Raw genomic sequence first — 107,184 nt, forward strand, 5'->3', positions numbered from 1 at the left:
AGAAGCCCATGCGCGGAGCCGTCATGGTCGGAGCGGCGCCGTCAAAATAGAAGTTCCTGTGCTGGCGATCGCTATGCACCTCGGCGTAGAGCCGCTGGGGAGGCTGAGCCAGATAGCGGGTGCGCAACCCCAGCTTCACCGAGTGACCGTCGTCGAGCACCAGGTCCTGGGTGGCGGTCGAGGTCACTTCAAAAGCTCTCAGGCCGGCCAGATAGGCCGACATCCGATCCAGGGCGGCCGTCGCCCGCGCATCGACCGCCTGTGTCGCGCCGGGCTCAGTTTGCGGTGCCTCCGCCCTGGCGGAACCGCTCGCCATAACCACCGCCAGCGCCGCCAATGAAGCCGCCAGTACGGAGCGTCGGGACATGGGCCTTCTCCTGCTGTGAGGCCCAAGGCTGAAACGGAACCCGCCACGAGGCGATCAGGTCAAACCCCGAACCGGGTTACGGCACGATGAGATTCTGCCTTATGGCGAAACGCACGAATTCGCCGGCGTTCTTGGCCCCGGCCTTGCGCATGGCTGAGGCCCTGTGCGTCTCGACGGTCTTGACGCTGATGCCCAGCCTGTGGGCGATCGCCTTGTTGCCCTCGCCTTCCGCGATCAGTTGCGCCACCTCCAGTTCGCGCGTGGTGAAGGCCTGTAGGCGCGACCGCCGCGGCCCATTCGCCAACCCGTCCAACAGAAGCTCGGACACCCAGGGCGAGAAATAGGGTCGCCGCGCGCCGATGGCGGAGATCGCCGCACCCAAATGCTGTTGTGTATCCGTCTTCAGGATATAGCCCTTGGCCCCGGCCGCGAGACCTTCGTTCACCGTCTCATCGTCGTCGCGCATGGTGATCAAGAGAACCGACACGTCCGGCGCGTCTTGTTTCAACCGACGTGTCAGGGTGATGCCGTTCATCCGGGGAAGCGAGACATCCAGAATGGCGATGTCAGGCTTCAGATCCATGGTCAGGGCATAGGCGGCCTCACCATCCGGCGCCTCACCTACAACCTGCCATCCATCTTGAGATGCGACCGTTTCACGCACCCCTCTTCTAACAATTTCGTGATCATCTGCCAGTATTATCCTTAACATACCTCGCTCCAAGCTACGCTTTGGAATTCAGAATGGGGCAAACTACTGAGTAGCACATCAGGCATAACCCTGATATGCTACCGCAGCTCAAAAGAAAATGGCTGCGAATGACCCCGGGCGTCCCGACACATATGCGCGAAGAGACGGCAGCCTACGCCACGCGTCACTCTGAGGCGCGCAATACCGTCGGAATGACCTATATACTTGACCTGAATACTGGTTCCTCAACCTACATCGATCCCATTCTGGCCCACCGCTTGTCGGGCCGACATGGAGCCTTCGAGTTCAGACGCTTCCGCAACAGACTGCGCGACGAGCATGAGGCCGCACTGAACGCCCATGTGGCCCAGTTGCGTGGATTGGGTGCCGAGGAAGCCGCCCATCTTGTGATCGCCGTGCCCCAGGACGATGGGCAACCGGTCTGGCTGCACTTCTGTTCGCGCGTCATGGCGTCCGGCAAGGGCGACGATACGCGGATCGTCGGCGCCGCCGTCGAGTTGTCCGCCGATGAAGCCAGCGCGCTGAAAGGCGACATCGCCCGTCAGGTCCTTGACGCCGAGGAAGGCGAGCGGCGGCGGATCGGACGCGAACTGCACGACTCCACCGTCCAGCATCTGGTCGGCCTCAGCCTGATCCTCTCGCGCCTACGCCATTCGGCTAGCTCATCCTACAGCCTGGCGCTGGACGAAATGCAGAGCTTGCTGGAGACGGTTCAGAGCGAAATGCGCTCCTTCGTCTTCCTGCTGCATCCGCCCGCGGTGAACGAACAGGGCTTGGAGCAGTCGCTTCGACGGCTGGCCTGCGGTTTTCAGCGTCGAACAGGTCTCACAATCCTGGTTGATATACGCTTGGACGGCGCCTTCCTGTCATTCGACGCCGAGGTCGCCCTGTTCAGGGTCGCTCAGGAGGCCCTGATGAACGTCCATCGTCACGCCCGCGCCAGACAGGTCACGATTGATCTGTTTGATGACGACACCTGCATCATCCTGTCCGTCGCCGACGACGGCGTGGGCATGAACTATTCCTCGATGGAGCAGGCATTCCATGACGGGGGCGTAGGGCTGTCAGGGATGCGAGCGCGGGTCATGCAACTGGGCGGCGACCTCCATCTGTTCAGCGGAGACCAGGGCCTGCGCATAGAGGCCAGGGTGCCGCGCCGCGCGCGCCGCGCCTAACCGCCTCCGACAGCGGCCGGCTCGGCTCTGGTACGATCAAAACTTGACGGCGGCTGGGCCGCCAGGGTCTCGCGCAGCATCATCATGGCGCGTTGAGACCCGCGCACCCCGCCGCCGTTCGGCCGGTCGATATCGATGATCAACACCAGCGCAAAGGCGAACAGCAAGAAGAGCATGCCCGTCAGCACCGTGTTCCTGCGCCCCGACAGGACGTAGCCCAGCCCGCCAAGGGCCTGTTGCTCGGCGCTTTCAACCAGAACCTGTTCCATGTCGCCTGCGATCAGGAACGGAGACAGGCCGATGTGAACATCAGCCAGATCCAACCGATTGTGGTGAAATCCCTGGGCGGCGGCTGGGTCCGTCGGCACCTCGGAGATCCAGTTCGTCTATGACTGGGAGGACAGCCGCTTCAGCAGTCTGCCGGTCGGGGTCCAACTCACCAGGCTGCAGACCCTCGGGTCCACACCGGTCCAACTCAGCGTCCAGTATGAACACAACTTCGCCGACGACGCCGTCACCGCTTCCGATACGGTGAGGTTCAGCGCCCGGATGCGTCGGGCGCTAAAGCAGCGTCCGACCGACCATGAAGATCATCGCCACCACGCCCACCACCAGCAGAAGGAAGGCGATGATGAAGGTAGGGGTAGCGTGATACTGAATATCGTTGTGCATCAACTGCCAGGAGAACAGTCGAGCGCGGCGTTCATTCAGAGACCGACCGAAATGCATGTGGCTCAGGATCCCCATCACCAGAAGGGTGACGCCCAGCACCACCAGGGCCATACCCATGTTCTTCGGCGCGGAGCCGCCCTCGGGCAGGAGGTCCGTATGCTGCAACTGGCGAAACGCCTCAAAGATGGTGAAGCCGAAGCTGATCAAGGAAAGTGAGGTGCGCACGACCGACATCAGGGTCCGGTCGGCGCTCATACGCGTCCGTTCAAACGACAGGCTGGTGCGGTTGGCAGACAACTCGACCGAGGCCGAGCCCGTGATGAAGCGTTGATCTTTCTCGGTGTCGGACATGAGGGCTCCCGCGTTTCGACAACCATAGGAGCCTAGAGAAACCAGTCGCGGGATCAGGTCTTACCCTGAGAAAAGGGCGCGCGCCGCACCCCTGCCCGGCGGGCAGGGGTGCGGCGCGCGAAGCCTGACCTCCCGCGGCAAAAGGCCTCGCGCTGCGCGCGAGGCCTGATCGCACAGGTCGGAGATCCGAGATCGCCGCCGTTCGATCCCCCCCTGTGCGTGGGGCGGGGGACGAATGATCGAACGTCCCCAACAAACCCTCCGCCATGCTCTCGCGCCATCGGTTGAATCCCTGAGCGCAACAAGTTCCCGGATCACCCGCCCGGCATGCGCATGACCAGGGGAATGGAGAAGTCGAGAAAGACAGACTCGCCCTCCAGTCGGTTCTTCACGTCGAACTCTTTGAACGCGCGCAGGCGCAGGCTGGCTGGTCGTTGGGCGATCTGCATGTTTCAGGCGGCGGTGACGCCGACGCCAGTCGCCTCGCCCTTGAACTCGCCCAGCCGCGCCCCGGCGCCGGAGTCGCCGCTGATCTGCTGGAAGCGATACACCTGAACCCCGGCCGAGAAAGTCTCGGAGAAGATCCGCTCCACCGAGACTTCCGTATGCCACTCCGTACCCGTCTCATAGGCGGTGTGATCATTCTCGCCATTGAAGGTCAGGCCGGTCTTGGCGCTGATGTCCCAGCCGCTTTCGGCGTCATGCCAGGTCAGGGCCGCCGAACCATCGACCGCCCAACGATTGAAGGCCAGGTTCGCCAGTTGGTCCTTCCGATAGTCGCCGATCGGTACATTCACCATGGTGCTGACCTGCCAATGGTAATTGCCCTTCGTCCAACCCAGCATGGCGTTGAGCACCGGGTCGCCGACTACAAAGGCGTCGTCCTGTCGCGATCCGCTGAACGGGTTTCCCTGAGGATCGCTGATGACCGCCGACACGCTGATGTCAGGCCGGCCAAGCGGAACGACCATGGCCAGGGCCAGGGTTCCTCCGGCAAAGTCGGTCGTCGGCACCCATAGGGCGGCGGGAAAATCAGCCACCACGGTCGCGTCCAGGTCGGCGACGATCGAGCCGCCTATAGGGATTTGCAGGGCGGCGCCCGCCTCGCCCGAATAATAATAGGCGGAGTTGGCGAAAAAGACGCCCCGAACCGGCGGCATGATCGCCGTACCGGGCCCGCCCGAGCCCAGCAAATAGACGCTGGTCCCGCTTTCCGAGGCCTGCACCTCGCCTGCCAGCCCAAGCCAGCCAGCGCCGAGGACTGCAAGCACTCTCCACATGATCTTGTTCTTCAACCTCGCCATCGGCCGCTCCTCTGCGCAGATACGCGATGCACTCATGCCCTCGCCTAATCCGCCATCAGGTGCATCCCGGAGACGTCAGCCCCACGCCTACCGCCGAGGAGTCGGCCCAGGCAAAAAAGCCCCGCTGCTGATGCAGCGGGGCTTCGTCGGGAGCAGCGCCCTCATCCTGACGCCGAAAACTGCGTAGGAGGCGCGATGGTCGACTAGGAGGCGTTGGTGCCGGCAGCCAGGATCTCGCGTATTCCTCAGTTCTGCGTCGGTAAGCATGCCATTTCCCCTGCAAAAGACCGTCAGGACCCCCTTGAGCCTGTGACGGTATGGAGCAGGGGCGGCTGAGGCAACGGACGCGAGACCGTCAGGAAAGCCGTCATCACAAAAAAGAGACCCTCCGAAAGGCTTCGAAGGGTCTCGTCAGAATTCACTTTTACGTCAGTGACTTATCGGCGCTTTCGGAAGTGATTTCGAAAGGCTCCGAAAGGCCTGAATTATTCCCACTCGATGGTGCCGGGGGGCTTGGAGGTCACGTCGTAAACGACGCGGTTGACGCCGCGGACCTCGTTGATGATGCGCGTGGCGGTCTTGGCCAGGATGTCCCAGGGGAACTGGTAGAAGTCGGCGGTCATGCCGTCGGTGGAGCTGACGGCGCGCAGGGCTAGGACCTTTTCATAGGTCCGGGCGTCGCCCATGACGCCGACCGTCTTGACCGGCAGCAGGACGGCGAAGGCCTGCCAGATGTCGTCGTAGAGGCCGGCCTTGCGGATTTCCTCAAGGTAGATGGCGTCCGCGTCCTGCAGGGTGGCGACGGCTTCGGGCGTGATCTCGCCGGGGATGCGGATGGCCAGGCCCGGCCCCGGGAAGGGGTGGCGTCCGACGAAGGCATCGGTCAGTCCCAGTTCGCGGCCCAGAGCGCGGACCTCGTCCTTGAACAGTTCGCGCAGCGGCTCGACCAGCTTCAACTTCATGAAGTCCGGCAGGCCGCCGACGTTGTGGTGGCTCTTGATCACGGCCGAGGGGCCGCCCGAGGCGGAGACGCTCTCGATCACGTCGGGATAGAGGGTGCCCTGGGCCAGGAACTCGGCGCCTTCGATCTTGGCGGCCTCGCGGTCGAAGATCTCGATGAAGACGCGGCCGATGGTCTTGCGCTTGGTTTCCGGGTCCGAAATCCCGGCCAGTTCGCCGAGGAATTCCTTCGACGCATCAACATGCACCAGCGGGATGTTATAGTGTTCTCGGAACAGTTCCGTGACCTGCTTGGCCTCGTCCTTGCGCAGCAGGCCGGTGTCCACGAAGACGCAGGTCAGTTGATCGCCGATGGCTTCGTGGATCAGGACGGCGGCGACGGAGCTGTCCACCCCGCCCGACAGGCCGCAGACCACCTTGGCCGAACCGACCTGCTCGCGGATCTTGGCGATCTGCTCGTCGCGATAGGCGGCCATGGTCCAGTCGCCGGTCAGGCCGGCGATGCCGTGGGTGAAGTTCTTCAGGAGCACGGCGCCGCGCGGGGTGTGCATCACCTCCGGGTGGAACTGCACGCCGTAGATCTTGCGCTCCTCATTGGCGATGGCGGCATAGGGCGCGCCTTCCGAGGTGGCGATGACGTGGAAGCCTTCGGGGATGGCGGTGACGCGGTCGCCGTGGCTCATCCAGACGGTTTCGCGGTGATCGACGGCCCCGATGCCGGCGAAAAGCGGGCTTTCGCGGGTGATGACGATCTCGGCGCGGCCGAACTCGCGGTGGTGGCCGCTCTCGACCTTGCCGCCCAGCTCGGCGCAGATGGTCTGCTCGCCGTAGCAGATGCCCAGCACCGGCACGCCGGCCTCGAACAGGGCGTGGTCAGCCTTGGGGCTGTCGGCGTCGGTGGTCGAGTTGGGGCCGCCCGACAGGATGATGGCCTTGGGGGCCACCGTCTTCAGCGCCTCCCCCGCCTTGTTGAACGGATGGATCTCGCAATAGACGCCGGCTTCGCGCAGGCGGCGCGCGATCAACTGGGTCACCTGACTGCCGAAATCGACAATCAGCACGGCTTCATGCGTGTGGGGCGCGGTCATGAGGGCTCAGAATCCGAAGCGGGCGTTGATGGGGCGGGTTCTTGACGGGTGAAGACGTCGGGATCAAGTCGCGAAGCGGGCACATCGGCCAACGCGGCCAGTCCCTGCGTCGTCAGCACCTCGGACAGACGGTCCCAGGCGGCGGCCAGGTTGGCGTCAACCAGATGCAGATACGCGGTCCAGTCCTCCAGCCTCGACAGCTCGCTCTTGCCGTCGCTGACGCCGCGCAGGGCGACCAGAGGCACGCCGAAGGTCTGGGCGACACGCAGCAGGGCGAAGGTCTCCATGTCCACCATCTCGGCGTCGATGGCGTCATAGGCGGCGCCCGAGACGACATTGGCGCCGGTCGACAGGGTCGCGGTCGGCACGCCGGGGATGGGGCAAGGGAGAGGCAGGACGGCGGGCAGGTCCAGCAGCGGCGTCTTGCCCTTCTCGAAGCCCAGGGGGCTGGCGTCCATGTCGCGATAGGATACGGACGAGGCCTGATAGACCGCCGCGTGCTCCAGATCGCGCGACCCGCACGAGCCCAGAGACACGATCAGGTCCGGCAAGGCGTCGTCCGCCTCCAGCCGTGTCAGGGCGGCGGTCAGGGCGATGGCCGCCTCGACCGGACCGATGCCGGTCATCAGGGGTGTGATCCGCGCCTGCAGGGCCGCGCCGTATTCGGCGGGCGCCGCCATGACCGGCAGAACCGTCAGGCCGTAGATGTCTTCGGATCGCCCGTCGCTCATGCCGTGCGCTCATAGACGGCGGCGAAGAAACCGTCGGTGCCGGTCGAGGCGGGCGACAGGCGCAGGCGATGCCCCTCGGCCAGTTGGCCCAGACGTTCGCGGGCGGCGTCGGTCAGGTTCGCCGTCTTCAAGGCCTCGGCCACCGGGACCGGAGCGAAGGCGGGGTTGTTTTCCTCGAAGGCGTCGGCCGTGGCCTCGTTCTCGCCGCGCAGCATGGAGCAGGTGACGAAGACCAGACGCCCGCCCGGCTTCACCAGTTCGGCGGCGCGGCCCAGGATCTGGACCTGCAGGGCGTGCAGGCGCTCGACCTCTTCCGGCTTCAGACGCCAGGCGTCCTCGGGACGACGACGCCAGGTGCCCGAACCGCTGCACGGCGCATCGACCAGGACCACGTCGGCCTGACGCACCAGGTCCTCGACCCCGCCGCCGTTCTGGCCCAGCAGGCGCAGATCAGCGGAGACGCCGGCGCGGCTCAGGCGCGGACGGATGTTGTCCAGACGCTTCTGCACCACGTCATAGGCGAACAGGCGGATGCCCATCTCGGCGACCGGCTTGGCCTTGGGCTTGGGTTGGACCACGGCCCCCTGCCCGTCCCCGCCGACCGGCGACCAGACGGCGACCGGGGCGGCGGGCGCCTCGGCCACAGCGGCCTTGGTCGCGACCGGCTGGCCCAGCATGGCCAGACCCAGGGTCTTGCCGCCGCCGCCGGCGCAATAGTCGACGACGGTCATGCCGGGCTCGACGCCCGTCAGCCAGCAGGCGACCTGGCTGCCTTCGTCCTGAATTTCGATATGGCCCTGCTTGAAGGCCTCCAGCGCCTGAACGTTCGGCGGCGGCTCGGCCGACAGACGCAACCCCGCAGCCGACCAGGGCGTGCGCTGGGGCGTCAGACCGGCCTCGGTCAGTTCCGCCTCGACGCCCGCAACGGTCGTCTTGGCCAGATTGACGCGCAGGTCGATCGGCGCGCGCGGCGCCATCAGCTCGTGGGCCTCCTCGGTCCAGCGGTCGCCGAAGGTGGTCTTGAAGTCCTCGACCACGAACTCGGGCAGGCCGGCGGCGACCCAGCCCGGCAGCTCGCCGGGCGCCGAGGTGATGCGGCCGCGCTCCTGCTTTGACAGCGGACGCGGGCCATAGCCCTCGCCCGAGTGCAGGGCCTCGATCTCGTCCAGCGGCAGGCCGTCGATCAGCGACAGCGAGCCGATGACCAGGGCGCGACCGTCTTCACGCCCGCCCATGGCCCAGACCAGACGGCCGCGGGCGCGGATGACCTTGTAGACGCGGTCGGCGATGGCGCGACGATCCTTGGACCCCGCATAGCGGTTGGCCGCGCTCCAGGCCTTCAGCACCACCTCGGCCGGCTGGCGGCTGTGAGCGATGCTGTCGAGGACGGAGGCGGCGGCGGCGAGGCGGGCTGCAGGGGTCAATCGGGTCTCGGATCAGATGAAAAGGGCCACAAGGATCAGGATCAGTCCCGCGAGCGAGACCAGCCAGACCAGCGACCGGATATAGGGCACGCCGAGGGCGTAAAGCGGGATATAGGCGACGCGCGCCCAGAAATAGAGGGCGACGCCCCACAGGGTCAGGGCGCTCTCCGCGCCCGTGACGTGGGCGACCAGGACAGCGCCGATGAACGGCGGCAGGGTCTCGTACAGGTTGCTCTGGGCTCTTTCGAGGCGACCGACGACAGGGTTATGCGACTCCGGCGTCTGATCGCGGGCTCCGGCGTTCCAGCCGATGCCGAACTCCATCGTCCGCGCGCCTGCGGGCAGAAGTATCTGCACCAAGGCCAACACCAACGTTGCCGCCAGATAGGTCAGTTCAGTCGTCACGCCCGGCCCTCCGCAACCCGTCAAAACGAAACCGCTCCCGATCCGAAGACCGGGAGCGGATCAGGGGATCAGCCCTGACGATAGTTCGGCGCCTCGCGCGTGATCATCACGTCGTGGACATGGCTTTCGCGCAGGCCCGCATTGGTGATGCGCACGAAACGGGCGCGTTCCTGGAAGTCCTTGATGGTGGCGCCGCCGACATAGCCCATGGAGGCGCGCAGGCCGCCGACCATCTGGTGGATGACCGGTGCGATCGGCCCCTTGTAGGCGGTCTGGCCCTCGATGCCTTCCGGCACCAGCTTCTCGGACGAGACTTCCTTCTGGAAGTAACGGTCCGCCGAGCCCGCGCCCATGGCGCCGACCGAGCCCATGCCGCGATACGACTTGTAGCTGCGGCCCTGGTACAGGAAGACCTCGCCCGGCGATTCATCGGTCCCGGCGAACATCGAGCCCATCATGGCCACGCTGGCGCCGGCCGCGATGGCCTTGGCCATGTCGCCCGAATACTTGATGCCGCCGTCGGCGATGACCGTGGCGCCCGTGTCCTTGGCGGCGCGGGCCGAATCCATGATGGCCGTCAGCTGCGGCACGCCCACGCCCGCAACGATGCGGGTGGTGCAGATGCTGCCCGGGCCGATGCCGACCTTCACGGCGTCAGCGCCCGCGTCGATCAGGGCGCGGGTGGCGTCATAGGTGGCGACGTTGCCGGCGATGATCTGCAGACGGTTGTTCTCGCGCTTGATGCGCTCGACCACCTGGGCCACCGAGGCCGAGTGGCCGTGGGCGGTGTCAATCACCACCACGTCGCAGCCCGCCTCAGCCAGAGCCATGGCCCGCTCATAGCCGGCGTCGCCGACCGTCGAGGCGGCCCCGACCAGCAGGCGGCCCTGCTCGTCCTTGGCGGCGTTCGGGAAGGCCTGGGCCTTCTCGATGTCCTTCATGGTGATCAGGCCGACCGCGCGATAGTCCTCGTCGACGACGATGACGCGTTCGATCTTGCGGGTGCGCAGCAGGTTCCGGGCCTCTTCACGGCCGGCGCCTTCGCGCACGGTGATCAGGTCGCCGGTCGTCATCAGGGCCGAGGCCTTGATCGACGGGTCGCCTTCGAAGCGCATGTCGCGGTTGGTCAGCATGCCGACCAGCTTGCCCGTCGCCGGATCGACCACCGGGAAGCCGGTGATCTTCTTGGCGGCGACGATCTGGCGAACCTCGCCCAGGGTCGTGTCGGGCGAGACGGTCACCGGGTTGATGACCATGCCGCTTTCATAGCGTTTGACGGCGCGGACCTGCTCGGCCTGCTCCTCGATGGTCATGTTGCGGTGAAGCACGCCCAGACCGCCGGCCTGCGCCATGGCGATGGCCAGCCGGCTTTCGGTCACCGTGTCCATGGCGGACGACAGCAGCGGGATGTTCAGCTTGATGTTGCGCGTCAGCTGGGTCGAGACATCCGCCATCGCAGGCATGATCTCGGACGGGCCGGGTTCGAGCAAAACATCGTCGAAGGTGAGGCCTTCGCGTATCTCCATGGGGGAGTCTCCGTTTTGCGGGCCGCGTATAACGCCCCATGCTGGGGAACCGCAACCCCAAGCCGGAGCTATGCTTGGAATAAGAGGAATTGCCTTGCGCTTCGGCGCGCCTCAACCCAAGTATTGCGAATGGTTCGCATATTAATCAGTACAGCCCGACGCCTCGCGCTCAAGATTGCGAGCTATGGAGCCATGCACCTGATCGTCGCGATTCTGGTGGCCTTCGCTCTGACGCGCGACTGGCGCATAGCCCTCGCGGTCGGAGTGGTCGAGCCGATCGTCCAGACCCTGGCCTATTCGATCCACGACCGCGTCTGGCACCGCATCGAGCAGCGCCGGATGCTGTCGGGCTTCGAGGAAACCGCTGAGGCCGTCACCGCCCGTCTGGAGCTGATGAACGCCCACGAGCAGAACCGCGCCCACAATCACCACGGCTGTCACGGCCACAGCCACGTCCTGCCCCGCAGCCTGAAACAGGTGGCGCTGAAGACGGTGACCTATGGCGTCATGCACTTCACGGTGGCGGTGCTGGTCGCCTTCGCCCTGACCCGCGACTGGCGCGTCGCCCTGGCCATCGGCACTGTCGAGCCCCTGGTGCAGACGGTCTTCTTCACCCTGCACGACCGCATCTGGACCCGCATCGAGGCGAACAAGGCCCGCCGGGCTGCGGAGGCCGCGACCGCCTGATCATCCGAACCGCTCAGCCCCGGCTCAGGGATAGAAGTAGCCCGTATCGGTGCAGCCCGGGCGATGGTCGCCCGCCCGTGCCGACCGATCCACGCACATCGCGGTCAACAGGCCCAGGCCGGCGGCCGCCCCGCCATCGGCGAGCCATACCACTCGTCCGTCGCGCAAGCCGACCAGAGCGGCGGCGTTCATGCGCGCCAGGTTGTTGCTGGCCTCCGCCCCCATGTCGATCGACAGCACCTCATAGGTCGGATCTTCGACATCGGCATAGCGACGCACGCCAGGGTTCTCGGCCGCGAAACGGGCGCCGCCGCCCAGGACGACCTCCCCCAATCTCATTTGCGCGAACAGGGCCGAACCCCGGACCTGCGCCTCGCGGCGCTGCTCGTTCAGGGCCGGCAGACGCCAGGCGAAAGGCAGCAGGGCCAGACCTTGCAGCACGCCCGTCGTGTCCGCCCTGGGTTCCGCCGAGATGATCGGCGCGGTGCGGCAGGCCCGCTTCACCACGGCCCCGGCGGGGGCCGCAAGATCAGGACGCCGTTCCAGAAAGCCGTCGAGATCCGACAGCGGCAGACGACCGGGCGCGACGGACAGCCAGGGATCACGGCCCTCGAGCATCAGTCGTCTGGTGTAGCGTTCGGCGCTTTCGCCCTCGGCGCGCGGCGGCTGCGCGCGCATCGGCGGATTGACCACTTCGACCACCCTGCCGTCGCGCGCGACCACATAGACGGCGGCCGTGCGCGCATAGGCGCCCGCCCGGGCGTTCGGTCCATAGAGCTGAACGGGATCTCCCGCCCGTTGGGGCGGAACCAGTCGGACGTCGCAGACCTCGCCGTGCGGCGCGATCGGCGTCAACGCCTGGACCGGATAGACATCAACTCGCCCATGCGGTCCGGTCATGCTGATGGCCGGCGCCGGATCGCGCGTCGCCCCCAGCCGCCTGGCCGCATCGGGTACGCTCAAACCGTGCAGATCCGCGACAGGAACGGCCGAAGCCGCCGGCCCGCTCGCGGCGCCCGTCAAGATCAAGGCGGCGATCACATGGGCGATCATGTCCGGCTCCGTCCCGTCGCGGCGGCGCGACGCCGGCTAGAAGATCACGACGGAACGGAAAGGCAAGGCCTACCGCTTGTTCAGCGCCACCAGAAAGACCTCGGCGCTGCCCTTGCGGCTCGATTCCGGCTTCACATACTTCACCGTCTCGAACTCTTCGCGCAGTCGCGCCAGCACGCCCCCGGCGTCGCCGCCCTGGAAGTTCTTGGACACGAAGGCTCCGCCCGGCTTCAGCGTGCGGATGGCGAAGTCGGCGGCGATCTCGATCAGGGCGATGATCTTCAGGTGGTCCGTCTGACGGTGGCCCACGGTATTGTGCGCCATGTCCGACAGCACCAGGTCCGGTCGCCCGCCGATCGCGTCGATCAGTTGCTGGTCCACGCCGGGATGGGTGAAGTCGGCCTGAATCAGGGTCGCGCCGGGAATCGGCTCGATCATCAGCAGGTCCACGCCCGCCACCGCCGCCGCGCCGCGATCCAGCGCCACCTGCACCCAGCCGCCCGGCGCCGCGCCCAGGTCAATGACCCGCGAGCCCTTCTTGATCAGGCGGAAGCGGTCGTCGATCTCGATCAGCTTGAAGGCCGCGCGGCTGCGCCAGCCCTCGGCGCGCGCGCGCTCGGACCACTTGTCCGACAACTGGCGCTTGATCCAGGCCTGGCTGGACAGGGTCTTCTTGTCGGCGGTCTTGATCTTCTGGCCCATGCCGCGTCCGGCGGCGGTGCCGCCCGTGGGCGGGCGCACCATCCGGCGGCGTTCCGGCGGCTTCTCGAGGGGCTTTTCGTCGTCAGTCATGCTTCCCACATAGCCGTGACAGCGTTCAGCCGCTATGACCCGCGCACAATTCTAGTCCGCACACCCCAAGGAGAGCCTCATGGCCGACCAAACCCTGACCTTCACCCTCGACACCGGCGACGGCGAAGAGCGCAACGTCGTGATCAAGCTGCGTCCCGACCTGGCGCCGAACCACGTCAAGCAGATCACCGACCTGGCTTCGGAAGGCTTCTATGACGGCGTCGTCTTCCACCGCGTGATCCCGGGCTTCATGGCCCAGGGCGGCGACCCGACCGGCACCGGCACCTCGGGCTCCAAGAAGCCGAACCTGAAGCAGGAATTCTCGGCTGAGCCGCACGTTCGCGGCGTCTGCTCGATGGCCCGCACCGCCAACCCCGATAGCGCCAACTCGCAGTTCTTCATCTGCTTCGACGACGCCCGTTTCCTGGACCGCCAGTACACCGTCTGGGGCGAAGTGATCGAAGGCATGGAACACGTCGACGCCCTGCCCAAGGGCGAGCCGCCCCGCGCGCCGGGCAAGATCGTCAAGGCGACCGTCGCCTAAGGATCTTCTCCTCCCCACTCTGTGGGGAGGGGGACCACGAAGTGGTGGAGGGGCGACGCTTGAAACGGCCCCTCCGTCACGGCGCTAACGCGCCGCGCCACCTCCCCATTGCATGGGGAGGAGAAGGGATCAGTCCCCCGCCCACCACCGCATCGATACGTTGTTGAAGGTCCGGTTTCCGACCTTGAGCGTCCCCTTCAAGACGACGCCCTGATCTCCCAGATTGCGCCGCGCCGTCGCCAGCGCGCCCTGGTCTAGCTTTCCATCGAACGACACCGCGCCCAGGCCTCCCGACAGGGCCTGAACCCGCACCCGATCCTCGGTCACGTCATAGCCCGCCGGGATCAGCCGCAGCCGACGCCGGTTTCCGTTTTCCAGCGGCGGCCCGACCATGTCCTCGAACTCGATCATCACCGGCGCAAAGCCGCTCGGACGCTCGCCGCCCTGCCAGGCGATAAAGTCCGGGACCTGCCCCATGAAGACATGGTGCAGCCGCCAGTTGTCGACCCGCACCTCCTCGGTCGGCAGGTAGTAGCCGGACACGTCTTCGGGCAGGTCGTGGGTGAAGGCTGCGGCTTTCGACGCCGCCGTCGGCGCATCAGGCGAGGTCGCGGGCCGGTCGCAGGCCGCCAACGCTGTCAGGCCCGCCAGAGCCGCAACCATCAGCGCCCGCTTCATCACTGATCCAGCCACTGATCCAGGGCGCGGAAGCCCTCGATCGCCAGCTCGGTCGAGGACTGGAAGGTGGCCGGAACCACCTTGTCGAAGTCGTCGGTCGGGCGGTGGTAATCTGCATGATAGTTCACGCCGAAATAGAGGAAGGGCAGGCCCGCGCGGTGGAAGGCGGCATGGTCCGACGCCTCGACCCAGTTGTCGGCGCCCTTGTCCTCGGGCGTGTCCTTGCCGAAGGCCAGCGACACCGTCCCACGCGGCGCGATGCGTTCCAGCAGCGGGCGGAAATAGGGGTGCTGATAGGTGCCCGTGACCCACAGTTTGCCGTCGCTGTCGGCCCGCGCCGTCATGTCGAAGTTGAGGTTCATCGAAATCGACGACAGGGGCACCGGCGGCGCCTCGACGAAGTGCTTGGCCCCCAGCAGGCTGCGCTCCTCGCCGTCCAGGGCGACGATCAGGACGCTGTGCTCCGGCGGGCTGGCCTTCAGCCGCTTGGCCAGCTCCAGCATGGTCGCCACGCCCGAGGCGTTGTCGTCGGCGCCGTTGTAGATCTGGCCGTTGTTGACCCCGACGTGGTCGTAGTGGGCCGTCACCACGATGTATTTGTCGGCCACGCGCGTGCCGGGAATGACGCCGATGATGTTGGTCCCGCTGAAGGTCTTCACGCCCTCGCGCGTGCGGCCCTGCATCTCCCACGGCTGCAGCCGCCCCATCGGCGACGGCTGAACACCCAGGGCCTCCAACCGCGCTACGATGTATTCGCGCGCCTTGGCCCCGCCTTCCGAGCCCGTGTCGCGGCCCTGCATGTCGTCGGCCGACAGGATGCGCAGGTCGTCCATCAGCTGTGTGTAGTCGGCGACGGTCGTCGCTACGGGACCCGTCGCAGCCGCCTCGGGCGTCGTGGTCTCACAGCCGGCCAGCGTCAGGGCGGCGGCGATGGCGGTCAGGCTGGCGAGAACAGGACGCATGGAGGGCTCCGGAATATCAGTCGGCGGGACGCTAGCGGGCCAAGCTTGTCGCGTCAGATTACGTTTCTGTCATGGACGCTGCGATCCCGTCGTCGCCAGTGCTAAACAGCGCGACTGATTAAAGGCTGACCGCGCGATTCCCATGTCCGAAACTCCTGTCGAAACCCTGACCGAAGACCAGGCCCGCGAGGAGTTGGCGCACCTGTCCGCCGAACTGGCCCGCCACGACGCCCTCTACTACGCCGACGCCGCGCCCGAGATTTCCGACGCCGACTACGACGAGCTGAAGCGCCGCGCCCTGGCCATCGAGGCCGCCTTCCCCGCCCTGACCAGCCCCGTCTCGCCGTCGCAACGGGTCGGCGCGCCGGTTTCCAGCCAGTTCGCCGAGGTCCGCCACGGCGTGCCCATGCTGTCGCTGGACAACGCCTTCGACGACGGCGAGGTGCGCGACTTCGTCGCCCGCATCGCCCGCTTCCTGAAGCTGCCCGGCGACGAGCCCATCGGCTTCGTCGCCGAGCCCAAGATCGACGGCCTGTCCGCCAGCCTGCGCTACGAAAAAGGCGTTCTGGTCCAGGGCGCCACGCGCGGCGACGGCAAGACCGGCGAGGACGTGACCGCCAACCTGCGCACCCTGGCCAGCATCCCCCAGACCCTGACCGGCTCGGGCTGGCCTGACGTCATCGAGATCCGGGGCGAGGTCTATGCCCCCAACGACGCCTTCGACGCCTTCAACGCCGCCGCCGAGGCCGAGGGACGCCGCACCTACGCCAACCCGCGCAACTTCGCCGCCGGCTCCCTGCGCCAGAAAGACCCGAAGATCACGGCCCTGCGCCCCCTAACCTTCTTCGCCTACGCCTGTGGCGAGACCTCGGCCCCGTTTGCGGAAACGCAACACGGCGCGCTGGAGGCCTTCCGCGCCTGGGGCTTTCAGGTCAACGAGCGCTCGACCCGCGTCGAGGGCGCCGAGGGCCTGATCGGCGTCTATCGCGGACTGGAAACCGACCGCAGCCGCCTCGGCTACGACATCGACGGCGTGGTCTACAAGGTCGACCGGCTGGACTGGCAGCAGCGCCTCGGCTTCATCGCCCGCAGCCCCCGCTGGGCCATCGCCCACAAGTTCCCGGCGCAACAGGCGACGACCGTCCTGGAAGGCATCGACATCCAGGTCGGCCGCACCGGCTCCCTGACCCCCGTCGCCCGCCTGCACCCTGTCACCGTCGGCGGCGTCGTGGTGCGCAACGCCACCTTGCACAACGAGGACGAGATCGCCCGCAAGGACGTGCGCATCGGCGACACAGTCATCCTGCAACGCGCCGGCGACGTCATTCCCCAGATCGTCGGCGTGGTCGAAAATCTGCGCCCCGCCGACGCCGTTCCCTTCGCCTTCCCCCACGTCTGCCCCGTCTGCGGATCGGAGGCCGTGCGCGAGGGCGACGAGGTCAAACGCCGCTGCACCGGCGGCCTGATCTGCGACGCCCAGATCGTCGAACGCCTCAAGCATTTTGTCAGCCGCCGCGCCTTTGACATTGAAGGCCTTGGAGAAAAGCAGCTGATCGCTTTCCACGCGCGCGGCTGGATCAAGGAGCCGGCGGACATCTTCCGTCTGGCTCGCGACGAAGAAAAGCTGGCCCTGCTGCGGGCCGAGGACGGCTATGGCGAGACCAGCGTCCGCAACCTGATCGCCGGGATCAACGCCCGCCGCACCATCAGCCTCGACCGCCTGATCTTCGGTCTGGGCGTGCCCGACATCGGCGAGCAGACCTCGCTGGTCCTGTCGCGCGCTTTCGGCAGTTGGACCGCCTTCCGCGACGCCTGCATGGCCGCGTCCGAGGGTCTGGCCAGCGACGACTGGAAAACCCTGGCCGCCACCCACGCCATCTCGCCGCGCGTCCTGGGCCTGATGGCCGAGGCGAGCCCGCCCGAGGCCGATCCCTGGCCCGAGGCGCCGATGGATCAGAAGATCGCCCTCGCCTTCCCCGGCATGGCCGCCCCCGCCCGCCGCTCGCTGGCGGAAATCTCAGGCGGCTGGTCCGACCTGACCCGTTGGGCCAAGGTGGCCCGCAACGAGGGCCCGTCCGAGATCCTGAACCAGATCGCGGGCGTCTCCGGCGTCGGGCCGGTCGCCGCCGAGGCCCTGGCCCACTTCTTCCACGAGCCGCACAATCAGGCCGTCATGGACGCCCTTCTGGCCGAACTGGATGCGGTCGAGGACGTCGCCGCCCCGACCACCGACAGCCCCGTGGCGGGCAAGACCGTGGTCTTCACCGGCTCGCTGGAACGCTTCACCCGCGATGAGGCCAAGGCCCGCGCCGAAAGCCTGGGGGCCAAGGTCTCGGGCTCGGTGTCCAAGAAGACCGACTATGTCGTCGCCGGCCCCGGCGCCGGGTCCAAGCTGAAGGACGCCGAAAAACACGGCGTCGCCGTCCTGACCGAGGACGAGTGGCTGGAATTGATCGCCTGATGCACGCCGTCGCCATCGACTTCGAAACCGCCAACGAGCAGCGCTCCAGCCCCTGCTCGATCGGCCTCGCCTGGATCAACGACGGCGTCATCGAGTCCGTCGAGCACCACTACATCCGCCCGCCCGGCATGCGCTTCGCCAGCTTCAACATCGCCTTCCACGGCATCGGCCCCGAACAGGTCGAGGACGCCGAGGAGTTCCCAGCCGTCCTGGCCGCCATCGCCCCGCGTCTGGAAGGCCGCACCGTGCTGGCCCACAACGCCGCCTTCGACGTCAGCGTCATCCGCGGGACCTGCGACCACTATGGCCTGACCTATCCCGAGTTCGACTACCTCTGCACGGTCAAGCTGGCCCAGATCACCTGGCCGGAGTTCGCCTCGCACAAGCTGAACAATGTCTGCGCCGAGCTGGGAATCCGGTTCAAACACCACGACGCCGCCGAAGACGCCTTCGCCTGCGCCTCAGTCGCGCTGCAGGCGCTGCAGGTTCACAGGGCAGCCTGCGCCGCCACGCTCGCCGGCGCGGCCGGCGTCAGCCTCGGTCGCCTGCACGCCGCCGGTTATAGCCCCTGCTCCTCGGCCGGCTCGCGCCCGCGTCGTCCGCGCGTCGCCTGACGGGCGGCGGAAAAGCTCCAGAAATCCATCGCCTTAGTCGCCCGACGCGCTCAGATATTGACCTAAGGTCATGTAATCATTGAACGAACGTGATGAATTTGGGCCTTGTTTCAGACCCAAACCCGGAACACCCTTCATCGACAAGGATCGGCTCAACGATCCGTCCGAAGGAATACGCCGATGAAGTTCTCCGTCCTGGCCGCCGCCGCCGTCGTCGCCGCAGCCCTGGCCTCCCCCGCGCTGGCGGCTGATCCGACCGGGCTGTGGCAGACCCCAACCAACGGCGGTCAGGTCCGCATCACCCGCTGCGGTCAGGCCCTGTGCGGCGCCCTGGTGACTTCAAACCATCTCCGCGCCGAGCCCAACGCCCGCGACGAACACAACAAGGACGCCAGCCAGCGCAACCGCACTCTGCGCGGCCTGACCATGCTCAGCGGCTTCACCGGCGGCCCGACCGAATGGCGCGGCGGTTCGGTCTATAATCCGGCGGACGGCGGCATCTATCGCGGCACCATCACCATGACCAGCGACAACAGCCTGCGCCTGCGCGGCTGCATCGTCGCCCCCCTGTGCAAGACCCAGACCTGGACCCGCATCCAGTAGGCCCTCAGAAGACGGCGGCCACGATCGACAGGATGGTCGCCGTCGCCACCGCGTTCAGCGCCATGCCCAGACTGGCGAAGGCCCCCGCCGTCTGATCCACCTGAAAGGCCCGCGCCGCGCCGAATCCGTGAGCCGAAACGCCGACCGCAAAGCCGCGCGCGCGCCAGTCCCTGATCTTCAGCAGGTTCAGCAGCGGCGTGGCGGTCATGGCCCCGAATACGCCCGACATCAGCACGATCACCGCCGCCAGCGCCGGAATGCCGCCCAGCTGAGAGGCCACCGCCATGCCGACCGGCGTGGTCGTGGCGCGCGGGGCGATGGAAGCCATGATCTCGGCCGGCGCGCCGAACAGCCAGACGATGCCCACGGCGCTGACGATAGCCGTTACGGCCCCGGCCAGAAGGGCGCAGGCCAGCGGCTTGGCCAGACGCCGGATCGTCGCCCGCTGCGCCCAGATGGGCACGGCCAGCCCCACCACCGCCGGTCCCAGCAAGAAGCCCAGCACCTGCGTCGCCTCGGCATAGGTGGGATAGGGCGTCTTCGTCGTCAGCAGGACGCCGATCAGCATCGGCGTCGCCAACAGCACCGGATGGCAAAGCGGATGCCGTCCGCTGCGCCGCGACAGGACGTCCGCCGCCTCGAACACCACCAGCGTCACTGCCAGCCACAACAGGGGCGTCGCGACCAGTTCGCTCACGACGCGCCTTCCCCACTTTCGGGCTCATCCCGCCCCGCCACGGCGCGGAACACCAGGGCCGTCACCGCCAGCGTCAGCAGGGTCGAAACCCCCACCGCCACGACGATGCCGAGGCCATAGCGCGACAGGATCGCCCCCTCCTCCATCAGGCCGACGGCGGCGGGCACGAACATGATCGACAGGTGCGCCGTCAGCCAGCCCGTCACCTGGGTCAGCGTCAGCCGCTCCCGTGGCACGAAGGCCAGCCAGGCCAGCAGCAACACCATGCCGATCACCGACCCCGGCAACGGCAGACCCGTCAGCCGGTGGATCACCTCGCCCGCCAACTGGCAGGCGAGCAGCAGGGCGATGGCGCCGATCATCGCCTTACAGCGGCGCCGTCTGCGCCTTCAGCCAGTCCAGAGCCGCCTCGTCCTTCTGCACGCCCTGCGCCAGCAGAGGCCCGACCTTGGCCAGAACCTCGGCGTGATAGGCGTCGACATAGGCCCGCTCGTCGGTCGTCAGCAGCGCTGTATCGATCAGACGGCGATCCAGCGGGGCCAGGGTCAGCTGCTCGAAGCCGTGCATCGGCCGCTCGCCGCCCGGAACCTGAGCCGGGGCCGTGACGACCTGCAGCGTCTCGATGCGGATGCCCCACTCGCCTTCGCGATAATAGCCCGGCTCGTTCGACAGGATCATGCCGGTCAGCAGCGGCTGGGTGTTGACGTAGGGGGCGATGCGCTGCGGCCCCTCATGCACGCCCAGATAGGAGCCGACGCCGTGGCCGGTGCCGTGGTCGAAGTCAAAGCCCGCGTTCCACAGCGGCTGGCGCGCCACCGCATCCAGCTGATGCCCCGTCGTCCCGGCGGGGAAGCGGATCACCGCCATGGCGATGTGGCCCTTCAGGACCAGGGTGAACATGCGGCGCTGATCGGCCGTGCCCTCGCCGATGGCCATGGTGCGGGTCACGTCCGTGGTCCCGTCCAGATACTGACCGCCGCCGTCCACCAGCAGCAGGCTGCCCGCCTCCATCGGACGGATCTTGGCCCCGACCGGCTTGTAGTGCGGCAGGGCGCCGTTCGGCCCGACCCCGGCGATGGTGTCGAAGGACAGGTCCTTCAGCATCCCCGTCGCCTCGCGGAAGCCTTCCAGCGCCTCGACCACCGCCCGCTCGTCCGGCAGGTCCTTCTGCGCGACCGTATCGACCCAGTGCAGGAACCGGGTCAGGGCCGCGCCGTCGCGGATGTGGGCCTGACGGCTGCCCTCGATCTCGACGGCGTTCTTCTGCGCGCGCGGCAGGGCGCAGGGGTCCATGCCGCGAACGATGCTGGCGCCCGCAGCTTCCAGACGGTCGAAATACCAGGCCGAGGACACCGCCGGGTCGATCAGCACCTTGCAGCCCGACAGGGCGTCCAGCGCGGCGGGAAGCGCCTCTGGCGCCTCCAGCGTCACGGCGTCGCCCAGCCAGCCGGGCAGTTCGTTCGTCACCTTGGCGGGATCGAGGAAGACGCTCGCCGTGCCGTCGGCCTTCACCACGGCCTGACCCAGCGGCAGGGGCGTGCGGATCACGTCGCCGCCGCGAATGTTGAACAGCCAGGCTAGCGATGAGGGCGAGGTCAGAACGGCGACGTCCGCGCCCTTGGCGGCGATGGCCTTGCCAATGCGGGCGCGTTTCAGCGCGGCGTTCTCGCCGGAATAGACGTCGTCGTGCGGCACGACCGGCGCCTGCGGCTGGGCCGGGCGAGCGTCGCCCCAGGCCAGATCGATGGGGTTGGGCTCGACCGCCTTCAGCGTCGCCCCGGCCTTCTCGACCGCGGCGCGCAGGGTCGCCAGGGCGTCCGGACTGTGCAGGCGCGGGTCATAGCCGATGACCGAACCGGCGCTAAGCGTCTCCAGCCAGGCGGCCAGTTTGTTCAGTTCGACCCGCTCGAACAGGGCCGGATCCGTCTGCGCCTTGGCCTGAACCGTATAGCGGCCGTCGACGAAGACCGCCGCCCTGTCCATCAGCACCACGCCCGCCCCCGCTGAGCCGGTGAAGCCGCTGACCCAGGCCAGACGCTCGCTGGCGTCGGGCAGGTATTCGTTCTGATGCTCGTCCTCGTGCGGGACCAGCAGGCCGTCCAGGCCCTGCTTCGCCATCTCGGCGCGGAGCAGAGGCAGGTGCTTGGCCCCGAAGGACGGATCGGTGGTTTCGTCGAATGTCTGGCGCATGGCGTTTCCATACATCTCCCTCCCCTTCATGGGGAGGGTGGTCGCGCAGCGACCGGGTGGGGAGGGCCAGGCGATGCCGGACGTGACGCTTGATCAGCCGAAGCGCCCCCACCCGACCTCGCCTATCGGCTCGGTCACCCTCCCCACAACGGGGAGGGAGAAGGTCGCGCCTATTTCTTGCGCAGTTGCAGCGCGCTCCACGCATCGTGGTGGATGGTCTGCTCGACCACGAAGCCCAGCGGCAGATAGGCTTCCAGAATACGCTCCTCCTGCGTCCGCAGCAGGCCCGACAGGATGGCGACGCCGCCAGACTTCAGCGCAGCGGCGATCTCCGGAGCCAAAAACACCAGCGGTGCGGCCAGGATGTTGGCGAAGACCAGGTCATAGGGGGCGTGCTGGGCGATGCGCGCATCGCTCAGGCCGTCGGCGAAATAGAACTCGCACTTGGCGTCGTTGATCTGGGCGTTCTCGTTGGCGATGCGGGCCGAGGGCTCGTCGATGTCGGTGCCGACGGCGATGGGCGAGCCCGTCTTGGCCGCAGCGATGGCCAGCACGCCCGTGCCGCAGCCCACGTCCAGCACCTTCTCGAAGCTCTCGGTCGCCAGCAGATTGTCGAAGGCTTCCAGGCAGCCGACCGTCGTGCCGTGGTGACCGGTGCCGAAGGCGGCGCCCGCGTCGATCTTCAGATTGACCCGGCCCTCAGGAATCTTGCCCTGATCGTGGGCGCCATAGACGAAGAAGCGCCCGGCCTCGACCGGCGGCAGGCCCGACAGGCTCATGGCCAGCCAATCGGCGTCGGCCAGCTTCTCGACGATCACCTCCAACCCCGGCGTCGCGCGCAAGATCTCGGCGATGCCCTCGGCCTCCTCGTCGGTCGTCGGGAAAGCGTCGATGCGCCAGACGCCCTTGTCCTCGTCCTCTTCCAGGATCGAGTAGGTCGCGTTTTCCAGCAGGGGGTTGGCGTCGATGGCGGCGGCGGCGGCTTCGGCCGGGGCGCGATCGCCGCGTGCGATCACCTGAACTGCGGACTCGGACATTTCTCAAACACCGTTATTATGACGAATCGCAACGCGTGCGGGCGTACGGAATGCCCGTGTCCATCTAGGGGTCGGGGTATCCATGGCTAAAGCACCGTCTGAGTCGAAATCTTCTACGCCGAAAGCGGCGCCTGCCGCTTCCAAGCCGAAACCGGCGGCAAAGTCGAGCGCTGCGGCGCCCAAGGCCGCTGCAAAACCGAAGGCCGCGCCGAAAACCGCCGCGCCCAAGGCCGCCGCCAAGCCCGCCGTGAAGGCCGCTGCGCCCAAGCCTGCTCCGAAGGCCGCCGCCAAACCGGCTGCAAAGGCTGCGCCGAAGGCGGCCGCGAAGCCCGCCGCGGCCAAGGCTCCCGCGGCAAAGGCTCCGGTCGCGAAGGCCGCTGCGCCCAAGGCCGCCGCCCCCAAGAAGGCAGCAGCGCCCAAGGCCGCTGCTGCTGCGAAACCCGCCGCCAAGCCGGTGGAGGCGACCAAGCCCGTCGCCGCGGCCGTGACCGCCGCTCCCGCTCCGACGCCCGCGCCGACCCCGGTCGCCGCCGCGCCCGCCCCGGCTCCCAAGCCGGTCGAAGCGCCCACCCCCGCTCCGGCGGCTGCGGCCCCGCAACCGGCGCCCGCCGCTGCGCCCCAGCCTGAAAAGAAAAAGGGCTTCTTCGCCCGCCTCTTCGGCTGGTGATCGCCTGAGACGACAAAAGGCCGGAGGGTTCGCCCCTCCGGCCTTTTTCGTGCGTGCTTTCCAGAGAAATCCCTGAAGGCGCGGCTTAGTCCTGCGGCAGGTCTTCGGCCAGGATCGCCATCTCGAACATGAACGAGCCGGCCTCGTCCTCGTCCTCGAACACCACGCCGATGAACTCGTCATCGACATAGACTTCGGCGGAGTCGGCGACCTTGCGGGCCTTCACCTTGATGCCGCCGTGGTTGAAGGTGCGCTTCAGGTGCGTCTCGACGCGCTTCAGATCAGATTCTTTCACGGGGGTAGCCTCGTTGGTGTCGTTGACGGCGGAACCTAAAGAAGCCGCCTCCTCATGGGAAGCCCGCGTATCGGGCGTCCACAGGCAGCCACCTCAGATCACGAAATCATAGGCGATGTCGGCCAGGGTGTGGTCCATGGTCCGCGCGGGCGTGGCGTCGGTCGGGCAGTTGACCACGCGCGCCGGCACCCCGGCCACGGTGCAGCCCGTCGGAACCGGCTTCAGCACCACTGACCCCGAGGCCACCTTGGCGTAGTCGCCGATCACGATATTGCCCAGCACCTTGGCCCCCGCGCCCAACAGGACGCCGCGCCCGATCTTGGGGTGACGGTCGCCGCGCTCGGCCCCGGTCCCGCCCAGGGTCACGGCGTGCAGCATCGACACCTCGTCGCCGACCACCGCCGTCTCGCCGATGACGATGCCGGTGCCGTGGTCGACAAAGACGCCCGAACCGATCTTCGCCGCCGGGTGGATGTCCAGCTGGAACAGCTCCGAAATCCGGCTCTGGAAGTGAAACGCCAGCGTGTCGCGCCCCTGCCCCCACAGCCAGTGCGCCACGCGCCAGGCCTGCAGCGCCTGGAACCCCTTGAAATACATGAAGGGTTGCAACAGCGATCGGATCGCCGGGTCGCGGTCCTGCACCGCCTTCAGGTCGGCTTCCGCCGCCGCCAGAATGCCGGGATCGGCGGCGAAGGCCGACAGGGCCACCTCGCGCAGCGACATGGCCCCCAGCTCTGCGTCGCCCAGCTTGCGCGCGATCTGGAAGCTCAGCGCCCCCGCCAGATCGTCATGCGCCAGCACCACGGCGTTCAGTTGCGAGGCCAGACGGGGCTCCTCGCGCGCGGCGTCCTCGGCCGCGGCGCGCAGTTGCGTCCACAGGTCCGGCTGTTGCGGCACGATTTCCAGCTTGGCCATCGGCCCTCCGTTCTCAGGCGGCGATCCTACGCCCCCAGCATGGCTCGCGCCAGCGCGGCGGGCAGTTCGCCTTCCCGCGCCATATGGTAGGCCTTGTAAGCCGTCGCCACCGTCAGGCTGTCGCGCACCGCCCCCCGCTCGATCTCGGCCAGCAGATCGCGGAAAGGCGCCCGCGCCGACACGATCACCTCGGTCGGGTCCGGGTCGACCGGAACCGCGCTCAGCCCCCAGGCCACCCAGGTCATGGCCCGCTCGTCGGTGATCGAGTTGGACAGGTCCATGTCCAGCGCCGGCCGCCCGTGCTCCGCCGCCAGCCCCGCCTCCTCGGCCAGTTCGCGGCGCACGGCGTCGAACGGGTCCTCGTCCATCGGCGCCCCGCCCTCGGGCATCTCCCAGGAGTAGCGCATCAGGGTGAAGCGGTGCTGCCCCACCATCGTCACCGTCCCGTCCTCGTGCAGCGGCAAGACGCCCGTCCCGACGTTCTTGGGTCGCATGACCACATAGTCGGCGGGCGCCCCCGTCGGGGCCGTGGCCGGGTGGCGCGTCACCGTCATCCACGGCGTGTCGATCAGGACGCTGTCGCCGTGACTCTGCCATTTCGGCGTCTCTGGCAGGCCTTCGGCCCAGCGGGGCTTGATGTCGGCGATATTGTGCATCCTTCCGCTATGGCGCCGGGCGTCTCGAAATCCTAGCTAGACGGCATGACCGATCTCAACGCCGCCCTGCCCCTGCCCGTCCGTTCGGACGAAGCCCTGGCCCGTCTGGCCGTGCGCCGCTCGGCCTCGGCCCAGCTGCTGGCCGCCCCCGGCCCGTCCGAGGCCGAGATCGAGCAGATCCTCCACCTCGGCGCCCGCACCCCGGACCACGGCAAGCTCTTCCCCTGGCGCTTCGTGGTTCTCGGCCCTCAGAGCCGCGCCGACCTGTCCGAGGCCCTCGCCGCCCTGGCCGAAACGCAAGGCCGCGTCGACAAGGACCTGGCCGTTCTCGCCAAGCTGGCCAATCCGCCCCTGACCGTCATGGTCGTCTCCACCCCGATACAGGGCCACAAGGTCCCGGTCTGGGAGCAGCAGCTGTCCGCCGGCGCCGTCTGCATGAACCTGGAACACGCCGCCGACGCCCTGGGCTATTCGGCCAGCTGGATCACCGACTGGTATTCCTACGACCCCGCCGCCGTCGCCCTGTTCGGCGTCAGGGACGGCGAGACCATCGCCGGCTTCATCCACGTTGGAACCCTGACCGAGCCCCCGCTGGAACGCCCCCGCCCCGTCATGGCGCACAAGGTCGAGCGGCGGCCGTAACCTTCTCAATCCTCCCCTGCTTGCGGGGGAGGGGGACCATGCGCAGCATGGTGGAGGGGGCGAGTTCAAGCGCCGTAGCTCGGGATCAAGCCTCAGACGGCGCGAAACGATCGTGAGGTCGAGCGCGTATCCGCCGCCTCCACCACCTTCGGCGGTCCCCCCCCCCGTTGCACGGGGGAGGATCAAGAACGACCCTACCTCGGCTCCGCCTCCGGCCGGTGCACCAGCGACACCAGCACCACCGAAATGATCGTCAGCAGGAACCACGCCCCCAGCTTGTTCAGGCTGACCATCTCCCAGCCGTCCGCCTGCCCCGGATAGACCCAGGCCCGCGCGAAGGTCCCCAGGTTCTCCGCGAACCAGATGAACAGCGCCACCAGGAAATAGCCCAGCAGCAGCGGCATCGACCGCCGCCGTCGATCCGCGGTGAAATAGAACCAGCCCCGCCCGAACAGCAGCACCGTCGCCGCGAACAGCGCTATCCGCACGTCCGGCAGCCAGTGATGCGCGAAGAAGTTGACGTATATGGCCGCCGCCAGAACCCAGGTCGTCCACAGCGGCGGATACCCCCGCACCCGGATATGGAAGATGCGCTGCACCCGCGCGATATAGCTGCCCACCGCCGCATACATGAAGCCCGAGAACAGCGGCACCGCCCCGATCCGCAGCAGCGACTCCTCAGGGTAAATCCACGACCCGTGATAGGTCTTGAACAGCTCCATGATCGTCCCGGCGACATGGAACAGGAAGATGACCCGCGCCTCCTCCCAGCTCTCCAGCTTGAAGGCCAGCATCAGCCCCTGAATGGCCAGCGCCCCGACCACCAGAAAGTCGTAACGCGACACCGGCGCCGCATCAGGCCACAGCAGATGCGTCCCGACCAGAAGCACCAGCATGGCCCCGCCGAACAGACAGGCCCACCCCTGCTTCAGCCCGAACCACAGGAACTCATAGGCATACCCCCGCCACCGCCCCCGATCCGCCCACGCCTCCGCGCGGGTCATCAAGCGACGGCCCCAGACTTCGAGCGGGAGGCGGGGGGATGAGGTAGTTACCTTTTCCGCAGCTTTGCCTCGACCGGGATCTTCCAGTCGAAGGGCAGGAACACAGACGCTTTCAATCAATCGTACTCGCTCAGCTACCGCCTGATCCATCTCGTTTTCTTCAACGGAGGGATAGCCAGACCAAATGGTACTCTCGATTTTTCGCCTTAGCTTTTCGTCACCCCCACCGCCATCGCGCTGGTTTGCGCCCACGTAGACGCCCACGACGTGAAACTGATGATGCAGATACTCTAACGCTTGTTCGACATCTTCGTCGAAAAGCGCTCGCGCCATTGGCAAGCAGTCCCTCAAAGCACTTAGGTCGCCTTCAGCGGCCTTTATTCGAGTGTAGTAGGCTTGGGCTGTTGCTAACTTCTTTTGCGCTTCAACACCGCCGCCTTCTTTCCAATCGCCACGTCGCTTTAGTAATTCTTCGGCATCGATCAACTCCGAAGCCCACATCGCGGGATTTCGAACCGCCTCCAGCCGTCGACGAACATTATAAGTCGCGACAAGAATCGTCTCCGCCTGATGAACTCTACGCTCTGCCAATTTTTGGCGGAGCCAAGTATCAAATGTTCTAGATGCAATCCAAGCTGCAACCAATACAGTCAAAGCTCCAAGGACAGCACCAAGCCCTTGCAGCATCGATCCCGTGACCGCCCAGTCTACCGATCTTAAATATGCCATCCCATCCCCCAGAGGCACTTTAAGCTGCTGCCTAACCTGAAGCCAAGCACGCTAATCGCTACTCAGAAACCGTTGAGAGAACGTCTCACGACGAACCGCAGCGACATTGCTGCCCTCACCCCCGACCGCGATAGGTCGCGACGCCCTGATCCGGCAGCCAGACCCCCTCGATCGGCGCGCCGGTTTGCCAGAAGACGTCGATGGGGATGCCGCCGCGCGGGTACCAGTAGCCGCCGATGCGCAGCCATTTCGGTTGCAGCAGATCGGCCAGGCGCTTGCCGATGGCCACGGTGCAGTCCTCGTGGAAGGCGCCGTGGTTGCGGAAGCTGGTCAGGTAGAGCTTCAGGCTCTTGCTCTCAACCAGCCAGTCGCCCGGCACATAGTCGATGACGATGTGGGCGAAGTCGGGCTGGCCCGTCACCGGGCACAGGCTGGTGAACTCGGGCGCGGTGAAGCGCGCGACATAGAGGGTGTCGGCGTGCGGATTGGGCACGCGTTCCAGCACCGCCTCTTCGGGATTGGTCGGGGCGGCGGTCTGGGCGCCGAGCTGGGACAGGCTGTCGGTATAGTGCGTCATGCCCGCCATTTAGGCGCTCGCACCCGCAAAGAAAATCCTGGCCCCGCGCGGGCGTTTCGACAATCGACCTGGCGCCCCTCCCCGCCGTGGTAGGATGCCGGTCGCGGACGGATGGGCCTGAGGGGGATTTCAGACGATTCAGACGAATTGGACTCTGTTTTTTACAGGCTGCTTTCCGCGCCACCGCCCCAAAATCCGCTCATCCCCGCGGAGGCGGGGACCCAGTGCTTTGGCTGCAAGCGCCGCGCGGAAATCGAAGGGCGCGCTTCCGAACGCCGCGCGTGAGGCTCTTACTGGGTCCCCGCCTCCGCGGGGATGAGCGGGAGCGATGGTCGCGAGCATGGGGAGGAAAGCGTGATTGCCTTCCCCCGCGGCGCCCGGTTAGCGTCCCTTAAAACAACCCGCAGAAACCATTCCAGGAAACGACCCGTGGCCATTCCCGCTTCCCTGCAGTCCGGCCTGAAGCTGCCGGTCATCGCCTCGCCCATGTTCCTGGTGTCCGGCCCGGACCTGGTGGTCGAGGCCTGCAATGCGGGCGTGATCGGCACCTTCCCCTCGCTGAACCAGCGCACGACCGAGGGCTATCGGGACTGGGTTCAGGAGATCAAGTCGCGCCTGACGCCCGACGCCGCCGCCTTCGGCGTCAACCACATCGTTCATCCGACCAATCCGCGCCTGATAGCCGACATGATGGTCTCGGTCGAGGAAAAGGTGCCGCTGATCATCACCTCGCTGGGCGCCGTGCGCGACGTGGTGGACGCGGTGCATGGCTACGGCGGCGTGGTCTTCCACGACATCGCCAATGTCCGCCATGCCCGCAAAGCCGCCGAGGCCGGGGTCGACGGCCTGATCCTGGTCGCCAACGGCGCGGGCGGGCACGCGGGCGTGGTGAACCCCTTCGCCCTGATTAACGAGGTGCGCAGCTTCTATGACGGGACCATCATCCTGGCGGGCTGCCTGTCCACCGGTCAGGACGTGGCCGCGGCCCTGATGATGGGCGCCGACTTCGCCTATATGGGCACCCGCTTCATCGCCACGGCCGAGAGCGCGGCCCAGCCCCACTACAAGGACCTGATCGTCGCCTCCGGCTCGGCCGACATCACCTATACGCCCGCTGTCTCGGGCATCCCGGCCAACTTCCTGACCCCCTCGCTGGTCGAGAACAAGATCGACCCGAAGTCCCTGCCCGAGCACAAGCTGGACATGGGCGAGGAGGCCAAGGCGTGGAAGACCATCTGGTCGGCGGGGCAAGGCTCCGGCGCGATCCACGACAGCCCCACAACGGCTCAGCTTGTGGCGCGGTTGGCGGACGAGTTTTCACGGGCCTGTGATAAATTCGACAAGAAGCGCCTCTAGGAGCGGCCCTGTCGCTTCACGAGGCTTTTCATGCTCCGCACCCTGACGAACGCCGCTCTTCTCGCCGCCGCCCCCCTGGTCCTGCTGGCCTCCGGCGCCCACGCCCAGGATGCGGGCAAATGGTCCTTCTCGGCCGGCGCCGCGACCGACAACCGTTCCAAGGCGGCGTCCAAGTCCGACGGCGATCCCTTCGTCTACGGCGTCGCCGAATGGGAGAGCGCCAGCGGCCTCTTCTATGGTTCGGGCGGTCTGGAGACCATCGACGGCGGCGGCTCCAAGCTGGAGTCCGAGCTGGTGGCGGGCGTCCGCCCCGAGTTCGCCGGATTCGACTTCGACCTGAACGTCGCCCACAAGTATCGCTTCGACGCCAACCCCGGCTATGACGACGACGCCTGGGAGTTCACCGCCGACATGAAGCGCTCGATCGGCCCGGCCAGCGCCCGTCTGCGGCTGCAGCACTCGGCCGACGGCACCGGCTCGACCGAGGCCTGGACCTGGGTCGCCCTGCGTGGCGGCTGGGATTTCACCAACAAGCTGAACGTCTCGGCCGAGGTCGGCCGTCGCGAGCAGGACAACAGCATCGATTACACCGGCTGGAACATCGGCGGCGCCTACGCCCTGACGCCCAAGGTCGAGCTTGACCTGCGCTGGCACGACACCGACGCCGACGTTCCGGGCGAGCAGTACAAGGGCGCCCTGGTGGCCGGGATCAACTTCTCGTTCTGATTTCCTGACCGCTGAAAGGTGGCCATTCGGCGGAAAGTCCCTAGGTTAAGGCCATGACTTTCCGCCCCACGACCCTCGAACGGGCCTATCAACTGGCTGAAAGCGGCGCCTGTCGCACGGTCAGCGACGTCAAACAGGCCCTCCAGAGCGAGGGTTACGACCGCATTCAGGACAGCCTGTACGGCGGCACCATCACCGCCGCCCTGCGAAAGCGCTGTCAGGAGAACTACATCGGCGGCGCGGCCGCTGAACAGGAAGAAGACGCCTGAAATCAGGGGTCTTGCTTTGGACGCGATTGCCGTTCATTTTAGTAATGTCGATCTCTCTGCGTAACGCTGCTGCCCCTTTGCTCTGCGCACCGAGGACTAGGCCGATCCATTCAGACCCGACAGGCCAAGGGGGCTCTTCCCTGAGGTCAACGACTAGCGGAGGTCCTGAAAATGGCTACCGGCACTGTGAAATGGTTCAACTCCACCAAGGGCTACGGCTTCATCCAACCGGATGACGGCGGCAAGGACGTCTTCGTCCACATCTCGGCCGTCGAGCAAGCCGGCCTGCGTGGCCTCGACGAGAACCAAAAGGTCTCGTATGAAATCGAGCGCGACCGTCGCTCGGGCAAGGAATCGGCCGGTCAACTGAAGACCGAAGGCTGATTTCGGCCTCGTCAGGGCTCTAGCCTGGACGAAGAAATCGAAGGGGCGCTCCGGCTGGCCGGAGCGCCCCTTTTTCGTATCAGGACAGCGCCTGATCCAGATCGGCGATCAGGTCGTCGATGTCCTCGCCCCCGACCGACAGACGGATCAGGTTGTCGGTGACTCCGCCGGCCTCGCGGACCTCCTTGGGCACGGATGCGTGGGTCATGATGGCCGGGTGGTTCACCAGGCTTTCGACCCCGCCCAGGGACTCCGCCAGGGTGAAGACCTGCACCCGCTCCAGCACCCGCCTGGTGCGCTCCAGATCGCCGTCGATCAGCACCGTGACCATGCCGCCGAAGCGGCCGTTCATCTGGCGCGCGGCCAGCTCGTGCTGCGGGTGACTGATCAGACCCGGATAGATGACCTTGGCGACGCCTTTCCGGTCTTCCAGCCAGCGGGCCACGGCCATGGCGTTCTCGTTGTGCGCCTTCATGCGCAGTCCCAGGGTCTTCAAGCCCCGGTTGGCCAGGAAGGCGTCGAACGGCCCCATGACGCCGCCGATGGAGTTCTGCAGGAACTTGATCTGGGCCGCCATCTCGGCGTCCTTGGCGACCAGAACCCCGCCGACGATGTCGGAGTGGCCGTTCAGGTACTTGGTCGCCGAGTGCATGACCACGTCGGCGCCCAGGGCCAGCGGCTGCTGGCTCCACGGCGTGGCGAAGGTGTTGTCCACGACCAGGATCAGCTTGTGAGCCTTGGCGATCTTCGACAGGGCCTCGATGTCGGCCAGCTTCATCAGCGGGTTGGTGGGGGTCTCGACCCACAGCATCCGCGTCTTGTCGTTGATGGCCGCCTCGACCGCCGCCAGGTCCGTCAGGTCGATATAGCTGAAATCCAGCCCCATAGAGCGACGCCGCACCCGCTCGAAAAGCCGCCACGAACCGCCATACAGGTCGTCGCCGGTGACGATGTGCGACCCGGCGTCCAGCAACTCCAGCGCCGTCGAGGTCGCCGCCATGCCCGAGCCGAAGCCGAAGGCCTGAACCCCGCCTTCCAGATCGGCGATGCAGGCCTCGAAGGCCTCGCGCGTCGGGTTCTTGCCGCGCGCATACTCATAGCCCTTGTTCACGCCCGGGCTTTCCTGGGCATAGGTCGAGGTGGCGTAGATCGGCGTCATCACCGCGCCCGTGGTCGGGTCGGGCTTCTGGCCGGCGTGGATGGCGCGGGTCGAGAAACCCTGGCTGTTTTTCAGCGAACTCATGGTCGTATCCTGTCTCGCCGACGGCCGATGTTGCCGTCGAAAAATTCGGCGGACCGAGTGAAGACCTCGGCCCATTGCTGGGTATTCAAGATGTGGTCGGCGTCGCGCAGCACCTGAACCCGCACCGGCACGTCGTGATCGCGCATGAAATCGACCCAGGCCGCCGTATTGACCGGCTTTACATGGGTGTCGTTCTCAGCCCGGATGACCAGAACCGGGATATGGCGCCTGGGATTGCGCGGCGTATAGACATCAACGCCCCCAGCCAGTCCTATCGCCGCGCCTGCATGGCCGGCGCCCAAGGCCCCGTCCACGGCGACGTAGGAGCCCAGAGAATAGCCGAACAGGCCAATCCGCTCAGGCTCCACTTCCGCTCGTGCAGCCAGCCAGTCGGCTCCATCCAGCCCGACCCGCCGCCAGGCCGCCATGACTGACGGCGGACGGCGACCGTCGTCGGGCGCTGCATCCACGTACAGGGGCGTCAGCACGGCGTACCCGTCCCCGGCGAAGCTCAGCGCCAGTTCATGCCAGGGCCCGGCGCTTCGTATCCGGGCGCCGGATCCGTGCATCATGACGACGCCGCCCCCCCGCACATCCCCCTGCGCGGGGTAGTAGATGGCGCGGATCGCCTTGCCCCTGCTGTCGAAGGTCACGCCCTCGAACAACGTCGCCTGAGCGACGGCGTCCCCCGCCAACGCCGCCAGCGCGACGCCGCCCAGTCCGCCCACCGCTGCGCGACGGGTCGGCATGGGCCTATCGGTTCAGGCTGAGGTGGTTGATCAGGTCGGTACGGGCGATCAGGCCGACGAAGGTCTCGCCGTCCAGGACGATGGCCACGCGGTCGCGGTCGAAGATCGGGATCAGGGCGTCCAGCGTCTCGCTGACCTGCAGGGTGTCCAGATCGCGCGTCATGGCCGAAGACACCGGCTTGGCGAAGCGTTCCTTACGGGTGATCTCGTCGGTGTTCATGATGTGGACGATGTCGCTCTCGTCCAGGATGCCGACCAGGCGGCCGTCCTGAATGACCGGCAGTTGCGACACGCCGTCGCCCTTCATGCGCTTGAACGCCGTGTCCAGGGTGTCGTCGGGTCCGATCACCACCACGTCGCCGTTGGCGTATTTGCGCGTGATCAGGTCCGACAGGTCGCCGTGCATCTCGCGCTGGGTCAGGCCCTGATCGGCCAGCCAGGCGTCGTTGTAGACCTTGGACAGGTACTTGGCGCCAGTGTCGCAGACGAAGGTCACGACCCGCTTCGGCTCGGTCTGCTCGCGGCACCAACGCAGGGCCGTGGCGATCAGGGTGCCCGACGACGACCCCGCCAGGATGCCTTCCTTCAGCAGCAGGTCGCGCACCGTGGCGATCGCCTCTGAGTCCGGGATGGAATAGGCCACGTCGATCAGGTCGGCGTCGGCGGTGTCGGGCATGAAGTTCTGACCGATGCCCTCGACCGAATAGCTGCCGTCCGGTCCGGCCACGCCTTCGTTGATCAGACCGGCCAGGGCCGAGCCGACCGGGTCGGCCAGGATGATCTTGGCCTTCGAGCCCTGCGACTTGAAGTATTGGGCGTTGCCCGTAATCGTCCCGCCCGAGCCGATGCCGGCGACGAAGGCGTCGATATCGCCGTCCATCTGCTCGAAGATCTCTGGGCCAGTCGTCTTGAAGTGGGCGGCGGCGTTGGCGTCGTTGGCGAACTGGTTGACGAAATAGCCGCCCGGAATCTGCTGGGCCAGACGCTCGGCCATGTCGGTATAGTACTCGGGGTGGCCGTGCGGCACGTCCGAGCGGGTCAGACGGACGTCGGCGCCCATGGCGCGCAGGTGCTGGATCTTCTCCTTCGACATCTTGTCGGGAATGACCAACAGGACCTTGTAGCCCTTCTGCTTGCCAACCAGGGTCAGGGCCAGGCCGGTGTTGCCCGCCGTCGCCTCGACGATGGTGCCGCCCGGCTTCAGCCAGCCGGCCTTCTCGGCCGCCTCGATCATCGACAGGGCGATGCGGTCCTTGATGGAGCCTCCCGGGTTCTGGCTCTCCAGCTTGAGGAACAGACGGCAGGGGCCGGTGTCGATCCGCGTCACCTCGACCATGGGCGTCTTGCCGATCAGGTCCAGCAGCGTGCCGACAGGGCGGAACAGGACGGGGGCGTCGGACATCGACATGCGGAAGGCTCCGGGAAAGGCGTGTTCAGGGGCGAAAGCTGGGCGTCGCGGGCTTCGCGGTCAACTCACGCAAGTTTTCACCCATTTGGCCCGAAGCGCATTACATAGGACGCAATGACCAAGACGCCGAAACGCCCCGCCGCGGGCCTGCCCGACAAAGACACCCTGATCGCCTTCCTGCGCGAAGCCGGCGAAGCCGAGAAGGCCGACATCGCCCGCGCCTTCGGATTGAAGGGCGTGGAACGCCGCCAGCTGCGCGAGATGCTGAAGACGCTGGAGGCCGAACGCGCCCTGGGCAAACGCGGCCGCAAGGGCTTTTCCGAGGCCGGCGCCCTGCCCCCCGTCGGCGTGGTCGATGTCGTGGATCGCGACGCGGACGGCGAACTATACGTCGAACTGGTCAAGGGCGGCGAGGACGCGCCGCGCGCCCTGCTGTTGCCGGACCGCGAGGGCAAGGCGCCGGCGCCCGGCCTGGGCGATCGCCTGCTGGTCAAGTTCGCGCGCGGCGCCGAGGGCTGGGAGGCGCGCCTGGTCAAGCGGCTGGACGCCGGAACCAACCGCGTCCTGGGCGTTATCCGCAAGTCGGCGCGCGAAACCCGCGTCGAGCCGGTCGACAAGCGCTCCAAGGACGTGCTGCTGATCCCCTCGGCGGTGGCGGGCGGCCTGCGCGACGGCGACCTGGTCCTGGCCTCGATCGAAAAGGGCGACCACCGCTACGGCCCCAAGCGCGGCAAGATCCTCGAGACCATCGGCCGCGAGGACGATCCCCGCGCCGCCTCGATCATCGCTATCCACGCCCACGGCCTGCCGACCGGCTTCTCGGACCTGGTCGAGCGCGAGGCCGAGGATCAGGCCCTGCCGACGCTCAAAGGGCGCGAGGACCTGCGCGAGGTGCCCTTCATCACCATCGACCCCGCCGACGCCCGCGACCACGACGACGCCGTCTACGCCGAGCGCGACACCGACCCGAAGAACGAGGGCGGCTGGATCGTCTGGGTCGCCATCGCCGACGTCGCCGCCTACGTCCGTCCCGGCTCGGCGCTGGACCGCGAGGCCCGCGACAAGGGCAACTCGACCTACTTCCCCGACCGCGTCGAGCCCATGCTGCCGGAAGTCCTGTCCAACGGCCTGTGCAGCCTGAAACAGGGCGAGAACCGCGCCTGCATGGCCGTGCGCATGATCTTCGACAAGGACGGCAAGAAGACGGGGCACAAGTTCATGCGCGGCCTGATGCGATCTCAGGCCAAGCTGTCCTACGAACAGGCCCAGTCCGCCATCGACGGCCAGCAGGATGATGTGACGGGTCCGATCATGGACGCCATCCTCTATCCTTTGTGGAACGCCTATTCGACCATGCTGAAGGGCCGCGAGCGCCGCAGCCCCCTGGCCATCGAAAGCCCCGAACGTCGCGTCATCATGGCCCCCGGCGGCGGCATCGCCGCCATCGAACCGCGCAAGTCGCTGGAGGCCCACCGCCTGATCGAAGAAATGATGATCCAGGCCAACGTCTGCGCCGCCGAGACGCTGGAGAAGACGCGTACGCCTCTGATCTATCGCGTCCACGAAACGCCCAGCCAGGAGAAGATCTTCAACCTGGCCGACTTCCTGCACACCATCGGCAAGCCCTGGAACAAGGGCGAAGCGCCGAACACCAAGCGGTTCAACAAGCTGCTGGACGAGACCCGCGACGGCCCGCACGCCGAGGTGGTCAACGAGGTGGTCCTTCGCACCCAGATGCAGGCCATCTACTCGCCTGACAACGTCGGCCACTTCGGACTGCACCTGGACCGCTACGCCCACTTCACCTCGCCGATCCGACGTTATTCGGACCTGATCGTGCACCGCGGCCTGATCCGCGGCCTGAACCTGGGCTCGGACGGCCTGACGGACCGCGAGATCGCCGAACTGGACGGCATCGCCGAGCACGTCACCGAAACCGAGCGCCGCTCGATGGCCGCAGAGCGCGACGCCATGGACCGCTACATCGCCGCCTTCCTGGAGGACCACGTCGGCGCGACCTTCACCGGGCGCATCACCGGCGTGACGCGCTTCGGCCTCTTCATCCGGCTGGACGAGACAGGCGCCGACGGTCTGGTTCCCGTATCCTCGCTGGGCAACGAATATTTCACCCACGACGATCGCGCCCATGCCCTGATCGGCGAGCGCACGGGCCAGCGCTACACCTTGGGCCGGCGCGTCGAGGTGCGCCTGGCCGAGGCCACGCCGGTCACCGGCGGTCTGGTGCTGGAGATGCTGTCCGACCCCGAACCGCGCGATCCCAATGCTCCCGCGCCGCGCTACGGCGTCCGGGGACGCGGCGGCGACCGCCCGCCGATGCGCGGAAAAGGCCGCCCCGGCGGTCCCAAGCCTCGCAACGGCGGCAAGCCGTCAGGCGGGCTGAAAGGGGTGCGCAAGGGCAAGCGGCGGTGAAGCCCCCCGCCCCCTTCGACGCCGCTCAGGACCTGGCCGACGCCCCGCGTACGGGCGGCGGCCAGAGGCCCAAGGACGCCGCCACCCTGATCCTGACGCGCGGCGGCGACCGCCCTGAGGTGCTGATGGGCCGGCGTGCGCCGGGCCACGTCTTCATGGCGTCCAAATGGGTCTTCCCCGGCGGCCGCATCGACCGCTCCGACTTCACCGCCGCCTCGACCGGCGAACTGTCGTCCGACGTCGCGCGGCGGCTGGAGGCGGAAATGCCTGCCCGTCGCGCCCGCGCCCTGGCCCTGACCGCCGTGCGCGAGACATTCGAGGAAACCGGCCTGATCCTGGGCCGAACCGCGCCTCCCGCCTCCGTCGCCGGTCCGTGGCGGGACTATCGTCAGGCGGGCGCCCTGCCCGACCTGTCGGTCCTGTCCTATGTGGCGCGCGCCATTACGCCGCCGGGGCGCACCCGCCGCTTCGACGCCCGATTCTTCATGGCGCCGGTCGAGGCCCTGCGCGACCCCGATCGGATCGAGGGCTCCGGCGAACTGGACGAGATCGCCTGGCTGCCGCTGGACGAGGCGCAGAGCCTGGACCTGCCCGCCATCACCCGCTTCGTCCTGGGCGAGATGGCAGAGCGCCTGCCCCATCCCGACCGCCCCCTGCCCTTCGTGCGCATGGTGCGCGGCCGTCACGTGGTCGAACACAGGGACTGACGCCGTGGGCCAGCAGACCATCACCCTGCGCCTGACGATCAATGATCCCGTGCCGGGCGTCTGCTACAGCCTACAGGGCAAGGACGGCGAGCCCATCGACGCCGTCACCGCCACGGAGGCCCCGCTGTCGCTGGACGTGCCCGTCACGCTGAACGACGACGCTCGCCTGACCGGCCCCTTCGTGCGGCGCGAGGGCCCAACACGCCGCTTCGTCTATATCGGCATCGGAACCCATGCAGGCTTTCCCGGCCCGACATGGAGCCGCCGCGCCAAAATCGACATCCACGACATCCCCGCCGATCTGCTGCAGGCCGCCCGCCACGGCCGCATACTGGAAGTTCGCCTGCCGGGTCGAGCCAAGGACGGCGGCCCGGCCTGCGCCACCGTCCGCCCGCTGACGCCGTGGGAGGCTCTCTAGGCCCTACTGTGCGACCGGCTTCGTCAGGTCGAACTCGACCCGGAAATGGCGGTTGGGACGGCGCAGTTCATAGGCGAACATATGCCGAGGATGGATCTCCATCGCCCAGACGTTGGTGGTCGAGACCGAGGCGTTGTTGGCGTTGAACAGGTCGATGGATTCCTGATCCACCGGGAACTCCTGCCGTTCGGCCGTGCCGGCGCCCGCCGTGTCGCCGCCGTACCAGTGCAGGGTGTCGGTCGTGCCGTCGTCGTGGCGATGATCATGCTTTAGCCGCAGGCCGGTGGCCGTGCGTTTGACGACCCAGGTGCGCGAGCGGTCCGCGCCGACCCAGAAAGGAATGCGAATCTCTTCGGCCGAGCAGTCGCGGACGTGCATCAGCAGCCTCTGGCTGGCGAAATCCGAATCGGCGGCGTCCATGGTGACCACCCTGCCCTCGAATCTCTGGCCGCACAGGGCGCTCAGATTCTTGAAGAAGGCGTCCTGGGGCGTGTCCGCCCGCGCCGAAGCAGGCAGGGAAAACAGGGTCAGGGCGGCGGCCGCGAGGGCGATCGAGGTCAAGGCTTTCATTTCATCACCCTACCCGTTAGGAGCCTTTCCTCAACGCGACATCGCGGGCGTTGACTTTGGTCTGCGTCTGAGTATGTTCCGCGCCTCTCGTTTCATGCGGCTTTCGCCGTCGCAAAGGTAATTCCGATGGCCAAACCGGCTTCCATCAAGATCCGCCTGAACTCCACCGCTGACACCGGCTTCTTCTACGTCACCAAGAAGAACGCCCGTACGATGACCGAAAAGATGGTCGTCAAGAAGTACGACCCCGTCGTCCGCAAGCACGTCGAGTTCAAGGAAGGCAAGATCAAGTAAGGGCTTAACCGCCTGAGCCACTGGCTCGCTTGACTGCAGAATTCGAAACGCCCGGCTTTTCAGCCGGGCGTTTTTCGTTGCGTGATTAGCCGAGGAAACGGCTCAAGCCGCGCGGGCGACGACCTTGTTGCGTCCAGAAGCCTTGGCCTCATAGACGCCCTCGTCCGCCCGCTTCAACAAGGATTCCGGCGTATCCTCCGCCCCTGTCGTGGCGGCCACGCCGACAGAGACAGTGACGTTCAGGTGCGCCTGGCCGTCCATGACACGGAAGGGGGCGGCCCCCACGTCGCGTCGGATTCGCTCGGCGATGCGGTGGGCGTCCTCCAGCGTCGTGCCCGGCATGACCACCACGAACTCCTCGCCGCCGAATCGGCACGGCAGGTCCACGGCGCGCACATTGGTCGCCAGACGCACCGAGAACTCGCGCAGCACCTCGTCGCCAGCGTCGTGGCCGAATCCATCGTTGACCGCCTTGAAGTGGTCGATGTCCAGAACCAGCACCGCCACCGGCTCGCTGCCACGATTGGTGCGCGCCACAAGGGCCTGAAGCTGATTCGTCATGTAGCGCCGGTTGTGCAGTCCGGTCAGGGCGTCGGTGACGGCCATTTCCAGACTGTGATCCAGCTTCTCGCGCAGGAAATCGCCATAGCGCTTGCGCCGCACCTGGGTCCGCACCCGCGCCGACAGCTCTTCGGGATCCACCGGCCGGGTCAGGAGATCATTGGCCCCCAGATCCAGCGCCTTCAACAGCCGCGGTCGATCCTGCGAATCAACCAAGGCCAGAATCGGCAGCCGCCGTGTCGGCTCCTTGGAACGGGCCTGGGCGATCAGGCGCAAGCCGTCGAAGCCATCCGAGGTCACATTGACAATCATCAGATCGACGGGACCGCGCGCGGCCTCCAGCGCCGCCGCCGGATCGGCCTCGATCAAGGGACGATGTTCGACCGCCAGTTCCTGGGCCACCTTGGCGGCCTGCAGGGCGTTGTCGTCCACCACCAGGACACGCCCGCCCGAGCCCTTCAGACGCGCCACGCCGGCGGTGTCGACGCCGACGCGCCGTCCGCTCTCCTCGCGCTCGCGCAGTTCATCCATGACCATCTTCAGTCGGGTCAGGCTCTTGACCCGCGCCATCAGGATCACGTCGTCCAGAGGCTTGGTCAGGAAGTCGTCGGCGCCCGATCCCAGCCCCTTGATCCGGTCATGTCGCCCGTCCAGCGCCGTCACCAGAACCACCGGGATATGGCGGGTCCTGGCATCGTCCTTGAGCCGACGGCAGGTCTCAAACCCGTCCATCCCGGGCATCATGACGTCGAGAAGGATCAGGTCCGGCTGCTCGGACGTGGCCAGGGCGATGGCCGTCAGCCCGTCGCCGCAGGTCAGGACGTCATAGTATTCAATGGTCAGCTTGGCTTCGAGCAGTCGGACATTGGTCTCGACGTCGTCCACGACCAGGATGCGCGCGCTCATGCCGCCCTACCCCAGATGTTTGCGGATCGTCTCGAGGAACGACACCACCGAAATGGGTTTGGAGATATAGGCCTCGCAACCACCCTGCCTGATCCGCTCCTCATCACCCTTCATGGCGAAGGCTGTAACGGCGATGACGGGGATGTGGTTCAGCTCTTCATCGTCCTTGAGCCACTTGGTCACTTCCAGCCCCGAAATCTCGGGCAACTGAATGTCCATCAGGATCAGGTCCGGGCGATGCTGGCGCGCAATGGCCAGCGCCTGCAGCCCTTCGCGGGTCTGCAGGGTCTCGTAGCCCTGGGAATCGAGCAGATCATGAAAAAGCTTCATGTTCAGCTCGTTATCCTCGACGATGAGGACTTTCTTGGACATCCGCCACCCGGCTGTTTCGCCAACAAATCGCGCTGTTGCGCAGGGCTTTTCGCCTTCTTCGGATGCACAGTGGGCCGCGCAGTCTTAAGTTGAAGTGAAGCTGCCCTTTCTCATTGCGCCATCGTGCTTCGCACTGAGCACCGACGGAGTTCCACTTGGCCCTGAAGGCCGTTTGCCGCGACTGTCTGTGGACCGGCGACCGCAAGGTCGAGCGGTGCCCTTCGTGCGCCTCGCGCCGGGTCATCGGCCATGACGAACTGGGCAACCTGACCATCGCCCACCTGGACTGCGACGCCTTCTACGCCTCAGTCGAGAAGCGCGACCGCCCCGAACTGCGCGACAAGCCGGTCATCATCGGCGGCGGCAAGCGCGGGGTGGTCTCGACCGCCTGCTATGTCGCCCGCCTGCACGGCGTCGGCTCGGCCATGCCCATGTACAAGGCGCTGAAGGCCTGTCCCGACGCTGTCGTCATCAAGCCTGACTTTCGCAAATACGCGGCCGAGAGCGAGCGCATCTTCGGCGCGGTGGGCAAGCTGACGCCCCTGGTCCAGACCCTGTCGCTGGACGAGGCCTGGATCGACCTGTCGGGCACGGAACGCCTCAATGGCGGCCCGCCGGCCTTCCAGTTGGTCCGCCTTCAGAAATGGATCGAGGACGAAACCGGCCTGAGCGTCTCCATCGGCCTGGCCCCCAACCGCTTCCTCGCCAAGATCGCCTCAGAGCTGGACAAGCCGCGCGGCTTTTCGGTCATCGGCTCCGCCGAGGCCAAGGGCCTGCTGGCGTCGCGCCCGGTCAGCATCCTGCCCGGTGTCGGGCCGGTGTTCGGGCGCACCCTGCGCTCGGACGGCTTCGCCACGGTCGGCGATCTGGCCGCCGCCGACGTCAAGGATCTGGTGCGGCGCTACGGCGAGACGGGTCTGCGGCTCTACGACCTCAGCCACGCCCGCGACGCCCGCCCGGTGCGGCCCGACCACGACCGGCGCGGCATGAGCGCCGAGACCACCTTCAACGACGATCTGACCAATGTCGAAGATCTGGAGGCCGAGCTGTGGCCCCTGTGCGAGAAGCTGGCCTCCAAGGCGCGGCGTGACGGCGTGGCCAGCCGCGTGGTGGTGCTGAAGCTGCGCAAGGCCGACTTCAGGATCGTCACCCGCCGCATCACCCTGGCCGAGCCGGTGCAGACGGCGCGGGTGCTGTTTTCGGCTGGACGCGACCTGCTGAAACCCGAGCTGGGCGAGCCCTATCGTCTGATCGGCATCGGCCTGGCCGAGATCGCCGAGGCGAGCGCCGCCCCCGCCGGCCTGTTCGCCACCGCCGAGACGCGCGCGCTGAAGACCGAGACCGCCATCGACGCCCTGCGTGAGAAATTCGGCGCCGCCGCCGTGGTCGCGGGGCGCGCCCTGAAAAGCGGGATGAAGAAGCCCGGATGACGCGGCCCGCCCGGCGCGCTACACCCCGCCCGAACCCCTCAACGGAGTCTCCGACATGAGCATCCACGCCCGCATCGCCGAACTCGGCATCACCCTGCCCGAGCCCGCCAAGCCGGTCGCCAGCTACGTTTCCTACGTCCGCACCGGTAACCAGATCCTGATCTCGGGCCAGCTGTCGAACGACGCCAACGGCGGCATCAAGGGCACCGTCGGCGTCGACGTGACCCCGGAACAGGCTGCCGAGGCCGCTCGCCTGTGCGGCATCAACCTGCTGGCCCAGATCAACGCCGCCGTCGACGGCGACCTGGATCGCGTGGTCCGCATCGTCAAGCTGGGCGCCTTCGTCCAGGCCGGCCCGGACTTCGAAGCCATCCCCGCCGTCGTCAACGGTTGCTCGGACCTGATGGTCCAGGTCTTCGGCGACGCGGGCAAGCACGCCCGTTCGGCCGTCGGCGTCTACAAGCTGCCGCTCGGCTTCGCCGTGGAAATCGACGCCATCATCGAGGTGAAGTGAGCTTCACGCTCCAGGTCAACGACGGGATCGCCGCGATAGGCCGGGACGCGTGGGACGCCTGCGCGGCCCCGACCGGCGATCCCTTCGTCTCCTATGACTTCCTGCACGCCTGCGAGGCGTCCGGCAGCGCCGTCCCGTCCCAGGGCTGGGCGGCGCGCCACCTGTCCCTGCATGACGAAGACGGCGCCGTGATCGGCGTCATGCCCCTCTATCTGAAGGGCCACAGTCAGGGCGAATACGTCTTCGACCACAGTTGGGCCGACGCCTATCAGCGCGCCGGCGGCCGCTACTACCCCAAGCTTCTGGGCGCCGTGCCCTTCACGCCCGCGACAGGACCGCGCTTCCTCAACGCGCCCGGCACGGACGAAGCCACAGTGCGCGAGACTCTGCTGCAAGGCGCCCTGACCCTGGTCGAGCGCCTGGGCGTCTCGTCCCTGCACGTCAACTTCCCGACCGAGCCGGAATGGCGCGCCATGACCGAGGCGGGCCTGCTGCCGCGCCGCGACATCCAGTTCATCTGGCGCAACGACGGCTACCAGAGCTTCGATGACTTCCTCGCCGCTCTGTCGTCCAATCGGCGCAAGACCATCCGGCGCGAGCGGCGCGAGGCCCAGGCGGGTCTCGACATCCGCGTCCTGACCGGCGCCGAGATCACCGAGGCCCACTGGGACGCCTTTTTCGCCTTCTACATGGACACCGGCGACCGCAAATGGGGCCGCCCCTATCTGACGCGTGACTTCTTCGCCCGCGTTGGCGCCAACATGGCCGACCGCATCGCCCTGGTCATGGCCTTCCGGGACGGAACGCCCATCGCGGGCGCTTTGAACTTCATTGGCCGCGACGCCCTCTACGGCCGCCAGTGGGGCGCGCTGGAGGAGGTGCCGTTCCTCCATTTCGAGCTCTGCTACTATCAGGCCATTGACTTTGCCATTTCGCGCGGCCTGTCCCGCGTCGAGGCGGGAGCCCAGGGCGAGCACAAGATCGCACGCGGCTACCTGCCCTCCCCCGTCTATTCCGCCCACTGGATCGCCGACCCGGCGCTGCGCGATCCCGTCGCTCGCTACCTCGACAACGAGCGCCCGGCGGTCGAGGCGGAGATGGAAGCCATGACGGCCGACCTGTCGCCCTATCGCCGCACCTGATGTCGCATCGCGATATGCTGCGGAACTTGCGGCGCCGCGGTACGCTTCCAATGTGAGTCTCCTCCTCACATTTCAGGGATCACCATGACCGATCAACGTATCGAAGGCGTCGCGACGGAACTGAAGGGCAAGGCCCAGGGCGGCATCGGTCGCCTGACCGGCGACAGCAGGCTGCAAGTCGAAGGCAGGCTGAACGAGGTGAAGGGCAAGGCCTTGAACGCCTATGGTCGGGTCATCGACGGTTTGGACGGCATGGTCGACAAGGCCCCCGCCGATCTTCAGGAACCCGCGCGCAAGGGCCTGGACTTCGCCCGTCGCAAACCCCTGCTGACCACCGGAATCCTAGCCGGAGCCGCGATCCTGCTCGGTAGCCTGGGCCGCAAGCGCTAAAACTCAACCGAACTCGGCCGCCTGTGCGAACAGGCGGCCGAGTTCGGCGTCCACCTGCTCGACTGCATCCAGTTCGACCGTGGCCGTCAGCCGCTCGGACCAGCTCTCGCGCCGCGCCGACGACGACAGGCGTGGCGAAGCCTCAGCCGCCAGCTTCAATCCCAGCAGAGCCCGTCCGCCCTTCAGCGGACGCATGGCCGCGAACTGCACGCTGCGCGAGAAGGACGTGTAGCCCTTACGCTGACCCGCGATGACGCCGTCAACGCCGTCTGCAACGCGCTCGACCGCTTCGAGAATGGCCAGCGACGCCGGGTCCTTCCACAGAGCCGCGCGCAAGGCCTCGGGCTCGTCCCAACCGGGACCGTCGGCGGGGCGACAGGCGTCCAGAATCTGCGCCGCGTGGTTCTGACCCACGCCGTATTCCGCTTTCAGCCAGGCGGCTTGGGCGCGCGGCGCGGTCTCGGGACAGGTCTTCATGATGGCGACCCAGTCGGCCAGCGGCTTGCCGGTCTTCTTCTCCAGATTGGCCTGAACCGTGGCGAACCACTTCTTCTGCCGCTCGGTCAGCACTGCGGTCATGATCCGCCCCCTCCGTTTGCCCGGACCATGCCCCTGCCCGCGCCAAAGAAAAAGACCCGGGCGTTTCCACCCGGGTCTCCAACTTCAAACCTGAACGAAATCAGGCTGTTTCTTCTTCCTCTTCCTTCACCGCCGCGCCCTTGGTCGGGGTGATGTCGAAGGCGATCTTGCCGTCCTTCAGCTCGACCTTCACGTGTCCGCCGCGGGTCAGGCGGCCGAACAGGATGTCGTCGGCCAGCGGCTTCTTGATGTGCTCCTGAATGACGCGGGCCAGGGGCCGTGCGCCATACAGTTCGTCGAAGCCGTTCTTGGCCAGCCAGTCTGTCGCCTCGTCGGTCAGCTCGATGGTGATGTTGCGGTCCGCCAACTGGGCGTCCAGCTGCATCATGAACTTGCCGACCACCGAACGGATCGTCTCGGCGCCCAGCGGCTTGAAGGCCACGATGGCGTCCAGGCGGTTGCGGAACTCCGGCGCGAACAGGCGCTGGATGGCCTTGTCGTCCTCGCCCTCGACCTTGCCCCGGCCGAAGCCGATGGAGGCGCGGGCGTTGTCGGCGGCCCCGGCGTTGGTGGTCATGATCAGGATGACGTTCCTGAAATCGACCTTCTTGCCGACCGCGTCGGTCAGGGTCCCGTTGTCCATCACCTGCAGCAGGATGTTGTAGACGTCGGGGTGGGCCTTCTCGATCTCGTCCAGCAGCACCACCGAGTGCGGATGCTGGTCGACGGCGTCGGTCAGCAGGCCGCCCTGGTCATGGCCGACATAGCCCGGAGGCGCGCCGATCAGACGGCTGACCGTGTGGCGCTCCATGTATTCGGACATGTCGAAGCGCTGCATCTCGATGCCAAGCGTGGCGGCGAGTTGCTTGGCCACCTCGGTCTTGCCGACGCCGGTGGGGCCGCTGAACAGGAAGGCGCCGATGGGCTTGTTCGGGTCGCGCAGACCCGCCCGCGCCAGCTTCATCGCCGCCGAGACCTGGTCGATGGCCTGTTCCTGGCCATAGACGACGCGCTTCAGATCGGATTCCAGTTCACGGAGGGATTCCGTGTCCGACTTGCTGACCGACTTCGGCGGGATGCGGGCCATCTTGGCGATGACGGCCTCGACCTCACGCTGGCCGATGACCTTCTTGCGCTTGGATTCCGGCAGCAGCATCTGCGACGCCCCTGCCTCGTCGATCACGTCGATGGCCTTGTCCGGCAGCTTGCGGTCGGTGATGTAGCGGGCCGACAGGTCAACCGCCGTGCGAATGGCCGAGTCCGTGTAGCGCAGCTTGTGATGGGTCTCGTAGGTCGTCTTCAGACCCTTGAGGATCTTCACCGTGTCCTCGATCGTCGGCTCGTTGACATCGATCTTCTGGAAGCGCCGCACCAGGGCGCGGTCCTTCTCGAAGTGCTGGCGATATTCCTTGTAGGTGGTCGAGCCCATGCAGCGCAGGCTGCCCGAGGCCAGGGCCGGCTTCAGCAGGTTGGAGGCGTCCATGGCCCCGCCCGAGGTCGCCCCGGCGCCGATCACCGTGTGGATCTCGTCGATGAACAGGACCGCGTTCTCGTGCGTCTCCAGTTCCTTGACGACCTGCTTCAGACGCTCCTCGAAATCACCGCGATAGCGGGTGCCGGCCAGCAGAGCCCCCATGTCGAGCGAGTAGATGGTGGCGTCCTTCAGGACCTCAGGCACCTCGCCGTTGACGATCTTGCGGGCCAGGCCCTCGGCGATGGCGGTCTTGCCGACGCCCGGATCGCCGACCAGCAGCGGATTGTTCTTGGTCCGGCGGCACAGGATCTGGATCGAGCGCTCGACCTCGGCCTGGCGACCGATCAGGGGGTCGATCTTGCCGTGCCGCGCCTTCTCGTTCAGGTCGACGCAATAGGCTTCCAGCGCCTCTCCGCCGGATTTCACGGCGGCGGCGTCCTCGGCCTCCTCGGGCGAGCCCTTGGCCGGACGGGTCTCGGTCGCACCCGGCTTCTTGGCGATGCCGTGGGCGATGAAGTTGACCGCGTCATAGCGCGTCATGTCCTGCTCTTGCAGGAAGTAGGCGGCGTGGCTTTCGCGTTCCGAGAAGATGGCGACCAGGACATTGGCGCCCGTCACCTCTTCGCGGCCCGACGACTGGACATGGATGACCGCGCGCTGGATCACGCGCTGGAAACCGGCCGTGGGCTTGGCGTCGTCGCCGTCGGCCGTGGCCAGGGCGGCCAGGTCGTTGTCGACATAGAGGGTCAGCGCCGTCTTCAGCGCGCCGAGATCGACGTTGCAGGCCGTCATGACCGCCGACGCATCCGTGTCGTCGATCAGGGCCAGCAGCAGATGTTCAAGCGTGGCGTATTCGTGCCGACGCTCGTTCGCGTAATGGACCGCGCGGTGCAGGGTCTCTTCGAGAGGACGAGAAAAGGAGGGCATGGGAAGATCCTCTCAGTCTTTTTCCATCGTGCATTGCAGAGGGTGCTGGTGACGGCGCGCCGTCTCGACCACCTGGGCGACCTTGGTTTCGGCCACTTCGTAGGTGAAGACGCCACAGACCCCGACGCCATGCTGGTGCACGTGCAGCATGATGCGGGTCGCGTCTTCCCGGCTCTTCTGGAAGAACCGTTCCAGCACATAGATGACGAACTCCATCGGCGTGTAGTCGTCATTCAGGATCAGCACTCGATAAAGCGAGGGCCGCTGAAGCTTCGGCTTTGTCTCGGTGACGACGGCGGCGCCTGCGCCTCCGCCTTGTTCACCTGGCCGTCTGGTAGGCATTCGTTGTCCGTCTTCGGGGGGAGTCGATGGATCAGATAGGTGATGATGGCCTGATTTGTAGAGGCGTCCAGTCACGCGTTGCGTGAACGGCCGACTTGCCGCACCCGGAGCGGCGCCGGACGCAAAAAGGCCCCGGCGTTTCCGCCGGGGCCTGATTGTACGCTACAAAAGATCGTCCGGCTTAGCGGGCGGCCTGGAAGCTCTCGACGGTCGCGGTGACGCGCTCGTTGATCGGCTTGAAGCTGTCCTTCACCGAGGCGGTGAAGATCTCGGTCGTCTTGCCGAACTGGGCCAGATAGGCCTCGGCGGCCGACTTGGCCCACGAGGTCTGCAGTTCGACCAGTTCCTGAACCGAGCGGGCCTGGCTGATCGACTGGGCGGCGGCGACGCCGTCTTCCCAGGACTTCTTCGAGAAGGCGATGGCTTCCTGCGACAGAGCCTCGGCGCCCTTCTGGGCGGCGGCGGCCGACTCGACGACGGCCTCAAGGTTCTTCTTGCCGTGAGCGTTCAGCTCGGTCAGCGAAGCGACAGACTTGTCCACGCCTTCGCGGAAGGCCTTGGCGCCAGCGGCCTGGATGGATTCAGCCTGGGCTTTCGCCTTGGCGGTGGTCTGTTCGACGGTCTTCTTAACAGTCTCTGCGGCGTCAGCCATGGGGACTCTCCTGAAGCGATGAGGGGTTTCGCGACGAACGGGTCCATCGCGACAACGGCCATATGGTGCAAGTGCGAAATGACTTCAAGTGAATTTTGTGCGATGCAACATATAAACACCGATCACCTGCGCGCGCAGGTGCGATCACAACTCCGTTGACGGCTTGTTAACCCTCTCGAAACCCCCGCGACGGATGTTAGCTTTTGTAAAGCGCGGTGATCAGGGTCGTCTTCGCGCCACAGTGACGAGGCTAGTAGATTGACCATGAACGCTGCATTCCGCCGTCGCTTCCTGGCCGCCCTTGTTCTGGGCGGCGTGGTCCTAACGCCCGCCCTCGGCGCGCCGCCGCCGGTCGCGCAATCCTCGGACAACTCGCGCTACGCCTCCATCGTGGTCGATGCGGCTTCGGGCGAGGTGCTGTTCTCGCGCTTCGCCGACGCCCGGCGCTATCCGGCTTCGATCACCAAGGTCATGACCCTGTATCTGGTCTTCGAGGCGCTAGAGTCCGGCAAGGTCAAGCTGACCGACAACCTCACCGTCTCGCCGCGCGCCGCTTCGCAGCCGCCGTCGAAACTGGGCCTGGCCGCCGGCCAGTCGATCAGCCTGGACGACGCCATGAAGGCCACGGCGGTCCGCAGCGCCAACGACATGGCCGTGGTCCTGGCCGAACACATCGGCGGGTCCGAGGCCCAGTTCACTGCCCGGATGACGGCCAAGGCCCGCGAGCTGGGCATGGATCATACCCGTTTCACCACCGCCAACGGCCTGCCCGACACGCGCCAGGCGACGACCGCCCGCGACCTGTCGATCCTGAGCCGTGCGGTGATGCGCGACTACCCGCAATACTACCGCTACCTCGGCCTGCACGACTGGTTCTACAACGGTCGCGACTACCGCAACACCAACGGCCTGCTGGCCACGGGCCGCGGCTATGACGGCATCAAGACCGGCTTCACCAACGCCTCAGGCTACAACCTCGCCGCCTCTTCGGTGCGCGACGGCAAGCGGATCATCACCATCGTCATGGGCGGCCGCTCGACCGCCAGCCGCAACGCCCACGTGGCCGAGCTGATGGACACAGGCTTCGAGGTCCAGCGTCGCCGCAGCCAGGGCGAGCGTATCCAGGTGGCTCAGGCCTTCTTCGAGCAGCGCGGCTACGGCATCAGCGCCGATCCCAATCCTCCGGTCGAATACGCCTCAGCTTCGGACGACGACGGGGAAGGCATGGGCTCGACCGCCGTGGCCTATGTCGCCGGCCCGCCGCCCGCCAGCCTGCCGACCGAGGTGACGCCGCCGCCCTCGGCCCGCGCCGCCGCCCCTGCCCCGCGCGCCGTTACGCCGCGCACCACAGCGCCGGTTCAACGCGCCGAGACCCGCACGCCCGAAAACCTGACCGCATCGCTCAATGGCGGATCGACGACGACGGCGCGACGCGCTTCATCCACCGCCACGCCAACGCGCGAAACCGCCCGCGCGCCCGCCGGCCGCTGGACGGTTCAGGTCGGCGCCTTCCGCGAGGAAGCCGTCGCCCGCGACTGGCTGAACGACGTCAGCCGCCGCTTCCGCACCCAGTTCACCGACGCCCAGCGCGACGTTCAGAACGCCAACGGCTGGTATCGCTCGCGCTTCACCGGCATGACCGAAGCCGCCGCTCAGGCCGCCTGCGAGACTCTGAGCGAACGTCGCGTCACCTGCATGGTCATCCGCCCCAGCTAGGCGTCCCTGCCCTGACTGTTGCGCCAGCTTCCCTCGGCCAGACGCCGGGCGTAGTCGCGCACGTCTGACGGCCAGACCTCGATCGCCGCGTCGAAGGCGACCCAATCGCCCGCGAACAGCATCCGCGTCGCCTCTTCATATCCGGGCTGATCGCCGGCCGCGGCGGTCATGAAGCGATAGGCGGCCTCGCGACTGCGGCGTACGCGATCCGGCCCCTCGGCTTCGCGCAGAGCGTTCTCGACCAGCTTACGCAGCGCGACCGAAGCCCCCCCCGGCTGGGACGCCAGCCAGTCCCAATGACGCGGCAACAGGGTGACTTCGCGCGCCGTGACTCCCAGCCTCGGGCGTCCCGGGCCGCGCTTCTCGACAGCCTCGACCGGCAGACGCGCCAGCACAGCCGCCAGATCGCCGCGCAGATCGAACTCCATCGGCCGGGCGTCGGCATCGTCAAATATCAGGACCGTCTCGCCCGCATCATGCGCCGCCTTGACCGCCGCCATGACCTCAGACGGCGCGCCCGAAGCGATCAGACGATTTCCGGCAAAGGCGGTGCAGGTTGCAGAGGGCATCATCAGCTCCTTGAAGGTCGCTATGATTTACCCGGATAAAATATCCGCGTCAATATTACCCGGATTTATTCAGCGCACACGCTCGCCCTCACCGAACAGGGAGGCCGCGAGCCAGCTGACCACGCCCGTCACAATGGCCGCCCCGATCCCGGCCCACAGACCGTTGACCGAGAACCCGCCCAGGAACCAGGCCGTCAGTCCGATCATCGCCGCGTTCACCACCAGCAGGAACAGGCCCAGGGTCACGATGGTCAGCGGCAGGGTCAGGATCACCATGATCGGCCGCACGATGGCGTTGACCAGACCGAGGATCACCGCAGCCGCGACCAACGATCCCGTAGAGGTGAAGTCCACCCCTGGCACGACCTTGGCCGACAACCACAGCCCCAGGGCGGTGACGACCGCCTGAACGATGAAACGCAGCATGGAAAGCAATCTCCGTGAACCTTGACCATATAGTGCGTCAGATCGCGTTTCGCTCCCGTGCGAAATCCGCCCCGCCCTGCTAGCCTTCCGTGGACACCTCTGACGGAGCCTCCCCATGAGCCTTCACGGCGCCTACGACCCCGACAACATCTTCGCCAAGATCCTGCGCGGCGAGATCCCCAGCGTGAAGGTGTGGGAAGACGACGACGTCCTGGCCTTCATGGACGTCTTTCCCCAGTCCGAGGGCCACGTCCTGGTGGTGTCCAAGACCTCGACGGCCCGCAACCTGCTGGAGATCGAGCCGGAAGTCCTCGCCAAGCTGACCGCCGCCGTCCAGCGCACCGCCCGTGCAGTAGAGAAGGCGCTGAAGCCCGAGGGTCTCAGCCTTATGCAGTTCAACGGCGAGGCCGGAGGCCAGACCGTTTTCCATCTGCATTTCCACATCGTTCCGCGCTGGGCCGACCGCGCCATGAAGGGCCACGGCCATGCGCCGATGGCCGACGCCGAACACCTCAAGGCCCTGGCCGCGCGGATCGCCGCCGAGCTCGACTGACTACAGCGGCCCCTTGAAGATGAAGAAGGCCCCGCCCGCGATCAGCGCAAAGCCGACCAGATGGTTCAAGGTCAGCTTCTCGCCAAGGTAGGCCACCGAGAAGACGGCGAAGACCAGCAGGGTGATCACCTCCTGCATGGTCTTCAGCTCGGCCGCCGAATAGACCTGATGGCCGATGCGGTTGGCGGGCACAGCCAGACAATATTCAAAGAAGGCGATCCCCCAGCTCAGGATCACCACGATCCACAGCGGCTTGGACCCGAATTTCAGATGGCCGTACCAGGCGAAGGTCATGAAGACGTTCGACAGGGCCAACAGAAGGATCGGCGTGAGATAGGGCGTCATCGGCATGGGCGGACTGTGCTTGCGTCCTGACGATTCCACCAGCATAAGGCGCGCAACGCCGGATTAGCACAGTGGTAGTGCAGCGGTTTTGTAAACCGAAGGTCGCGGGTTCAAATCCTGCATCCGGCACCACTTCTTCTGGCCGCCTCCTCCCATGTCCGAGACGACCAACAAGCTGGGCCACAAGATCGGGACGCGCGGCGCGCGGACCCGCCGGGCCATTCTCGACGCCCTGCGCGAGCTGCTGAACCACAAGCACCTGGGCGAGATCCGCGCCGCCGACGTGGCTCTGGCGGCGGGCGTCTCGGCGCCGACCTTCTACACCTACTTCAAGTCGGTAGAGGAAGGCCTGCTGATCCTCTGCGAAGAGGCCGGCGAGGACTTCCAGCGACTGGCCCGGCACATTCACGCCGACTGGACCGCCGACCGCGCCTTCGAATCCGTGCGCGCCTATGTGCTGGAGGTCCTGGCTCTGTGGAATGACCACGGGCCGGTGCTGCGGGTCGAGCACATGCTGGCCGACAAGGGCGAGCCGGGCTTCGCCGAAAGCCGCATCAAGCGCATGCGCCGTCTGCACCTGGCGCTGGAACGCCGCATCGCCCAGGCCAAGGCCAACGGCGCACATCCCGCAGGACTGAGCCCGCGTCTGACATCTTACGAAACCGCCAACCTGGTGGAATCCGTCGCCGCCGGCTTCGCCCTGATGCGCCGCGCCGACACGCCCGAGGCCATCGTGGATACGACGGCGCATATCGTCGTGAAACTGACGACGGGACGCTGACTTTTCCTCCCCACTTCGTGGGGAGGTGGCGCGGCGGCGAAGCCGACGTGACGGAGGGGCGCTGCGAGCCAAAGCTCAACCAAACCCCTCCACCGCTTCGCGGTCCCCCTCCGCACGAGGTGGCGAGGAGATATCTGCCTTCAGCCCCCGCCCAGCGCCACGGCGACGTGATAGACGACGAAGGCCGCCAGATAGGCCAGGCCGAACAGATAGCCGACCATGATCATGGTCCACTTCATCGAGCCGGTCTCGCGACGGACCACGCCCAGGGTGGGCAGGCATTGCGGCGCGAAGACGTACCAGGCCAGGAAGGCCAGGCCCGTGGCTAGCGACCAGTCGGCCGACAGGACCGAGGCCAGGGCGCCGACGTTCTCTTCGGCGCCGGCGATCGAATAGACCGTGCCAAGCACAGCCACGGCGACCTCGCGCGCCGCCATGCCGGGGACCAGGGCCACCACCATCTGCCAGCTGAAGCCGATGGGGGCGAAGATGGGCTCCAGCGCCTTGCCGATCATGCCGGCGAAGGAATAGTCGATGGCCGGTCCCGTCGCCCCTTCGGGCGGATAGGGGAAGGTCGACAGCGCCCAGACGATGACCATCAGCGGCAGGATGATCTTGCCCGCGCGGCGGATGAAGATCTTGGCCCGCAGCCACAGATTGAACAGGACGCTCTTGATGTCGGGGATCTTGTAGGCCGGCAACTCCATCATGAAGGGCTCGACCGCGCCGCGCCAGAAGACCCGGCGGATCACCAGCGAGACCAGAAGCGCGCTGACGATGCCCGCCGCATAGAGGCCGAACATCACCAGCCCCTGCAGGCTGGCCCAGCCCCAGACGGTCTCGTTCGGAATGAAGGCGGCGATGATCAGGGTGTAGACCGGAATGCGCGCCGAGCAGGTCATCAGCGGCGCGATCAGGATGGTGGTCAGGCGGTCGCGCTTCGCCTCGATCACCCGCGTGGCCATGATGCCCGGAATGGCGCAGGCGAAGCTGGACAGCAGAGGGATGAAGGCGCGGCCGTGCAACCCCGCCCCGCCCATGATCTTGTCCATCAGGAAGGCGGCGCGGGCCATGTAGCCGAAGTCTTCCAGCACGATGATGAACAGGAAGATGATCAGGATCTGCGGCAGGAAGACCAGGACGCTGCCGACCCCGCCGATCAGACCATCGACGATCAGGCTCTGCAACAGGCCGGTGAAACCCTGATCCGGCAGGACCGTGGCCACCCAGCCGCCGACCAGGGCGAAGAAGGCCTCGATGCCGTCCATCGCGGGCGTGGCCCAGGTGAAGACCGCCTGGAACATGACGAAAAGGATGGCCAGGAGAATGGCCAGACCGGCGACGGGGTGCAGCAGGACGCTGTCGATCTTGCCGGTCAGGGTGTCGGGCCGCTCGGGCGGGCGCACGCAGGCCTTCATGATGCGCTCGGCCTCGCGGTGGGCGTCGCGGATTTCGGCGGCGGACGGGGCGTGCCACTCGCTGCGGGTCTCGCCCACGGCCTGATCGGCCTGGGCCTGGGCGGCGGCGACCAGTTCGGCGATACCGCGCTTGCGTGTCGCCACCGTCGTGACCACCGGCGCGCCGATCTCGGCCGACAGCTTCTCCAGGTCAATGCGCAGGCCCTGACGCTGGGCGATGTCGAACATGTTGAGGGCCAGCACCATCGGGCGGCCGACCTGCTTCAGCTCCAGCGCCAGACGCAGCACCAGACGCAGGTTGGTGGCGTCGGCGACGCAGACCACCACGTCCGGCGGGGTCTCGCCCGGCAGGGCGCCGAGGACGGCGTCGCGGGTGACTTCCTCGTCCAGGCTGCGGGCGCGCAGGGAATAGGTGCCCGGCAGGTCCAGCACCGACAGGGTGCGGCCGTCGGCGGCATGGATGCGCCCCTCTTTGCGTTCCACCGTGACGCCGGCGTAGTTGGCGACCTTCTGATGGGCGCCGGTCAGGGCGTTGAACAGGGCGGTCTTGCCGCTGTTGGGATTGCCGACGAGTGCTATGCGCGCGGTGCGAACGGCCATGTCCATCAGGCGTCTCCCCCATCCAGACGGATGGTCAGGCTGGCGGCCTCGTGCCGGCGCAGGGCCACGCGCATGTCGTCAACCTTCATGGCGATGGGGTCGCGACCGAACAGGCCCTCGTGCAGCAGCTCGACACGCGCGCCCTCGACGAAGCCCAGTTCCAGCAGGCGGCGCTCCAGCTCGATCTCATGGTCCTGATGGTGGCAATGCGTGCCGACCTGGACAATGACGCCGCGATCGCCGCGGCGGGCCTGGCTGAGTTTGATGGTGTCGGTCATGGCGCTCATTACGACGGCGCCCGGCGCCGCTCACATTTGTTGACAGCGATTATCAGGCGCGAAGACCCTGCGTCCAGTATTGATAACCGTCGGCGCTGAGACCAAATGCCCATCGGCGATCCTGGCGGCATGGCCTATGAAGGCCGTCATGCGCAGCCTTCTCGCCCTGTCCGCCGCCCTTATCGCTCCCCTGGCCCTCGTGGCCTGTGGAGACGCCTCCACGTCCGCCGCCGATGAAGCGCCCAAGGCCCCGCCCCCGCCCGCGCCAACCGAGGCTGAAAAGGTCGCCATGCTGGCCGCCCTGCCCGCCCCCTACGACGCCGGCGATCTGGAGAACGGCCGTCGCGCCTTCGCCCGGTGTCGTTCGTGCCACACCATTACGCCGGGCGGCCCGAACATGGCGGGTCCGAACCTTTACGGCGTCTTCGGCCGCCAGGCAGGGGCTCTGGACAAGTATGGCTACTCCCACGCCCTGCGGTCGGCGGGCTTCACCTGGGACGCCGACAAGCTGGATCACTGGCTGGAAAACCCCCGGACCTTCCTGCCCGGCAACAAGATGACCTTCGCTGGCCTGCGCGACGCCACGGACCGCCGCGACGTCATCGCCTTCCTGAAGATGGAAACGGGCTACAAGCCGGAAACGACAGAGGCCGCCGCTGCCGCGACGGCCCCCGCTTCCTGATCGTTAGACCAGAGCAGACTTAACCCGGGCTCATGTCCGGGGTCTTGCCGTCGGCGATCTCCTGGGCCTCCCACTCCTCGATCTTGCGAGCCGTGTATTCCGGCGACCGGGTGAAGCGCGCCAGCACGCCATAGATGACCGGGACCACGAACAGGGTCAGCATGGTGGCGAACATCGCCCCGGTGAAGATCACCACGCCGATGGTCTGGCGGCTGCCGGCGCCCGCGCCTTGCCACAGCACCAGCGGCAGGGCGCCGAAGGCCGTAGCGATCGATGTCATGATGATCGGGCGCAGGCGAAGCGAAGAGGACTCGATGATCGCCTCGCGGATCGTCCGCCCCTGATCCCGAAGCTGGTTGGCGAACTCGACGATCAGGATGCCGTTCTTGGCCGCCACCCCGATTAGGATGATCAGGCCGATCTGGCTGTAGATGTTCAGGCTGGAGCCCGCCATCAACAGGCCGAACAGCCCGCCCGCCGCCGCCAGGGGCACGGTCAGCATGATGACCGCCGGGGTGATCCAGCTCTCGAACTGGGCCGCCAGCACCAGGAAGACCAGCAACAGGGCCAGGGCGAAGGCCCAACCCACGGCGCTGCCCGCCTCCTGCTGGTCACGCGCGGCGCCGCCCCAGCGGATGGTGGCCAGACCTTGCGGCTGCTTGGCGACCTCGGCGTTGAGGAAGGCCACGGCGTCGTCGATGGTGGTGCCGGGGTTCAGGTCAGCCTGCAGGGTGATGGCCCGCTGCCGGTCCAGACGGCGACGATCAGGCGTGTCGCCGGACGTCTGGGTCGTGACCACCGCCGACAGCGGCACCAGTTGGCCCGCGCCGGTCGAGACATAGAGAGCCTCGAGGTCCGCCACGCCGCGCCGGTTCTCGCGGTCGGTCTGCAGGATGACGTCGTATTCCTGACCGCCCTTGATGTAGGTGGTGGCGCGACGCGACCCGAACATGGTCTCGAGCGCGCGGCCGATCTGCTGCGACGACACGCCAAGCGCCGCCGCCTTCTGCGGATCGACATCCACCAGCAGACGCGGGGCGTTAGGTTCATAGTTGAGACGCGGCCGCGACAGACCCGGGTTTTCGAGCGCCGCCGCCAGAATGGGCTGCAGCCAGTTGTAGAGCGGACCGTATTCCGAGCCCGTCACGATCATCTCGACCGAGTTGGAGTTGCCGCCGCCGCGCTGGAAGGCGCCAGGGGTCGAGGCGTTGACCTGGGCGTCGGTCTGGCCGCGCAGCTTGCCGTTCAGTTCCTGAGCGATCTCGTCCGCCGAACGCTCGCGCTCGGACCAGTCGGCCAAATTCAGAACCGCGCTGCCCGAGCTGAAGCCCGAACCGCCGAAACCGGGCGCGGAGATCAGGAAGTTGGCCGCCTCGCCGCTGTCCCGGTACTCGGCCAGGATGGGCTCCAGGCCCAGCATGATCTTGCGCGTATAGTCGAAGCCCGCGCCTTCCGGGCCGGCGATGCGCAGGGTCACGCGGCCCCGGTCCTCGTTCGGCACCAGTTCATTGGGCAGATGGAGGAAGATGCCCGTCGCCCCGGCCGCGACCAGAACAATCAGACCCACCACTCCGCCCACGGCGATGCGACGGCCCAGCAAGGCGTCCAGAGAGTTGGCATAGGAGGTCTTCAGCGCATCCATGGCCCGGTCGACGTGACGCGCCACCCAGCCGCCGGTGTGAGCCGGCTTCAGGATCTTCGACGCCAGCATGGGCGACAGGCTGAGCGCCAGGAAGGCCGAGAAGGCCACGGCCGCGGCGATGGCCGCCGCCAGCTCGACGAACAGACGGCCGACGTATCCTGGCAGGAACAGCAGGGGCGCGAACACCGACAGCAGGACCACGGTCGTCGCCACGACGGCGAAGAAGACCTGACGCGCGCCGCGCTCGGCGGCGATCAGCGGCGGCTCGCCGTGGTCCAGACGGCGCTGGATGTTCTCGACCACGACGATGGCGTCATCGACGACCAGGCCGATGGCCAGCACCAGGGCCAGCAGGGTCAAAAGGTTCAGCGAGAAGCCGAGCGGCGCCAGGACGATGAAGGTCGCCAGAAGGCAGATCGGCGCCACCACCGAGGGGATGACCGCCGCCCGCAGGCTGCCCAGGAAGATGAAGTTGACCAGGGCCACCAGGGCCATCGAAATGCCGATGGTGATCCAGACTTCGTCGATGGCGTGCGAGGTGAAGACCGAGTTGTCGGACCCGACCTCCAGCGTCGTGCCGGGCGGCAAGGTCGGCGTGACCTGCTCCATCAGCGCGCGCGCGCCCTCAGAAATGGCCAGGTCGTTGGACTGGGCCTGACGCGTAATGGCCAGACCGATCTGATCGACGCCATTGCCCCGGAACAGGCGGCGATCTTCGGCCGGCGCCTCCTCGATCTTGGCGATGTCGCCCAGCCGCGTGACATAGGCGGCGTTGCCGAGGAGAGCGCCCGTCACGCCGTTGGTCATGGCCGTTGTGGCGGCCGCCAGAGTGCCCGAACTTTGCGCGCCCGTGGCCGTCGAAGCCGATCCGCGCGTGCCGATCGGCAGTTGGGCGAAGTCGGCGGGCCGCGAATAGGTGCGGGCCACGCGGACCGTGTAGTCCTTCTGCGCCGACTCCAGCGAGCCGGCGGGTAGCTCGACGTTCTGGTTGGTCAGCGCGGTTTCGACATCGGCGACCGTCAGACCGCGCGCTGCCATGGCGGCGGCGTCCAGCCAGATCCGCATGGCGTAGCGTTGCTCGCCGAAGATATTGACTTGGGCCACGCCGGGCACGGTGGCGAAGCGGTCCACCAGATAGCGATCAGCGTAATCCGTCAGCTCCATGCGGTTCATGGTCGTGGACCGCAGGAACATGATCATGATCGGCTGACTGTCGGAGTCGGCCTTGGCCACTTCCGGCGGGTCCGCCTGATCCGGCAGACGCCCCTGTACGCGTGAGACCCGGTCACGCACGTCATTGGCGGCGTCGTCGATGTTGCGGTCCAGCGAGAACTCGATGTTGACGCTGGAACGGCCGTCGCGGCTGGTCGAGTTGATGCGCTCCACGCCCTGGATGCCGGCGATCTGCTGCTCGATCGGCTCGGTGATCCGGCTTTCAATGACCTCGGCCGAGGCGCCGGCGTAGCTGGTGCTGACCGAGACCACCGGCGGATCGACGTCCGGCAGTTCGCGCACCGGCAGGAAGAAGAAGGCCGCCAGGCCGATGACGCACAGAACAATGGCCCCCACCGCCGCGAAGACGGGACGGCGGACCGAAACATCGGACAGCATCATTGGCGGGCCGCCGGAGCCGCGTTCGCGCCGCCCTTCTTGCCGCCGGCCCCGCCGACCGTGACGGGCGCGCCCGGCTGGATGCGATTCAGGCCCGAGGCGACGACGCGGTCATTGTTGTCCAGACCCGACAAGATCTCGACGAAGCCGCCTTCGACAGCGCCTGTCTGCACCTCGACGCGCTGGGCGGTCGTGCCGTTCTCGCCGCGTGCAATGCGATAGACGAAGGCGCCCTGGCCTTCATACTGAACGGCGGCCTCGGGCACCGACAGGCTCTGGCGGCGGCCCTGATGCACGGCGACGCGCATCATCATGCCGGGGCGGATGCGATTGCCGGGGTTGGCGAACTCGGCGCGGGCGATGACGGCGCGGGTCTGCTCGTTGACGCGCGTGTCCAGCAGGGCGATGCGGCCCGAAACGGTTTCGTCAGCATAGGCGTCCGCGGTGGCGCTCAACGGCGTTCCGACCTGCAGCACGCCCAGATAGCGTTCAGGCAGCGGAAAATCGACGCGAATGGCGCTGGTGTCGTCCAGGGTGGTGATGACGGCTCCGGGCGAGATCAGCGTACCCGGCGTCACCGTCGTCAGGCCCAGAACCCCGGCGAAGGGCGCGCGCAACACGCGGTCGCCGCGACGAGCTTCCGAAGCCGCAACGGCGGCGCGGGCGGTCTGCAGGGCGGTTTCAGCGGTCTCGGCGGTGACCCGCGGCGCGACGCCGCGTTCAGCCAGAATCTTGAAGCGGTCGTACTCGCGCTGGGCCTGGGCCAGTTGCGCGCGGGCCTGGATCAGGTCGGCGTCTTCCTCGCGCGCCTGCAGCTCGACCAGAGGCGCGCCGGCGGCGACGCGCTGGCCGTCGGTGAACATGACGCGCGTGATCAGCTCAGTCGTGTTGGAGGTGATGTTGACCGAGCGCTTGCTGCGGGCCACGCCCAGGACCCGGATCTGATCGGCGAATTCACGCGGCGCAACGATCGCCTCGGCCACCGCCTGGCCGCGTCCGCCGCCAGGGCCGCCTCGACCGCCAGGCCCGCCGGAGCCGCCCTTGCTATCGTCAGCCAAGGTGATCTTCAGGACCGCCGCCAGGACCATGAGCCCGACCAGACACGCCGCCGCGATAATGAAAAAGTGGCGTTTGAACACGCGACGCAATCTCCCCGACTACCAGCGGTCCCGCTTAGCGGGTCATGGCCGTTACGCAAATAAAGTATCTGTAACGTCGGGCTATTTGGTTTCCGTCGCGGAATCCGCGTCAAAAACGCCGCCAAAGGCCGACCACCGGCCCGCGCGACAAGGGCGTTTCGTGGCCGGCGACGGTCTGTCGCCAACCGGCCTGCACGCTCCAGTCGCCGAAACGCCGGACCGCCGAGGCCTCGACCGACACCCACAGCGGATCGGTGTCGCCGTCGGCCGCGCCGCCGTAGACCTGGGCCAGCAGCATCCAGTTGTTGTCCAAGTGCGCTCCGAGGGTCGCATCGACCCTGACCTCATCCGGCAGACCCTGCCGCCAACGTCTTGCGACCTGGGCTTCGAGGAAGGTGCGCTGCGGCGCCCAACCTCCGCCTTCCAGCGAGTGGCCGAACATGGCCCGCACCTCAAGGTCGCCGTCGCCCGCACCGGGTCGCGCATAGCCGGCATTGCGCCCCTCGCCGCCCTGAGCGTAGCCGACATAGATCGCCGCCGCGTTGTGATTGTCGCGATAGGCCTGCCAACGCAAGCCGACCTCGATCGGACCGCGCCCCTCGAAGTCGACAAAGGCGTCCCGCCCCTTCTGCCACTCCCCCTTGAGCTGCAGCGTCCACTGGTCGCTCAAGCCGTACTCCGCGAACAGCGACGCCGCCTGATCGCGTCGTTCGGTGGGCAGATCGACCCTTTGACCATCCCCGAACCCTTCGTCCGCGCGCATGTCCTCATACTTGACGATCGCCTGGCCCTGGCCCTTCGGCAGGTTCCAGGCTCCGGCAGCGGCGGAGGACGCCGCCGCCAGCCCCAGGATGATCAGCAGCCCCCCGACCGCCCTCACACGTCGTAGCCCGGTGATTTTCGTTCCAGCTGACGCAGGGCCCCCGGCCAGGCCAGGGCGGAGACGAAGCCGATGCCGCGTCCCTGATCCCTGGTTTCGGCCTGGGCGGCGTCGGGGGCGACCAGCACATGCTCACGTCCGCCCGACAGGGCCGCCACCTGCTGGGCGCAGGCCCGTTCCAGGAAGAAGATCCCGACCCAGGCCTGGGCCGCCGTCTCGCCGACCGCCATCGTGCCGTGGTTGCGCAGCAGCATCAGCGGCTTGTCACCCATATCGGCCACCAGACGCTCGCGCTCGTCATGGTTCAGCGCCAGCCCCTCATAGCCATGATAGGCGATTTGATGCTGCAGCAAGCAGGCGTTCTGGCTGATGGGCAGCAGCCCGTCCTTCTGCGCCGCCACCCCGACCCCGTTCACGGTGTGCAGGTGGATGACGAACCTGGCGTCCTCGCGCGCCGCATGGACCGCCGAGTGGATTGTGAAGCCCGCCGGATTGATGAAGCTGGTCGTCTCCTGAACGATGTTGCCGTCCAGATCGACCTTCACCAGAGAAGAGGCTGTAATTTCGTCGAAATACCAGCCGTAGGGATTGATCAGGAAATGATGCTCCGGCCCCGGAACGCGGGCCGAGATGTGGGTGAAGATCATGTCGTCCCACCCGTGCAGGGCCACCAGGCGGTAAAGCGCCGCCAGCTCGACCCGCACCTGCCACTCGGCCTCCGACACCCGCGTCTTCAGCGACGCCGCCGATCCGTCCGCCATGACGAGCTCCCTTATCATTGTTCTGTTGAACCTCGCTCTGCGTCGCCCCCTCGTCAAGCGGCCCGTTCTGAGCCTGGAAGGTTTTCATTAACCCTGTTTTCATGCCCCCGACCGACTATGCCGTGCGGCCTGGGCGGGCCGCCTTCCATGCGCGGAGCCGCCATTGTCCACAGTCGTCCCATCAGAGCCGACCAAGCCGTCGCAGGCCATTCCCCTGTCCGGTCTGAACCAACTGCTGGACCTTGCCAGCAAGCGCTCGCCGGACGATCAACACCGCCTGCTTATGGGGGTGGCCGGTCTCTATGAGTCAGCCGCCGATCATGGCGGGGCGCCCGAAGCCCTGGCCGACATCTTCGTCGCCCTGACCCGCAGCGCCGAGCGCGAAATCCGTCGGGTCCTGGCCCAACGCCTGGCCAAGGTCGACTGGGCGCCCCCTGCCCTGGTGCGGATGCTGGCCGCCGACGAGATCGAGATCGCCCGGCCGGTGATCGCCGCCAGCCCCTTGCTGCTGGACGACGACCTGCTTCAACTTCTGGCCGACTGTTCGATCGAGCATCAGATTCAGGTCGCCCTGCGCCCCGATCTCGGCGCCGCTGTGGCGCGCGCCATCGTCGCAGGCGGCGACGCGGCGGTCATGACCGCCCTGGCGACCAACCGCAGCGCCCGGATCGAACCCGCCGCCTTCGCCGATCTGGTCGGCCATTCGCGTCAGCTGGCCGCTCTGCGCGCGCCTCTGACCCGCCACCCGTCTCTGGACGAAGACCTGGCCCTGCGCCTGTATCAATGGGTCGGGGAGGCCTTGCGTCAGGCCATCAGCGACCGCTTCACCCTCGACCCCGCCCGGCTGGCGGGCGCCATCCAGGACGCCGCTCAGACCAGCGCAGGCCGGGCCGCATCAGATCTGCCCGCCGCCGTCGAATGGGACTTGGCCGCCGAAGACCCCGACGCCCGCCTGGTAGCCAAGCTGCACAGGGCCGGCCAACTTCGCCCCGCCTATCTGATCCGCGCGCTGCGTGAGGAAAAGCTCGGCGTCTTCGCCCACGGCCTGGCGACCCTGGGTCGGTTCGAGGTGGCTCAGGTCCACCGTGCGCTGGCGGGCGACACGGCCCGCCCCCTTTTCCTGGCCTGCATCGCCGTCGGACTGGATCGCGCCGCCTTCCCGGCCCTCCTGACCGAAATTCGCAAGCTGAACAAGGGCTTCCCGCGCGACCCTGACGGCTCCGCCTGGCGCCTGGCTGAGCGGTCGGCGGATCAGGCCGCCTATGAATTTCGGTTACTGATGGCCGATGCCGACGGTCCTTCCGTTTGACACAGGCCGCCGGCTCCGCTTGCCTGTTCCCGTGAACACGCCCGCTTCCCTCGCCCTGACCTTCGTCGCCAGCGACCGCCCCGAAGCCGAGGCGGCGCGTGAGCGGCTGACCCAACGCTACGGCTCGGTCCCGGTGGCCGAGGCCGACGTCATTGTGGCCCTGGGCGGCGACGGCTTCATGCTGGAGACCCTGCACAACAACCTGCAACTGCGCACTCCGGTCTACGGCATGAACCGCGGCTCGGTCGGCTTCCTGATGAACGACTATGACGAGGACGACCTGCCGGCCCGCCTGGCCGAAGCCGACCGCACCGTCATCCATCCCCTGCAGATGGACGCCTGGGTCGAGAGCGGAGAGGTCCACAGCGGCCTGGCGATCAACGAGGTCTCCCTGCTGCGCCAGACGCGCCAGACCGCCAAGCTGCGCGTCAGCATCAATGACAAGGTGCGGCTGGAGGAGCTCAGCTGCGACGGCTGCATGGTCGCCACCCCCGCTGGTTCCACCGCCTATAACCTGTCGGCGCACGGCCCGATCATTCCGCTGGACGCGCCCAGCCTGGCCCTGACGCCGATCAGCGCCTTTCGTCCCCGGCGCTGGCGCGGAGCCCTGCTGTCGCACACGGCGCGCGTTCGTTTCGAGGTGCTTGAACCGGACAAGCGCCCCGTCAGCGCCACGGCCGATAATTTCGAAGTCCGCCGCGTCACCCGCGTCGAGGTGCGCGAACGTCGCGACATCAGCCTGACCATGCTGTTCGATGCTGGACGTTCATTCGAGGAACGCGTCATGGCCGAGCAGTTCGCCAGTTGAACGTCACGGGTTTTTAAGGCTCCGCCGCATAAGGTGACATCACGAGTTCAGGAGCCCGTCACGTGAGCAACCCTCCCCAGGTCATTCGCCCGCACAACCCCCTGCGCGCCAAGGTCGGCGGATTCGGCGGCATCGACGCCGACGCCATCGCCAAGGCCGAGGCCGCCCTCAAGGCCATGTCGGCCCAGTTCGGCCAGTGGCTCAACGATGAAGTCGTCAAGCTGGACCAGGCCCAGGCCGACATCCGCGCCAAGGGCTATACGCCCGAGACGGCCGAAGCGCTCTATTTCCGCGCCCACGACCTGAAGGGCCTGGGCGCCACTTATCAGTATCCACTGGTGACCCGCATCGCCGGCTCCCTGTGCCGCATGATGGACGACGTCGACAAGCGGATGCAGGCCCCGGCGGCCATCCTCGACGCCCACATCGACGCCATCCGGGCCGTCGTCCGGGACGAGATCCAGACCGATGAACACCCGGTCGGCCGCACCCTGGCGGAAACCCTGGAAGCGCGGGTCGCCGAACACTTGGCCTGAAGCCGCCACTAGCCATAAGAAAAGGCGCCGCCGATCTCGGGGGCGCCTTTTTTGTTGCCGCACCCGCCCGTTCACCCCGGCCGACGCCGGGATAGGCGGATCGAGAAAACCTCAGGCGGCGCTCACGGCCGTTTCGAGACGCTCTGCCGGGCGGTCCAGCCGCTCCAGCAGATAGGCCAGATCGTCGCGCGAGGTATTGGGCCTCTGGCTCAAAAAACGCTCAAGCATCCGCTGACGGAAGACCTCGCTGGCCGTGTCGCCGCCTTCGGCCTGCAGGGCGCGCCAGGTGTCCACGCCGGCACGGAAGGCCTGGAACAGGCGCGGCGGCAGGCCAGCCCGGTCATAGATGGACTTCAGGCCCAGAGGCCCGGCGTCATGCACCATCAGCCAGGCGCGGTGATGCGGCGTCCCGGCCAATTCGGCCAGGGCGTGCTCGAACAGAGCCATCTGTCCCCGAGCCAGGGCCCGCAACAGCAGGGAGGCGTTCAGCGCCTTGCGCGCGTTCAAACCCGCGACGAAGGTCGGCAGATCTTTGCTGACCCGCGCCTGATCGACCAGATCAATCGTCACCCGCTCGCGCGCGAACTGGGAGAATTGGATCGCGGTTTCAGGCGCCACGGCATGGCGCGTCACCAGATGCTCGCGCACAGCGTCCGTCGCCAGGGCAACCAGCCGCTCGGTCACCGAAAGGGGGAGAACCTGACGATAGGCGATGGCCGAGACGATCTCGGACGCCTGCCCGAAACGGTCGATGACCATGCCCAGGGCGGCTTCGGAAATGTCGGCGTTGTCGTTCGCCGCCAGCGCTCGAACAGCCGTGGAGCAGCCTTCGGCCGCCAGCACCGTGGCGACATCGCGAGGCACACGATCGCGCGAAGCCACGGCGTTCTGGCGCACAGCCGAACCGGCGCGGACAATCTCGATCAGGTCGTCGTCGGTGAAGACCGGCGAACTGGTGATGATCGGCAGCGCGACGCTGTCCACATCGGCGACCAGACGGCGCGCCACCTCGCGCGGCATCAGATCCGAAGCCTTGAGGGTCACAGCCAGGGCGCGGCGCACCAGCTCGGCCGTATCATTGGCCATGACGGTCAGGATCTTCTGCGCAGCCGCGCGATCCGCCTCGTCCAAGGGCATCCGGTCGATGCTACGGCACAGCTTGTGCGCCGCCGCTGCGCGTTCATCTTCCGCATCCGATTTGATCAGACGCCTGATGTCGCTTTCCGTCAGTCGGGCGCGGTAGGCGGTCATGCAAGGAGCTCATGAGCTAGGCGGGCGAAGAATCAATCGTCACGCTTAGCTTTACATAGTTAACGCTCCGTTAGGAGTGAGGCGAAACTACGTTCATTCAGGCTGAGGCTTCTGACGGCGGTGCAAAGGCTCCGCCAAAGCCTGCGCTCTTGCCGCCCTGGCCGTCCTGGCCGAGCAACAGGGCCAACAGGCTCTGGTCCTGTTTCAGCCGATCCAGCCGCGCCGCCAACATCCGGTCCTTGTCGCTCAGATCCGGCGTCGCGTTCAGGGTTGAGCCGACGCCCGCCGCCGGAGCGCCCTCGCCTGCCGTGCGCTGCAGGTTAGCGTGGACCTCGGCCACCGTGGCGTGACGACCGTTGCGATAGAAGATCGAGCGATTGGCCGAGGCCGCGTCGGGGAACAACGAGGCCGCGCTCGCGCCCGGCCGCGACTGCATGGCCTCCATCAGCTTGGCGGCGCCCGCCGGGCCGAGGAAGTGAGCGGCGTAGAGATCGCCGGCGCCGGGCTCCCGCCCCGTGCGGCCGCGCAGATAGGCGGCGTTGGAGGCCGTCAGCTCCGCCGCCATGGTCGAGGCGGCCTGGGCGTCGAAACGCAGGTCCAGCACCACGTTGCGGGCCGAACCCTGGACGCGCCAGCGGCCGTCGTCGCCACGATGGATCAGGTCGGCGTACTGACCGTATCCGTGCTTGGCGCCGTGCTGCTTCACGGTAGCGAGCCAGGTCTGCTCGATGAACTGGAACAGGCCAGAAGCGGACGAGGTCGAGGCCCGCGCGGACGGGTTCATCGCGCTCTCGCGGCGCGCCGTCTTCATCAGGAAATCGAAGTCCACGCCGGTCGTGCTGGATGCACGCCGGATGGCCGCCTCAACCCCGCCGGATGATGGAATCGCTCCTACGCTCATATGGTTGACGGTCGCTAACTAAGGTTAATGAAAACCTAACTCGACAAGCGCCGCAATAAAGCCGCAAGCCGAGCGCGACCATTGTTTCGTGGGCGCTGGGGAGGGCCTGCGACAGGAGGCGTTGAAGGCCATGATGATCAGAACCGCGGGCGGCCCCGGACTGGTGAGCCCGATAGACTTTTCCGAGCGCAAGAAGCCGATCCCGCGCTGGATGTGGGCGGCGATCGGGGTCTCGGCCCTGGTCCACGTCGGGGCCGGAGTGTGGCTCTATAATCAACGGTTCGAGTTGGCGGACATCCCGGTGGTCGAGGACGGACCGACCACCGTCATCGACATCCTGCCCATGCCCAAGCCGCCGGAGCCGACCGTCGCGACCAAGGTTCCTCCAGCGCCGACGCCGCCGATCCATCGGCCCGAGACGGTGATCCCCTCCAACGTGGCGCCGCTGCCGGTTCCGGTCGCGCCCGTCACATCGACGGACACGGGACCGATCATCAACATCACCGCCCCCGCCAGCGAGCCTTCGACCGGAACGGCAGTCTCTGCCGAGCCGGTGCGGACGCCGCCGGTCATCACCAACCCCGACTGGGTGCGCAAGCCCTCGGCGGAGCAGATGATGCGGGCCTATCCGTCGGCGGCCGAGGCACGAGGCGTCAGCGGCGTCGCCAACCTGTCCTGTCTGGTGAAGGTCGACGGCACCCTGACCGGCTGTTCGTTGTCGTCCGAAACGCCGGGCAATCAGGGCTTCGGGCGGGCCGCCATGAGCCTGACGCGCTACTTCCGTCTGAGCCCGCGCACGGTCGATGGTCAGGCCGTCGACGGCGCCCGCGTCAGCATGGCCATTCGCTTCACCCTGCCCGAGTAGGCTCGACGGCTAGATGAAGCGACGGGGCGCGAGGGTCGGTTCTCTCGGGGACCGGCCCTCGACTTCGTCAGCGACCACCCCAGCAACCAGCGGCCCCAACAGCCAGCCGTTGCGGCGGGGCCCCACGGCCAGATGCAGGCCCTGCCCCACCTCGCCCGCCATCGGCAGGCCGTCGGGCGTGGCGCCGCGCACGCCCGCGCGCCATTCGATCGTCAGCGGACGCGGCGTCTGGCCCAGCACGCGCCAGGCGGCTTCGAGCATCTCGGCGCAGCGTTCGGGGTCGGGCGTCAGCGACCGCTCACCCGCCTCCATCGTCGCCCCGATGACGCAGCCCGCCCCCATCGGCGCGACATAGGCGCCAGGCCCCCGCACGACGTGATCGACCAGGCGCTCGTTCACCAGCCCGATCTGGCCCCGGATCGGGCTGATCAGGGCCAGCAGGGTCGCAACCGCTTCAGGCAGGCCCTCCAGCGCCGCCCCCGTCCCCGTCGCCAGCACGACCTGATCGGCCTCGACCGAACCCGCCGTCGTCTCGACCCGCCAACGTCCGTCCGACCGCGACAGAGCCGTGGCACGGCCTTCCAGCACCCGCAGGCCCTGCGTCAGCGCCGCCAGGGCCTGCGCCGGTTCGACCTTCCAGTCTTCGTTTGTCGTCAATCGCCCAGCCTCGCGGCCATAGGCGTGTTCAAGGCCCAATGCGGCCAGACGCGCCGCCAGAACCTCGACGTTCCCACCGCGCCACTCGGCCAGATCGCGGTCCAGCCTGACGCCGGTCGCCTCGGCGAAATCCGCCCAAGCGTCGCGGGCGCGGCGTAGCAGGGCGGCGTGTTCGGGGTTCAGGTCATCGACGGCGCTTTCCATCGCCGGCGCAATCATGCCCGCCGCAACCGCCGAGGCGTTCAGCCCGCCGGGATCGACCACCGTCACCGCATGGCCGCGCCGCGCCAGTTCCGCCGCCGTGCACAGGCCCAGAACGCCCGCGCCGACCACCAGGATGTCTTGAGAATTGAAAAGGGGCACGGGCTGTCCTTCGACCTCCCGCGCCCCGATTTCAACCCGGCTTTTGTCTTACTCGGCGGCGAGCTTGGCCGCGCGAGCCTCTTCCAGACGCTTGGTCAGGGCCGCGTGCTGGCCCCACAGGGCCTTGGACAGACGGTCGCCGAACTTCTCGTAGAAGGCGGGGATCAAGGCTGCTTCCTCGGTCCAGACCTCGGCGTCGACGTCCAGCAGGATCTTCAGGTCGGCGTCCGACAGGCTGAGGCCCGACAGGTCCAGCGCCGCCTTGGTCGGCAGGCGACCGACAGGGGTGTCCAGCGCCTCGGCCTTGCCGTCCAGACGCTCGACGATCCACTTCAGCACGCGGGCGTTGTCGCCAAAGCCCGGCCAGACGAACTTGCCGTCCTCGTTCTTGCGGAACCAGTTGACGAAGAAGAGGCGCGGCAGCTTCGAGGCGTCGGCCTTCTGCCCCATCTTCAGCCAGTGGCCGAAGTAGTCGCCCATATTGTAGCCGCAGAAGGGCAGCATGGCGAAGGGATCGCGGCGCAGCTCGCCGACCTTGTTCTCGGCGGCGGCGGTGCCTTCCGAGGCCACGGTCGAGCCCATAAAGACGCCGTGTTCCCAATCGAAAGCTTCCGTCACCAGCGGCACGGCCGAGGCGCGGCGGCCGCCGAACAGGATGGCGTCGATCGGCACGCCCGCCGGGTCTTCCCACTCGGGCGCGATGGCCGGGCACTGACCGGCGGGGGCGGCGAAGCGGGCGTTGGGGTGAGCGGCGGGCTCGCCCGAGGCCGGATCGTGCGGCTGGCCCTTCCAGTTCGTCAGGCCGGCAGGCGCTTCCTTGGTCAGACCTTCCCACCAGACGTCGCCGTCAGCGGTCAGGGCGACGTTGGTGAAGATGGTGTTCTTCGCCAGGGTCTCGAGCGCATTGTGGTTGGTGTTGCGGCTGGTGCCGGGCGCCACGCCGAAGAAGCCCGCTTCCGGGTTCACCGCGTACAGGCGGCCATCGTCGCCGAAGCGCATCCAGGCGATGTCGTCGCCGACGGTCTCGGCCTTCCAGCCCGCCAGCGCCGGTTGCAGCATGGCCAGGTTGGTCTTGCCGCAGGCGCTCGGGAAGGCGGCGGCCACGTACTTGGACACGCCCTCGGGGCTGGTCAGCTTGAGGATCAGCATGTGCTCGGCCAGCCACCCCTCGTCGCGGGCCATGATCGAGGCGATGCGCAGGGCGTAGCACTTCTTGCCCAGCAGGGCGTTGCCGCCGTAGCCCGAGCCATAGGACCAGATTTCGCGCGTTTCCGGGAAGTGGACGATCCACTTGTCGTCGTTGCAGGGCCACGGCGCGTCTTCCGCACCCGGCGCCAGCGGCGCGCCCAGGGTGTGGACGGCGGGAACGAAGACGCCTTCGGCGCCCAGCATGTCCAGAGCGCCCTTGCCCATGCGGGTCATGACGCCCATCGACACGGCGACATAGCCGCTGTCGGTGATCTCGACGCCCAGGGCGGAGATCTTGGAGCCCAGCGGCCCCATGCAGAAGGGCACCACATACATGGTGCGGCCCTTCATGCAGCCGTCGAACAGTCCGTCGAGGCGGTCGCGCATCTCGATCGGATCGGACCAGTTGTTGGTCGGACCGGCGTCGGCCTCGTCTTCCGAGCAGATAAAGGTGCGGCTCTCGACGCGGGCCACGTCCTTGGGGTCCGAAGCGGCGTAGTAGCAGCCGGGGCGCTTGGCCTGATCCAGTTCCTTCAGCGTGCCCTTGCCGATCAGGTCGGCGACGATGGCCGATTTCTCGGCGTCAGAGCCGTCGCACCAATGCACCCGATCCGGCTTGGTCAGGGCCGCGATCTGGGCCACCCAGGCGACCAGGCCCTTGTGTTCGGTGGGCGCCGGATAGAGTCCGGGAATCGATACGTCTGCAGTCACAGTAATGGTCTCCTGAACCGGGCCGCCCGACGATCTGACGCCGTCGTGACGAGTCGGGCGCCGATCACGCCCTGTTACAGGCGCAATGCCATCGGAGACGACGCAAGGTCAACCGTTGCCGCAATTCACTCTCATCGGAATAAATTTGCTGCGTTGCAGCAAGTTTTCCGGTCGCGACAGACGCCGAGCGGCGATATCACGGATTGATGCGAACCATGGACACCCTGACCGCCCTGCCCGACGGCGCGCTGGCCTCGCCGGCCTCGGTTCGCAACGCCGAGCCCATCCTGAAGCTGTTGCGCGCCCATCTCCCGAAAACCGGACGGGTGCTCGAGATCGCCGCCGGGTCCGGTCAACACGCCCTGACGTTTTCCAGCGCCCTGCCCGGCCTGGAATGGACCCCGAGCGATCCCAGCCCGGATGCCCGCGCCAGCATCGCCGCCTGGGCCGCTCAGGCGGGGGCCCCAAACCTGCAAACGCCGCTGGCGCTGGACTGCATGGATGAAACGAGCTGGCCCGAGGGTCCGTTCGATGCCGTTCTTTGCATCAACATGATCCACATCAGCCCCTGGGCGGCGACCGAAGGCTTGATGAAGCTGGCGGAGCGCGCCCTGCCCCGCCCCGGCGGCTTGCTCTACCTCTACGGGGCCTATCGCGAGGCCGAAGTTCCGCTGGCGCCGTCGAATGAGGCGTTTGACGCCAACCTGAAGACCCGCGATCCAGCCTGGGGCCTGCGGGACCGGGACGAGGTCGTCGCCCTGGCCCGATCGCGCGGCCTGACGCTGACGTTGCGGACGGAAATGCCCGCCAACAACATCAGCCTTCTGTTCAGACGAACCTAGTCAGACGCGCGATCAGGAGATCGTCGCGACCACCGCCGACAGCTGGGTGCGCTCATTGATCAGCGCCACCTTGCCGCCCTGGAAGACAGCGCCAGGTGCCTCCGCTGCCACGCCGAAGGCTTCAGCCGCCAGGGCCACGCCGTCAGCAAAGGCCAGCACCGGCATGCCCTGAGCCTTGGCCAAACCCAGCAACGCCTTGACCTGAGCCAGGCCCGCCTCGTCCGCCACGCCGCCCGGCACGACCACGCCCTTGACCCGTCCGCCCGAGATGTCGTCCGCCGTCGCGGTGGCCAGCACGGTCACGCCGCCGCTGACGAGGCTGGCGTCGCCCGTCGAGATCGGCGCCAGGGACACGCCGTCAAAGCGCAGCGCGGTCTCCAAGTCGCCCAGAGGGCCGAAATCCATGCCCTTGCGCATGATCAGGCCCATACGCAGACGCACGGGGGCGGGTCGGTTGAAGCCCTGACGAGGGCGTGCAGCGGTCGAGGTGTTGCGTTGAGCGGACAAGACGTCTCCTTCGAAGGTTGTCGTTCAATATTCGATCACCCGTTCAGAATGGATCGGGTGAAATGACCCTGAAGAGGAACTGAAAACGCAAATCGCCGCGTCACGGCGTGGCCGAACGCGATCTGGATCAGTTTTTAAGGGTGACTGAACATATAGGCCCGTTGCGTTGAACGTCAATGTCAGGCCTGAACCACTTGATCTCAGCGATATTCAGAAAAGCTCTGCGAAATCTTTCCGCACATCGTTCGTCTGACGCCTTGCCTGCCCTGCCCCCGGCCTTCTACAGAGCGGCATCTTCGAGGACGGACTCCATGGCTTTCACGCGCACCTACGACGGCCCTGAGCCCGTCCGCATCAACAAATGGCTGGGCCAGAGCGGCGTCTGTTCGCGGCGCGAGGCCGAGGGGCTGATCGCCGAAGGCCTGGTCAGCATCGACGGCGAGGTCGTGACTGACGCCGGCCGCAAGATCGAGCCGGGCCAGACCCTGACCCTGAACGACACGGCCGAGGCGGCGCTGGCGGCAGGCGTCACCATTCTGATCCACAAGCCGATCGGCTATGTCTCGGGCCAGCCCGAACCGGACAAGATCCCGGCCGTGCGCCTGCTGACCGAGGCCAACCGCATCGGCGAGGGCGCCGTCCCCGCTGAGGACGCCTCCCTGCCCCCGATCGGTCGTCTGGACGAGGATTCGCGCGGCCTGCTGCTGATGTCGTCGGACGGGGTGGTGGCCAAGGCGGTCATCGGGCCGCAGTCAAACCTGGACAAGGAATACCTGGTCCGTGTCGCCGGCGACGTGACCGAGAAGAAACTGGCCCTGCTGCGCCGCGGCCTGATGCTGGACGGACGGGTGCTGAAATACGCCAAGGTCTCGCGCATGGAGCAGAACCGCCTGCGCTTCATCCTGACCGAGGGCCGCAACCGCCAGATCCGCCGCATGTGCGAGATGGTGGATCTGGAGGTCATCGACCTGCTGCGCATCCGCGTCGGTCCGATCCGTCTGGACAACCTGCCCGAGGGCAAGTGGCGGATGATCAGCGCGGACGAACGCGAAGCCCTGATCAACGGCGCGGCAGGCTGATCGGTCAGTTCAGGGCCAGGCCCGCCAGTCGGGTGAGTTCTGCGACATGGCTGGCGAACGCCTTTCGACCCAAGGACGTCAGGCTGAGCCACGTCCGCTGACGCCCCTCGGACGCCGCCTTGCGAAGGGCGACATAGCCCGCCTCCTCCAACTGCTTCAGATGTTTGGACAGGACAGAGTCTGATACCTCAAGCCGGTCGCGGATCATGGCGAACTCCGCATCGTCGATCCCGGACAGGAGGGCGCAGATCTGCAGTCGCCCCGGAGCATGGATGACCGTGTCGAAGACCGGCGGCGCGCTCATTCTCCTGCCTCGGCCAGTTCCCGCCGCCACACGGCGGTCCAGACCCGGCTGCCCACGATAGCCGCGACGAAGCCCAATGCCCCCGACACCATGAACAGCCACCAGGGTCCAGCGAACCGTCCATACAGGGACAGCCCTATCAGTCCGAGGAAGACGGCCAGGAGCCCAAACGCCACCCAGCGCGCGCGTTTGGGCGAATAGCCGCTGACCCACCAGCCGAACTTCTTGCGCCACCACATCACCATGGCGGCGAGACCACCCAGGGCGATGGGCAGGACAATCAGTGACCAGGGCTGAGACATGCCCTGCCCCGCGACCAGAAGGCCGCATACCGCGCCGTAGGCCAGATCATAGCCAATGGGGTAGTCCATCGATGGCGCGATACTGCTGCGCGCGGCCCGTATCGACGCCAGTGCGTCCTGGGGGCTCTGAGGGTCGTGTGACATGACGAAACCTTACTTTCCAATGCGGAAAGAATAGACATCAGTTTCCATCACGGCAAGACATAACTTTCCAATATGGAAAGTTATGTCTTCAAGGCCTCGAACCACCGCTGCAGCAAGGTCGCCTCGTCGCGGTGGGCGGCCACGCGGGCGGCGGCTTCCTCGTCCACGCCCCAGCGCGCCTCGGTGAAGGCTTCGTCCAGACGCGACAGGTCCAGCGCCGCTTCGCCCGACAGCGCCCCGCGCTGTACGGCCAAGCCCAGAACCGCCGAACCGAACAGCGGCACCGCTGTCGCCAGCCCGGTCAGGGCGTGGTCGTCCATCTCCAGCGCCAGGGCCTTGACCCGCTCCAGCGCCTCGGGCGCCTGGGGCCGGTGAACGATGCCCTCGGCGGTGTGCAGGGCCACGCCCAGTTCACGTGCCGCCCAGTCGCGCCACGGCCCCCAATCGGCCTGCTGACGCTCGATCAGAGCTGCCGGATGCTCAGCCAGATAGCAGAGCACGTCCGACCCGGCGTAGGCGGCGATCTCGGCGGCCACCGCCTCGCGCGTCTGGCTGACCCGGTCGATGGCGGTGGAGGCCAGCCGGGTGGCGGGCATGGTCCCCGGCTCCAGGAACTCGCCCTGCGCCGCCCATTCGTCCGCGACCAATTGCGCGGCAGCCTCGGTCGGCAGGGTCAGGGTGTTGCCCGCCGGCGTCTTGGGCGTGCGGCCGTCCAGACGCACGGTCCAGCCGCCCTCGTCCTTCGACACGTCAGCCACCGTCCAGAAGCGCTTGATGCGCTCCTCGGATTCGCGAAAGCCCTTGCGGGCGGCGACGTTGGGATCAAGCGGAGGGATGTGGGACATAGGTGGTCTCAGGCAGCAATAGCGGTCGAGGCGAAGCGGTCCAGCGCCGCCTCCAGATCAGGACAGTCGACGGCGACGTGACGCGCGCCCGCTGCTGTCTGTTCCTCATGGGTGTGGAAACCCCAGCCGACGCCCAGCGGGTGCACGCCCGCGTTCAGCGCCATCAGGATGTCGTGGCTGGTGTCGCCGATCATGACGGTCGAGGTCGCGTCGGCCCCGCAGGCGGTCATGGCGGCGAACAGCATGGCCGGATCGGGCTTGCCCGGACCATCGGCGGCGCAGTGACTGGACAGGAAGAGGTCGCTCCATTCCGGTCGCGCCAGATTGCGAGCCACCCCGCGCCGGTTCTGCCCCGTCGCCAGCGACAGCCGCCAGCCGTCGCGCTTCAGACGGCGCAGGGTGTCCATGACGCCGGGATAGAGGGGCTCTTCGTGCCCAGCGTCGTACATAGCGCGGAAGCTGGCCTGAAAGGCGGCGACGAAGTCCGCCAGCTCGGCCATGGTCAGGCCCGGCTCCAGCACGTGCAGCGCCTTGTCCAGCGTCAGACCGACGATCTGGCGCACCCGATCATAGGACGGCTCGGGCAGGCCCAGCTCCTGCGCCGCCTCACAGCAGGCGCGATGGATCGAAGCCCGGCTGTCCACCAGGGTCCCGTCGATATCGAAGACGGCCAGAGGGCGGGTCATCGCTGGCGCTTGACCCCTTCGAAGGGATCGATGTCACTCTCATCCTCGGAGAAGCCGAAGTGGGCGAAACCGGCCTTCATCTCGGGACTGAGCGGCGCCTCGACGATCAGCTTGCCCCCGCGCGGGTGGTCCAGTTCGATGCGGCGGGCGTGCAGTTGCAGCTTCAGCACGCCGGACAGTTCGCGCGACTTCTCATCGCCGTATTTGGGATCGCCCAGGATAGGGTGGCCGATGGCGGCCATGTGGGCGCGCAGCTGGTGGGTCCGGCCGGTGAAGGGGCGCAGGGCCATCCAGGCGGCGCGATGGGCGGCGCGGCTGATGGTGGCGAAGGCGGTCTCGGCCGGTTCGCCCTTGGGGTCCTTGGGATCGGCCGGGCGCATCATCTCGAAGTCGTTGATGCCGGTCTTCTTCAGCGCCATGTCGATCTGGCCGGCCGAAGGCTTGGGATTGCCGATGACGATGGCCCAATAGGTCTTCTTGGCCTGACGGCGGGCGAAGGCCCCGGCCAGACGCTTGGCCGCTTCCGGCCCCTTGCCCAACAGCAGCACGCCCGAGGTGTCGCGGTCCAGGCGGTGGACCAGACGCGGCCGGTCCATCCCCTCGCCCCACGCCGACAGCAGACGGTCGACGTGCTTGGTGGTCTTGGTGCCGCCCTGCACGGCCAGGCCGTGCGGCTTGTTCAGGGCAATGACCATGTCGTCTTCATAGAGAACCAGCGACTTGGCGTAGGCCACGTCGCGTTCCGACAGTTCGTGCAGATCGCCGGGTTTGCGCGGATTGGCCTCGGGCAGCGGCGGCACGCGCACGGCGGCCCCGGCGGTCAGGCGGTCCTGCGGCTTGACCCGCGAGCCATCGACGCGGATCTCGCCCTTGCGGGCCATCTTTTCCAACTGGATATGGGTCAGGTGCGGCCATCGCCGCTTGAACCACCGGTCCAGGCGGATGTCGTGCTCGTCTTCGGCAACATAGAGAATCTGGACTTCGCGGCTCATGCGCCCACTCCGGTAAACAGTTTGCGCGCGATCATCAGGCCGACGAACAGGGCGGCGATGGAAAGAACCACCGAACCCACCGCATAGACGAAAGCCGTGGCCAGTTCACGGCGTTCGATCATCAGCGCCGCTTCCAGTGAAAAAGCCGAGAAGGTGGTGAAGCCGCCCAGCACGCCGACGGCGGCGAACAGGCGGATGCTCTCCTGCCCCGCGCCCGCCTTCAGCGCCAGCCATCCGGCCAGCAGGCCCATCAGCAGACCACCCGTGATGTTGGCGGTCAGGGTCGTCCAAGGCCAAGCCTCGCCGGGAGCCAGCCGCCCGACCGTCAGGCCCAACCCATAGCGCGCCATGGCCCCCAGGGCGCCGCCGGCGGCGACAAGAAGAAATTGCATCATGCCGGGCTTCTACACCGACACGCTGCGAATGACAGCGGTTGGCGGGCCTTACAGCCGGTTGCGGATCGCGTCCTGCACTCCGCGCGCGTTATAGACGTCCGGGCGATCCGGCCTGGCGCCGCGCCCCATGACGATCTCCAGCGTGGTCGAGGTCGGCTGCGGCCCGCTGAGATCAAAGCCCAGACCCACTCCGACGCCGGACGCGCTATAGCCGCCGTAACGACCGCCGCCTGCGCCGATCGAGACGCTGGGGCGTACGCCCCCGGCGCTGTCGGGACGACCGTCGATCCAGCGCTGCGTCACCTCGAACCAGTCATAGCCCTGATCCACCGTCAGTTGCGCCGCACGGAACAGGGCGCGATCAACCACCGGACCGGGCGCGCCTACACCGTTATAGGTGACGCGGAATCGGTTGGATTCGATCTGTTGTTCGCTGAACCCCTGCCCCCGCGCCGACTGCTGCGGACCATAGGGAGCCAGGCTGGCGCAAGCGCTCAGCGCCAGGGCGGAGGCTGCGATCAGGCCGAAGGTCAGACGTTTCATGCGGCGATCTCCTCGCCCGATTAGCGTCGGGCCAGACCGAATGTTCCGTCGCAAAGCTGAACCGAGGCTGAACCGGCTAGAGCCCCGCCGCCGCCTTCAGGGCCATGAAATCCTCGGGCGGGCTCGCCTCCAGAGTCACCCGCTCGCCGCCTTCGGGGTGCGGGAAGGACAGTTTGGCGGCGTGCAGCATCAGGCGCGACGCGCCGCGACCGGCGAAGGTCAGCGCCCCGCCGTAACGCACATCGCCGACCAGGGGCCGACCGATCGAGGCCATGTGGACCCGCAGCTGGTGCATCCGTCCCGTCTCCGGCGACAGCTCGACCAGAGCGCCGTCCTCGCTGGCGGCCAGGGTGCGATAGCCGCTGACGGCGCCCTGCGCGCCCGGCGCATCGAACTCGACGACGCGCATATAGCTCTCGCGCCCGATCTCCTCGCGGCGCAGGGCGGCGGTGATGCGGCCCGACTTCGGCTCGGGGGCTGAGGACACCAGGGCCAGGTAGGTCTTCTGGAAGCGGCGCATCTGCATGGCCTTGCCCAGGAAGCCCGCCGCCGGCTTGGTCTTGGCCGCCAGAATGACGCCCGAGGTGTCGCGGTCCAACCGATGCACCAGTTCCGGCCGCTTGCCGTTCGAACGGGCGAAGGCCCACAACAGGTCGTCCAGGGTATGGGCCTGAATGCGTCCGCCCTGACTCGACAGGCCCGACGGCTTGTTGAAGGCGATGATATGCGCGTCCTCGTGGATGACCCACGAACGGACGGCGGCGACTTCTTCTTCGGTCAGAGAAACAGGCTGGCGGGTTTTCACCCGCCGAGCCTTTAGCGGAGGACGGCCTTCTTCGCCATGGCCGATGCGTACCAGAGCAGCAGGGCCGCGATCACGGCGATGACGTAGGGCATCCATTCCATCATCGCCAACTCCGGCGGCAGAGCCGGCGGCGGGTTGATGAACTTGGAATAGACCAGGCTGACCAACGCTCCGATCAGGGACAGGCCAAAGGCATGAACCGCGAAGCGACTACGCGCCAACAACAACAATGACCCGAGCACCGCGCCCCAGACACCCAGCGTCCACGGCACATACATCCACGCCGGCATGGCGTTGTAGTAGGCGATCATGTCGTCGCCGAAACCGGATTCGCGCATATAGGCTTCACCACGCGTGGTGGTCTGGATGAAGTCGTATCCGCCAAAGCCGTTCCACAGCAGCGACAACACCCCCACCAGCCAGAGATGCCAAGGCGTCGCCGCCCGTCTTGCAATATCGGTCATGTTCCCTCCCCAGGTTGCCGATGGAAGGAGGCTAATCCCGAACCGCCATGCTTAACAATGAACAGTGATCAGTTTCATACGTTCCGGAAACGACGACGATGCACCGCCACGGCCGCGCCGCCGCCCAGAACCAGCGCGAACAGGATCATGCCCCATTCCGTCAACGTCGGGACTGCGGCGGCGGTTGAAGGGACGAGCGCAAGTCCACGGATATCTTGAACGGTTGGCGCCTGGGCATTGCTGCGGACGCCGGAGGTTGTCCAGAAATCCATGGAGCTGCTGATGTTGTGCACCAGGAACTGACCTCGCGCCGGATCCCATACGGCGCCGAAAATCTCACCGTTGGTCGGACCCGTTATCGGAATATCGGTGACGGTATAGGGCGCGACCGCAAGAACCCGTTCAAAAACAATCGTCCCACCCGACCAGTGATAGAAGCTGTTGTCGTCGGGATTGTAGGCGATCACCTCGCCGTCCGCGCCGTTGCCCAGCGTCGTCGCAACGGCCTTCGTCGCGTCCGACTTGTTGATCAGATACAGGGTCTCTGGAACGCTCGCGCCGTCGCCCGTCACGCCGAACAACTGACCGTCACTGCGGAAAGCCAAACTGGAGAAGTTATCACCGAGATTGCCGATCTCGGTCCCTATCCCGGTGGCGACATTCACGGTGATCAGAAGGCGCCCTGTAACCCCAGTGGCCTTGGCGACCGCGTACAGGGTTCCTGTCACCGGGTCCCGCGTCAGCGCGTTCAGACCCGTAATGGTGCGTCCCGACACGACGACCACACGCCCGTCGATCAATGCCCCGTATTATTGTCCAGATGGAACAGGCCATTCGCCGACAAGGCGCTGGCGTCATTGTTGAATGGGTTCACGCCATACAGGTTCTGCGCTGACGCGCCATGGGCCAAGGCCATGGCCGCCGCGCCCGCCGCTAATGCGCCGAGCATTCTCTTGATGCCTCGAAACTGTGCCATGCACGCCCTCCATGCTGGGCGAGCGCGCATCGTCATCGACGCATCAAAAACTCCCCTCCCGCACGGACGCTTCGGCTGATCGTCTCCGAGCGTCAATCTGGAAACCGATGTTCTTCAGTTTGAAATTTTCATCGACCACACATTACTAGCCGGAGGCCCCGCCCTGCGCTCGCGCCCGCATGGCCGCCCAACGTTCCAGGCGCGCCTTGACCTTCTCTTCGTGACCCTCGCCCTTGGGCTTGTAGAAGGTGCGGCGTTCCATCTCGTCGGGGAAGAAGTTCGCACCGGAGAAGCCCTCGGGCGTGTCGGGGTCGTACTGGTAGCCCTTGCCGTAGCCGAGCTGCTTCATCAGCTTGGTCGGGGCATTGCGGATATGGGCGGGCGGCATCAGGGAGCCGGTCTCGTGCGCCGCCTTCTTCGCCGCCTTGAAGGCCTCATAGACCCCGACCGACTTGGGCGCGGTGGCCAGATGGACCACGGCCTGGGCCAGAGCCAGTTCACCCTCTGGCGAACCGAGGAAGTCGTAGGTATCCTTGGCGGCGTTGGCGACCAGGATGGACAGGGGGTCGGCCTGACCGATGTCCTCGACCGCCATCCGCACGATGCGCCGCGCCAGATAGAGCGGGTCCTCGCCCCCGTTCAGCATCCGCGCCAACCAATACAGCGCCGCGTCCGGGTCCGAGCCGCGCACCGACTTATGCAGGGCGGAGATGAGATTGTAGTGCTCCTCGCGCGACTTGTCATAGGCGGGAGCGCGCTTCTGAAGCACGCCCGCCAGCGCCTGAACGTCCAGCAAGTCGCCTTCGGGCAGGTCGAACAGGACCTCGGACATGGTCAGCAGATAGCGCCCGTCGCCGTCCGCTAACGCCAGCATGGCCTGGCGCGCCTCGGGCGTCAGCGGCAGGGGCCGGTCCATCAGGGCCGCCGCCCGGTCCAGCAACTGATCCAGCGCGGCGTCGTCCAGTCGCTTCAGCACATAGACCTGCGACCGCGACAGCAACGCCCCGTTCAGCTCGAAGCTGGGGTTCTCGGTCGTGGCGCCGACCAGGGTGACGATCCCCTCCTCGACGAAGGGCAGGAAGCCGTCCTGCTGGGCGCGGTTGAAACGGTGGATCTCGTCCACGAACAACAGGGTCTGTTGGCCCGCCGCCCGGCGCATCCGCGCCGCCTCGAACGCCTTCTTCAGGTCGGCGACGCCGGAAAAGACGGCGCTGATCGATTGATATTCATAGCCCGCCGCCTTGGCCAGCAAGCGGGCGATGGTGGTCTTGCCGGTGCCGGGCGGCCCCCACAGGATCATGGAGCCCAGACGTCCCGCCTCGATCATGCGACGGATCGGCCCGCCTTCGCCCAGCAGATGGTCCTGACCCACGACCTGTTCCAGCGTCTGGGGGCGCAGACGGTCGGCCAAGGGCGCGTCAGGGGCGTGGATGCCGGAGGCTTCGAACAGATCACTCATGGAACGGCAGAGATAGGCGTTCGTTCAGCCGATTACACGCACTACTATCGGCCCGAACGGAGGAACCATGTCCGAATCCCAGGCCAACCAGGGCCCGACCGGCGGCGTCACGCCCCACCTGACCATTCCATCGCGCGGCGGTCAGGCGGCCATCGAATTCTACGGCCGGGCCTTCGGCGCCGAGGAGATCATGCGCATGCCCGCCGAGGACGGCGAGCGGCTGATGCACGCCCACCTCAAGATCAATGGTGCCAGCCTCATGCTGGCCGACGAATTCCCCGAATGGACCGGCGAGGCCGACATCGCGCCCAAGGGCGTGACCCTGCATCTTCAGGTCGATGATCCCGACGAATGGTGGAATCGCGCCCTGGTGGCCGGCGCCATCCCCGTCATGCCTCTGGAGGACCAGTTCTGGGGCGACCGCTACGGTCAGGTCCGCGACCCCTTCGGCCACACCTGGTCCATCGGCGGCCAAAAGAAGGGCTAGGATCATGTCTGACCCCGCCTACCCGCCGCTCAGCCCCTATCTGATGGTCAAACGCGGGCCCGAGGCGCTGGAGTGGTACGCCCGCGCCTTCGGCGCCGATGTGATCGAGCGCTACGACATGGACGACGGGCGGCTGGGGCACGCCACCCTCAGCCTGAACGGCGGCTCGCTGATGCTGTCGGACGAGTTTCCCGAAATGGCCGACATCATCGGCACGGCCTCGCCCGAGACCCTCGGCGGCACGACCAGTTCGGTGAACCTGTCGGTCGACGACGTGGACCGCTGGTTCGACCGCGCCATAGAGGCCGGAGCCACCGCCCTGCGCCCGCCCGCCGACGAGTTCTACGGCCGCCACGGCAAGCTGCGCGATCCCCACGGCCACGTCTGGTCGATCATTGGACCGGCCAAGAGCGGCTAGGAGGCTTCGCGGTCCAGCCGCGCCTGAAGCCGCCCTCGCGCCCGTTCGGCATAGGCGCGGCAGGCTGACGGATCGAGGAAGGGGTTAGGCGTCGCACCGGCCTGCAGGGCCGCGATCTTGACGTCGCCGCCCGAGTTGTCGGGATGGACCGATATCAGCAGGTCGCACGGCAGCGCCTCCATCCGGTCGATGGAGGCCCGCAGCGTCGCCGTCACGTCGGGATGGGCCCTGTAGGTGAAGCCCCCGCTGGCCACAGCGTTGAGGCTGGACGCGAACACCACGTTCACGCAGGCATCGCCCTCGCAGGATTTCCACGTCCAGCTGACGCTGCCGGGCGTATGGCCGGGGGTGAAGACGGCCGTCACGGCGGCGCTGCCCAGACGCACGCTCTCGCCGTCATCAATCCCGCGCGCATTGGCGACCGGCGGGTGCGCGGCGACACTGGAGGCCTGCGGGTCATGGGCGTCGGCCTGTCCCATTCGCAGCGCCGCCGCGCCGATAGGGCTGGTGATCACCTCGGCCCCGCTATCGCGCGCCAGAGCAGCGAGGCCGCCCGAATGGTCGTAATGCGCCTCGGTGTTCAGGATGTAGCGAATGTCCTCCACCCGGAACCCCAGCTGACGAATGCTCGCCTCCGTCATCGCCACGGTCTGCGGCAGAGCGCCGTCGATCAGGATCAGACCGTCGCTGCTATCGATCAAGACCATGCTGAGACCGCCCGTGCCGACAAAATAGGTGTCGCCATGCAGCTTCAGCGGCGCTTGCGGCTTCTCCCAGTCCGCGTTTCCGGGGATCGGCCGCGTCAACGGATCGTCGTGCAGGGCGCTCCCGCTTGCGGACAGCAGGGCGAGAGCGGCGGCGAAGGACAGAATGGTCATGCCGGCACCCAACATGAGTTTCTTCGGCCGACAAACACGGCAAAGGTTAACCCGACCGATTATCCCCAGCAGCGTCTCATGATCGCGATTAGGGCAGGCGCCCGGTCAGCCTGCGGCCGCCGCGCACGATGGTCAGTTCAGAGCCCCGTTGCGCCCGACCGAGAGCCGCGACCGAGGAGGCCGGACGACCGTCCACCTGAACGATCAGATCGTTGGGGCGCAGCACGATACGCGCTGCCAAGCTATTGGGCTGAACGCCCGTCACCACCACGCCGCTGGTGAAGGGGTCGCCGCCGAGACGGTCAGCAAGTGCGGGGTTCAGCGCCACTCCGCGAAGCCCAGCCAAAGCCCCCTGCCCCACGGTCGCGCCCGCTCCCGGGTCGGCGTCGCCCGGCAGGGCCGAGACGCGGGCGTTCACCGCCTGGGTCCGCCCGTCGCGCAGGATGGTCACGGCCACCGTGTCATTGGGCGAGCGGGTGCCGACGCGGAAGTTCAGACCGCCCTGGTCGTTGATCTCGGCCCCGTCGATGGCGGTGATGACGTCGCCTTCCTCCAGACCCGCACGCGCGCCCGGTCCCTGCGGATAGACCTCGGTGATGATCAAGCCCTGCGGCCGCGACAGGCCCAGGCTGCGGGCGATGTCGGCGCTGACGGTGTCGCCCTTCACGCCCAGCCAAGGCCGCACCACGGCCTTGGCCCCGCCGGCAGCCGAATCCACCACCCGCTTCACCATCGTCGCCGGCACGGCGAAGCCCACGCCGGTCGAGGAGCCGGTGCGCGAGAAGATGGCCGTGTTGATGCCGATCAGGTCGCCGTCCATGTCGACCAGGGCCCCGCCGGAGTTGCCGGGGTTGATCGCCGCGTCGGTCTGGATGAAGGAGCCGGAATCGCTGATCCCCGTCTCGGTGCGGTTCAGGGCAGAAATGATCCCGGTCGTCACGGTCTGACCCACGCCGAAGGGGTTGCCGATGGCCAGGACCAGATCGCCGACCTGCTGTTCTTCCTGATCGTCGATCCGCAACACCGGCAGGCTGCCCTCGACGCCCTCCAGTTGCAGCACGGCGATGTCGGAGCGCGAGTCCGCCAGCAACACCTTGGCCGCATATTCGCGCCGGTCATTCAGGGTGACGCGGATCTGCTGCATGTTCTCGATAACGTGGTTGTTGGTCACCACCACCCCGTCGGACCGCACGATGACGCCCGAACCGATGGAGCCGGTCACGCGCGCCTGCGGGCCGCCGCCGAACATCTCGAAGAAGGGATCGCGAACCTGCTGCACGCCGCGCGCCGAGATGTTGACCACGGCGGGCGCCGCCTCGCGCACCACAGGGGCGAAGCTGGACTTCATGGCGCCCGCGTCGCGCGGCGCCTGACGCGGCTGTTCGGCGAAGACGCCTTCCTGGGCCTTGGACGGTTGCGGCTGGCCGCAGGCGGACAGCATCAGGGCGGCGGCGAGGGCCAGTCGGGAAGTCTTCATGTCGTCCGGTCTCGTTCGGAAGGCTGAGTTTACAAGGCATTGCGCAACGGGTTTGAGACAGGATCAAGGCCAACAGCCAAGCCTGACGCCCGCGTCGCGATCAAACGAGCGTGACCTCGTCCCGTTCCGCCCGCCGCGCGGTCATCCAGCCGATCAGGGCCGCCAGCGCCAGAACGACAGCCGCCAGATAGAAGGCCAGGCCCGGATTGGGCGCCCACATGCCCTGCTCCACCGACTCCGAATAGATCCAGCCAAAGAACAGCGGCGAGGCCACCCCGGCGATGGAGGCGACGCTCATGTTGGCGCCCTGAAGTTGGCCCTGCTCGCTCTCGCCCACCCGCCGCGTCATCAGCGATTGCAGCGTCGGCATGGCCAGTCCCCACAGGGCGTTGGGCAGCATGGCGATGATGAAGGCGACGCCCGTCGGCGCCCAGCCCATCAGGGCGATGCCAACCGTCCCGCCGCACAGGCCGAAGATCATGGTCATCCGGTCGCCCAGCTTCTTCGAGACCGGCCCGACCAGAACGCCTTGGACGATCATGTCCAGCACGCCGACCAGGGCCAGCAGCATCCCGACCTCCCACGGCCCCCAGCCGTATCTCAGCCCGGCATAGAGGACGAAGACCGCCGAAAAGACGTGGTGAGCGAAGTAGAGCAGGAAGTTCACGATCGCGAGGCCAGTCAGTTCGGCATGGCGACGCAGCAGCATCATGGCCCCGACCGGATTGGCGCGGCCCCAGCTGAATTTCATGCGCTTCTCGGGCGCCAGGCTCTCCGGCAGGATGAACAGACCATAGAGGAAGGCCACGCCCGACAGGCCGCCCGCCACCCAGAACGGCACGCGCGGCCCGAACTCGCCCAGAAACCCGCCAAGCACTGGGCCCAGCACGAAGCCGCCCGAGAAGGCCGCGCCAATCAGGCCGTAGGCGCGCGCCCGCTTCTCCGGCTCAGTGATGTCGGCCATGTAGGCGTAGATGGTGGTGAAGCTGGACGAGGTGACCCCCGCAATCAGCCGCCCCGCTGCCAGCCACCACAGGTTGGGCGCCAGCGCCATCAACACATAGTCCGCCGCCAGCCCGGCGCAGCTGATCAGGATGACGGGTCGCCGCCCATACTGATCCGACAGCGAGCCGATCACCGGCGAGGCCAGGAACTGCATCCCGGCCCACAGGGCGATGAAGAGCCCATTCAGCAGCCCCGCTTGGGCGTTGGAGCCTACGAACTCCTCGATCAGGTGCGGCAGCACAGGGATGACGATCCCCATGGCCACGATGTCCAGCACGGCGGTCACGAGGATGAAGGCGATCGCCGCGCGGCGGACCTTTGGATGATGCAGGGACATGGAACGCCGATCTGTTGGAGCGCCCTTTTAGCGACGACGTCCCGACGCGCCCATCCCCGACGCGCAGATCAGCGCATAGTCACCGGCAGGGTGTCCTCCGCCCGACCGTCGCCGCGCGGGGCGTCGATGCGCAAAAGACGGGCGAGGAAGGGCTGGACGTCGACGCTGTCCAGATCCTGCAGGCGACGCCCCTGCACCACGCCCGGCCCGTGAGCGATGAAGATGGCCGCCATGTCCGGCGAGAAGTTGTCATAGCCATGCGCCCCGCCCGGCTTGGTCATCGGCCGCGCCCTGGTCGTGAAGGTCCAGCCCGGTTCCGAGGCGCAGACGATGGCCGAAACGCGCGGGTTGGAGCCCAGGACGAAACGGGCCGGGATCTCGCTCTTCCTCCAGCAGTCGAGATGCGGACGCGAGCCCAGCAGCGCCGCCTCGACCTCGGCCTCGCGACCGGCGACCGGGTTCAGGAAGGTCACCGCGCCGGAATAGATGATCTGGATCGCCGCCGGATCGATCAGGTCGTCGATCCAGGTCACGCGCTCGGGCGAGGTCGCGGCCATGCCGTGATCGGAGACGACCACCAGCATCGTGCGCTCATACAGGCCGCGCGCCTTCAGCCCCTCGACCAGACGGCCGATGGAGGCGTCGACCGAACGGATGGCCTCGGCGGTTTCGGGCGCGTCGGGGCCGTTGTGGTGGCCCTGGGTGTCCACGATGTCGAAATAGAGGGTGGTCAGTTGCGGGCGCTGATCCGTCGGCAGGTCCATCCATTGCAGCACGCGGTCCACGCGCGCATCGCCCGGCATCCCCTGATCGAAGGTGGTCCAGTAGGTCGGGCGCATGCCGCGGATATCGGCCTCGGAGCCCGGCCAGAACATGGTTGCGGTCTTCACCCCCGCCTTCTCGGCCGAGACCCAGATCGGCTCGCCCTGATCCCACCAGCGACGGTCGGTCACCGCCTGCTTGTTGCTCAGTGAGAACCGGCCCAGCTCGGCGTCGATCATATTGTTGCCGACGATGCCGTGGTGGTCGGGGTGCAGGCCCGTCACCAGCGTATAGTGGTTGGGGAAGGTCACGCTGGGGAAGGACGGCCGCATCGGCCCCGTCGCCCCCTCGCCCGCCAGCCGCGACAGGTTGGGGGTGACGCCTCGATCCAGATAGTCGGCGCGGAACCCGTCGATGGAGATCAGCATGACCAGCGGCGGATCGACCGGGTGCGGCTCGGGGGTCTGAGCCGGCGTGGTGGCGCAGGCGGTCAGCAGCAGGGCCAGGCACAGGCCCGCGACGCGAGAAAACATGGGGAACTCCGAAGCGACTTCGGGGAGATTGCCTAAGCTTAATCTGCGACAGGCAGAAGACGGCTTGCCGGTTTATCCCCACCGGGCCAAGCTCTGCCGCATGACCGCTGTTATCGAAACGATCGGCCTGACCAAAACCTATGGCGCGGTGCGCGCCCTGGACGGGCTGAGCCTGAGCATCCCGCGCGGCGGGGTTTACGGCGTGCTGGGGCCGAACGGCGCCGGCAAGTCCACCCTGTTCCGCATCCTGCTGGGCCTGATCCGGCCGACGGCGGGCGAGGTCCGGGTCCTGGGCCAGCACACCGGCGATCCCGCCGTGACGCGCCGCATGGGCTCGATGATCGAGACCCCGCGCTTCCCGCCCTACATGACCGCGCGTCAGGTGCTGGAATGGCTGGCCCTGGCCCACGGCATGGGCAAGGAGGCCGCCATCGACGCCTGGCTGGACCGCGTCGGCCTGACCGAGGCCGCCAATCGCCGCGTGCGCGGCTTCTCGGTCGGCATGTTGCAGCGCCTCGGCGTCGCCGCCGCCCTGATGACCAAACCCGATCTCGTCATCCTTGATGAGCCGACCAGCGGCATGGACCCGCCCGGCATCCAGGAAATGCGCGCCCTGATCCGCAGCCTGGCCGACGACGACGGCGTGACCATCATCCTGGCCAGCCACCAACTGCTCGAGGTCCAGCGCGTCTGCGACCGCGTGGCCATCTTCAATCGCGGAACCCTGGCCGCCGAGGGCAAGGTCAGCGACCTGACCGCCGCCGGCGAGCGCCTGCGCCTGTCGGCCACGCCGCTAGCCAAGATCATGGGCGTCCTGGGCGACAAGGGGTCGCTGGACGGCGACGCCGTTCTGGCCGCCATTCCCCGCGCCGAGGGCCCCGCCCTGCTGCGCGCCCTGATCGAACAGGGCGTGGACATCGACGAGGCCCGCTGGGTCGGCGCCGATCTGGAAAGCGTCTTCATGGCCGAGACCGGCCCCGCGCGCACCGAGGCGCAAATCCGCGAGGCCCTCCATGCTGGCTGACGCCATCCGTTCCGAAGCCTATCGGCTGACACGAAACCGCACGGTCCTGTCATGGAGCCTGATCTTCGTGCCGGTGATCGTCCTAGCCGCAGCGATCGGCGGCGCCTTCTTCGACGCCAAGGTCGAGCGTATGGCAGATCAACTGCCGCCCCAGATGACGGACGTCAACAACGTCCTCGACATCGGCACGACCTTGATCTCGAGTGCCGGCCAGTTGGCCAATCCCGCCCTGCTGGCCTTTCTGCTGATCGGCGCGGCGACGGTCTTCGCCGGCGACTATCGCTGGGAAACCTGGCGCCTGATCACCGCGCGCAACAGTCGCGCCAACCTGATCATGGGCAAGGCCGGGGCGGTCAAGCTGATGACCCTGACCGGCCTGCTGCTGTTCGTGCTGGCCGCCCTGATCGGCGCCGTCGCCAAGGGGCTGATCCTCGACAGGAACCTGATCTTCGACTTCGGCGGCCAGGAGGCGCGCGATTTCGCTCTGCTCTTCCTGCTGGGCTATATGCGGGTGATCCAGTTCCTGCTGCTCAGCCTGTTGGCCGCGACATTGACGCGCTCGCAACTAGCCGCCCTGTTCGTGCCTCTGGTCGTCGGCGTGGCCCAGGGCCTGCTGGTGACCGCCACTCCGATCCTGGGCTGGAGTCCCGTCGACTGGCAGACCCTGCTGCTGTTCCCCGGCGCCGCCTATGAGACCCTAAAGGCCGTCATACTGGGCGGCATACCGGCGGCGGTCCTGCAAGAAGGCGTCGTGTGGCGCGCTGTCACCAGCCTAGCCCTGTGGAGCTTCATCCCCTTTGGCCTGTCGCTATGGTGGTTCAGCCGTCAGGACCTGTCGAAGGAGTAGCGGCTACAGCCGCTTCTCCATCCAGACGTCGCAGCGCGCATAGGGCGTCGGCTGCGGCGCCAGGGTCACGAAACCGAAGCGGGCATAGAGGCTCAGGGCCGGCCCCAGGGTCGAGCTGGTCTCCAGGTAGAGGCGGTGCGCGCCCGCATCCCGCGCCGCCGCCTCGCAAGCCTCCAGCAGCCGCAGCGCCAGCCCGCCGCCACGCGCCTCAGGCCGCACCGTCATCTTGGTGACCTCGAACCCGCCGTCCGCCATGGCGATCAGGCCGCAGCAGCCGACAGGAACAGCGTCGCGCTCGGCGAAGAAGATATGACCGCCCCTGGACAGGATCTGCCCCACCGGATCATCCAGCGTCAGGTGATCCTTGGCCTCCAGGGCGAACCCGCCGTCGATCAGCCAATCGGTGTTCAGCCGCTTCCACGCCTCCCGATGAGTGGGAGCAAAGGCCACGATGCGATCCTGATGCTGGGTCATGGAGCCTGTATCGCTGCAAGGACCGACCCTGACAATGTGTCAGCCGACCATGCGTGCCGCCAGCCGCTGCTCCAGTTCCTCCAGATCAGCGACGAACCAAACATGCCGACCCGCATTCGCCTCTCCGACGAAATCGCGCAGGGCCTCACTGGCCGCCACGGGGGTCGTGATGTCCCCCACCACAGCCAGCTTCAGGCGATAGTTGACGAACTTCTGCACGACCGCGCCCAGCACGCCCGTCTTCAGGTGAAGGAAGTCCGCGGCCAGAAGCGACGTCGGCACGGCCACCCAGTCGGCCTCCAGCCCCCACAGACGCCCCATCAGATCCAAGGCGGCGGCCTCGCCATCCAGATGCGGTCCGTCTTCAGGGCAGACGAACACCCGCTGGTCTGCCAGTACCCTGATCGCATCGTCCATCGGTCGCCCCAAAGCAAAAAGGGCGGCAGGTCCGAAACCCGCCGCCCTTTTTTCATTCTACACCGGAAACGGTGAAGCTGATTAGGCTTCGTCGCCCTCGATGGCGAAGACCGGACCGGAGTCCTTGCCCTTGGCTTCGACGTCGCGATCGACGAACTCGATCACGGCCATCGCGGCGTTGTCGCCGTGACGGAAGCCGGCCTTCATGATGCGGATGTAACCGCCCGAACGTTCGGCGTAGCGCGGGCCGATCGTTTCGAACAGCTTGCCGACTTGCGGCACGTCGCGGACGGCGCTGATGGCCTGACGACGGGCGTGCAGGTCGCCCTTCTTGGCGAGCGTGACCAGCTTTTCAACGAAGGGACGCAGTTCCTTCGCCTTGGGCAAAGTGGTCGTGATTTGCTCGTGCTTGATCAGCGAGGCGGCCATGTTGGCGAACATGGCTTGGCGGTGGCTGACCGTACGGCCGAGCTTGCGGTAAGCGGCGCCGTGGCGCATCGGGGTCTCTCCTACTCAACCCTGGTTTCCGGCCTAATCAAAGGGGCGGGACCTGGGGCCTTTTCATTCTAACCGCCCCATCCGCGCCGACTGGCGCTGGGCGGAGGGTTGATGATCAGATCTGGTCGTCGAACTTTTTGGCCAGATCTTCGATGTTTTCGGGCGGCCAGTTCGGCACGTCCATGCCGAGCGACAGGCCCATCGTCGCGAGAACTTCCTTGATCTCGTTCAGCGACTTGCGGCCGAAGTTCGGGGTGCGAAGCATTTCGCCCTCGGTCTTCTGGATCAGGTCGCCGATGTAGACGATGTTGTCGTTCTTCAGGCAGTTCGCCGAACGGACCGACAGCTCCAGTTCGTCGACCTTCTTGAGCAGGGCCGGGTTGAAGGGCAGGTCGGGCTTGCCGTCCGTAGCCTCAACAGCCTTGGTCGGCTCGTCGAAGGTGATGAAGATCTGCAGCTGGTCTTGCAGGATGCGGGCGGCGTAAGCCACCGCGTCAACCGGCGAGACGGCGCCGTTGGTTTCAACTTCCAGGATCAGCTTGTCGTAATCCATCGACTGGCCCTGACGGGTCGGCTCGACGCGATAGGCGACGCGCTTGACCGGCGAGTACAGGGCATCGACGGCGATCAGGCCGATCGGCGCATCTTCCGGGCGGTTCAGTTCGGCGGCGACGTAGCCCTTGCCGTTCTGGACCGTCAGTTCCATGCGGATCGAAGCGCCGTCGTCCAGCGTGCAGATAACGTGGTCGGGGTTCAGAACCTCGATGTCAGCCGGAACTTCGATCTGACCCGCCGTGACGACGCCGGGGCCCGTGGCGCGCAGAGTCATGCGCTTGGGGCCTTCGGCGTGCATGCGCAGCGCCAGTTGCTTGATGTTCAGGACGATATCGACCACGTCTTCCCGGACGCCTTCCAGCGACGAGAACTCGTGAACGACGCCGTCGATCTGGATGGCCGTAACCGCCGCGCCTTGCAGCGAGGACAGCAGAACGCGACGAAGCGCGTTGCCGAGCGTCACACCGAAACCACGCTCGAGGGGCTCAGCGACCAGACGCGCCTTGCGCAGCGGGTCGGAGCCGCCCTCGACTTGCGGCTTCTCGGGACGGATCAGCTCTTGCCAGTTTCTTTCGATCATAGAGTCCCTCGAACGGATTTCGTCGGCTCCGGCCTTGTCGACGAGGCCATGGTGGAGCCGACGGAGATTGGGGGTGCCTGAAACGCTGTCGCGATTAGACGCGGCGGCGCTTGGGCGGACGGCAACCATTGTGCGGCATCGGAGTGACGTCGCGGATGGTCGTGATCGTCAGACCGACGGCCTGCAGAGCGCGGAGCGCCGATTCACGGCCGGAACCCGGACCCGAAACGTTGACTTCCAGCGTCTTCACGCCGTGCTCTTGAGCCTTCTTGCCGGCGTCTTCGGCAGCCATCTGGGCGGCGTACGGGGTCGACTTGCGCGAACCCTTGAAGCCCATGTGACCGGCCGACGACCAGGAAATCGCGTTCCCCTGGGCGTCCGTGATCGTGATCATGGTGTTGTTGAAAGAGGCGTTCACGTGAGCCACGCCCGACGTGATGTTCTTGCGTTCGCGGCGCTTAATGCGACCCGGTTCCTTAGCCATCGGTCAGCTCTTTCTCTTACTTCTTCTTGCCGGCGATCGGCTTGGCCGGGCCCTTGCGGGTGCGGGCGTTGGTGTGCGTGCGCTGACCGCGGACCGGCAGGCCCTTGCGGTGACGCAGGCCGCGGTAGCAGGCCAGGTCCATCAGACGCTTGATGTTCATCGAGGTTTCGCGACGCAGGTCGCCTTCGACGGTGTGATCCTTGTCGATCGTTTCACGGATCTGCAGGATTTCAGCATCGGTCAGCGAGTTGACGCGGCGAGCGGGCTCAATGCCGACCTTCGCGGTGATTTCCTTGGCGGCGTGCGCGCCGATGCCATGGATGTACTGAAGCGCGATTTCGACGCGCTTGTTGGTCGGAATGTTGACGCCAGCGATACGGGCCACGAGAATCTCCAGATACGCTTAAACAGACGCGGAAACCGCTCCGGTCAACAGACCTGGAACGTGTGCGCCCTTCGCGGAAGCGGCCCTTATACAGGGGATTCTATCGGCGTCAATGCCGGCCGCCTGGCGAGGTTGCAGCGGCTTCCGGCGGGAAGGCGATGGCCACTGTCTGGCGGTGCCGTCCGCCGAAACGCCCCATGCGTCCCGGCGGCTTGTAGCGGAACTCTTGAGCCTTCCCAAGCGCTGACCGCCCTATCCCCGCCCCGGCTGGATGCTCGCTCGTCACCCGACAGTTCTCGAGGCGCTCGCTGCCCACCCGAATATAGCATTGCAGCACGGCATAGGGCCGCCCTGAGGCGGCAAGCGCGCTTTCGGAAGCGTTCGCGGACATGATGGCCCCTTGCGGACCTTGGATAAGCACAGGTCCCGTCCCTCGTCCCGGCCCATCGCCGGCCCCATCGCCGTTACCGGCCCCGGTCCCTGCCCCTTCACCGCCCAAGCCCAGGCCGGGCGCCAAGTCCGCAAGGGGAGCCAATCCGACCACGAGTTCCGGCACAGGGGCTTGAGCGATCGGCGCCGGCAACTCGGGATCGACCGGCACGGTCGGCGGCGCATGTATCCTCGACGCGGCCGCCGCCCCTCCTCCACCCGCATGCGTCGCCGCTTCCGGAGGCGTCACGCGCTGCGCACGCATCATCAGAACATCAACGACGGGTTGAGGCAGACTGTTGATTGGCGCATCGCGGGGAGCCAGCGCGAGGCCAAGAAGCAGGATGACATGGACCAGACTGACGCCTGCCATGGCCGTCAGACGCCGACCGTCCATGGATCTGAAATGCATGATGGCTGTCATGACGACCTCCGCCCGCGAGATAACGGTGAAATTTATCGCACGGTCTCACGCGAATGAAAATCTGTCGCGTCAGCATCATGGCCACAGGACCGTGATCGGCGCCTCATGCCCATCCACCGGCGCGCCGTCACGCGTGGGCGGCTGGAAGCGGAAATAGACCGAAGCCTCAAGGGCCGCCTGGCCGAAGCCCATGCCTGGCGGGCTTTCATCGATGACGCGGCAGGCCTCAAGCCGGGTATCGATTCGGATGCGGCAGGATAGGGTGGCCCGCCCGCCGATCCTCTGCCGAAAGGCTGAGGGCGGATGAAGACGACGCAGTTCCCCCATGCTCGGGCCGCGCAACAGGCGGAACCGTCCGTCACCGGCGCCGCGCCCGTCTCCCGAGCCGCTCCCCCCGCCGGTTCCCTCGCCTTGCTCCCCCAGACCTGGACCTGGCGTGGCCGACGGCGACGGCGCCACGCCGATCACCAAGGCTTGTTCGGGCGCGGGTCGCCTCGGCGCAGAGATTTCGGGAGGAGGCGAAGCCGGTCTGGTCCGAACGGGTCGGACAACCGAGGGTGCTGACGGACTACCGCCGCCCGCAACGGACGATGGCGTGGGCGGTGAAGGCGGCGGCTCTCGCTGAGGGGGCGGCAGCCGAACCAGATCCACGACAATGGGCGGATCTGGCGGCGCGAACCGCTCGGCCTGAACTTGGCCCAAAAGTAGAAACAGGCCCACATGGGCCAGGCCGACGACACCCGCGACGCTGGAACGCTCCAGAACACGGCGACGCGTCGTCGGTTTGTCGGTCAAGAGCGCCTCCTGAATGCGGTCGTCCGGAATCTAACGCCCGAACGCCGCTTCAGATCAGGCCTATCAGGCGATCGCGCCGTCGATTGCGGCGGCGACCGTGGCGATGTCGCCCATGCCGTCGATCTCGGCCAACTTGCCCTGAGCTTCATAGTAGGGAAGCAGAGGCGCGGTCTGGGCGTTGTAGACGGCCAGACGGTCCTTAAAGGTCTCAGGATTGTCGTCCGGGCGGCCCTGCTCGGCGAAACGCTTGCCGATGCGGGCGGTCAGGGCGGCGTCGTCGACCTTGAGGCGGACGACGCGATCGATCTGGGCGCCGCGCTTGGCCAGCATGGCGTCCAGGGCTTCGGCCTGGGCCACGTTGCGCGGGAAGCCGTCGAAGATGGCGCCGCCGGCGGCCTCGGCCTCCGGCAGACGGTCCTCGATCAGGGCGATGACGATCTCGTCCGTGACGAGGTCGCCGCGCGCCAGCACGTCCTTGACCTTTAGGCCCAGTTCCGAGCCTGAGGCGATCGCGGCGCGAAGCATGTCGCCGGTCGACAGCTGGATCATGCCCCGCTCCTCGACCAGACGCTTGGCTTGCGTTCCCTTGCCGGCCGCGGGCGGCCCGAACAGGATCAGGTTCATCTTGCGGGCTCCCCTACCCGATTAGCGTCGGGCGGGGGCGGCGCCGCCCCGACCGCCACGACCACGCAGCTTGGCCTTCTTGATCAGGCCCTCGTACTGGTGCGCCAGCAGTTGGGACTGAATCTGAGCCACAGTGTCCATCGTGACCGAGACGACGATCAAGATAGACGTTCCTCCGAAGTAGAGGCTGTTGCCCAGGCTGCTGACCAGGAACTCGGGCAGCAGGCAGACCGCGGTGATGTAGGCGGCGCCGATCACCGTCAGGCGCGTCAGGACATAGTCCAGATACTCGGCCGTGCGCTTGCCCGGACGGATGCCCGGCAGGAAGCCGCCGTACTTGCGCAGGTTCTCGGCCGTGTCCTCGGGGTTGAAGGTGATCGAGGTGTAGAAGAAGCAGAAGAAGACGATCAGGACCGCATACAGGATCATGAACAGCGGCTGGCCGTGCGTCAGTTGCGCCGTCACCAGCGGCAGCCAGCTCATCCACTCGGGCAGGTTGGCCTGGGCGGTGAAGGTGGCCACCGTCGTCGGCAGCATCAGAAGTGACGAGGCGAAGATGGCGGGAATGACGCCGGCGGTGTTGACCTTCAGCGGCAGGAACGAGCGCTCACCGCCCGTCATGCGGTTGCCTTCCTGGCGCTTCGGATACTGGATCAGAAGGCGGCGCTGGGCGCGCTCCATGAAGACGATGAAGACGATGGTGGCCACAGCCAGGATGGCGATGAACAGCAGCACGAAGGCCGACATCTGACCCTGTTGGGCCAGGCCCAGCAGACGGGCCACGGTGGACGGCAGAACCGCCACGATACCGGCGAAGATGATCAGCGAGATGCCGTTGCCGACGCCGCGCGCCGTCACCTGCTCGCCCAACCACATCAGGAACATGGTGCCGCCGGTCAGGGTGGTGACCGTCGAGATGATGAAGAAGATCCCCGGCTCGTCGATCAGACCGGCCTGGGCGTTCAGCCCCGCCGCGATACCGAAGGACTGGGCCAGAGCCAGGAAGACCGTCAGGTAGCGAGTGTACTGGTTCAGCTGCTTGCGGCCGCTTTCGCCGCCTTCCTTCTTCAGCTTCTCCCAGGGCGGATAGACCGCGCCCATCAGTTGCACGATGATCGAGGCCGAGATGTAAGGCATCACGTTCAACGCGAAGACGGCCATACGCTCGACCGCGCCGCCCGAGAACATGTTGAACATGTCCAGGATGCCGCGCTGGCCATCAGGGTTCTGGAAGAAGGCCAGGAAGGCCTCGGAATTAATGCCCGGAATCGGAACATAGGTGCCGATCCGATAGACCAGCAGCGCGCCCAGCGTGAACAGCAGGCGTTTGTGCAGCTCGGTCGCTTTCGCGAACGAGCCCATGTTCATATTGGCGGCGAGTTGTTCAGCGGCCGAAGCCATTAGGCGGTCCCCACGACTATGCCCGTCGTCAGATAGGCGGAAAGCGGCCGTCTTGCGAGGGCCGCTTTCATGAATTTCGTCATCCCGGTGCGGATGATCCCGGCGGACGCCGCGTCAGCAGCGCCCGCACGGGATGACGATATCGATTTAGGCCTTGGCCGCGGCGCGCTTGGCGCGGGCCGAGATCTTGTTGGCGTCGCCCAGCGGAGCCTTGGGAGCCGGAGCCTTGCCCTTGGCGGCGTTGCGCTTCTCGAGGCGAGCAGCGGCCTTGGCTTCAGCGGCGATGCGCTGTTGCTCAACTTTGCCGCCAGCGGCTTCGATGGCCTTGATCGCGCCCGACGAGGCCGACCAGACGACCAGGTTCAGCTTGGCCTTCAGTTCGCCTTCGCCCAGCACGCGCACGCCGTCCTTGACGCGACGGATCACGCCGGCGGCCACCAGGGCGGCGCCGTTGATTTCAGCCTTGGCGTCCAGCTTGCCGGCATCGATGGCTTCTTGCACGCGCCACAGGTTGACTTCGGCCAGCTTCAGCGCGTTCGGGTTGTTGAAGCCGCGCTTCGGCATACGCATGTACAGCGGCATCTGGCCGCCCTCGAAGCCGCCGATGGCGACGCCGGTACGCGACTTCTGACCCTTGACGCCGCGACCGGCGGTCTTGCCCTTGCCCGAACCCGGGCCGCGGCCGACGCGCATGCGCTTGGTGTGTGCGCCTTCGTTGTCGCGAATTTCGTTCAGTTTCATGTGCCTGATCCTTTCGGGTTCTAGCGCCAGGTCGATCAAGCGATCGCGCCTGACTCGGCGTTGGAAAAATTGAAGGCCGCTTCTAGGCGGCCCGTTGCAGCATCGCAAGATGCTTCTTCAAAGAGAAACGCCCTCTCCCGTTTCCGGGAGAGGGCGCATCGTCTTATTTTTCGACCACTTCGACCATGTGGGCGACCTTGGCGATCATCCCACGGACCGAGGGGGTGTCTTCCAGCGTCGACTCACGGCCGATGCGGTTCAGACCCAGGCCCGACAGAGTGGCGCGCTGATCCGACTTGCGGCGGATCGGGCTGGCCGTCTGGCGAACCGTGACGGTGGCTTGTTCTTTCTTGGCCATGTCTATCAGCCCTCGACAGCTTCAGGCGCCGAGGCGCCGTCGTTGCGGCGGCCCATCAGGTCGGCGACCTTCTTGCCACGCTTTGCAGCAACCTGACGCGGCGACGATTGAACCTTCAGAGCTTCGAAGGTCGCGCGGATCATGTTGTAGGGGTTCGACGAACCGGTCGACTTGCCGACGACGTCCTGGACGCCGAGGGTTTCGAGGACCGCACGCATCGGACCGCCGGCGATGACGCCGGTGCCGGGAGGGGCAGCGCGCATCATGATCTTGCCGGCGCCCCAACGGCCGTTGCCGTCGTGGTGCAGGGTGCGGTTCTCACGAAGAGGCACGCGGATCATGGTCTTCTTGGCTTCTTCAGTCGCCTTGCGGATGGCTTCCGGCACTTCACGCGCCTTGCCATGACCGAAGCCGACCCGGCCCTTGCCGTCGCCCACAACCATCAGGGCTGCGAACGAGAAACGACGTCCGCCCTTAACGGTGGCGGCGACGCGGTTGATGTGCACCAGCTTCTCGACGATGTCCGAATCCGGGCCGTCGACAACGGGAGCGTTACGGTCGCGGCGGTCGCGGTTCTGACCACCTTGTCCGCGTTGGGGTTCACGAGCCATGCTTCTCGATCCCTTAGAAGTTCAGGCCGGCTTCACGCGCGGCCTCCGCCAGCGCCTTGACGCGGCCGTGATAGATGTAGCCGCCGCGGTCGAAGACGACGTCGGTGACGCCCTTCTCCTTGGCGCGCTCGGCGATCAGCTTGCCGATCGCAGCAGCTGCGGCGACGTCCGAACCCTTGGAACCCTTGCCGCCTTCCAGCGACGAAGCGGCGGCCACCGTGACGCCCTGGGCGTCGTCGATGATCTGGGCCGAGATGTTCTTGTCCGAACGGAAGACCGACAGACGCAGACGACCGTTGGCGACAGCCTTGAGGCGGCGACGGTTGCGTTCGGCGCGGCGCTTGGCTTGTTGTTGCAGAGAAAGAGCCATGACTTACTTCTTCTTGCCTTCCTTGCGCCGGACGGTCTCGCCCTGATAGCGCACGCCCTTGCCCTTGTAGGGTTCCGGCGGACGCAGCTTGCGGATGACGGCGGCGATTTCACCAACGGCCTGCTTGTCGTTGCCCGAGATCTTGATCTCGGTCTGCTTCGGCACGACGAAGGTGATGCCGGCCGGCGGCGCGATGTCGACTTCATGCGAGAAGCCGAGCTGCAGCGACAGAGCCTGGCCCTTCAGCGCAGCGCGGTAACCCACGCCGACCAGTTCCAGGGTCTTTTCGAAGCCCGAGGTCACGCCGGTGACCATGTTGTCGACCAGGGTGCGCGACAGACCCCACATCGCGCGAGCGCGAGGCGTGTCCGAACGCGGGGTCAGCGACAGTTCGTCGCCTTCCTGCTTGACTTCGATTTCTTCGGCCACGGTCCAGGAGCGTTCGCCCTTGGGACCCTTGACCGAGACGGTCTGGCCGTTGAGCGTGACAGTCACGCCCTTCGGCACAGCGATGGTTTTCTTGCCAATACGGGACATATCAGTAGACCCTGCAGAGGACTTCGCCGCCGACGTTAGCGTCGCGGGCGGCGGCGTCGGACATGACGCCCTTCGAAGTCGAAAGGATCGAGATGCCGAGGCCGTTCTTGACCGGCTTCAGCTCGGTGATGGCCGAGTAGACGCGGCGGCCAGGCTTCGACACGCGGGCGATCTCAGCGATCACCGGCTGGCCGTCGAAGTACTTCAGCTCGATCTCGAACTGCGGGAACTCGCCGGGGTTCTGAACCAGCGAATAGCCGCGGATGTAGCCTTCGTCCTGCAGCACGTCGAGGACGCGCTGACGCAGACGCGAGGCGGGGGTCAGCACCTTGGAACGCTTGCGGGTGGCCGCGTTCTTGATGCGAGCGATCATGTCGCTCAGGGGATCGTTGATCATCATATCTGTTCGCTCCCCTTACCAGCTCGACTTGGTCAGGCCGGGGATCTGCCCCAGGTTGCCCAGTTCGCGCAGGGCGATCCGGCTCATCTTCAGCTTACGGTAGTAAGCACGCGGGCGGCCCGTGACTTCGCAGCGGTTGCGAATGCGGGTCGGCGCGGAGTTGCGCGGCAGCGAGGCCAGCTTCAGACGAGCGTCGAAACGCTCTTCCAGCGGCAGGCTCTCGTCGTTAGCGGTCGCCTTGAGGGCGGCGCGCTTCGCGGCATACTTCGCAACCAGGGCCTTGACGGCTTCGTTACGGTTTACGGCGCTTTTCTTAGCCATTGTTCTCTTCCCTTCCCGATCAGTTCTTGATGAACGGGAAATTGAACTCGGTGAGGAGAGCCTTGGCTTCCGCATCGGTCTTGGCCGTGGTGCAGACAACGATGTCCATGCCCCACATCTGGTCGATCTGGTCGTAGTTGATCTCGGGGAACACGATGTGCTCCTTCAGACCCGTGGCGTAGTTGCCGCGACCGTCGAACGAGGTTCCCTTGAGGCCGCGGAAATCCTTCACGCGCGGCAGCGCGATCGTGATGAAGCGGTCCAGGAATTCGTACATTTGAGCACCGCGCAGCGTGACCTTGCCGCCGATGACCATGCCTTCGCGCAGCTTGAAGCCGGCGATGGAGTTACGGGCCTTGGTCGGCACAGCCTTCTGACCGGCGATGGCCGTCAGGTCCTTGAGGGCCATGTTGACCTTCTTGGAGTCTGCGACAGCTTCACCGACACCCATGTTCAGGACGATCTTGTCCAGCTTGGGGATCTGCATCTCGTTGGTGTAGCCGAACTGCTCTTTCAGGGCGGCGCGGATGCGCTCCTGATATTCGGTCTTGAGACGCGGCGTGTACTTGGTGTCAGCCATTAGATGACGTCTCCCGTGGTCTTGGCGAAGCGAACCTTGGCGTCGCCTTCGACCTTGAAGCCGACGCGGGACGCCTTGCCGTTGGCGTCGGCGATCGCGACGTTCGACAGGTGAAGCGAGGCTTCCTTGTGCTTGATGCCGCCTTGCGGGTCAGCCTGGGTCGGGCGCGTGTGGCGCTGAACCATGTTGACGCCTTGCACGACGACGCGGTTTTCGGTCGGCAGGACCTTCAGCACCTGGCCGGTGCGTCCCTTGTCCTTGCCGGTCAGGACGACGACGTTGTCGCCCTTCTTGATCTTGGCGGCCATGGTTACAGAACCTCCGGAGCCAGCGAGATGATCTTCATGTGGTTCTTGGCGCGCAGTTCGCGCGGAACCGGGCCGAAGATACGCGTGCCGACCGGCTCGTTCTGCTTGTTGACGATGACGGCGGCCGACTTGTCAAAACGAATGACCGAGCCGTCCTTGCGCTGGATGTCCTTGGCGGTGCGAACGACGATGGCGCGAACGACGTCGCCCTTCTTCACGCGACCGCGCGGGATAGCTTCCTTCACCGAGGCGACAATGGTGTCGCCCACCGAGGCGTAGCGGCGCTTCGAGCCGCCCAACACCTTGATGCACATGACCCGGCGAGCGCCCGAATTATCGGCGACCTCCAGGTTAGTTTGCATCTGGATCATAGGATCCGATCCTTTTCTTTAGGAAGCCGAGGCGGGGGAAACGACTTCCCAACGCTTCAGCTTGGACTTGGGGGCGCACTCGACGATGCGTGCGACGTCGCCGACTTTGAGGGCGTTGCCCTCATCGTGGGCGTGGTACTTCTTGGACAGACGGACGATCTTTTTCAGGACCGGGTGCAGCAGAGTGCGCTCGACCTTCACGACGACCGTCTTGTCGCCCTTGTCGGACACGACCACGCCTTCAAGAATACGTTTGGGCATAGGTGTTTCCTTAACCCGCCGCGCGGTTCGCACGCAGAAGCGTGGAAATACGGGCGATGTCCTTGCGCACTTCCGAGACCCGGTGGGTCTTTTCCATCTGGCCGGTGGCGGCCTGGAAGCGCAGGTTGAACTGTTCCTTCTTGAGCTTCAGCAGCTCGTCGGCCAGTTGGTCGGGGGTTTGAGCCCGCAGATCAGCGATCTTGGTCATTACGCGGCTTGCTCCATAACGATGCCGGCGTCCAGGCGGGTGACCACCTTGGTGCGGACCGGCAGCTTGGCGGCGCCGAGGCGCAGAGCTTCGCGAGCCACATCGTCCGGCACGCCGTCGATTTCGAACAGGATACGGCCCGGGTGGCAGCGTGCGGCCCAATGGTCCACGGCGCCCTTGCCCTTACCCATCCGGACTTCAGCGGGCTTGCCCGTGACGGGCAGATCCGGGAAGACCCGGATCCAGACGCGGCCCTGACGCTTCATCTGACGCGTGATCGCGCGGCGAGCCGCTTCGATCTGGCGAGCAGTGATACGCTCGGGTTCCACCGTCTTCAGGCCGTAGGAGCCGAAGTTCAGCGAGAAACCACCCTTGGCCGAGCCATGGATGCGGCCCTTGAAGGCCTTGCGGTACTTGGTCTTTTTCGGTTGCAACATGGCCTATCAGCCCTCACGACCACGGCGCGGACCGCGATCACCGCGGGGGCCGCCACGGCCTTCGTTGGACGACGGACCCGAGGCTTCCTGGGCCCAGCGCTTGTCCTGAGCCATCGGGTCGTGCTCGAGCACCTCACCCTTGAAGACCCAGACCTTCACGCCAATGATGCCGTAGGTCGTCTTGGCTTCGTAGAAGCCATAGTCGATGTCGGCACGCAGCGTGTGGAGCGGCACGCGACCTTCGCGGTACCATTCCATACGAGCGATTTCGGCGCCGCCCAGACGGCCCGAGACGTTGATGCGGACGCCCTTGGCGCCGAGGCGCATGGCGGACTGCATCGAACGCTTCATGGCGCGGCGGAAGGCGATACGGCGTTCCAGCTGCTGAGCGATGTTTTCAGCGATCAGCTGCGCGTCGGTTTCCGGCTTGCGGACTTCGACGATGTTCAGGTGAACTTCGCCTTCGGTGCGAGCCGAGATGTCCTTGCGGAGCTTCTCGATGTCAGCGCCCTTCTTGCCGATCACGACACCCGGACGGGCGGCGTAGATCGTCACGCGGCACTTCTTGTGCGGACGCTCGATGATGATGCGCGACACGCCGGCAGCAGCCAGACGTTCCTTCAGCCACGTACGCAGCTTCAGGTCCTGGTGCAGCAGGCGGGCGTAGTCGGCGCCGCCGGCGAACCAGCGGCTGTCCCACGTGCGGTTCACGCCAAGGCGCAGACCGACCGGATTGATTTTCTGTCCCATCAGGCGGCCTCGCCGGCTTCACGGACCACGATCGTGATCTCGCTGAACGGTTTCAGGATGCGCGACGAGCGACCACGAGCACGGCTCGCGAAGCGCTTCATCACCAGGTTCTTGCCCACGAAGGCCTCGGCGACAAACAGGTTGTCGATGTCGAGGTTGTGGTTGTTCTCGGCGTTCGAGATCGCCGAGTACAGGACCTTGCGGACGTCGCCAGCGATGCGCTTGTGGCTGAATTCCAGCTCGTTCAGCGCCTTCTGGACCGGCAGACCGCGGATCGAAGCGGCCACCAGGTTCAGCTTTTGAGGGCTGATGCGAACGTTAACCAGCTTGGCGCGGGCCTCAGTGGCCTCGACGCGACGGGCGTTTTTGGACTGGGCCATGGATTACTTCCTTTTGGCCTTCTTGTCCGCCGCGTGACCCGGGAAGTTCCGGGTCGGGGCGAACTCGCCAAACTTCATGCCGACCATGTCTTCGTTGACCATCACCGGCACATGCTTTTGGCCGTTATGGACACCGAAGGTCAGGCCGACAAACTGCGGCAGGATGGTGGAGCGACGCGACCAGGTCTTGATCACATCCTTGCGGCCCGACGTTTGAACGGCGTCGGCCTTCTTGAGCAGATACCCGTCGACAAACGGGCCTTTCCAGGAGGAGCGGGCCATTCTTAGCGAGCCTTCTTCACGTGGCGAGTACGGATGATGAACTTATCCGTAGCCTTGTTCTTGCGGGTGCGGGTGCCCTTGGTGTCCTTGCCCCACGGCGTAACCGGGGTACGACCACCAGAGGTCCGGCCTTCACCACCACCATGCGGGTGGTCGATCGGGTTCATGGCGACGCCGCGAACGTGCGGACGCCAGCCCATGTGACGAACGCGACCGGCCTTGCCGAGGTTCTGGTTCATGTGGTCGGGGTTCGACACCGCGCCGACGGTGGCCATGCAGGAGTCCAGGACCATGCGCAGCTCGCCCGAGCCGAGACGGATCTGGGCGTAGCCCTGATCGCGGCCGACCAGCTGGGCGTAGGCGCCGGCCGAACGGGCCAGCTGAGCGCCCTTGCCCGGCTTCATCTCGATGTTGTGGATGATCGTACCCACGGGCATCGAGCGCAGCGGCATGGCGTTGCCCGGCTTCACGTCGACCTTCTCACCGGCGACGACGACGTCGCCAGCCTTCAGGCGTTGCGGAGCGATGATGTAGGTCTTCTCACCGTCGGCGTAGGTCACCAGAGCGATGAAGGCCGTACGGTTCGGGTCGTATTCCAGACGCTCGACCGTACCGATGGCGTCGAACTTGCGACGCTTGAAGTCGATCTTGCGATACAGGGTCTTGGCGCCGCCGCCGCGGAAGCGAACAGCGATGCGACCGCCCTGCCCGCGACCGCCCGACTTGGTCAGGCCTTCAACGAGCGACTTCTCGGGACGGCCCTTGTGGAGCTCGGACCGGTCGACCAGCACCAGGGCGCGACGGCCCGGCGACGTCGGATTGTAGGTTTTCAAGGCCATCGTCTTAGAGCCCCGTCGTGACGTCGATCGACTGGCCGTCAGCCAGCGTCACGATCGCTTTCTTGATGTCCACGCGGCGACCGAGGATGCCCCGGAAGCGCTTGGTCTTGCCCTTTTGAACCAGGGTATTGACCTTGAGGACGTTGACTTTGAACAGGCTTTCGACCGCAGCAGCGATCTCGTCCTTGGTCGCCGTGCCGGCGACGCGGAAGACGACCTTGTTCTGTTCCGACAGGATCGTGGCCTTTTCCGTGATGATCGGAGCCAGGATGGTGTCGTAGTGCTTGGCGGTGGGTTGAGCGGCGGCCATTATGCGGCTTCCTTCTCAGCGAAGCGCGCCTCGATGGCTTCGACAGCCGCCTTGGTCAGCACCAGTTTGTCGGCCCGCAGGATGTCATAGACGTTCAGGCCGGCGTTCGGCAGGACGTCGATGTGCGGGATGTTGCGAGCGGCCAGGCCGAAGTTCGTGTCGACTTCCGGACCCGCGATGATCAGGGCCTTGGTCCAGCCGAGCTTGCCGAAGGTCTCGCGCAGCGAGGCCGTCTTGACTTCCTTGACCGAGACGCTGTCGACCACGACCAGGTCGCCGGCCTTGGCCTTGGACGACAGGGCGTGACGCAGAGCCAGGGCGCGGACCTTCTTCGGCAGCGAATAGCCGTGGTCGCGAACGACCGGACCGAAGGCGCGCGAACCGCCGACGAACTGCGGAGCACGGCGCGAACCGTGACGAGCGCCGCCGGTGCCCTTTTGCTTGTACATCTTCTTGCCCGTACGAGAGTTCTCGTTGCGGGTTTGAACCTTGTGCGTGCCGGCGCGGCGCTTGGCCAGCTGCCAGTTGACGTAACGGGCCAGCAGGTCGCCGCGGATGTCGGAGATGCCGAAGACGGCTTCCGACAGCTCAACGTCGCCAGCAGCCTTGCCGTCGAGTTTGATGACCGAGAGTTTCATTACGCTTCACCGCCTTCATTGGCTTCCACTGCCGGAGCAGCAGCAGCCGGAGCAGCAGCCGACTTCACAGCGCCCGGGAACGGGGCTTCAGCCGGACGAGCCTTCTTAACGGCGTCGCGAACCTTGACGTAGCTGCCGTCGTGACCCGGGACAGCGCCCTTGATCAGGATCAGGCCACGCTCGGCGTCCACGCGGACGACGGTCAGGTTCTGCTGGGTGACGACTTCCTGGCCGTAGTGGCCGGCCATCTTCTTGCCCTTGAAGGTCTTGCCCGGGTCCTGACGCTGGCCGGTCGAACCGTGCGAACGGTGCGACAGCGAGACGCCGTGCGTGGCGCGCAGACCGCCGAAGTTCCAGCGCTTCATGGCGCCGGCGAAGCCCTTACCGATGGTCTCGCCCTGGATGTCGACCTTCTGGCCTGCCAGGAAGTGATCGGCCGACAGCTCGGCGCCCACGTCCAGCAGAGCATCCGCGTCAACGCGGAACTCGGTCACATAGTGCTTAGGTTCGACCTCGGCCTTGGCGAAAACTTCGCGCTGAGCCTTGTTGGTGTTTTTTGCCTTCTTGGTCCCGGCGCCCAGTTGCAGGGCGACGTAGCCGTCCCGCTCTTGAGTGCGCTGACCCACGACCTGACAGCCATCCAGCTGCAGAACCGTGACCGGGATGTGCGCGCCGTCTTCAGCGAAGACGCGCGTCATACCCAGTTTCTTGGCGATCACGCCCGTACGCATGTCGGATCCCGCCTCTTTCTTTCTTAAATCTTGATCTCGACGTCCACACCGGCCGACAGGTCGAGCTTCATGAGCGCGTCCACGGTTTGCGGGGTGGGGTCGATGATGTCGAGCACGCGCTTGTGCGTGCGGATTTCAAACTGCTCACGCGACTTCTTATCGACGTGCGGCGAGCGGTTCACGGTGAACTTTTCGATCAGGGTCGGCAGCGGGATCGGACCACGAACGGTCGCCCCGGTGCGCTTGGCGGTGTTGACGATCTCGCGCGTCGAAAAGTCGAGGACGCGATGGTCGAAGGCCTTGAGCCTGATGCGGATGCTTTGATCCATATCGGTTGTTATTCCCAAGCGGTCGGAACCGCGTCCCTGTGAACCATTTCAAAGACCAGAGCCTCGGGGCGACGCCCCCAGGAAACGCAAATCCGCAAAAACGATCGGCCCACGCAGTAACCTGCGAAGGCCGTGAAATCCCAAGAATTCTGCAAAGAACAGCAACTTAGGTCGTTCCTGCGAACCGCGTCTGCACCCGAAGATGCACAGCCGGTCCAACAAGAGTGGTGCTTATGCCCGCCGATTCCGTTTTCGTCAAGCACGGAAACCGTGGCGTGGCGGGGCTTTGCGACTCTTCGGCCCGATCGCCGACCGCCTCTTTATATACAGGTCACGAAGATGATTTCAGGGCCATCCCCTTAACGCTTGAGGCCAAAGCTTGACCACATGACGGGGCCGTTAACCCTCCGCCGCAATATGGCTCCACCTCGCGACGCAAACGTGCCGCAATGCGTCACCCATCGGCAACATCGGCCCCAAACCACTGAAATATGACAAGTTCGTAACGGCAAAACGACAAAGCGGGGCCTATCTTCCCCTTGCCGCCAAGGTGCGAACCCGGCGGCGCATAAAAAGGATAATCATAATGAAAACCGTCTTCCTCGCTTCGGTCGCCGCCGCCACCCTGATCGCCGCTCCGGCCTTCGCTCAAGACGCCGTCGGCTCGGCCGGCATCGGCTACGTCAACACCGACGCTGAAGGCTTCAAGACCGACGGCGCTCAACTGGACGGCGTCGGCGCCTTCCAGGTCGCTCCGGAATGGACCGTGACCGTCAACGGCGCCGTCAACTATGCTGACAGCGACTTCGGCGACGACACCACGGCCGCCGCCGCCGCTCACCTGACCAAGACCTTCGGTTCGGACCTGCGCGTCGGCGGCTTCGTCGGCGTCACGGACCTGGGCGGCGACGAGACCTTCTCGGTCGGCGCTGAAGTGCAGAAGTACCTCGCCTCGGCCACCCTGACCGGCCTGGTCTCCTACACCGACCTGGACGGCGCTGACGCCTGGACCGTCGGCGGCGACGCCGCCTACTACGTCAACCCGTCGTTCCGCCTGAACGCTGGCGTCTCGTACACCAACGTCGACGCCGACCTCGGCGAAGCTGACGTCTGGGCCTACGGCGCCGGCGCCGAGTACCAGTTCGCCAACAGCCCGTTCAGCGTCAACGGCTCGTACCAGCGCGTGTCGACCGACTTCGCCAACGTCGACGTCGACGCCGACGTCTTCATGGTCGGCGCTCGCTACAACTTCGGCGGCACCCTGCAGTCGCTGGACCGCGCCGGTGCCAACCTGGGTCGCACCCTGGCCGGCCTGCCGGGCCTGGCTGGCTTCTAAGCCGCCCACCCATCTTCGACCCTACAGTCGAAGCAAGGAGCCCCGGCGGAGCAATCTGCCGGGGCTTTTCTGTGCGCGCCCTCCAGGCGCCGCACGCCGCGCAGCAAAAAGGCCCGGGGGGTTCCACGCTCCCGGGCCTTCTTCCGTAGCAGGGCGGGTCGGATCAGCGTCCGACGCGCACCTCGCCCGAACCGACGATCGAGCGCGACACCACGCCCGTCACTTCGCTCACCCGCACGTCGCCCGATCCGGCGATCGAGGCGTCCAGGCTGGCCGCGGTGCCGTCAAAGCGCACATTGCCCGAACCGGCCACGGCCACATCCATGCTGGTGGCGCGACCGCCCCTGATGGTCACGTCGCCGGACCCGCCGATGGAGACATCCGCAGGACCATTGATGCTGGCGACAGCAATGCTGCCCGAACCGCCGACATTGGCTTCCAGCGCGCCTGTCGCCCCGGCGAAGATCGAGCCCGAGCCGCCGACCGACGCGTCCAGAGCCTGCGAGGTTCCGGCGCGCACCGTGCCGGAGCCGCCCACGCCGATGTCGAGGCGGCCAT

131 protein-coding genes and 1 tRNA gene (2 of these 132 only partly in view) are annotated in these 107,184 nt (G+C 66.6%); 36 read left to right on the forward strand and 96 right to left on the reverse strand.

The genetic code is table 11. The features are described from left to right. Positions 1-367, reverse strand: partial view of a DUF2092 domain-containing protein gene (locus RTY13_RS11750; protein ID WP_312783615.1) — the beginning only. 416 nt of this gene lie to the left of the window's left edge; the window shows 367 of its 783 coding nt (coding positions 1-367); it begins with the start codon at positions 365-367; its stop codon lies off the left edge, out of view. A 76-nt stretch (positions 368-443) separates the two neighbouring features. Beyond that, positions 444-1,091, reverse strand: a complete 648-nt coding sequence (locus RTY13_RS11755) for a response regulator transcription factor (RefSeq protein ID WP_312783616.1) — start codon at positions 1,089-1,091, stop codon at positions 444-446. Positions 1,092-1,270: 179 nt separating this feature from the next. Here RTY13_RS11755 and RTY13_RS11760 point away from each other — a divergent pair, with 179 nt between their 5' ends. Next, positions 1,271-2,254 (forward strand): histidine kinase, encoded by a 984-nt coding sequence (locus RTY13_RS11760; protein ID WP_312783618.1) that lies wholly within the window; start codon positions 1,271-1,273, stop codon positions 2,252-2,254. On the opposite strand, the gene RTY13_RS11765 is transcribed toward RTY13_RS11760, so the two are convergent. From RTY13_RS11765 to guaB, 9 genes are all read right to left on the reverse strand, one after another. Then, positions 2,251-2,622, reverse strand: a complete 372-nt coding sequence (locus RTY13_RS11765; RefSeq protein WP_312783620.1) for a hypothetical protein — start codon at positions 2,620-2,622, stop codon at positions 2,251-2,253. The genes RTY13_RS11760 and RTY13_RS11765 overlap by 4 nt on opposite strands. Positions 2,623-2,815: 193 nt before the next feature. After that, positions 2,816-3,277 (reverse strand): DUF202 domain-containing protein, encoded by a 462-nt coding sequence (locus RTY13_RS11770; RefSeq protein WP_312783622.1) that lies wholly within the window; start codon positions 3,275-3,277, stop codon positions 2,816-2,818. 314 nt (positions 3,278-3,591) lie between these two features. Next, entirely contained in the window at positions 3,592-3,726 is a 135-nt protein-coding gene (locus tag RTY13_RS11775) for a hypothetical protein (protein WP_312783624.1), read from the reverse strand. A gap of 3 nt (positions 3,727-3,729) precedes the next feature. Further along, positions 3,730-4,581, reverse strand: coding sequence for a transporter (locus RTY13_RS11780; protein ID WP_312783626.1), 852 nt, complete (start codon positions 4,579-4,581; stop codon positions 3,730-3,732). Positions 4,582-5,066: 485 nt separating this feature from the next. Continuing rightward, positions 5,067-6,629, reverse strand: coding sequence for a glutamine-hydrolyzing GMP synthase (gene guaA / locus RTY13_RS11785; RefSeq protein ID WP_312783628.1), 1,563 nt, complete (start codon positions 6,627-6,629; stop codon positions 5,067-5,069). Then, positions 6,626-7,360: a 5'-methylthioadenosine/S-adenosylhomocysteine nucleosidase gene (locus tag RTY13_RS11790; protein WP_312783630.1), complete on the reverse strand. Its 735-nt coding sequence runs from the start codon at positions 7,358-7,360 to the stop codon at positions 6,626-6,628. The genes guaA and RTY13_RS11790 overlap by 4 nt, the downstream gene beginning before the upstream one ends. After that, positions 7,357-8,784: an RsmB/NOP family class I SAM-dependent RNA methyltransferase gene (locus RTY13_RS11795; RefSeq protein WP_312783632.1), complete on the reverse strand. Its 1,428-nt coding sequence runs from the start codon at positions 8,782-8,784 to the stop codon at positions 7,357-7,359. Before RTY13_RS11795 ends, RTY13_RS11790 begins: the two co-directional genes overlap by 4 nt. A gap of 12 nt (positions 8,785-8,796) precedes the next feature. Further along, on the reverse strand, positions 8,797-9,189 hold the full coding sequence (locus RTY13_RS11800) for an MAPEG family protein (protein ID WP_312783634.1): 393 nt from the start codon (positions 9,187-9,189) through the stop codon (positions 8,797-8,799). A 68-nt stretch (positions 9,190-9,257) separates the two neighbouring features. After that, complete coding sequence (gene guaB / locus RTY13_RS11805; RefSeq protein ID WP_312783636.1) at positions 9,258-10,715, reverse strand: IMP dehydrogenase; 1,458 nt, start codon at positions 10,713-10,715, stop codon at positions 9,258-9,260. A gap of 129 nt (positions 10,716-10,844) precedes the next feature. Here guaB and RTY13_RS11810 point away from each other — a divergent pair, with 129 nt between their 5' ends. After that, positions 10,845-11,402 carry a DUF2061 domain-containing protein gene (locus tag RTY13_RS11810; protein ID WP_312783638.1) on the forward strand — a complete coding sequence of 186 codons (558 nt, stop codon included), beginning with the start codon at positions 10,845-10,847 and terminating at the stop codon, positions 11,400-11,402. Between the two features lie 24 nt (positions 11,403-11,426). Here the strand turns inward: RTY13_RS11810 and RTY13_RS11815 are convergent, their stop codons facing one another. Then, positions 11,427-12,455, reverse strand: a complete 1,029-nt coding sequence (locus RTY13_RS11815; protein ID WP_312783640.1) for a hypothetical protein — start codon at positions 12,453-12,455, stop codon at positions 11,427-11,429. Between the two features lie 69 nt (positions 12,456-12,524). Beyond that, positions 12,525-13,247, reverse strand: coding sequence for an RlmE family RNA methyltransferase (locus RTY13_RS11820; protein ID WP_312783642.1), 723 nt, complete (start codon positions 13,245-13,247; stop codon positions 12,525-12,527). A 79-nt stretch (positions 13,248-13,326) separates the two neighbouring features. On the opposite strand from RTY13_RS11820, the gene RTY13_RS11825 reads away from it, so the two are divergent. Further along, positions 13,327-13,791, forward strand: coding sequence for a peptidylprolyl isomerase (locus tag RTY13_RS11825; protein WP_312783644.1), 465 nt, complete (start codon positions 13,327-13,329; stop codon positions 13,789-13,791). Positions 13,792-13,920: 129 nt separating this feature from the next. Here the strand turns inward: RTY13_RS11825 and RTY13_RS11830 are convergent, their stop codons facing one another. Further along, on the reverse strand, positions 13,921-14,469 hold the full coding sequence (locus RTY13_RS11830; protein ID WP_312783646.1) for a hypothetical protein: 549 nt from the start codon (positions 14,467-14,469) through the stop codon (positions 13,921-13,923). Further along, positions 14,469-15,431: a M28 family peptidase gene (locus RTY13_RS11835; protein WP_312783648.1), complete on the reverse strand. Its 963-nt coding sequence runs from the start codon at positions 15,429-15,431 to the stop codon at positions 14,469-14,471. The genes RTY13_RS11830 and RTY13_RS11835 overlap by 1 nt, the downstream gene beginning before the upstream one ends. Before the next feature lie 142 nt (positions 15,432-15,573). Between RTY13_RS11835 and ligA the strand changes: the two genes are divergently transcribed. The 3 genes from ligA (at position 15,574) to RTY13_RS11850 (ending at position 19,109) form a co-directional block, all read left to right on the forward strand. After that, positions 15,574-17,892, forward strand: a complete 2,319-nt coding sequence (gene ligA / locus RTY13_RS11840) for an NAD-dependent DNA ligase LigA (protein ID WP_312783650.1) — start codon at positions 15,574-15,576, stop codon at positions 17,890-17,892. Beyond that, positions 17,871-18,506: a 3'-5' exonuclease gene (locus RTY13_RS11845; RefSeq protein WP_312783651.1), complete on the forward strand. Its 636-nt coding sequence runs from the start codon at positions 17,871-17,873 to the stop codon at positions 18,504-18,506. The genes ligA and RTY13_RS11845 overlap by 22 nt, the downstream gene beginning before the upstream one ends. Positions 18,507-18,686: 180 nt before the next feature. After that, a complete protein-coding gene (locus RTY13_RS11850) occupies positions 18,687-19,109 on the forward strand; it encodes a DUF2147 domain-containing protein (RefSeq protein WP_312783652.1) in 423 nt (140 codons plus the stop codon). A 4-nt stretch (positions 19,110-19,113) separates the two neighbouring features. On the opposite strand, the gene RTY13_RS11855 is transcribed toward RTY13_RS11850, so the two are convergent. The 4 genes from RTY13_RS11855 to RTY13_RS11870 all read right to left on the reverse strand — a co-directional run bounded on the left by RTY13_RS11855 (position 19,114) and on the right by RTY13_RS11870 (position 23,033). Beyond that, complete coding sequence (locus RTY13_RS11855) at positions 19,114-19,806, reverse strand: LrgB family protein (protein WP_312783654.1); 693 nt, start codon at positions 19,804-19,806, stop codon at positions 19,114-19,116. Beyond that, a complete protein-coding gene (locus tag RTY13_RS11860) occupies positions 19,803-20,168 on the reverse strand; it encodes a CidA/LrgA family protein (protein ID WP_312783656.1) in 366 nt (121 codons plus the stop codon). Before RTY13_RS11860 ends, RTY13_RS11855 begins: the two co-directional genes overlap by 4 nt. Positions 20,169-20,172: 4 nt before the next feature. Further along, entirely contained in the window at positions 20,173-21,996 is a 1,824-nt protein-coding gene (locus RTY13_RS11865; protein WP_312783658.1) for an aminopeptidase P family protein, read from the reverse strand. Positions 21,997-22,166: 170 nt separating this feature from the next. Then, positions 22,167-23,033: a 50S ribosomal protein L11 methyltransferase gene (locus RTY13_RS11870; RefSeq protein ID WP_312783660.1), complete on the reverse strand. Its 867-nt coding sequence runs from the start codon at positions 23,031-23,033 to the stop codon at positions 22,167-22,169. A gap of 82 nt (positions 23,034-23,115) precedes the next feature. Here RTY13_RS11870 and RTY13_RS11875 point away from each other — a divergent pair, with 82 nt between their 5' ends. After that, a complete protein-coding gene (locus tag RTY13_RS11875) occupies positions 23,116-23,700 on the forward strand; it encodes a hypothetical protein (RefSeq protein WP_312783662.1) in 585 nt (194 codons plus the stop codon). An 85-nt stretch (positions 23,701-23,785) separates the two neighbouring features. Here RTY13_RS11875 and RTY13_RS11880 read toward each other — a convergent pair whose 3' ends face one another. The 3 genes from RTY13_RS11880 to RTY13_RS11890 all read right to left on the reverse strand — a co-directional run bounded on the left by RTY13_RS11880 (position 23,786) and on the right by RTY13_RS11890 (position 25,566). Continuing rightward, complete coding sequence (locus tag RTY13_RS11880; protein WP_105564438.1) at positions 23,786-23,995, reverse strand: DUF3126 family protein; 210 nt, start codon at positions 23,993-23,995, stop codon at positions 23,786-23,788. Between the two features lie 93 nt (positions 23,996-24,088). After that, complete coding sequence (cysE, locus tag RTY13_RS11885) at positions 24,089-24,910, reverse strand: serine O-acetyltransferase (protein ID WP_312783664.1); 822 nt, start codon at positions 24,908-24,910, stop codon at positions 24,089-24,091. 26 nt (positions 24,911-24,936) lie between these two features. Next, positions 24,937-25,566 carry an NUDIX hydrolase gene (locus tag RTY13_RS11890; RefSeq protein ID WP_312783665.1) on the reverse strand — a complete coding sequence of 210 codons (630 nt, stop codon included), beginning with the start codon at positions 25,564-25,566 and terminating at the stop codon, positions 24,937-24,939. A 45-nt stretch (positions 25,567-25,611) separates the two neighbouring features. On the opposite strand from RTY13_RS11890, the gene RTY13_RS11895 reads away from it, so the two are divergent. Continuing rightward, complete coding sequence (locus RTY13_RS11895) at positions 25,612-26,208, forward strand: nitroreductase (protein WP_312783666.1); 597 nt, start codon at positions 25,612-25,614, stop codon at positions 26,206-26,208. A 194-nt stretch (positions 26,209-26,402) separates the two neighbouring features. On the opposite strand, the gene RTY13_RS11900 is transcribed toward RTY13_RS11895, so the two are convergent. Together RTY13_RS11900 and queF are read right to left on the reverse strand one after the other, a co-directional pair. After that, entirely contained in the window at positions 26,403-27,212 is an 810-nt protein-coding gene (locus RTY13_RS11900; RefSeq protein WP_312783810.1) for a DUF817 domain-containing protein, read from the reverse strand. Between the two features lie 844 nt (positions 27,213-28,056). Further along, positions 28,057-28,518 carry a preQ(1) synthase gene (gene queF, locus RTY13_RS11905; RefSeq protein WP_207826552.1) on the reverse strand — a complete coding sequence of 154 codons (462 nt, stop codon included), beginning with the start codon at positions 28,516-28,518 and terminating at the stop codon, positions 28,057-28,059. A 429-nt stretch (positions 28,519-28,947) separates the two neighbouring features. On the opposite strand from queF, the gene RTY13_RS11910 reads away from it, so the two are divergent. The 4 genes from RTY13_RS11910 to RTY13_RS11925 all read left to right on the forward strand — a co-directional run bounded on the left by RTY13_RS11910 (position 28,948) and on the right by RTY13_RS11925 (position 31,253). Beyond that, complete coding sequence (locus tag RTY13_RS11910; protein WP_312783667.1) at positions 28,948-29,874, forward strand: nitronate monooxygenase family protein; 927 nt, start codon at positions 28,948-28,950, stop codon at positions 29,872-29,874. A gap of 30 nt (positions 29,875-29,904) precedes the next feature. Continuing rightward, complete coding sequence (locus RTY13_RS11915; protein WP_312783669.1) at positions 29,905-30,600, forward strand: TorF family putative porin; 696 nt, start codon at positions 29,905-29,907, stop codon at positions 30,598-30,600. A gap of 53 nt (positions 30,601-30,653) precedes the next feature. Continuing rightward, entirely contained in the window at positions 30,654-30,869 is a 216-nt protein-coding gene (locus RTY13_RS11920; RefSeq protein WP_292083260.1) for a hypothetical protein, read from the forward strand. Positions 30,870-31,040: 171 nt separating this feature from the next. Next, positions 31,041-31,253, forward strand: a complete 213-nt coding sequence (locus RTY13_RS11925) for a cold-shock protein (protein ID WP_003164457.1) — start codon at positions 31,041-31,043, stop codon at positions 31,251-31,253. A 79-nt stretch (positions 31,254-31,332) separates the two neighbouring features. Here RTY13_RS11925 and RTY13_RS11930 read toward each other — a convergent pair whose 3' ends face one another. The 3 genes from RTY13_RS11930 to RTY13_RS11940 are packed head-to-tail and all read right to left on the reverse strand — an operon-like array spanning position 31,333 to position 34,653. Beyond that, positions 31,333-32,496 (reverse strand): cystathionine gamma-synthase, encoded by a 1,164-nt coding sequence (locus RTY13_RS11930; RefSeq protein ID WP_312783672.1) that lies wholly within the window; start codon positions 32,494-32,496, stop codon positions 31,333-31,335. Further along, on the reverse strand, positions 32,493-33,245 hold the full coding sequence (locus tag RTY13_RS11935) for an alpha/beta hydrolase family protein (protein WP_312783674.1): 753 nt from the start codon (positions 33,243-33,245) through the stop codon (positions 32,493-32,495). Before RTY13_RS11935 ends, RTY13_RS11930 begins: the two co-directional genes overlap by 4 nt. A gap of 4 nt (positions 33,246-33,249) precedes the next feature. After that, positions 33,250-34,653 (reverse strand): cystathionine beta-synthase, encoded by a 1,404-nt coding sequence (locus tag RTY13_RS11940; protein WP_312783676.1) that lies wholly within the window; start codon positions 34,651-34,653, stop codon positions 33,250-33,252. A 114-nt stretch (positions 34,654-34,767) separates the two neighbouring features. Here RTY13_RS11940 and rnr point away from each other — a divergent pair, with 114 nt between their 5' ends. Genes rnr through RTY13_RS11955 form a run of 3 tightly spaced genes read left to right on the forward strand, consistent with a single transcriptional unit; the run spans position 34,768 to position 38,208 of the window. Continuing rightward, a complete protein-coding gene (gene rnr / locus RTY13_RS11945; RefSeq protein WP_312783678.1) occupies positions 34,768-37,083 on the forward strand; it encodes a ribonuclease R in 2,316 nt (771 codons plus the stop codon). Then, positions 37,080-37,790 (forward strand): NUDIX hydrolase, encoded by a 711-nt coding sequence (locus tag RTY13_RS11950; protein ID WP_409450307.1) that lies wholly within the window; start codon positions 37,080-37,082, stop codon positions 37,788-37,790. The genes rnr and RTY13_RS11950 overlap by 4 nt, the downstream gene beginning before the upstream one ends. Positions 37,791-37,794: 4 nt before the next feature. Continuing rightward, the gene (locus RTY13_RS11955) at positions 37,795-38,208 is read left to right on the forward strand and encodes a DUF5990 family protein (RefSeq protein WP_312783679.1); all 414 of its coding nucleotides are present in this window, start codon (positions 37,795-37,797) and stop codon (positions 38,206-38,208) included. A gap of 3 nt (positions 38,209-38,211) precedes the next feature. Here RTY13_RS11955 and RTY13_RS11960 read toward each other — a convergent pair whose 3' ends face one another. Beyond that, complete coding sequence (locus RTY13_RS11960; protein WP_312783680.1) at positions 38,212-38,778, reverse strand: hypothetical protein; 567 nt, start codon at positions 38,776-38,778, stop codon at positions 38,212-38,214. 126 nt (positions 38,779-38,904) lie between these two features. Between RTY13_RS11960 and rpmG the strand changes: the two genes are divergently transcribed. Further along, on the forward strand, positions 38,905-39,072 hold the full coding sequence (gene rpmG, locus RTY13_RS11965) for a 50S ribosomal protein L33 (protein WP_003164451.1): 168 nt from the start codon (positions 38,905-38,907) through the stop codon (positions 39,070-39,072). A 102-nt stretch (positions 39,073-39,174) separates the two neighbouring features. Here rpmG and RTY13_RS11970 read toward each other — a convergent pair whose 3' ends face one another. After that, a complete protein-coding gene (locus tag RTY13_RS11970; protein ID WP_312783681.1) occupies positions 39,175-40,539 on the reverse strand; it encodes a PleD family two-component system response regulator in 1,365 nt (454 codons plus the stop codon). A 6-nt stretch (positions 40,540-40,545) separates the two neighbouring features. After that, positions 40,546-40,911, reverse strand: a complete 366-nt coding sequence (locus RTY13_RS11975; protein WP_184273318.1) for a response regulator — start codon at positions 40,909-40,911, stop codon at positions 40,546-40,548. Between the two features lie 155 nt (positions 40,912-41,066). Between RTY13_RS11975 and RTY13_RS11980 the strand changes: the two genes are divergently transcribed. From RTY13_RS11980 to RTY13_RS11995, 4 genes are all read left to right on the forward strand, one after another. Then, positions 41,067-42,341, forward strand: a complete 1,275-nt coding sequence (locus RTY13_RS11980) for a DNA polymerase IV (protein WP_312783682.1) — start codon at positions 41,067-41,069, stop codon at positions 42,339-42,341. Positions 42,342-42,396: 55 nt separating this feature from the next. After that, positions 42,397-42,855 (forward strand): RidA family protein, encoded by a 459-nt coding sequence (locus RTY13_RS11985; RefSeq protein WP_207826529.1) that lies wholly within the window; start codon positions 42,397-42,399, stop codon positions 42,853-42,855. Then, positions 42,852-43,997 (forward strand): GNAT family N-acetyltransferase, encoded by a 1,146-nt coding sequence (locus RTY13_RS11990; protein ID WP_312783683.1) that lies wholly within the window; start codon positions 42,852-42,854, stop codon positions 43,995-43,997. The genes RTY13_RS11985 and RTY13_RS11990 overlap by 4 nt, the downstream gene beginning before the upstream one ends. 84 nt (positions 43,998-44,081) lie before the next feature. Next, positions 44,082-44,387 (forward strand): CsbD family protein, encoded by a 306-nt coding sequence (locus tag RTY13_RS11995; RefSeq protein ID WP_312783685.1) that lies wholly within the window; start codon positions 44,082-44,084, stop codon positions 44,385-44,387. Positions 44,388-44,390: 3 nt separating this feature from the next. Here RTY13_RS11995 and RTY13_RS12000 read toward each other — a convergent pair whose 3' ends face one another. From RTY13_RS12000 to RTY13_RS12015, 4 genes are all read right to left on the reverse strand, one after another. Then, positions 44,391-44,966 (reverse strand): DUF4287 domain-containing protein, encoded by a 576-nt coding sequence (locus RTY13_RS12000; RefSeq protein ID WP_312783687.1) that lies wholly within the window; start codon positions 44,964-44,966, stop codon positions 44,391-44,393. Between the two features lie 100 nt (positions 44,967-45,066). Further along, complete coding sequence (gene clpA / locus RTY13_RS12005; RefSeq protein WP_312783689.1) at positions 45,067-47,367, reverse strand: ATP-dependent Clp protease ATP-binding subunit ClpA; 2,301 nt, start codon at positions 47,365-47,367, stop codon at positions 45,067-45,069. A 12-nt stretch (positions 47,368-47,379) separates the two neighbouring features. Beyond that, positions 47,380-47,709, reverse strand: coding sequence for an ATP-dependent Clp protease adapter ClpS (clpS, locus tag RTY13_RS12010; protein WP_105564763.1), 330 nt, complete (start codon positions 47,707-47,709; stop codon positions 47,380-47,382). A gap of 181 nt (positions 47,710-47,890) precedes the next feature. Then, positions 47,891-48,361 (reverse strand): phasin family protein, encoded by a 471-nt coding sequence (locus RTY13_RS12015; protein WP_207826524.1) that lies wholly within the window; start codon positions 48,359-48,361, stop codon positions 47,891-47,893. Between the two features lie 264 nt (positions 48,362-48,625). Between RTY13_RS12015 and RTY13_RS12020 the strand changes: the two genes are divergently transcribed. Then, the gene (locus RTY13_RS12020) at positions 48,626-50,077 is read left to right on the forward strand and encodes a D-alanyl-D-alanine carboxypeptidase (RefSeq protein ID WP_312783692.1); all 1,452 of its coding nucleotides are present in this window, start codon (positions 48,626-48,628) and stop codon (positions 50,075-50,077) included. Here the strand turns inward: RTY13_RS12020 and RTY13_RS12025 are convergent. Together RTY13_RS12025 and RTY13_RS12030 are read right to left on the reverse strand one after the other, a co-directional pair. Then, positions 50,074-50,646 carry a DUF2239 family protein gene (locus RTY13_RS12025; protein WP_409450308.1) on the reverse strand — a complete coding sequence of 191 codons (573 nt, stop codon included), beginning with the start codon at positions 50,644-50,646 and terminating at the stop codon, positions 50,074-50,076. The two genes, RTY13_RS12020 and RTY13_RS12025, sit on opposite strands and share 4 nt — an antisense overlap. 69 nt (positions 50,647-50,715) lie before the next feature. Next, a complete protein-coding gene (locus RTY13_RS12030; protein WP_312783695.1) occupies positions 50,716-51,072 on the reverse strand; it encodes a phage holin family protein in 357 nt (118 codons plus the stop codon). 115 nt (positions 51,073-51,187) lie between these two features. On the opposite strand from RTY13_RS12030, the gene RTY13_RS12035 reads away from it, so the two are divergent. Then, positions 51,188-51,625: an HIT family protein gene (locus RTY13_RS12035; protein ID WP_312783696.1), complete on the forward strand. Its 438-nt coding sequence runs from the start codon at positions 51,188-51,190 to the stop codon at positions 51,623-51,625. Here the strand turns inward: RTY13_RS12035 and RTY13_RS12040 are convergent, their stop codons facing one another. Next, entirely contained in the window at positions 51,626-51,976 is a 351-nt protein-coding gene (locus tag RTY13_RS12040; RefSeq protein WP_312783697.1) for a DMT family protein, read from the reverse strand. Positions 51,977-52,027: 51 nt separating this feature from the next. Here RTY13_RS12040 and RTY13_RS12045 point away from each other — a divergent pair. Both RTY13_RS12045 and RTY13_RS12050 read left to right on the forward strand, forming a co-directional pair. Further along, positions 52,028-52,102, forward strand: a tRNA-Thr gene (locus RTY13_RS12045). Between the two features lie 22 nt (positions 52,103-52,124). Beyond that, complete coding sequence (locus RTY13_RS12050; RefSeq protein ID WP_312783699.1) at positions 52,125-52,751, forward strand: TetR/AcrR family transcriptional regulator; 627 nt, start codon at positions 52,125-52,127, stop codon at positions 52,749-52,751. A 140-nt stretch (positions 52,752-52,891) separates the two neighbouring features. Here the strand turns inward: RTY13_RS12050 and RTY13_RS12055 are convergent, their stop codons facing one another. Beyond that, on the reverse strand, positions 52,892-54,775 hold the full coding sequence (locus tag RTY13_RS12055; RefSeq protein WP_312783701.1) for a ferrous iron transporter B: 1,884 nt from the start codon (positions 54,773-54,775) through the stop codon (positions 52,892-52,894). After that, entirely contained in the window at positions 54,775-55,047 is a 273-nt protein-coding gene (locus RTY13_RS12060; protein ID WP_312783703.1) for a FeoA family protein, read from the reverse strand. The genes RTY13_RS12055 and RTY13_RS12060 overlap by 1 nt, the downstream gene beginning before the upstream one ends. Positions 55,048-55,195: 148 nt before the next feature. Here RTY13_RS12060 and RTY13_RS12065 point away from each other — a divergent pair, with 148 nt between their 5' ends. After that, positions 55,196-55,729 carry a cytochrome c family protein gene (locus RTY13_RS12065; protein ID WP_312783705.1) on the forward strand — a complete coding sequence of 178 codons (534 nt, stop codon included), beginning with the start codon at positions 55,196-55,198 and terminating at the stop codon, positions 55,727-55,729. 19 nt (positions 55,730-55,748) lie between these two features. On the opposite strand, the gene RTY13_RS12070 is transcribed toward RTY13_RS12065, so the two are convergent. The 4 genes from RTY13_RS12070 to RTY13_RS12085 all read right to left on the reverse strand — a co-directional run bounded on the left by RTY13_RS12070 (position 55,749) and on the right by RTY13_RS12085 (position 61,762). After that, a complete protein-coding gene (locus tag RTY13_RS12070; protein WP_312783812.1) occupies positions 55,749-58,982 on the reverse strand; it encodes an efflux RND transporter permease subunit in 3,234 nt (1,077 codons plus the stop codon). Continuing rightward, positions 58,982-60,121, reverse strand: coding sequence for an efflux RND transporter periplasmic adaptor subunit (locus RTY13_RS12075; RefSeq protein ID WP_312783707.1), 1,140 nt, complete (start codon positions 60,119-60,121; stop codon positions 58,982-58,984). The genes RTY13_RS12070 and RTY13_RS12075 overlap by 1 nt, the downstream gene beginning before the upstream one ends. Before the next feature lie 109 nt (positions 60,122-60,230). Further along, complete coding sequence (locus tag RTY13_RS12080) at positions 60,231-61,001, reverse strand: hypothetical protein (protein ID WP_312783709.1); 771 nt, start codon at positions 60,999-61,001, stop codon at positions 60,231-60,233. After that, positions 60,998-61,762, reverse strand: a complete 765-nt coding sequence (locus RTY13_RS12085; protein WP_312783711.1) for a class II aldolase/adducin family protein — start codon at positions 61,760-61,762, stop codon at positions 60,998-61,000. The genes RTY13_RS12080 and RTY13_RS12085 overlap by 4 nt, the downstream gene beginning before the upstream one ends. A gap of 163 nt (positions 61,763-61,925) precedes the next feature. On the opposite strand from RTY13_RS12085, the gene RTY13_RS12090 reads away from it, so the two are divergent. The 3 genes from RTY13_RS12090 (at position 61,926) to RTY13_RS12100 (ending at position 64,415) form a co-directional block, all read left to right on the forward strand. Continuing rightward, entirely contained in the window at positions 61,926-63,071 is a 1,146-nt protein-coding gene (locus tag RTY13_RS12090; RefSeq protein WP_312783713.1) for a DUF2336 domain-containing protein, read from the forward strand. 31 nt (positions 63,072-63,102) lie between these two features. Continuing rightward, positions 63,103-63,879: an NAD kinase gene (locus RTY13_RS12095; RefSeq protein ID WP_312783715.1), complete on the forward strand. Its 777-nt coding sequence runs from the start codon at positions 63,103-63,105 to the stop codon at positions 63,877-63,879. 62 nt (positions 63,880-63,941) lie between these two features. After that, positions 63,942-64,415: an Hpt domain-containing protein gene (locus RTY13_RS12100; RefSeq protein WP_312783717.1), complete on the forward strand. Its 474-nt coding sequence runs from the start codon at positions 63,942-63,944 to the stop codon at positions 64,413-64,415. Positions 64,416-64,526: 111 nt separating this feature from the next. Here RTY13_RS12100 and RTY13_RS12105 read toward each other — a convergent pair whose 3' ends face one another. Both RTY13_RS12105 and RTY13_RS12110 read right to left on the reverse strand, forming a co-directional pair. Continuing rightward, positions 64,527-65,666, reverse strand: coding sequence for a DUF2336 domain-containing protein (locus RTY13_RS12105; protein ID WP_312783719.1), 1,140 nt, complete (start codon positions 65,664-65,666; stop codon positions 64,527-64,529). A 97-nt stretch (positions 65,667-65,763) separates the two neighbouring features. Then, a complete protein-coding gene (locus RTY13_RS12110; protein WP_312783720.1) occupies positions 65,764-66,567 on the reverse strand; it encodes a transglycosylase SLT domain-containing protein in 804 nt (267 codons plus the stop codon). A gap of 130 nt (positions 66,568-66,697) precedes the next feature. Here RTY13_RS12110 and RTY13_RS12115 point away from each other — a divergent pair, with 130 nt between their 5' ends. Beyond that, positions 66,698-67,432 (forward strand): TonB family protein, encoded by a 735-nt coding sequence (locus tag RTY13_RS12115; protein WP_312783721.1) that lies wholly within the window; start codon positions 66,698-66,700, stop codon positions 67,430-67,432. Positions 67,433-67,441: 9 nt separating this feature from the next. Here RTY13_RS12115 and RTY13_RS12120 read toward each other — a convergent pair whose 3' ends face one another. Beyond that, positions 67,442-68,452, reverse strand: coding sequence for an FAD-dependent oxidoreductase (locus RTY13_RS12120; RefSeq protein ID WP_312783722.1), 1,011 nt, complete (start codon positions 68,450-68,452; stop codon positions 67,442-67,444). A gap of 48 nt (positions 68,453-68,500) precedes the next feature. After that, positions 68,501-70,351: a phosphoenolpyruvate carboxykinase (GTP) gene (locus RTY13_RS12125; RefSeq protein ID WP_312783724.1), complete on the reverse strand. Its 1,851-nt coding sequence runs from the start codon at positions 70,349-70,351 to the stop codon at positions 68,501-68,503. 215 nt (positions 70,352-70,566) lie between these two features. Here RTY13_RS12125 and RTY13_RS12130 point away from each other — a divergent pair, with 215 nt between their 5' ends. After that, positions 70,567-71,193: a DUF938 domain-containing protein gene (locus tag RTY13_RS12130; RefSeq protein ID WP_312783726.1), complete on the forward strand. Its 627-nt coding sequence runs from the start codon at positions 70,567-70,569 to the stop codon at positions 71,191-71,193. Between the two features lie 12 nt (positions 71,194-71,205). Here the strand turns inward: RTY13_RS12130 and RTY13_RS12135 are convergent, their stop codons facing one another. Further along, a complete protein-coding gene (locus RTY13_RS12135; RefSeq protein WP_312783728.1) occupies positions 71,206-71,700 on the reverse strand; it encodes a hypothetical protein in 495 nt (164 codons plus the stop codon). A gap of 311 nt (positions 71,701-72,011) precedes the next feature. Between RTY13_RS12135 and RTY13_RS12140 the strand changes: the two genes are divergently transcribed. Beyond that, complete coding sequence (locus tag RTY13_RS12140) at positions 72,012-72,779, forward strand: pseudouridine synthase (RefSeq protein ID WP_312783730.1); 768 nt, start codon at positions 72,012-72,014, stop codon at positions 72,777-72,779. Positions 72,780-72,783: 4 nt separating this feature from the next. Here RTY13_RS12140 and RTY13_RS12145 read toward each other — a convergent pair whose 3' ends face one another. The 12 genes from RTY13_RS12145 to RTY13_RS12200 form a co-directional block, all read right to left on the reverse strand. Next, on the reverse strand, positions 72,784-73,083 hold the full coding sequence (locus RTY13_RS12145; RefSeq protein ID WP_312783732.1) for a transcriptional regulator: 300 nt from the start codon (positions 73,081-73,083) through the stop codon (positions 72,784-72,786). After that, the gene (locus tag RTY13_RS12150; protein ID WP_312783734.1) at positions 73,080-73,454 is read right to left on the reverse strand and encodes a hypothetical protein; all 375 of its coding nucleotides are present in this window, start codon (positions 73,452-73,454) and stop codon (positions 73,080-73,082) included. Before RTY13_RS12150 ends, RTY13_RS12145 begins: the two co-directional genes overlap by 4 nt. Before the next feature lie 155 nt (positions 73,455-73,609). Then, positions 73,610-74,374 carry an ATP12 family protein gene (locus RTY13_RS12155; RefSeq protein WP_312783736.1) on the reverse strand — a complete coding sequence of 255 codons (765 nt, stop codon included), beginning with the start codon at positions 74,372-74,374 and terminating at the stop codon, positions 73,610-73,612. An 8-nt stretch (positions 74,375-74,382) separates the two neighbouring features. Then, on the reverse strand, positions 74,383-75,060 hold the full coding sequence (locus tag RTY13_RS12160; protein ID WP_312783738.1) for an HAD-IA family hydrolase: 678 nt from the start codon (positions 75,058-75,060) through the stop codon (positions 74,383-74,385). After that, positions 75,057-76,052: an RluA family pseudouridine synthase gene (locus RTY13_RS12165; protein ID WP_312783739.1), complete on the reverse strand. Its 996-nt coding sequence runs from the start codon at positions 76,050-76,052 to the stop codon at positions 75,057-75,059. Before RTY13_RS12165 ends, RTY13_RS12160 begins: the two co-directional genes overlap by 4 nt. Next, positions 76,049-76,447 carry a fluoride efflux transporter CrcB gene (gene crcB / locus RTY13_RS12170; protein ID WP_312783740.1) on the reverse strand — a complete coding sequence of 133 codons (399 nt, stop codon included), beginning with the start codon at positions 76,445-76,447 and terminating at the stop codon, positions 76,049-76,051. Before crcB ends, RTY13_RS12165 begins: the two co-directional genes overlap by 4 nt. Before the next feature lie 48 nt (positions 76,448-76,495). Then, complete coding sequence (locus RTY13_RS12175; protein ID WP_312783742.1) at positions 76,496-76,990, reverse strand: CC0125/CC1285 family lipoprotein; 495 nt, start codon at positions 76,988-76,990, stop codon at positions 76,496-76,498. Positions 76,991-77,066: 76 nt separating this feature from the next. After that, the gene (locus RTY13_RS12180) at positions 77,067-77,795 is read right to left on the reverse strand and encodes an RluA family pseudouridine synthase (protein ID WP_312783744.1); all 729 of its coding nucleotides are present in this window, start codon (positions 77,793-77,795) and stop codon (positions 77,067-77,069) included. 11 nt (positions 77,796-77,806) lie between these two features. Beyond that, positions 77,807-78,259 carry a hypothetical protein gene (locus tag RTY13_RS12185; RefSeq protein WP_312783746.1) on the reverse strand — a complete coding sequence of 151 codons (453 nt, stop codon included), beginning with the start codon at positions 78,257-78,259 and terminating at the stop codon, positions 77,807-77,809. A 74-nt stretch (positions 78,260-78,333) separates the two neighbouring features. Then, a complete protein-coding gene (locus RTY13_RS12190; protein ID WP_312783748.1) occupies positions 78,334-79,059 on the reverse strand; it encodes an IPTL-CTERM sorting domain-containing protein in 726 nt (241 codons plus the stop codon). Beyond that, positions 79,056-79,235, reverse strand: a complete 180-nt coding sequence (locus RTY13_RS12195) for a hypothetical protein (RefSeq protein ID WP_312783750.1) — start codon at positions 79,233-79,235, stop codon at positions 79,056-79,058. Before RTY13_RS12195 ends, RTY13_RS12190 begins: the two co-directional genes overlap by 4 nt. 145 nt (positions 79,236-79,380) lie before the next feature. After that, positions 79,381-80,694, reverse strand: a complete 1,314-nt coding sequence (locus RTY13_RS12200) for a replication-associated recombination protein A (RefSeq protein ID WP_312783751.1) — start codon at positions 80,692-80,694, stop codon at positions 79,381-79,383. A gap of 67 nt (positions 80,695-80,761) precedes the next feature. Here RTY13_RS12200 and RTY13_RS12205 point away from each other — a divergent pair, with 67 nt between their 5' ends. Beyond that, positions 80,762-81,181, forward strand: coding sequence for a VOC family protein (locus RTY13_RS12205; RefSeq protein ID WP_312783752.1), 420 nt, complete (start codon positions 80,762-80,764; stop codon positions 81,179-81,181). 4 nt (positions 81,182-81,185) lie between these two features. After that, positions 81,186-81,599 (forward strand): VOC family protein, encoded by a 414-nt coding sequence (locus RTY13_RS12210; RefSeq protein ID WP_312783753.1) that lies wholly within the window; start codon positions 81,186-81,188, stop codon positions 81,597-81,599. Here the strand turns inward: RTY13_RS12210 and bla are convergent. From bla to RTY13_RS12230, 4 genes are all read right to left on the reverse strand, one after another. Further along, on the reverse strand, positions 81,596-82,477 hold the full coding sequence (gene bla / locus RTY13_RS12215) for a subclass B3 metallo-beta-lactamase (RefSeq protein ID WP_312783754.1): 882 nt from the start codon (positions 82,475-82,477) through the stop codon (positions 81,596-81,598). The two genes, RTY13_RS12210 and bla, sit on opposite strands and share 4 nt — an antisense overlap. A gap of 88 nt (positions 82,478-82,565) precedes the next feature. After that, complete coding sequence (locus tag RTY13_RS12220; protein WP_312783756.1) at positions 82,566-83,954, reverse strand: trypsin-like peptidase domain-containing protein; 1,389 nt, start codon at positions 83,952-83,954, stop codon at positions 82,566-82,568. Positions 83,955-84,054: 100 nt separating this feature from the next. Further along, complete coding sequence (locus RTY13_RS12225; protein ID WP_312783758.1) at positions 84,055-85,296, reverse strand: TCR/Tet family MFS transporter; 1,242 nt, start codon at positions 85,294-85,296, stop codon at positions 84,055-84,057. A 68-nt stretch (positions 85,297-85,364) separates the two neighbouring features. Then, a complete protein-coding gene (locus RTY13_RS12230) occupies positions 85,365-86,591 on the reverse strand; it encodes an ectonucleotide pyrophosphatase/phosphodiesterase (protein WP_312783759.1) in 1,227 nt (408 codons plus the stop codon). Between the two features lie 100 nt (positions 86,592-86,691). Between RTY13_RS12230 and RTY13_RS12235 the strand changes: the two genes are divergently transcribed. Both RTY13_RS12235 and RTY13_RS12240 read left to right on the forward strand, forming a co-directional pair. Beyond that, positions 86,692-87,615: an ABC transporter ATP-binding protein gene (locus RTY13_RS12235; protein WP_312783761.1), complete on the forward strand. Its 924-nt coding sequence runs from the start codon at positions 86,692-86,694 to the stop codon at positions 87,613-87,615. After that, positions 87,605-88,462 (forward strand): ABC transporter permease subunit, encoded by an 858-nt coding sequence (locus tag RTY13_RS12240; RefSeq protein WP_312783763.1) that lies wholly within the window; start codon positions 87,605-87,607, stop codon positions 88,460-88,462. Before RTY13_RS12235 ends, RTY13_RS12240 begins: the two co-directional genes overlap by 11 nt. Before the next feature lie 3 nt (positions 88,463-88,465). On the opposite strand, the gene RTY13_RS12245 is transcribed toward RTY13_RS12240, so the two are convergent. The 31 genes from RTY13_RS12245 to rpsJ all read right to left on the reverse strand — a co-directional run bounded on the left by RTY13_RS12245 (position 88,466) and on the right by rpsJ (position 105,290). Next, a complete protein-coding gene (locus tag RTY13_RS12245; RefSeq protein ID WP_312783765.1) occupies positions 88,466-88,936 on the reverse strand; it encodes a GNAT family N-acetyltransferase in 471 nt (156 codons plus the stop codon). 39 nt (positions 88,937-88,975) lie between these two features. Next, positions 88,976-89,353, reverse strand: a complete 378-nt coding sequence (locus RTY13_RS12250) for a DUF4180 domain-containing protein (RefSeq protein ID WP_312783767.1) — start codon at positions 89,351-89,353, stop codon at positions 88,976-88,978. Between the two features lie 81 nt (positions 89,354-89,434). Beyond that, entirely contained in the window at positions 89,435-89,851 is a 417-nt protein-coding gene (rplQ, locus tag RTY13_RS12255) for a 50S ribosomal protein L17 (protein WP_105563656.1), read from the reverse strand. A 115-nt stretch (positions 89,852-89,966) separates the two neighbouring features. Then, positions 89,967-90,986, reverse strand: coding sequence for a DNA-directed RNA polymerase subunit alpha (locus RTY13_RS12260; RefSeq protein ID WP_207826445.1), 1,020 nt, complete (start codon positions 90,984-90,986; stop codon positions 89,967-89,969). 94 nt (positions 90,987-91,080) lie between these two features. Further along, a complete protein-coding gene (gene rpsK, locus RTY13_RS12265) occupies positions 91,081-91,470 on the reverse strand; it encodes a 30S ribosomal protein S11 (protein WP_292083332.1) in 390 nt (129 codons plus the stop codon). Between the two features lie 16 nt (positions 91,471-91,486). Then, the gene (gene rpsM, locus RTY13_RS12270; RefSeq protein WP_105563653.1) at positions 91,487-91,855 is read right to left on the reverse strand and encodes a 30S ribosomal protein S13; all 369 of its coding nucleotides are present in this window, start codon (positions 91,853-91,855) and stop codon (positions 91,487-91,489) included. A 109-nt stretch (positions 91,856-91,964) separates the two neighbouring features. Then, positions 91,965-92,708 carry an energy transducer TonB gene (locus RTY13_RS12275; RefSeq protein ID WP_312783770.1) on the reverse strand — a complete coding sequence of 248 codons (744 nt, stop codon included), beginning with the start codon at positions 92,706-92,708 and terminating at the stop codon, positions 91,965-91,967. 75 nt (positions 92,709-92,783) lie between these two features. Further along, entirely contained in the window at positions 92,784-93,035 is a 252-nt protein-coding gene (locus RTY13_RS12280; RefSeq protein ID WP_312783814.1) for an energy transducer TonB, read from the reverse strand. A gap of 531 nt (positions 93,036-93,566) precedes the next feature. Continuing rightward, positions 93,567-94,127: an adenylate kinase gene (locus RTY13_RS12285; protein ID WP_312783772.1), complete on the reverse strand. Its 561-nt coding sequence runs from the start codon at positions 94,125-94,127 to the stop codon at positions 93,567-93,569. A 21-nt stretch (positions 94,128-94,148) separates the two neighbouring features. Continuing rightward, positions 94,149-95,528 carry a preprotein translocase subunit SecY gene (gene secY, locus RTY13_RS12290; protein WP_312783774.1) on the reverse strand — a complete coding sequence of 460 codons (1,380 nt, stop codon included), beginning with the start codon at positions 95,526-95,528 and terminating at the stop codon, positions 94,149-94,151. Between the two features lie 147 nt (positions 95,529-95,675). Continuing rightward, positions 95,676-96,269, reverse strand: coding sequence for a 50S ribosomal protein L15 (gene rplO, locus RTY13_RS12295; protein ID WP_409450309.1), 594 nt, complete (start codon positions 96,267-96,269; stop codon positions 95,676-95,678). A gap of 163 nt (positions 96,270-96,432) precedes the next feature. Continuing rightward, positions 96,433-96,627, reverse strand: coding sequence for a 50S ribosomal protein L30 (gene rpmD / locus RTY13_RS12300; protein ID WP_312783776.1), 195 nt, complete (start codon positions 96,625-96,627; stop codon positions 96,433-96,435). Between the two features lie 5 nt (positions 96,628-96,632). Then, positions 96,633-97,238 (reverse strand): 30S ribosomal protein S5, encoded by a 606-nt coding sequence (rpsE, locus tag RTY13_RS12305; protein WP_292036860.1) that lies wholly within the window; start codon positions 97,236-97,238, stop codon positions 96,633-96,635. A gap of 13 nt (positions 97,239-97,251) precedes the next feature. Then, on the reverse strand, positions 97,252-97,608 hold the full coding sequence (gene rplR / locus RTY13_RS12310; protein ID WP_105563646.1) for a 50S ribosomal protein L18: 357 nt from the start codon (positions 97,606-97,608) through the stop codon (positions 97,252-97,254). A 3-nt stretch (positions 97,609-97,611) separates the two neighbouring features. After that, positions 97,612-98,145, reverse strand: coding sequence for a 50S ribosomal protein L6 (gene rplF / locus RTY13_RS12315; protein WP_292083336.1), 534 nt, complete (start codon positions 98,143-98,145; stop codon positions 97,612-97,614). A gap of 1 nt (position 98,146) precedes the next feature. Beyond that, the gene (rpsH, locus tag RTY13_RS12320) at positions 98,147-98,545 is read right to left on the reverse strand and encodes a 30S ribosomal protein S8 (RefSeq protein ID WP_312783779.1); all 399 of its coding nucleotides are present in this window, start codon (positions 98,543-98,545) and stop codon (positions 98,147-98,149) included. A 15-nt stretch (positions 98,546-98,560) separates the two neighbouring features. Then, positions 98,561-98,866, reverse strand: coding sequence for a 30S ribosomal protein S14 (rpsN, locus tag RTY13_RS12325; protein ID WP_207826417.1), 306 nt, complete (start codon positions 98,864-98,866; stop codon positions 98,561-98,563). Between the two features lie 19 nt (positions 98,867-98,885). Continuing rightward, positions 98,886-99,446 (reverse strand): 50S ribosomal protein L5, encoded by a 561-nt coding sequence (rplE, locus tag RTY13_RS12330; protein WP_312783782.1) that lies wholly within the window; start codon positions 99,444-99,446, stop codon positions 98,886-98,888. After that, complete coding sequence (rplX, locus tag RTY13_RS12335; protein WP_312783784.1) at positions 99,446-99,754, reverse strand: 50S ribosomal protein L24; 309 nt, start codon at positions 99,752-99,754, stop codon at positions 99,446-99,448. Before rplX ends, rplE begins: the two co-directional genes overlap by 1 nt. Positions 99,755-99,756: 2 nt before the next feature. Beyond that, entirely contained in the window at positions 99,757-100,125 is a 369-nt protein-coding gene (gene rplN, locus RTY13_RS12340; protein WP_021698481.1) for a 50S ribosomal protein L14, read from the reverse strand. A gap of 18 nt (positions 100,126-100,143) precedes the next feature. Further along, the gene (gene rpsQ / locus RTY13_RS12345; protein ID WP_105563640.1) at positions 100,144-100,386 is read right to left on the reverse strand and encodes a 30S ribosomal protein S17; all 243 of its coding nucleotides are present in this window, start codon (positions 100,384-100,386) and stop codon (positions 100,144-100,146) included. A 10-nt stretch (positions 100,387-100,396) separates the two neighbouring features. Then, entirely contained in the window at positions 100,397-100,594 is a 198-nt protein-coding gene (gene rpmC, locus RTY13_RS12350; protein ID WP_207826400.1) for a 50S ribosomal protein L29, read from the reverse strand. Continuing rightward, complete coding sequence (rplP, locus tag RTY13_RS12355; RefSeq protein ID WP_292083341.1) at positions 100,594-101,031, reverse strand: 50S ribosomal protein L16; 438 nt, start codon at positions 101,029-101,031, stop codon at positions 100,594-100,596. Before rplP ends, rpmC begins: the two co-directional genes overlap by 1 nt. A gap of 6 nt (positions 101,032-101,037) precedes the next feature. Further along, positions 101,038-101,781, reverse strand: coding sequence for a 30S ribosomal protein S3 (gene rpsC / locus RTY13_RS12360; protein WP_312783787.1), 744 nt, complete (start codon positions 101,779-101,781; stop codon positions 101,038-101,040). Then, a complete protein-coding gene (gene rplV / locus RTY13_RS12365) occupies positions 101,781-102,161 on the reverse strand; it encodes a 50S ribosomal protein L22 (RefSeq protein WP_312783789.1) in 381 nt (126 codons plus the stop codon). Before rplV ends, rpsC begins: the two co-directional genes overlap by 1 nt. Before the next feature lie 3 nt (positions 102,162-102,164). Beyond that, positions 102,165-102,443 carry a 30S ribosomal protein S19 gene (gene rpsS, locus RTY13_RS12370; RefSeq protein ID WP_184272436.1) on the reverse strand — a complete coding sequence of 93 codons (279 nt, stop codon included), beginning with the start codon at positions 102,441-102,443 and terminating at the stop codon, positions 102,165-102,167. 2 nt (positions 102,444-102,445) lie between these two features. Next, entirely contained in the window at positions 102,446-103,282 is an 837-nt protein-coding gene (rplB, locus tag RTY13_RS12375; RefSeq protein WP_312783791.1) for a 50S ribosomal protein L2, read from the reverse strand. A gap of 4 nt (positions 103,283-103,286) precedes the next feature. Then, positions 103,287-103,592, reverse strand: coding sequence for a 50S ribosomal protein L23 (locus RTY13_RS12380; protein ID WP_105563633.1), 306 nt, complete (start codon positions 103,590-103,592; stop codon positions 103,287-103,289). After that, on the reverse strand, positions 103,592-104,230 hold the full coding sequence (rplD, locus tag RTY13_RS12385; protein WP_312783793.1) for a 50S ribosomal protein L4: 639 nt from the start codon (positions 104,228-104,230) through the stop codon (positions 103,592-103,594). Before rplD ends, RTY13_RS12380 begins: the two co-directional genes overlap by 1 nt. Beyond that, positions 104,230-104,961: a 50S ribosomal protein L3 gene (gene rplC / locus RTY13_RS12390; protein ID WP_292083344.1), complete on the reverse strand. Its 732-nt coding sequence runs from the start codon at positions 104,959-104,961 to the stop codon at positions 104,230-104,232. The genes rplD and rplC overlap by 1 nt, the downstream gene beginning before the upstream one ends. Positions 104,962-104,984: 23 nt before the next feature. Then, complete coding sequence (gene rpsJ / locus RTY13_RS12395; protein WP_105563630.1) at positions 104,985-105,290, reverse strand: 30S ribosomal protein S10; 306 nt, start codon at positions 105,288-105,290, stop codon at positions 104,985-104,987. 586 nt (positions 105,291-105,876) lie between these two features. Between rpsJ and RTY13_RS12400 the strand changes: the two genes are divergently transcribed. Next, a complete protein-coding gene (locus tag RTY13_RS12400; RefSeq protein ID WP_312783796.1) occupies positions 105,877-106,626 on the forward strand; it encodes a porin in 750 nt (249 codons plus the stop codon). A 163-nt stretch (positions 106,627-106,789) separates the two neighbouring features. Here RTY13_RS12400 and RTY13_RS12405 read toward each other — a convergent pair whose 3' ends face one another. Continuing rightward, positions 106,790-107,184, reverse strand: partial view of a GIN domain-containing protein gene (locus RTY13_RS12405; protein ID WP_312783798.1) — the final stretch only. It continues 502 nt past the right edge of the window; only the last 395 of its 897 coding nucleotides appear in the window; the start codon falls outside the window, past its right edge; its stop codon occupies positions 106,790-106,792.

This window comes from Brevundimonas sp., assembly GCF_032055285.1.
Taxonomy (GTDB): domain Bacteria; phylum Pseudomonadota; class Alphaproteobacteria; order Caulobacterales; family Caulobacteraceae; genus Brevundimonas.

Bases quoted from the DNA above. Each gene is read 5' to 3' on its own strand.
- RTY13_RS11760 (WP_312783618.1), top strand. From the start codon at position 1,271: ATGACCTATATACTTGACCTGAATACTGGTTCCTCAACCTACATCGAT.
- RTY13_RS11770 (WP_312783622.1), bottom strand. From the start codon at position 3,277: ATGTCCGACACCGAGAAAGATCAACGCTTCATCACGGGCTCGGCCTCG.
- RTY13_RS11775 (WP_312783624.1), bottom strand. From the start codon at position 3,726: ATGCAGATCGCCCAACGACCAGCCAGCCTGCGCCTGCGCGCGTTCAAA.
- RTY13_RS11780 (WP_312783626.1), bottom strand. From the start codon at position 4,581: ATGGCGAGGTTGAAGAACAAGATCATGTGGAGAGTGCTTGCAGTCCTC.
- guaA (WP_312783628.1), bottom strand. From the start codon at position 6,629: ATGACCGCGCCCCACACGCATGAAGCCGTGCTGATTGTCGATTTCGGC.
- RTY13_RS11790 (WP_312783630.1), bottom strand. From the start codon at position 7,360: ATGAGCGACGGGCGATCCGAAGACATCTACGGCCTGACGGTTCTGCCG.
- guaB (WP_312783636.1), bottom strand. From the start codon at position 10,715: ATGGAGATACGCGAAGGCCTCACCTTCGACGATGTTTTGCTCGAACCC.
- RTY13_RS11810 (WP_312783638.1), top strand. From the start codon at position 10,845: ATGGTTCGCATATTAATCAGTACAGCCCGACGCCTCGCGCTCAAGATT.
- RTY13_RS11815 (WP_312783640.1), bottom strand. From the start codon at position 12,455: ATGATCGCCCATGTGATCGCCGCCTTGATCTTGACGGGCGCCGCGAGC.
- RTY13_RS11820 (WP_312783642.1), bottom strand. From the start codon at position 13,247: ATGACTGACGACGAAAAGCCCCTCGAGAAGCCGCCGGAACGCCGCCGG.
- RTY13_RS11825 (WP_312783644.1), top strand. From the start codon at position 13,327: ATGGCCGACCAAACCCTGACCTTCACCCTCGACACCGGCGACGGCGAA.
- RTY13_RS11830 (WP_312783646.1), bottom strand. From the start codon at position 14,469: ATGAAGCGGGCGCTGATGGTTGCGGCTCTGGCGGGCCTGACAGCGTTG.
- RTY13_RS11835 (WP_312783648.1), bottom strand. From the start codon at position 15,431: ATGCGTCCTGTTCTCGCCAGCCTGACCGCCATCGCCGCCGCCCTGACG.
- ligA (WP_312783650.1), top strand. From the start codon at position 15,574: ATGTCCGAAACTCCTGTCGAAACCCTGACCGAAGACCAGGCCCGCGAG.
- RTY13_RS11850 (WP_312783652.1), top strand. From the start codon at position 18,687: ATGAAGTTCTCCGTCCTGGCCGCCGCCGCCGTCGTCGCCGCAGCCCTG.
- RTY13_RS11860 (WP_312783656.1), bottom strand. From the start codon at position 20,168: ATGATCGGCGCCATCGCCCTGCTGCTCGCCTGCCAGTTGGCGGGCGAG.
- RTY13_RS11865 (WP_312783658.1), bottom strand. From the start codon at position 21,996: ATGCGCCAGACATTCGACGAAACCACCGATCCGTCCTTCGGGGCCAAG.
- RTY13_RS11870 (WP_312783660.1), bottom strand. From the start codon at position 23,033: ATGTCCGAGTCCGCAGTTCAGGTGATCGCACGCGGCGATCGCGCCCCG.
- RTY13_RS11875 (WP_312783662.1), top strand. From the start codon at position 23,116: ATGGCTAAAGCACCGTCTGAGTCGAAATCTTCTACGCCGAAAGCGGCG.
- cysE (WP_312783664.1), bottom strand. From the start codon at position 24,910: ATGGCCAAGCTGGAAATCGTGCCGCAACAGCCGGACCTGTGGACGCAA.
- RTY13_RS11890 (WP_312783665.1), bottom strand. From the start codon at position 25,566: ATGCACAATATCGCCGACATCAAGCCCCGCTGGGCCGAAGGCCTGCCA.
- RTY13_RS11895 (WP_312783666.1), top strand. From the start codon at position 25,612: ATGACCGATCTCAACGCCGCCCTGCCCCTGCCCGTCCGTTCGGACGAA.
- RTY13_RS11900 (WP_312783810.1), bottom strand. From the start codon at position 27,212: ATGACCCGCGCGGAGGCGTGGGCGGATCGGGGGCGGTGGCGGGGGTAT.
- queF (WP_207826552.1), bottom strand. From the start codon at position 28,518: ATGACGCACTATACCGACAGCCTGTCCCAGCTCGGCGCCCAGACCGCC.
- RTY13_RS11915 (WP_312783669.1), top strand. From the start codon at position 29,905: ATGCTCCGCACCCTGACGAACGCCGCTCTTCTCGCCGCCGCCCCCCTG.
- RTY13_RS11920 (WP_292083260.1), top strand. From the start codon at position 30,654: ATGACTTTCCGCCCCACGACCCTCGAACGGGCCTATCAACTGGCTGAA.
- RTY13_RS11925 (WP_003164457.1), top strand. From the start codon at position 31,041: ATGGCTACCGGCACTGTGAAATGGTTCAACTCCACCAAGGGCTACGGC.
- RTY13_RS11930 (WP_312783672.1), bottom strand. From the start codon at position 32,496: ATGAGTTCGCTGAAAAACAGCCAGGGTTTCTCGACCCGCGCCATCCAC.
- RTY13_RS11935 (WP_312783674.1), bottom strand. From the start codon at position 33,245: ATGCCGACCCGTCGCGCAGCGGTGGGCGGACTGGGCGGCGTCGCGCTG.
- RTY13_RS11940 (WP_312783676.1), bottom strand. From the start codon at position 34,653: ATGTCGATGTCCGACGCCCCCGTCCTGTTCCGCCCTGTCGGCACGCTG.
- rnr (WP_312783678.1), top strand. From the start codon at position 34,768: ATGACCAAGACGCCGAAACGCCCCGCCGCGGGCCTGCCCGACAAAGAC.
- RTY13_RS11960 (WP_312783680.1), bottom strand. From the start codon at position 38,778: ATGAAAGCCTTGACCTCGATCGCCCTCGCGGCCGCCGCCCTGACCCTG.
- rpmG (WP_003164451.1), top strand. From the start codon at position 38,905: ATGGCCAAACCGGCTTCCATCAAGATCCGCCTGAACTCCACCGCTGAC.
- RTY13_RS11970 (WP_312783681.1), bottom strand. From the start codon at position 40,539: ATGAGCGCGCGCATCCTGGTCGTGGACGACGTCGAGACCAATGTCCGA.
- RTY13_RS11975 (WP_184273318.1), bottom strand. From the start codon at position 40,911: ATGTCCAAGAAAGTCCTCATCGTCGAGGATAACGAGCTGAACATGAAG.
- RTY13_RS11985 (WP_207826529.1), top strand. From the start codon at position 42,397: ATGAGCATCCACGCCCGCATCGCCGAACTCGGCATCACCCTGCCCGAG.
- RTY13_RS11995 (WP_312783685.1), top strand. From the start codon at position 44,082: ATGACCGATCAACGTATCGAAGGCGTCGCGACGGAACTGAAGGGCAAG.
- RTY13_RS12000 (WP_312783687.1), bottom strand. From the start codon at position 44,966: ATGACCGCAGTGCTGACCGAGCGGCAGAAGAAGTGGTTCGCCACGGTT.
- clpA (WP_312783689.1), bottom strand. From the start codon at position 47,367: ATGCCCTCCTTTTCTCGTCCTCTCGAAGAGACCCTGCACCGCGCGGTC.
- clpS (WP_105564763.1), bottom strand. From the start codon at position 47,709: ATGCCTACCAGACGGCCAGGTGAACAAGGCGGAGGCGCAGGCGCCGCC.
- RTY13_RS12015 (WP_207826524.1), bottom strand. From the start codon at position 48,361: ATGGCTGACGCCGCAGAGACTGTTAAGAAGACCGTCGAACAGACCACC.
- RTY13_RS12020 (WP_312783692.1), top strand. From the start codon at position 48,626: ATGAACGCTGCATTCCGCCGTCGCTTCCTGGCCGCCCTTGTTCTGGGC.
- RTY13_RS12025 (WP_409450308.1), bottom strand. From the start codon at position 50,646: ATGCCCTCTGCAACCTGCACCGCCTTTGCCGGAAATCGTCTGATCGCT.
- RTY13_RS12030 (WP_312783695.1), bottom strand. From the start codon at position 51,072: ATGCTGCGTTTCATCGTTCAGGCGGTCGTCACCGCCCTGGGGCTGTGG.
- RTY13_RS12035 (WP_312783696.1), top strand. From the start codon at position 51,188: ATGAGCCTTCACGGCGCCTACGACCCCGACAACATCTTCGCCAAGATC.
- RTY13_RS12040 (WP_312783697.1), bottom strand. From the start codon at position 51,976: ATGCCGATGACGCCCTATCTCACGCCGATCCTTCTGTTGGCCCTGTCG.
- RTY13_RS12050 (WP_312783699.1), top strand. From the start codon at position 52,125: ATGTCCGAGACGACCAACAAGCTGGGCCACAAGATCGGGACGCGCGGC.
- RTY13_RS12055 (WP_312783701.1), bottom strand. From the start codon at position 54,775: ATGGACATGGCCGTTCGCACCGCGCGCATAGCACTCGTCGGCAATCCC.
- RTY13_RS12060 (WP_312783703.1), bottom strand. From the start codon at position 55,047: ATGACCGACACCATCAAACTCAGCCAGGCCCGCCGCGGCGATCGCGGC.
- RTY13_RS12065 (WP_312783705.1), top strand. From the start codon at position 55,196: ATGCGCAGCCTTCTCGCCCTGTCCGCCGCCCTTATCGCTCCCCTGGCC.
- RTY13_RS12070 (WP_312783812.1), bottom strand. From the start codon at position 58,982: ATGCTGTCCGATGTTTCGGTCCGCCGTCCCGTCTTCGCGGCGGTGGGG.
- RTY13_RS12085 (WP_312783711.1), bottom strand. From the start codon at position 61,762: ATGGCGGACGGATCGGCGGCGTCGCTGAAGACGCGGGTGTCGGAGGCC.
- RTY13_RS12105 (WP_312783719.1), bottom strand. From the start codon at position 65,666: ATGACCGCCTACCGCGCCCGACTGACGGAAAGCGACATCAGGCGTCTG.
- RTY13_RS12110 (WP_312783720.1), bottom strand. From the start codon at position 66,567: ATGAGCGTAGGAGCGATTCCATCATCCGGCGGGGTTGAGGCGGCCATC.
- RTY13_RS12115 (WP_312783721.1), top strand. From the start codon at position 66,698: ATGATGATCAGAACCGCGGGCGGCCCCGGACTGGTGAGCCCGATAGAC.
- RTY13_RS12130 (WP_312783726.1), top strand. From the start codon at position 70,567: ATGGACACCCTGACCGCCCTGCCCGACGGCGCGCTGGCCTCGCCGGCC.
- RTY13_RS12140 (WP_312783730.1), top strand. From the start codon at position 72,012: ATGGCTTTCACGCGCACCTACGACGGCCCTGAGCCCGTCCGCATCAAC.
- RTY13_RS12145 (WP_312783732.1), bottom strand. From the start codon at position 73,083: ATGAGCGCGCCGCCGGTCTTCGACACGGTCATCCATGCTCCGGGGCGA.
- RTY13_RS12150 (WP_312783734.1), bottom strand. From the start codon at position 73,454: ATGGACTACCCCATTGGCTATGATCTGGCCTACGGCGCGGTATGCGGC.
- RTY13_RS12155 (WP_312783736.1), bottom strand. From the start codon at position 74,374: ATGTCCCACATCCCTCCGCTTGATCCCAACGTCGCCGCCCGCAAGGGC.
- RTY13_RS12160 (WP_312783738.1), bottom strand. From the start codon at position 75,060: ATGACCCGCCCTCTGGCCGTCTTCGATATCGACGGGACCCTGGTGGAC.
- RTY13_RS12165 (WP_312783739.1), bottom strand. From the start codon at position 76,052: ATGAGCCGCGAAGTCCAGATTCTCTATGTTGCCGAAGACGAGCACGAC.
- crcB (WP_312783740.1), bottom strand. From the start codon at position 76,447: ATGATGCAATTTCTTCTTGTCGCCGCCGGCGGCGCCCTGGGGGCCATG.
- RTY13_RS12175 (WP_312783742.1), bottom strand. From the start codon at position 76,990: ATGAAACGTCTGACCTTCGGCCTGATCGCAGCCTCCGCCCTGGCGCTG.
- RTY13_RS12185 (WP_312783746.1), bottom strand. From the start codon at position 78,259: ATGACCGATATTGCAAGACGGGCGGCGACGCCTTGGCATCTCTGGCTG.
- RTY13_RS12195 (WP_312783750.1), bottom strand. From the start codon at position 79,235: ATGGCACAGTTTCGAGGCATCAAGAGAATGCTCGGCGCATTAGCGGCG.
- RTY13_RS12200 (WP_312783751.1), bottom strand. From the start codon at position 80,694: ATGAGTGATCTGTTCGAAGCCTCCGGCATCCACGCCCCTGACGCGCCC.
- RTY13_RS12205 (WP_312783752.1), top strand. From the start codon at position 80,762: ATGTCCGAATCCCAGGCCAACCAGGGCCCGACCGGCGGCGTCACGCCC.
- RTY13_RS12210 (WP_312783753.1), top strand. From the start codon at position 81,186: ATGTCTGACCCCGCCTACCCGCCGCTCAGCCCCTATCTGATGGTCAAA.
- bla (WP_312783754.1), bottom strand. From the start codon at position 82,477: ATGACCATTCTGTCCTTCGCCGCCGCTCTCGCCCTGCTGTCCGCAAGC.
- RTY13_RS12220 (WP_312783756.1), bottom strand. From the start codon at position 83,954: ATGAAGACTTCCCGACTGGCCCTCGCCGCCGCCCTGATGCTGTCCGCC.
- RTY13_RS12225 (WP_312783758.1), bottom strand. From the start codon at position 85,296: ATGTCCCTGCATCATCCAAAGGTCCGCCGCGCGGCGATCGCCTTCATC.
- RTY13_RS12230 (WP_312783759.1), bottom strand. From the start codon at position 86,591: ATGTTTTCTCGCGTCGCGGGCCTGTGCCTGGCCCTGCTGCTGACCGCC.
- RTY13_RS12235 (WP_312783761.1), top strand. From the start codon at position 86,692: ATGACCGCTGTTATCGAAACGATCGGCCTGACCAAAACCTATGGCGCG.
- RTY13_RS12240 (WP_312783763.1), top strand. From the start codon at position 87,605: ATGCTGGCTGACGCCATCCGTTCCGAAGCCTATCGGCTGACACGAAAC.
- RTY13_RS12245 (WP_312783765.1), bottom strand. From the start codon at position 88,936: ATGACCCAGCATCAGGATCGCATCGTGGCCTTTGCTCCCACTCATCGG.
- RTY13_RS12250 (WP_312783767.1), bottom strand. From the start codon at position 89,353: ATGGACGATGCGATCAGGGTACTGGCAGACCAGCGGGTGTTCGTCTGC.
- rplQ (WP_105563656.1), bottom strand. From the start codon at position 89,851: ATGCGCCACGGCGCCGCTTACCGCAAGCTCGGCCGTACGGTCAGCCAC.
- RTY13_RS12260 (WP_207826445.1), bottom strand. From the start codon at position 90,986: ATGATCGAAAGAAACTGGCAAGAGCTGATCCGTCCCGAGAAGCCGCAA.
- rpsK (WP_292083332.1), bottom strand. From the start codon at position 91,470: ATGGCTAAGGAACCGGGTCGCATTAAGCGCCGCGAACGCAAGAACATC.
- RTY13_RS12275 (WP_312783770.1), bottom strand. From the start codon at position 92,708: ATGACAGCCATCATGCATTTCAGATCCATGGACGGTCGGCGTCTGACG.
- RTY13_RS12280 (WP_312783814.1), bottom strand. From the start codon at position 93,035: ATGGGGGAACTGCGTCGTCTTCATCCGCCCTCAGCCTTTCGGCAGAGG.
- RTY13_RS12285 (WP_312783772.1), bottom strand. From the start codon at position 94,127: ATGAACCTGATCCTGTTCGGGCCGCCCGCGGCCGGCAAGGGAACGCAA.
- secY (WP_312783774.1), bottom strand. From the start codon at position 95,528: ATGGCTTCGGCCGCTGAACAACTCGCCGCCAATATGAACATGGGCTCG.
- rplO (WP_409450309.1), bottom strand. From the start codon at position 96,269: ATGAAACTGAACGAAATTCGCGACAACGAAGGCGCACACACCAAGCGC.
- rpmD (WP_312783776.1), bottom strand. From the start codon at position 96,627: ATGGCCAAGAAAGAACAAGCCACCGTCACGGTTCGCCAGACGGCCAGC.
- rpsE (WP_292036860.1), bottom strand. From the start codon at position 97,238: ATGGCTCGTGAACCCCAACGCGGACAAGGTGGTCAGAACCGCGACCGC.
- rplR (WP_105563646.1), bottom strand. From the start codon at position 97,608: ATGGCTCTTTCTCTGCAACAACAAGCCAAGCGCCGCGCCGAACGCAAC.
- rplF (WP_292083336.1), bottom strand. From the start codon at position 98,145: ATGTCCCGTATTGGCAAGAAAACCATCGCTGTGCCGAAGGGCGTGACT.
- rpsH (WP_312783779.1), bottom strand. From the start codon at position 98,545: ATGATGATCAACGATCCCCTGAGCGACATGATCGCTCGCATCAAGAAC.
- rpsN (WP_207826417.1), bottom strand. From the start codon at position 98,866: ATGGCTAAGAAAAGCGCCGTAAACCGTAACGAAGCCGTCAAGGCCCTG.
- rplE (WP_312783782.1), bottom strand. From the start codon at position 99,446: ATGGCTGACACCAAGTACACGCCGCGTCTCAAGACCGAATATCAGGAG.
- rplX (WP_312783784.1), bottom strand. From the start codon at position 99,754: ATGGCCGCCAAGATCAAGAAGGGCGACAACGTCGTCGTCCTGACCGGC.
- rplN (WP_021698481.1), bottom strand. From the start codon at position 100,125: ATGATCCAGATGCAAACTAACCTGGAGGTCGCCGATAATTCGGGCGCT.
- rpsQ (WP_105563640.1), bottom strand. From the start codon at position 100,386: ATGCCCAAACGTATTCTTGAAGGCGTGGTCGTGTCCGACAAGGGCGAC.
- rpmC (WP_207826400.1), bottom strand. From the start codon at position 100,594: ATGACCAAGATCGCTGATCTGCGGGCTCAAACCCCCGACCAACTGGCC.
- rplP (WP_292083341.1), bottom strand. From the start codon at position 101,031: ATGTTGCAACCGAAAAAGACCAAGTACCGCAAGGCCTTCAAGGGCCGC.
- rpsC (WP_312783787.1), bottom strand. From the start codon at position 101,781: ATGGGACAGAAAATCAATCCGGTCGGTCTGCGCCTTGGCGTGAACCGC.
- rplV (WP_312783789.1), bottom strand. From the start codon at position 102,161: ATGGCCCAGTCCAAAAACGCCCGTCGCGTCGAGGCCACTGAGGCCCGC.
- rpsS (WP_184272436.1), bottom strand. From the start codon at position 102,443: ATGGCCCGCTCCTCCTGGAAAGGCCCGTTTGTCGACGGGTATCTGCTC.
- rplB (WP_312783791.1), bottom strand. From the start codon at position 103,282: ATGGCCTTGAAAACCTACAATCCGACGTCGCCGGGCCGTCGCGCCCTG.
- RTY13_RS12380 (WP_105563633.1), bottom strand. From the start codon at position 103,592: ATGGCCGCCGCTCAACCCACCGCCAAGCACTACGACACCATCCTGGCT.
- rplD (WP_312783793.1), bottom strand. From the start codon at position 104,230: ATGAAACTCTCGGTCATCAAACTCGACGGCAAGGCTGCTGGCGACGTT.
- rplC (WP_292083344.1), bottom strand. From the start codon at position 104,961: ATGCGTACGGGCGTGATCGCCAAGAAACTGGGTATGACGCGCGTCTTC.
- rpsJ (WP_105563630.1), bottom strand. From the start codon at position 105,290: ATGGATCAAAGCATCCGCATCAGGCTCAAGGCCTTCGACCATCGCGTC.
- RTY13_RS12400 (WP_312783796.1), top strand. From the start codon at position 105,877: ATGAAAACCGTCTTCCTCGCTTCGGTCGCCGCCGCCACCCTGATCGCC.